This is a genomic window from Clostridium sp. OM05-6BH (genome assembly GCF_003481635.1).
Taxonomy (GTDB): Bacteria; Bacillota; Clostridia; order Lachnospirales; family Lachnospiraceae; genus Butyribacter.
In genome coordinates this window covers 403701-519043 of record NZ_QULH01000001.1, presented here as the reverse complement: position 1 = coordinate 519043, position 115343 = coordinate 403701, and the positions used below count along the sequence as shown (strand labels likewise).

Here is a 115343-nt window from a genome sequence, read left to right as displayed (position 1 = left end):
GGGCCATAGAAAAGCGGCTCACGGAAACAGACCAGAGCAGGGCGAAAGCATTAGAGAAAGAACGTAAGAAGCTGAACAAACGCCTTGCGGAACTGGACAGGCTGTTTTCCTCTCTCTACGAGGATAAGGTCATGGAGCGTATTACCGAGCGGAATTTTGAGATGATGTCGGGGAAATACCAGAAAGAGCAGCTTGAAATTGAAGCAAGGCTGAAAGAGGTGACGGAAACTCTTAATGAAAGCTACGAGAAATCACGGGGAATCCGTGACTTCCTCGCCCTTATCCGAAATTATCAAGGCTTAAAAGAACTGGATGCAACAGTTATAAACGCACTCATAGACAAGATACTTGTTTCGGAGCGTGAGAAGATGGCAGACGGAACAGTGAAGCAGGAAATCAAGATTTACTATAAATTCATCGGCTTTGTCGATGAATTACATATCATACCTACAAAACGGTGGGCAGCAATGCCCGCTAAAAATTGTACGGTGTGCGGCGTTGAATATGTCCCGGGCTCTGGTGCATCAAGGTATTGTCCTGCTTGTGCCAAGAAGATACGGAGGGAGAAATCAAACGAGAGCAAACGCAGGAGCAGAGAACAGAAAAGGATAGCATGTATGAACTGTCCGCAAAAAATGACCGACTGACATTGAACAGCAGGAGGGACGTATTCTCAGACAGGGTAACAGAAATGATACCGTGTCTATTTTTCGTTATGTGACAGAAGGCACATTCGACAGTTATTCGTGGCAGGTAATAGAAAACAAGCAGAAATTCATCAGCCAGATCATGACAAGTAAATCGCCGGTACGAAGCTGTGAGGATGTGGATGAAGCAGCACTTACTTATGCCGAGGTCAAAGCACTTGCCACCGGAAATCCTTATATCAAGGAAAAGATGGATTTAGATATTCAGGTATCAAGGCTGAAACTGATGAAAGCAAACCATACCAGTCAGATCTACCGGCTGGAGGATAACATTGCAAAGAATTATCCCAAGCAGATTGAAATTTTGCAGGAGCGGATTCGGGGATTTCAGACAGATATGGAAACAGTACGAAAGAATCTTCCGGTAGATAAGGACAACTTTTCCATGAAAGTGGGAAACCGTATCTTTACGGACAAAAAGGAAGCAGGAACAGCCATTCTTGCTATGTGTCAGGAGATGGATTCTCTGCAGCAGATGGTGGAGATCGGTGAGTATGCCGGTATGAGAATGAAAGTCACTTTTGATTCTTTTAACCGCAAGTTTGTGATGAGTCTGAAAGGAGAACTAAGCCACAACTTTGAACTTGGTTCGGATGCGTTTGGAAATATCACAAGACTTCATAATGTTTTAGATGGCATGGCTGGGGAACTTTCAGAAGCAGAGACAAAACTTAACAATGTCACACACCAGTTGGAAACGGCAAAGATGGAGGTGCAAAAGCCGTTTCCTGCGGAGGAAGAACTGAAGGAGAAGATGGAACGGTTAGCGGAACTGGATGCCCTGTTAAATATGGATGAAAAAGGCGAGACACCGGTACTTGAAAATGAACCAATGGTGACTCCTTTGGGCGAATGGCTGTTAGAACATCTTCTGCCGGAATTTATGGAAGAGTATGAAATGACAGAGGAACGGGCGAGAGAAGTGTTGTTAGACGCCCTGCCGGAAGAAGAAAGCGAAGTGGTCTGTTTTTCTTCGGAGCAGAATGCAGAGAGCCTTGATAGTGAAGAAATGCAAAAGCAGATGTCAGAATATATGGATGGTGATTTTTATGCCATACCGGTATCGGATACGGAATACCTGATCGCACCAAAAGTAGAACAGGACAGTGTGATTTATCTGCGTTCCATTTTAAGCCAGTTGGGAGATTCGGTATTATCTTCGCCGGCAATGAAATCCCATGCTGCGTATGAGTATGATTCCGGAACAAACCGGATGAAGCCGTTTGACCATATGAGAATACTGAGAGGGCTTTGTGCAGTAGGTGAGGAAAGGCATATCTACCATGCACAGTCACGAGAACCAACAGAAACAAGAACATCCAATTTGGAACAAGTACATTAAAGCAGCGTTTGGACATCATGTCCAGACAGAAAGAAAAGAGGTAAAACGCAATGAAAAGTTATAGTGAATTTATGGAGTATATCAAAGAAAATGTAACGGATTATCTGCCGGAACGGTTTGAAAGTGCAGAGATTGCAATCCGTCAGGTGGTGAAAAACAACGATGTAGTGTTAGATGGTTTACTGATTTCAAGTCCGGATAGTAATATTTCACCCACTATTTATCTGAATCCTTTGTATGAGCAATACAAAGAAGAAAAAGACCTGGATGGAATCGTGTCGAATATTGCAGATACTTATATTGAAAATATCGAACCGGTTGTAAACAGAGGATTTCAGGAAAAATTAGAAGAGATAGGAAATTATGAGACAGTAAAAGACTATATTTTTCCAAAACTGGTCAATCTGGAGAAAAACAGCATCCGTTTACAGGATGCACCATATACACAGAGGGAAGATCTGGCGATTACATACAATATAAAGGTGACTGGAGATTCGCATTCTATGGGTTCTATTATGATTACAAATTATTTAATGGAAAAATATGGAGTTACACCAGAAGAATTACATGTGCTGGCAATGGAAAATATGGAGCGGTTATCGCCATCGGTATGTGAACCGCTTGAAAATGTTATGGTAGAAATTTCGGCGAGCCAATTATCAGAACAGGAGGGAATTTCATTTGAAGAGGCTAAAGAGCATGTCAGAGAAATGCTTCCACTGGGAGGAACAGAGATTTATTGCCTAAGCAATGAGTCAAAACTCAATGGAGCTGTCAGCATCATCAGTGAAAATGTGCAGAAAATGGTGGCTGAACAGGTGGGAGGAGATTATTATGTTCTTCCATCTTCGGTGCATGAGTTAATGATTGTACCTAAAAGCTTAGGCATGAATTTTGGAGAACTTGAAGAGATGGTGAGTAGTGTAAACGCGGCGTGTGTAAGAGATGATGAAGTTTTATCAAATCATGTATATCAGTACGATGCAAAAGAACATAAATTCAGTAGATGTGTTCCGGAAAGAAACCTGAAAAAGAACCTGAAACTGGATTTAGAGCCGACGGTTGATGTGCAGGAAGAAAAGAATACTTTGCAGTCAGAGCTGCCGGAACAAAGTCATGAACCGATGAAACATTCTGGAAGAATTCATTAGTCAGGAAAGGAATTGAGATATGAGTAAAAAAGAAAAAACAGGTATTGTGATCCATTCATTGGATGAACTGAAACAGCTTATCGAACAAAAAGAGGAAGATACGATGTTAGTGATAACAGTGGAGGTGGTGTCGGATGCAGCATGAATTAAAACAGGTGGAAGTGCGGTTAAAACTGACGGATAAAACAGGGGTATTCAGTATGGAACGCATAGATACGCCGGATAAAGCAGTTTCTGTTCTGGCACCGGTGTTAGCAGGACTTGACCGGGAGGAGGTTTGTGTTGTCAATCTTGACGGCAAGGGGCGTCCCATTAATTTCAATGTGGTCAGTATTGGGAGTGTCAATGCTTCTCTGGTAACCGGAAGAGAATTATATAAAACAGCCATACTCAGTAATGCTGCAGGGATGATTATGCTCCATAATCATCCGTCATCGGATCTTCAGATGAGCGTGTCAGATCGCAATGTGACAGAGAAAATGATGTACGCCAGCCTCCTGCTAGATATTGAATTTTATGACCATGTCATTGTGGCGGGAGGAACCGGAAAGACTTTCAGTATCCGGGAAAATGTACCGGAACTGTTTGAACCAAGTCATTATGCACATTTGATTTCCCATGTGGCAGATGGTGTAAAAGAAGAAGCATTTTACCATGGAACATCACCGGTTACTTATGAAATCCTGCAGATCAAGGATGGAAGCGATGGAGAACTGTACCGTTTTTGGGGGATGAACTATGTGCAGAAGAAGGGACTGCAGATAAATGTCAGTGATTATGAATCAAAGTATCAGGGGGAATTAAAGCCCGGAGAAACACTGGATACTTTGTATGAACGATTCAATATCCACCGTCCGGAGGATTTTACCGGTCATTCCCTGTCGGTGAGTGATGTGATTGTTTTGGAATCCGGAGGTGATAAGAGAGCATTTTATGTGGATTCTTTTGGCTTCTGTAAAGTTAAGGATTTTTTTGCAGAGAAACCGGCGAGATCGGAAATCACATTTACCGTGGCTGAGTGCGGTGAGTTTCATTCTCTGGGAAGATACCGGGATGACATTTCAAATGCAGAAGAAGCCATTGCTCTTTGGAAAGAGTATCAAAAAGGTCCTCTTAACGGTATTCCAAGCATCGGTATTCAGATCCATAAGCCGGGACAGACGAAAATGGAAGATACGCAGGTAGATTTGGTGTCCGGTAAAACGATAGATTTGGATATGATGCGTTATTATCCGGAGATCAATGCGGAAGAAACTGCCATTCAAAAGATTCGTGAATTGGTTGAAAATCTGCATGATGTAAATGTGGTTGGGAACATACCGGAGAATATGTCAGCGGAGCTTATGATTCGTGGAGTTGATCCGAAGGGGGAGATATACAATGAGGAATTGCGGAAAGAACCATCACCGAAACATGCAAAACGAATTTAATAATACGCTTTTATTCTTACATAGAGGGGAGTATAATTGAGATAGATGTAGGTGGTTTATGCGACATGATAATTAGGATTGGAGGATGAAAATTAATTCTGCTACTAAGGTCGTTATTACTAAAATTAGTAGAAATAGAAATTAATATTTCAAAATGGCAATTATGAAATTTAATGAGCAGTTTTATAGAAATTACAATGAACTTTATACCATGATTAAGCAATGTTATTGTGAGGTCGCAATTCTTGAGGCATATATAGAACTACAAAAAGATAGACCGGATTTATATAATAAGGTGATAAATATCAGTAATCAGTTTGTTTTTTTATTGCAAAAAGATTTAGAATTGACATTATGGAAAATATATTATGATAATGATTCTAAAGCTAATACTATTCCTAAATTCCGGAATACAGTTAATGACATATTGCGAAATTGTAATTGTCCTGATAAGCAAGTGAAAAAACAAAAAGGGAATAGGAAAACTGAAGAGACAGTAAAAATAATGAGAAGACAATTCTTGGCCCATACTGATATGACAAGAGATGATAACAGAATTGAAGTATCTGACATGTGTGAATTGTTGGATGTTATGTGCAAAGAATTTAATTGTATTTGTGAAGTTGTTGATGATGATCAGGTGATTGGCATATCGGAAAATGAAATTGGAAAACAAAAATATAGTTGTCAAATGCAGTTGTTATCTTTATATATTCAAAAACAAGATTCGTGATGTGAAAATAAAATATTTTTTTGTTTAATGAACGATAACAATATATTTAGAAAAAGAATTACTTCGGTAGTTCTTTTTTTCATACTTAAAATAAGAACAGGAGGTTAAAACAAATGCTAAAATTATTCAGAAAGGACTCGCTGACTCCACAGACAGAACGCATTTACAAAGTGCCATTGTGTATTCAGGATACGATACCAATCTATCGAATTTCGGAAAATGGTATCTTTGAGTTGGAGAGTCCGACAAACAAAGACGGAGGGAAAAAGAAGCTTCATCAGTTTGACAGGATGTATCTGTTTGAGGATATTAACTTTTCTACGCAGGATGAAGAAGAAAAAGAAGAAACCGGCAAGCGGTTTGAAACGCTGCTTCGGTCAATGAATGTCAGCTATAAGGTCATTGTATCCAATCATTATGCCGACAATGGAAGGCTGCGGGAAGAAATTCTTCAGAAGGCAGTCAGCAAAGAAATGGAGCCTTTGGCGAAAGAATACCACAAGCTGATTGAAAAGCGATTGCAGGAAGGGAGGGGAGGACTTTTGCAATCCAAGTATTTCATTGTCAGTTGCAGAAAGCCGGATTATGAAAGTGCTAAGAATTACTTTAACACCATAGAGTTTTCCATACAGCAGTTATTTCACCGATTGGGAAGCTGCCTGATACTATTAGATGCCACGGAACGCTTGCGAGCATTACACAGTTATTATCGCATGGGTGACGAGGCATCTTTTTCTTTTAACTGGAACGAATATCTGCATCTGAAACGGGACTGGAGAAATGACATTATCAATACTTCTTTACGGGAGCATCCGGAATATCTGGAGATGGAGGGTGGAAGCTGCGCCTGTGTGATGTTTATCAGAAAATACCCGAACGGTTTAACAGATCAATTCTTAAATGAACTGACAAACATGGACTTCCCGATCATTTACTCGATGGATGTGGAGCCGCTTGACAATGATGTGGCATATCAGATGGTGATGAAAAAGTACATGTCTAATGAGCGAAGCATTAACCGTGAGCAGGAGTTGAAAAACGAAAATGGAGATTATTCTACCAACATCAATTACGAGAGGAGAAAGCAGCAAAGAGATACGGAGGAGATGCTTGACCGTATTTCTTCATTCGATGAGCGGCTTCTTTATGTGGGGATTACCATTGTGGTAAAAGCTGCTTCGATGGAAGAACTGGAGGAACGGACAGAAAAGGTGCGTATCATTGGAAAAACACACAACATGGATATTGTTCCACATTCCTATCGACAGCTTGATGCCTTAAATACATCATTGCCGACGGGAGCAAGATTTGTTGATACGATGCGGACAATTACCTCTGAGGAACTTTCCATTTTCATTCCGTTTAATGTGCAGGAAATCCATGATGATTTGGGATACTGCTACGGATTTAACAAGGTATCCAAAAATCTGATCATCGGAAACCGTAAATTATTAAAGAATGGAAACGGGATGGTGTTTGGTGTTCCGGGTTCCGGAAAGTCCTATAATGAGAAATCAGAGATGGGGCAGGTGTTATGCTTCTCAAAGGATGACATTATCGTGGTAGATCCAATGGGAGAATACAAAGACATTGCTGCGGCGTGGGGCGGTCAGTATATCAATCTGACACAGTCTGCGGAAAATGTCTTTTATGTCAATCCGTTTCATGTACCGGATGTTGTGCCGGACATTGACCGCTTTGTGGCAGAAAAAGCAGAGTTTGCTTATGCGATCTGTGAGCAGGCATTGAAACCGGTGCCGCTTACCAGCAGACATATCGCTGTGATTGATAAGGCAGTCAGTCATATGTATGAGGAATATTTTAAGAAGCGAAAAGATAAAAGACGGACAAGAAACCGTCCGGAATCCCCGACAATTCCGGTGATGAGAGATTATATTCTTGAGCATTACGATGGAAATGAGGCAGCACAGGAGATCGTAGACCAGTTGGAAGTATTTGCAGATGGTACGCTTGACATTTTTGCCAGAGAGCAGTCCATATCCGATGAGAACCGTTTTACCGTGTATGGATTTTCGGAACTGGGAAAACGAATGCGGGCAATGGCAATGCTTGTGATGATTGAAAGTATCACGGCTAAGATCAAATATAACCAGTCGGATGGAGTTGCTACATGGGTTTATGTGGATGAGATGCACGAACTTTGGGGAGAAGAATACAGTTTACATGCACTGGAGAAGATGTGGCGTGAGGTCCGCAAGCGTGGTGGTATCTGTACCGGGATGAGCCAGAACTTAATCGATGCACAGAGAAACCGTTCTACCAAAACAATGGTTTCCAATTCCGAATTTATGCTTTTGCTGGATCAGGGAACAATGGACAAGGAAGCGGTAGAAGATTTGTTTGATATTTCTTCCGAGCAGCTTGCCTGTGTGAATGGAGCAGAGCCGGGAATGGGACTGATCCGGTTTGGCGATAAGATTGTCCCGTTTGATAATACAATGGAAAAAGACAGTAGTCTTTACCAGTTATTTAATACCAATTTCCATGAGATGGTCAATAAAAAAATATCAGGCAAATAGGGGAAAATAAGGGCAAATGAATTGACGAAAATCGTTGAATTATGGCGGAAAAAATGATATATTAGTTGCATGGCGTAAGCCATAGGAAAGTACCCATGACGGGGTGGTAGCCTCCCAACACCGAATGACCGGCTTGCCGGAATACATAGGAAGGGAGGTGGCGCAGATGACAACTTTTGAAATCCTTTCGATTTTCATCGGCATATTAACATTGTTATGTGCCTTTGGTAGTCTTGTTATAGCGTTGCTTGCCTTTCTCAATAAGAGAAACAAGCGAAAATAAAAATGCCTATCCTGTCTGCCAACAGGATAGGCGGTGTCCGTAAGGACATCTAAATTTCCCTGGGAGCATCCACTTTGGAGTGGGTACTTTCCTTTTCTAATATCAATATATCATATTTCCCCAAAACATTCAACAGAAAAATCAAAAGAATACATACAGCCCACTGAATATAATTGGAGGTGGCAGCAAATGGATCATCTTGACAAAGAGGTCATTGAATCATTAAGTGAGCCGGCGAAGCGTGTGTTCAAAAGTCTGGATTATCGTTCCAAACAGCGAATGTTAAAGAAAGCCAGAGAAATGGCTAAGGCAGAAAAAATGAAACGGCGGAAAAAGAGACGGTTCAAGAAAAAAGGCATTGAAAAACTAAATAAAGGCAAAAAGCAGAAGAAGGGCAGTTCATCCAAAAGTGAGCGTGTCCTTTTTTCTATTCATGAAACAAGGGAACTTATGGTGCAGTCCATGCATCTGATGCTGCTTGGAAGCAGTGTGGCAGATGCTTCTTATGAAGAAAGAAATACGGAGTATACAGAAGACGCACCTATCAGGCTTTCTAAAGAAACTGCCAGAAAAGGTGCACATACAGCAGTGGGCGGCATGAAAACGCTTGTGCATAAAAACTTGCAAAGCAGGGAAAAAAGAAAGGCTGCAAGAAAGTCAACGGAGAAATCGGCACAGGCTGTTCGATCGGGAGCAAAAGCAGGAGCGCAGGCAGGAAAATCTTTGGTAAAGACAATACAAAGTGTTGTTCAGGCAGTAGCGGCAAATCCCGCTGTATGGATAGCACTTCTTTTGATTATTCTTGTGGCAGCTATCGTGGGAGCAATCGGAGCAGTGGTTGGCTCCGGCGGTGCTGCTAATGAATCACAGGACGGAACCTATCAGGCACAGGTATCTGGAAAGACAGAAAGTTTCCGTGAACTTGTCTCGGAATACTGTGAAAAATATGGAATTGATGATTATGTGGATCTGTGTCTTGCCGTGATTGAACAGGAAAGCGGAGGAACGGAACCGGATATCATGCAGACGGCACAATCCTATTACAATGTGAATCCACCGATTGACAGCGCAGAAGAAAGTATTGACTGCGGAACGCATGAATTGTCGGACTGCCTGACAAAAGCGAAGTGTCAAAGCCCGAATGACATAAAAGGAATTTCCCTTGCCCTGCAGGGGTACAACTTTGGGAATGGCTACATTGACTGGGCATTAAAAAATTATGGCTGTTACACCAAAGAAAATGCCGGGATCTTTTCAGCAAAGATGTGTGCGGAACTTGGGTACAGTTCTTATGGTGATAACGAGTATGTACCTCATGTACTTCGTTACTATGTGATGAATGAAGAAACCAGTGTATCCAATGAATCCGCCAAAAAGATTTTAGAAGAATTGAAGAAAAATAATACGGCGCCGGCGGAGGCTTGGAAGGTGATTGAAAAAGGTGCTTCTTTAATTGGGACGGTAAAATACAGCATGGAGAAACGGCAGTCGGATGGACGGGACAAACCGGAGTTTTTGGACTGCTCTGCTTTTTCCGCATGGGCATTTCATAAAGCAGGAGTGACCAGTGTGCCATATGGTTCTACGACAGCAACTTTTATCGGTTCCAAAAAGTTTCAGGACATATCTGCTGACCAGTTACAGCCGGGAGATATTGGATTGAAAAGTAAGACAGGTGGAACCGGTGGGGCAAATCATGTTGGGATTTATTGTGGGAAAACGAAGGATGGCAGAGTGGTTTGGCTTCACTGTACCAGTTCCAGTGGTTCTTCCCTGACCGGAAATACAGAGGGACCGATGTTTGGTGTTTATACAAATTTTACTTATTTCAGACGGTTAAAGAAATGGGACAAAAAGTAGCGTTTGGACATTATGTCCAAACAGGATAGAAAGTGAGGAAGTCATGTTAAGAAACATACGAAGATTTTATTGGAAGCAAAGAGACAGGGGACAGGGAAGAAAGACTGTTATGGCAGTGTTGGTATTTTTTATGTTTGTTGCCATTATTGTGGCAGCTATCATAAAAAGTATGATGGGAGGTCATCATGCAGGATTGGAAACGGTTCATAAAACCAATACGGCAACCGGCGCAGCGGTCGTTACAGAAACAGCATCGGGGGCATCTGTGACTGCGACAGAGAATGCTCCGGATCGTGAACTGCCGCAAGAAACCAAAGAAGCGATTTCTGTGGATACCACAAATCTTAATACCTTTTTAGGATTTATGTCGGACGCAGCTTATGAAGATTTGAAAAATCAGTTGATTCAGATTTGTCAGGACAGGAAATGCAGATCCGTCAAAAAACTGACCTATCAGCAGACGGAGGCATTTGATGTTACCAGTTTTGTTCTTTTGTCAGATGGCAGTGTCTATCAGTGCAATTACAATCTGAAAAGCTGTCAGATGTCACTTTCAGAAACATCATACGATGAAGCGGCAATCAATCAGATGAAGGAAAAGAAAGTGCAGGAAGAACAGGCTAAGCTGGAACAGCAGCAAAAGGCAGAAAGGGAAAAACTAGCAAAAAAGAAGGCGGTTCATAAAAAGAAGAAAGCGAAAAAGAAATCACGTAAGGCAAAAAAAGCCAAGAAAAAGTTGTCAAAAGTCAGTTCCAGACGAAAGCATAAAAAATAACGCTATTACTGTATATAAGGGCATAAGGGTATAAGGGAACGGAGTCCCCTTACAAGATATGTGCATAGATGTGTCCACATTATGCGTATCTTGCAGGGCTTGAATGAGAGAGGGAAAAGGCACATTTTATGTGCCAAAATAAAGCATATAAAGCTCAGAAAACACTATGTTTGGACAAATTGTCCAGACAAAAAGAAACAAAAAAGATAAAAATAGCGTTTAGACAAATTGTCCAAACATAAGAAGGGAGTGACCGCATGAATGACGCAAAAACAGAGATCCTTCGAGTAAGAATGACACCGATGGAAAAAGCTGCCCTGTCAAGACAGGCAAACGATCAGCACAAAACTATGAGTGAATATATACGCAGCATTGCCAAATGTCCGCCGGAGGTGACAAGGGATGAGTTTGACGGTTCGATTCTGCAGATGATCTATGAGATCAACAAAATCGGTGTGAACATCAATCAGATCGCCAAAAAGTATAACGAACACAATTATGTGGAACCGAGAGCGGATCTGTTAGAAAAGCTGGATGAAGTTTATGGAATGATGAAAAGCACCATCCGGCTTATGAAAGGGGCATAAGGAAACACAAGAAACGGAGGGAGCGTGATGTCGTTAATCATCAAGATGGATGCCATCAAGACAAAGGAACATTTAAGAAAGTCCATTCCGTATATCTTCAATGAAAGAAAGACGGATGGTCTGTGCTTCAGCAATACCGGGGTGACACCGGAGCAGATCTTGGATACATTTTTTTTGACAAAGCAGCTACGCCCCACGCACGGTACCAGAGAAGGTTATCATTTTAAGTTTTCTTTTTCAAAGGATGAGATGATACTGCCGGAGGAGGCTATGGAGTTTGTAAAGGAATGGACAGAAGAATATCTTGCCGGGGCGTATGACTATGCCTGCTCGGTTCATAAAGACAGAGACCATATGCACATGCACTTGGTCTTTAATTCTGTCAGCAGAAGTGGTGGAAAGTACCGTTATCAAAAAGGAGACTGGGAGAAAGTGATACGACCACTGACAAACCGGCTGGCAGAAAAATATCATACCGGATCATTAAAGGAAAAGGATCCGGAATTGGATTATTCAACAGATTATGAAAAAAAGGATGGCAAACGGACCGGAAAAGAGCAGGTGGAACGGGACATTGACCAGTGCATCCTCGAAAGCAGATCCTATGCAGATTTTAAGAGAAGAATGGTGCAGGATCACTATTACCAGTTGTGGGAAGGAGTTTCAAGAGAGCATGGTGTCTACCTTGCCCTTACACCGCCGGGGAGAGGAAAAGCAATCCGCAGCTACCGATTAAGTGAGGGGTATATGCCGGTGGATATCGACAGGCGTATCACATCGCAAAGACAGGAAAGAAAAGAAGAACTGTCCACAGGCAGAAATAAAAACCTTGATTGGGCAATGAGCAGAAACTATCAGTTTATCCCCTATGGTGAAATGTCAGAGTACCAGAAAATAATGGTGCGTCAGGTGCTGGAGGCAAGAAGATTGTACCGGCGGACAGGTACACCGCTTTATATGCATGAGCGGAGCGTCGGAGTGCTTCAAAAGATGAAGAATGAAACCAGAAAATGCGGTATTTATGTAAAGCGTAAAGAAGCACACAGGGTACAGAGAGAGTTGATACGAGTGATGAAGCAAAGGAGGAATAAAACAAGGTGACGGAAGAACAAATGACATTGATAAAGACATTGATAAAAAAGCACGGTATTTCAGCAACAGATGGCGAATGGACTTTAGTATTTCTTGGAGCCAGCTACGGATTGACGGAAAAACAGATTGACAGTTATCTGATAGCAGACACATCGGATTTGCTTGCAAAGCATGAAAAAATGCTCTGCATTTTATTTGGGATAGAACCGGAATCTAATGGTGAAATTCAAAGAATGGAGAATCCGGCAGAGAGACTGCAGATGCTCCTCGCAGAGTATTTGGCTCACAATCAGTCAAAACAGGGTTATGAAGAAGTGATGGAGTATGTTATCAGGGACACCGGATTGTCGGCGGCACAGATTGAGCAGCTTCGTAAAGCGGTGGAGGCAAAAATGCCGGCAGAGGATGTCCTTGAGATGGCGAGAAATCGAAAGGATGTGATGGAGATACGACGGTGTATCGAATTTTATGAAATGATGGAGAAAGAACAGGAACCACAGGAGAAAGCAAAGAAAAACAGGAGGGAACGCAGATGAGTGAAGAATTACAATCCTTAGTGCAGATCATTGAATTGTATGGAAGAGGGCTGGGCGGTTTAGGAAAGGCTATCCGCTTTTCAGCGAAAGGAGCAGCAAAAGGGGTGCAGATCGCACAGGTGAAAGCATTGCAGCACCGGATGAAACTTCATTATGCCAGTGAGGGGACACACAATACCATGAAATTGTCTGATCTGGAGAAAATGACAGGCGGAAGATATACGATCTTGAATATTCCTTTGGAGGGGGAAAAAGAGCTGATCCCCTTTTATGACCGCTTGAAAAAGATGAAAGTAGCTTTTGCGGAACTGCCGGACTTAAATCTGGGAGACGGCTATACACAGATCGCATACAATCCGGAGCAGGTGGAGAGCGTGCGTATGGTCATTGAATACTACAAAAAGAAATTCAGGGAAGAAGCGAAAGAGATCGATCTGGACGAATATATGGGAATGGCAAGTCCCGGAGGACTGGAATATCTGGATGAACTTGCCGCCAAAGGATATGAAGGCAGGATGCATGAGGAGCAGCTTGAGGAGCTTCAGCAGCGGATACAGGATAAAGAGTATCTTCCGATCAGTATCAATGTGGAATCCCTTCTTTTGCGGGAAGAAAAAGATGCTTATCTGTTTCGTATTCCCCGTGGCAGGTTGGGAGAAAATCTTTCCAGTGCCATACGGATCAAAAAGTCAGACTGTATTCTTTTGGATGAGGGACAGACTGTGATCACCTGCCTGAAACGAGAGGGAGACATCTGGGGATATGCACTGGATCAAAGGCAGAACATCCATGAGAAAGAAAAAGTGAAACTGGACATTGCAAAATTGGAAAAAGCATTTGCCCCGGTGGGAAATGACCGTGTGAAAATGATCGAAAAACTGAAACCGGAGTATGCAGCGATCTTTCCATCTTTTAATCAGGGACAGGAGATGAAAGAAAAATCTTCTGTCCCTGAACCGGTTTCAGAGAAAACAGTGGGGAAAGTGTTGGCCCTGGAAAAAATGAAAGAGCGTTATCAAAGTCCGGAATACATCCCGGTAACCTTTGACATGGAAACACAGATGGTGGCAGAATCACCAAATCTCTATATAGCCAATCTTCCAAAGGAGCCGCAGGAATCCAAAGACTTTATCCGGTGTATTTCCTTGGATAAGGCAGAAGTAAGTATTTCGGAGGATGGAAAACGGCTGCAGGCATACCTGAAGCGGAGTGGAACTTCTGAGGTTCGGGAAATTGATCTGGAGGGAAAAGAGCTGCGAAAATACAGCAAAAAGAATGAAGATATTGCAGCGGAGTGTCTGAAGTATCAGAGAAGCAGAGGGAAAGAGAGGCAGCCGGTGCCGGAAGAGATATTGCGGCACAAACTGGATGTAAACCTTAAGAAACGATAGGAAAGCAGTGTGAAATAAATGATCAGCGTTTTTACACGGCGAATTTATAGTTTCAGCTCAAACTTTGTGGGCTGAGAAAGGAATATAGGATCTATATGAAACGAAAGAAAGAACGCTCCCGTGCAACGCATGTTGCCGGTGACAGCAGAAAAAGAAGATTACACCAATTATTCAAAGTGTGTGCGGTTTTGTTACTGCCCACGCTTTATTTGTTTTACAGTCTGAGCGGATTGTATCTTGTGGATGTGGAAATATCAAAATTGAAAGAACAGATCATCTGGTGTCTGCTGCATCCGCTGAAAGTTTATAATGACAAAAGTTACAGTATGGTTCTAGTGGGAGGTTTGTTGTGGATGATCTGCAGTTTTCAGGCATATAGTAAAAGCGACCATAACCGGATGCCCGGCAATGAGTTTGGTTCTGCCAAATGGGGCGAAGTGCGGGCGTTCAATGAAAAGTATGCCGCAAGGACAGAAGAAACAAAGTCCGGTCTGTCTCCGGAAAACAAAGTGTTATCGCAAAATGTGCGTTTCCGCTACGACTCGGATACTCTTCGCAATAACAACATCGTGGTTGTTGGGGGCAGTGGTGCCGGCAAGACAGCGTTCTTCCTGACACCCAATCTGATGTCGTTACACGACTGCAACATCTATACGGATCCGAAGGGAAGCCTTGCGGAGGAGCTGGGAGCATGGCTGGCGAAACAGAAGGATACCAGAGTATATACGCTGAACTTGTGTGAAATGGAGAAAAGTATGCATTTCAATCCGTTTCCGTATATCCGCAGTAAGAGCGATATCACGAAGCTGGTGACGAATCTGATCCAGAATACAAACTCAGCAAATATCAAAAATTCTTCTCAGGATCCTTTCTGGGAAAAGGCAGAGCGGATGTTCCTAGAAAGCCTTTTTCTCTATGTATGGATGGAGTGTCCGAAGGGGGTATATAACCCAAAAAGAGGAAAGGCAGAACTTCTACAGAGAAACTGGAAATCCATTCTTTATCTGTTAGATGCGGCACAGTTCGTGGATGAAGATACGCCGCCAAAGTTAGATGAACGCATGAAAGAACTGGCGAAGAAAAAGCCGGATCATCCGGCCGTAAAAGCATACCAGCGTTATAGAGGCGGTCCGGATGAAACGATCCGTTCTGTCATTATGACAGTCAATGCCCGGATGCAGCCTTTTGATAATGAGGAACTTTTGGAGATCTTTTCATCCAATGACATCCCGCTGGATGAGTTTGGAACGGGAATGGATGGAGACGGGAAAACAAAGAGCAACCTTTTTATCATCATTCCGGATGATGACGATACCTTTAACTTCGTACCGGGGATGGTGTATACGCTGCTTTTTCAAGAACTGTACCGGCAGGCGAGATTCTTTGGCGGAAAACTGCCGATGGATGTGGGATTCTGGCTGGATGAAATGGCGAATATCAAGATGCCGAATAACTTTGATAAGATCCTTGCCACCTGCAGAAGCCGTGGTGTGTACTGTGTGCCAATCTTACAGTCTCTGGCACAGCTAAAAACGCTTTTTACGGACGGAGCATGGGAAGGCATTGTCGGAAACTGCGACACCTTTATCTATCTGGGTGGTAACGAAGCAAGCACCTATGAATATGTCTCAAAGCTGCTTGGAAAATGGACGATCGACAAACGAACCAGTGGAGAAAGCAAAGGAACCAGCGGTTCTTACAGTGAGAATTACGATGTGCTTGGCAGGGAGTTGATGTTAGAGTATGAGCTTCGCCTGTTGCCGGATGATGAATGTATTATTTTTGTGCGTGGGGAAAATCCAATCCGGGATAAGAAATGGTTCCCGTGGGAACATGAAGTATATCTGGAAGCAAGAAAATGTGGTGCTTTTGTCCCGGTGGTGCAGAAAGAAAAGCAGAAACAGCAGATGAAAGAATGTGACTTTATCGGGGAAGAGTCATTGAAATATCTCAAAAAACAGCAATCGAAAAATGAAAACATCCGGCTGTATGAACTGGACGCCTTTTCCTTTATGATGATGGATCTGGATGCGATGGAGAAGAAGATTCATTCCACGCCAAAAGATGTCAAAGGAGCAGAAGTGGAAAAGACGATTACTGCCGGCATGATCCAGTCTGCGGTAAATCATGAAATGAAACGGGAAGCGGAAGAACGAAAAGCATGGTTTATCGAAAACTTTGATAAACTCGCACTGCTTGATATCTATGCTTCCGAGTGGACGAGCGAGACAAGAAGAAAAGTAATCCGCGAACTGCTACAGGCGGGAGCAGAGGAGGGTGTGATCAAGTCCATCATTCGTCCGGAGATTGAGGAAGGACAGGTGCTGCAGAAGAAGGGGATGTGGCTGGAGATGCAGCAATGTAGTTGTCCTTAAAGGAGTCGAAATTGCAGAAAATATGTGTGCGTGGTATTCTTGTTTGAAAAAGGAGAATATCATGAAGAATCAACAGGAACTAATAGATGAATATTTGTATTATTGTTTAAAACAAAGAAAGTTGGACGAGAAAACAGTTCGTGCATATCGAATTGATTTAAGACAATTTTCTGAATTTTGTGTTCAAAAGAAATTGGTAACTGAAAAAGCAATAATTCGTCAATACATTTTGCATCTACACGAATCATACAAACAAAAGACAGTAAAACGTAAGGTTGCTAGTATAAAAGCATTTTATTCTTATTTAGAGGATGAAGAAATCATAGATGATAGCCCTTTGAGAAAGATTCGGACAGAATTTCGGGAAGAAAAAATTTTACCACGCTCGATTCCGTATTCTATCTTGCAGTCATTATTAAGTAGTATGTACTCAAAAAAAAGCATAGAGAGTACAATATCTGAAAAAAAATTGCTAAATCGCGATATAGCGGTAGTCGAAACTTTATTTTCTACAGGAATAAGAATATCGGAATTGTGTAATTTGATGCAAAAAAATATTGACATTGAACAGGGGATATTTTGCATAAAAGGAAAGGGTGGGAAGGAACGCTATCTGCAGATAGGAACGGGAGAAGTGTTAGCGCAGTTGAAAGAATACAAGAGGCATTGGGAAAAGGAATTGAATTTGAGTGAATTCTTCTTTCTAAATCGCTATGGGGAACGATATTCTGAGCAGTCAGCACGTCGGATGATCCAACGCTACACTCAAGAAGCAATGATTGAAATGCATATTACGCCACATATGTTTCGTCATGCGTTTGCTACATTACTCTTGGAAGAAGAAGTTGACATACGTTTTATTCAGAAAATGTTGGGGCATGCGTCAATCATGACAACGCAGATTTATGCTGAGGTTGCATTAAAAAAGCAGATGGAGATTTTGAAAATGAAACATCCTAGAAATCGAATGGAAATTTTAGAGAAACATATTGAAACAGAAGGTAAGGGGGTGGTATAATGGAATGGTACTGATAATTGAATATTATCGGACGAAGAGATGTGTCGTGACGGATGATTTTTAGTTATCCGTCGGCTTTGAGGAGAGTAGCGGATAGTCAAAGGTTATCCGCTGATTTTAATTTTATATAAACGGAGGATAATCAATGAATAAAGAAATCACACCTTGTCCTAAAACAGAAATTAGTGCATTCTCTAAATTACAAGAGTATGATTATGCTGAATTCAATAGTCAAAAGAATCAGGCTATAAAGGCTCATTTTATTTCTCAAAAATTCCAATTCATGAGGTTTAAAAGCGCAAGATATGAGAAATGTTATTTTGAAAATTGTACTTTTAATGCGGTTGGATTATCAGGAGCTCATTTTCTATCATGCGATTTAAATAACTTTGAAATTACTGATACGAATATGCAATTTTGCGATTTCTCCAGAAATTGTACATTGAAGGGGGTAGAACAATCCGCTTCAATATGTAATAGTAATTTAAGTCAGAGTATGTTTTGTGATTCTCAAATAACGAATGTACATTTCAAAAGTACCACTATATCGCAGGCACGTTTTAACAATGTTGATTTCCAAAATGTAACTTGGGATTCCTGTACTTTACAGGATGATATTTTTGACAATGTAACTTTTGATCATATTTCACTAATTGGATGTAATTTGGAATATTCTGAATTTAAAAATATTAACCTGAAAGATGTAAAATTACCATTTCACCAAATATCATATACTTTTGGTCTTTTAAATTATTTAAAACAATCTCCAGATGATATTTTAATTGAATCTATATCTTCAAAGAAAAAATCAATACAACCGCAGGAATACATTAATCTATTACCTGATTTATTGTCCTATTATATTGAAATGGATGAATATTTTCCAGCAATTAATATCACATTATTTCGCGAAGACTATGACAATTCAGAAGAACTTATTCAGGCAGGACTGTATCATTATATTAATTCAAATGATTTTAGAAAAATCAAGGCAATCTGCAAATTGATTGCAGATCATCCATACTATGATATACATACTATGACAACACTTTATTTTGATATTATTAAGTACTATAATACAATTAATGTTTCTGAATATGAAAAATATCAGTATTCACTACATATAAATGATATCAAAAAAATTCTGACTGCTTTTGATAACGGAATGCCTGCAGCTCAACTTTATTTGAAAACCAATATTACATCTTTGGATACAGAAAAATTAGGTTTATTTTATATGCTTATTGAACAATGCTTGGGAGATTACAAAATATCTAACGAAGAGTACTCTGTTGAAATTAGGCATAATTCAGATCCTCTGTCATTTTGGTTAACAATAACAAATCAAGATCCTCAGACAATAATCAATGCAACAGCGATTATTGCGGCTGTGATTACTGCAAATCCGACATTTCTGCAAACGGCCATTAATGTTATAGCTCAAGTTGCAACCATTGGTTCCTTTGTAGCACAAATTAGTGAAATCAATAAATCTAAGAAAAAAACTGCCACATCTGAATATCCCGATGTAGCAGAAAAAGATGTTAAATATGTTTATGAGAAAAGTGAAGTATTAAAAAATCAGGAAATTTCAATTCAAATATCACTTCCGTTTTTTAATTTTTCTTATCGAAAAGAAAAACTACACGAGAGTCAAAGCTAAGTGTATTGTTTTGACAATACATACAATCGGGGCCCAATTCTATATGATATTTTTTGCAAATTTTTGAAGCAGTATCATATATCTCAATTAGCTTTTGGGTGGAAGGTGGAACTGTGTTGGAGTATGCAGTTCCATTTAATGCCCGAAATGGAGATATAATGGGTTGTATTCCATTTGACGCCAGCCATTCGATTCCTTCAAAAAAAGTCGCATCATTTTCTAAACCATATACAAGCAGACTTCTTACTTTTCCTGTATTTTTCCACAATTCAACACTATGCAATAATGCAGCTTGGTAAGTAGATAATGAAATTTGTCCCTTACCGGGCATGATTTTTTTTGCAACATCTCGATTATAAATCTCGATGTTAAATGCAACTTCGTTTACTCCAGCAGCATAATATTCATCCAATATGGAAGTTTCTTTCGGTGGTAATGTCATCAAATAAATAGGTTTTTCCGATTTATTCCTTATATATTTAACGATTTTTAAAATGCGAACATATTCTTGGGGATATGTTCCCGACGCACCACCGATTAATATGTGTCGAAAATTCGAATGCTTTAAATGCCAATCAATGACCTCATTTATATCATCTTCATCAAAATACATACTTTGTCCCGGAACATCGCAAAATTTACATCCTTTCTTTTGTGTTTGGAAAACACAGGTTGGTGAATGATGTATTCTTAATCGATCCGTAGCAATAAAGGATATTCGTTGAAAGTTTACACCGTTTTTTGTATATTGATCGCAGTAATCATTTTTTTCACGAATACTGATATTTGAAATAAATTCGTCCCCATAAAATAATGCAAGATTATTATTAAGATAATCTATTTTAAATGGAGATAAACTGTGAAATGGCATTTCAATCGGTGCGTTTATGATAAAACAATCACTAAGATATATATCCAAAGAGCTATACACACCTTTTTGAAAAAGGGGAAGCTGTTCTCTTACATTGTCAGAAAAACAAACGCCCTGATTCATTATTGAAAATTTTAACCATTGACAGTCTTTAACGGAGCATAAATCTATTCTTCTCACCGGAAATGGTTTAATATTATCATATAAATTAAAACTGTTGTTTGAATTTAAAGACGTAATACTTTTATTAAATGTTATGCTGAAAATGCTGGCTCCTGTTTGACATTCCATACCATCATAGTATCCATCTAATACAAGTTCTTCAATTTCATTTGAGTGCATAACATTTTGTAAATAAACAGAATAATTGCAGCTTCCTTTTTCATAGTCAACAATATAACTGCTGTGATTAATCTTTAAATCATCAAATATGTTATCAGGAATTTCGTTTTTTTGAAAGAACATCTTAAGCATCATTTCTTGAATACTTGGCAATCCCTTTTCTTTTAACGCAAGGTTTATCATTGGAGTAGAGGATTGGAAACGTGGATTAATCTCTAAAAAATAAACCTCCGATCCTGAAATTAAATAGTCAATTCCCAACACACCTGTATATGACATTACTTTTAGCTTTTCAGCCAATGTTTTTGTGTATTTAATAATTTTTGTGATAATCTCAGAGGATATATTTTGATACTCAATGAAATCAGATCCCCGATAAATCATACGCCCATTTTCATATTCAACAATTTGAATAGAACCAGGTGTAATATAATAATTATTTTCAGTAAATAAAACATGAATATTGGTAGAATACGACTTTGCTTTATATGGTGAGATAAGATAGATATGGTTTTTATATAATCTTTCTCTGATCTCATTGTAATTGTCCAGAGACATTATATAGGTGTCGATTCCACCTGCGCCGGTACAACCTTGAATGGTAAATGCTATTTCAGACGGAAATAACGAACACAGATAATGATATTGACATTCACTGCCTGATAATATAATTGTAGGAAGAACAGGAACATATTTATTTAGCCATAAACGACTATTCATTTTATTTCGTAATAATTGCAACGTGTCACGATTATTTCCGCAAATAATATGTTTATTAATTTCTTCATCTTCTAAAGAATAAATATATGATGTAGTATAGCAAAAAAATAAAACATCCGGTATTTTATTGATAATGGAGTGTAATGAATTTTTTATAAAATTATCCAATTCTATGGAATCCTCATTGTAATTGATCGTATAATTCTGGCTTGATGAAAAAGAAATATTTCCATCTTTTCCAGAGCCAATAAAAGTAACACTTCCTTCAAATAAATGTTTACATACTTTAATTTCGGATTCTTTTATCCCTACCCAGTAAATGTGTTTCATATATGCCTCCCGGTTAACGACAATTTTATCATAATTATCTATTTTCCAATTTTAAAATCAGCGGATAACCTTTGACTATCCGCTACTCTCCTCAAAGCCGACGGATAACTAAAAATCATCCGTCACGACACATCTCTTCGTCCGATAATATTCAATTATCAGTACCAAATGTGAATAGTTTTGTGCAGAAGAATTCGACACACAGAAATCCTATAATTTTCAGATAATTATTCAATAATGAAAATTTTAAATTGCATCGTTTCCTTGATGTAAGAAGTAAATGTTTGTATAGTTCGATAAATCATATGATTTCATACGTAACACATGGGTTGAATGCCAGGTTGATTCAAAAGTATACTAAATATGGTTACATATCGAGCAATACAAGGGGGAGAGATTCCGGTGCTATATAAGTATCGAAAACCGGATGCAAAAGATCTGTATCGGGTACAAGGATATGTGGATGCTTTGCTGGAAAAGCAAGTCAGGAAAATGATTGGAAGGAAGATGAAAGAAATGTTATGAGAAAAACCTAATAATTATGAAAAAAATCATATCTTTCTAGCAATATTGTTCTATCTGCGGTATACTAGATGAGAAAAAAGAACGACGCTATAGGAAGCAGATACAGGAACGTATGTGTTGATTCCGTTAATGTATTTATGTTCTTTTGCTTTATGGAAATAATTGATTTGCCACAATAAAAAATATTGATTTTTTAGATAACAGGTGGGAGGATGTGCATGGACTTAAAATTAAGAGTAGCAATTTGTGATGATGAGAAATATTTTCGAGAAGAAATTAAAAGGTTAGTCGAACAATATCTTAAAGAAAAGAAGATTATATTTTGTATTGATCTTTTTACAAGTGGTTTGGAATTTTGCAGCGATGATAATAACCTGCAACAATATGACATTATATTTCTCGACATTGGAATGAAAGAAATGAATGGGATGGAAACAGCGTATGCGATACGGGAAAAAAATCAGAATGTGGACATTGTTTTTATTACTATTATGATGGATTATGCACTTGAAGGGTATCGCGTGGATGCAGTACGCTACATATTAAAGGATGATCTGGAAAGCTTGCTGCCGGAATGTATGGATACGATTCTTCAGAAAAAACAGGAAAGGGAAATGGAATTTCCGTTTGTAGGGGGAAAGAGGAAAGTTCTGTTAAAAGAGATTCTTTTTATTGAGAGTAAATCACATCAATTATGGTTTGAGAGAACCAGAGAAAATTTATATATGTATGGTCAGATTAACGACCTGGAGTTGATTTTATCGAATTATGATTTTGTAAGGACGCATCAAAGCTTTTTAGTGAATCTTGTACATATAGAGAAAATAAATAACTATTTGCTATACTTGTCAAACGGTGCTGAAATTCCCGTGACAAAACAAAGATACGCAAAAGTGAAAGAGCAGTATTTAAGTTACAAAGAAAAAATGTAGTTAAACACGAGGTATAAAATATTATGGTAGAAGAATTTTTCAAAAGTATCAGTATTGTATTTTATGAAGCACTCTGTTGTGGAATTTTCCTGAATATGTTTTTGGAACAAAGATATCCGGCGAGATGGTTGAAATTATTATCCGTTTTTTTGCTGACAGGAGTGTTTTTGTTTTGGGCATTAATTACTCAGACGGGTGGACATTATGTTTTTCGCAGTATAGGGATTATTATAAGCATTGCACTGTTTGCTGTGATATTTTATACAGGGAAATGGCTGCTCAAGATATTTCTTAGTTTTATTTTTTATGCGATTTTATTCTGTGTTGATTATTTAGGATTAATATTGGTTGATTTATTGCTGGATTCTGCTGATTTATCAAACAGTGTAATTCAAGTGATTCTTGTCCTTTTGTGTAAGACGGTTTTGTTTGTGATTGTACTGATACTGGATTATTTTTGGAAAAGAGAAAAAGAGCTGGATGTAAAGAAATCAGAATGGATTTTAATGATTAGTTTTCCAATGATGACTGTAGTAATCATGCTTGTTATGTTGCTGTCTTTTCAACAGAAGAACAATTCTTTTGGATACTTGACGGTTTCTTTTGGAATGGTAAGCATCAATCTTGTCATGTTTGTGTTATTAAAATACATATCGGCAAGAGAAAAACAATATAATCAAATGAAGATATTACAGGAGAGAAATAAAGAAAAAATGCAGGCATATTATGAATTTAGTGAGGATTATGCGCAGAAAAAACGGATGGTGCATGATTATAACAATCAGATTCATTGCATTCAGGGACTATTGAGGCAAAACAAGTACCGGGAGGCAGAGGAATATGCAGATAAATTGACAGAAATACTAATAGATGGTCGGGAAGTCATAGATGTTAATAATACAGTATTAAATGTTGTACTAAATCAAAAATATCGTCTCGCAAAAAGTAAGGATATTGCTCTGTATTTTCAGGTAAATGATTTATCCGGATTATGGATGAAGGAGCAGGATGTGGTTATTTTGTTGTCGAATTTATTGGATAATGCGATTGAGGCTTGTGAGAAATTAGATTGTAATAAGGTGATACGGTTAAAACTTGTAAAGGAAAAACAACAAATGGTACTTTCTGTCCAGAATCCAGTGGCGGTTCCCGTAGAAATTAAAAACAATGATATCCAAACGGGTAAAGGGGATAAGAAAAATCATGGGATTGGTTTGAAGAATATTCAAATGGTTTTAGATAAGTATGGTGGAATTGGGAGAATCAGATGCGATAAGGGATGGTTTTATTATACGGCAGTAATTCCCCAAACGGAAGAAATATAAATATCTGTTTACAAAAACAAGGCTGCAGAGCCTTGTTTTTTTCTTGCAAAAAAAGTAAATATGAAAAATCACAGTCAAATTTGGGTACTTTTAGTCGAATTTTGCTATTGCTGTTGAATTTAAGCAGGAAATTATGGTATATGGAAGACGAGGAGAACCTGGCTATGATAGTTAAATTTGTAAAATATCTTATTGGCAAAGATGTTTTGGGTAAACAATACGAAGAAGATTCTATATATGGGCTGACAATTATGCTGGAAAAGATAGTAGCATATGTTGTTTTGTTTTGTATTGCCTTTATAGTAAGAAAACCAATAGATGGAATCATCTTTACTGTTTCCTTTATGGCTATAAGGCAGACTACAGGTGGTTTTCATGCAAAAAGTTTTTGGGGATGTCTGACAGGATCAGTATTAACATTATTAATGGCATTAGAAATAATTGCTCCGTTAATAGAAAAGTATGAAATGGTAAAAGGGATTATATTTATTCTGTCAACAGTTTGTATATGGTGTTTTGCTCCCGTGAATCATCCGAATCTGGCTTTGTCAAAATGCGAACAGCAGGAGTATAAAATGTGGAGCAGAAAGGTATTGGGGATGGAATTTGGAGTAATTGTAATTGCGTATTTGTTACATATGCGATGGCAACAGTACATGATGCTTGGGTTACTTTAATAAGGGAGTAGTTAGTCCATATATATATAGCGGAACAAATTTATATAAAAAGGGCAAATTTGTTTCGGATGGAAGTTATAATGCTTCGGTGACAGATAAGCAACCTGGTGTTTATATCCTAATTAAAAAAATAATTTAGTATTATATTGTAGTAGATTGGAGATTATGATTGATGATTAAATTTCAAAAAAAAATTAAAATATTGTTATACTTTTTGTTTTGTGTATTATTTTTAAGTGCGTGTGGTAAAAAAAATCAAGAGACTATACCATCTAATTTAGTAGAGAAAAGCAATTTAAACTCATTTTTTTTAGAAAATAAATTTAAATTAGTAAAATTTAAAGGACGTTTTTCATCTGAGGATGGAGATATTATAGAAAGGGATGTATCAATTCAAATTGAGAAAATAGTTGAATTAAAATCAGGAATTATATATAAATTGAAAATTCAACCAATTAGAGGTGTTTCAGAAGAACGATTACTTTTGGGATTGTTTTATATACAAAAAGATAAAATCTATAAAATTGAACCTACAGAAGAAAATATAGAAATTATCAGAAAAGAGAATAAAATTCCTACAGAAAGTAATATTGTTTGTCAGGAAGGAGAAATAAAAGATAATTTGAAACAAGAACAAAAAGGTTATCACCAATATCTGTTAGTAAAAGAAGATTTGAGGGAATATCATTCGTATAATAATATGGTTGAATCTGGATATTTTGAGACTTTTATATGGGAAAGAAATATTGGATTAAAATATTATAAAAGTGGTTATGGAGCTGAGTTTAGTTTAGTTGAATTGGAATTATTAAATGAATGATGACAAGTGAGAGTAGAGTCTTACAAAAGCACTAATGGTCCTGTGTCAAGATTTAGCACAAAATAAAATGAGAAGTTCTGCCAACTAAGCTGCTGGCAGAGAACATACCCTCTCTTACATTTTTTCAAAGTCATTAGGAGACATATAGTCGCAGTGACTGTGAATCCTAACGGTATTATAAAAGGTTTCGATATACTCGAATACAAGCCTATAGGCGTGTTTGTAGTTAATAATATTGAATCTGTTAAGCCATTCTCTTTTGATTAAGGAATGAAAAGATTCGATGCAGGCATTATCGTAAGGATAACCACTATGGGAATAGCTTCGCTGCATCTTTTCTGTGACCTCACGCCACGCATTTGAAACATACTGGCTGCCACGATCTGAATGGATAATAAGCGGTAAATCAGTATTACGACAGGCTTTTGCCTTATTGATTGTTTCGACAACTGTAGATACTTCCATAGTGTCTGCAAGAGTCCAGGCAATGATTTTGCGGGCGTATAAGTCCATAACACAGTTAAGGTATACAAAAAATAACAACAACAAAGGGAAAAACTTGTTTTAAGGCAAGTGACGGTAAATGGTATGATTTATCAAAGGTAGATATGGCCCATAAAGTAGATGCAGTATCATGGTGGAATTCAGTAGGAAGAAAGTATGGTGCTAAGTCGAAGGAAGTGCGAAAATTTATGTTAAATCCAGATAATTACTATTTAGAGCATTATAGTATTAATCGTTCGCAAGGACCTAAATTAAAGCAAACCTATTTACCGCCAACAAAATAATTCATATATTTTTGCTAGAAATTTTATATAATATTTTCTGTTATTGTTAATTTATTACTCCGAACATTATATAAGGATAATATATAGTACATATAATAATCGGAGTAATAATAAATCATGTGATATGTAATCTAAAAAGTTAACAGAGTAGATATGATCATAGAACAGAAAATATATATAATTTGTAAATGATTTCTTGATTATATAAGTGTGAGTGATTAAAATATATATTCAAGAATTAAATTATTAGAAGGAGATTGAGATTATGGAGTTAGATGAAAGAATATATCGAGAAATATGTGATTTAAGCCAAGAAGGGGATCAATATTTGGACGACGATAACTTTGAATTGGCAGAAAAGAAATATTTGGAGGCTCTTGATTTGATACCGAAACCTAAAACGGAATGGGAGGCAAGTACATGGTTGTATGTTGCGCTTGGGGAGGTTTATTTTTTTTCTTCTAAGTATTTAGAGGCGATTTCGTTTTTTAGTGAAGCATTGAAATGTCCGGAAGGGCTTGGAAATCCGTTGATAAATTTAAGAATGGGGCAATGTTACTATGAGTTGGGAAATTATGGTTCTGCAAAGGGTTATCTTCTGAAAGCCTATATGGTTGAAGGAAAGGAAATATTTGAAGGAGAAGATGATAAATATATTAAGTTTGTTGCTCAAATTAGATGATTGGAATTGAGAACCCATTGTAGTAAAGGTGATCTTATATGGCATGGACGGTTAGGATGTCATAATCGATAAAGAGTCTGGAGTAAGAAAGGTCGATTATAGCGAAATAAGACGATGTCTTATTAAGTGAATTCTCAATATCCACAAATTCATGAATTTAGACCAAAGGGAATGGTGTAGACTGGAAATGCTCATCTATGTGGATAAAAAAAGAGAGTTAACAAGAAAAAACAAAGATTATTATTGGAGGAACAAGTTATGGAATGCGATGAAAAGATAGGAGCAAGAATCAGACAGTTTATGGATGATTGTAATACCTTCTATGAACAGGGACAACTGAGTAAAGCAAGAGATTCACTTTTTGAAGCATGGGGTATCTTGCCTGATGAGAAATATATATATGATGAAAGTTACTGGATTGTGGCATTTATTTTGGATTTGTCTATTGAACTTCATGATATGGATGTGGCAAATCAATGGGTAGATAAAATATTAAAATGTGATTTAGAGAGACAGGATGATGGCGATCGTGAGATGTGGGTGGGAAAAGTGTTGTGTGAGTCAGGAAAAACAGATGAAGCAAAAAAATATTTTGAAATTGCATTTAAGAAATCAGAGGGAAGGTGTTTTGTAGGTGATGATGCTAAATATTTATGTGTTATTTCTGCATGAAAGACCGAAAGTGGAAAATTCAAAAACAAAGTTATTATAATAAAGAAATGGTTTAATGGCGAAAGTCAGAAATGATTCAAAAGGAAGAACTTTTCATAAAAGGGAGATATCGAAGCGAAGACGGCTTGTATAGATTAACATATTCCGATGCTTATGGCAAAAGAACTTCAGTCTATTCAAAGGATAAAAAATGGGTGTTCCAGATCGGATGTGGGCTTTCTTTGTAAACTGTGTTATTACTTGGAAGTAGACATGCGAAAATTACTTGAATACAAAAAACAGTATCATAAAAATGAATATGTAACGGAGTTTGGCACCGAATACGTTTGAATCAAACGGTTTGGTGCCCTTTTTATTGTACCCACTATGGAGCGTTTACACATAATTCTCCGAAAATTCCAAAATAATGGAAATTTCAATCCGTATAATCCCCCTTGATGAAAAATGTATCGTACGATAAATCATACGATTTCGTGCGAAACATATAGGTTGAACGACAAAGCGGCTCGAAACTATACTAAATGTAGTTACAAGTCGGGTGGAGCAAGGAGGAGAGAAAAATAAGAGGTACAGTGAGAAAAAGATTGATGGATTATCTGCAGGACAATCATATGACGGCATACCGTTTTGCAAAGAAAAGCGGAATCCCACAAAGTACGATATGGAGTATCTTGAAAAAGGAAGACTATGAGGTGCGGGAGAAAAACATTCGGAAAATATGTAAAGCAATGGGAATATCAGCAAGTGAGATCATGGAATCCGAAGAGGAAGCAAAACGAAACCTCAGAGCAGGTGAGATCCCGGTGATGCATAAGTATCGAAAGCTGGATAAAAGCGATCAGTTTCGTGTACAAGGGTATATGGATGCATTGCTGGAAAAGCAGGACGGGGAGAAGAGTACATCATGAAATCACCCAAATGACGAAAAAAATTAAAAATGGTTGATTTTTTCTGGGAAATAGCATAGAATAACAGTAACAGGACTCCCCGCACCTCTCACATATGTGATGTGTCCCATGGGGAGACATTTTTTTTAGTAGACAAGGATTGGATAATTCAAGCAAAGTGGAAATGGATTACAAACAGGATAGTCATTACGAAGAAACAGTAATGATGAAATCACCTAAAACCTATGAAGAACAGGTTAAAATCATAAAGAGAAAAGGATTTATCGTGGATGATGATGAAGCGTGCGAATCTTTTTTAAAACAGGCAAATTATTATCGTTTATCGGCATATTTTCTGCCATTTAGAAATGCAGATGGAACATATTTTGAAAATATTAATTTCAACAGAATTAAACGCATATATGAGTTTGATGGTCGTATAAGAAATTTGATATTTGAATGTATCGAGACAATAGAACTGTATTTGAGGACACAATTGTCATATTATTGTGGACATGCATACGGTGCATTGGGATACTTAAACCCGGATATATATAATGAAAGGCATAATGATGACAAATTTAAGAGGCTGCTTGACATTTGCATTGAAGAGAACAAAATGACATTAGTGGTGCAGCATCATAAGAAAAAGTATAGCGGACAATTTCCAATCTGGGTGATTATAGAGTTCTTCTCTATGGGGATGCTTTCATATCTGTATGCTGATTTGAAGTCGGTGGATCAGAAAAAAATTGCAAGAGAGCTATATCATACATCAAGTGTGTGTCTAAAAAGCTGGTTGCGCTGCTTAACGGATTTACGCAATCGCTGTGCTCATTATTCAAGAATATATTACTGGTCATTTCCAGCATTGCCTAGGATGCCGAAAAATGTGTCGTTTAATACTAACCGGAAATTGTTTTCGCAGATATTGACGCTTAAATTTTTATATCCCGATAAAAATGAGTGGGAAAGCAGAATTATGACAGAGTTAAGAGCATTGATAGAGGAGTATGGAGATGATATTTCGTTGTCACATATTGGATTTCCGGAAAACTGGGATGAAATGATATAAATATCGTTTATGGAAAAGTATACGGGGGGTGAAATAAATAATTACCGCAATAGGGAGCCGCAGCGCGGCTCTTTTTGTATTGGCAATGATACGATAAATCATACGATTTTGTGCGAAACATATCATCTAGTAAAATGGTAGATTCCTGTTTATACTTGTATTGTGTCCACAGGAAATAATCCTTTCAGACACGGACAACTGAATACGATGATTTCACTGGACGTAAAGAACAGTTACGCATTGCGCCGTGCCGCAGATGCGCCAGGATCGGTAGGACAGACATAAAGGAGATAGCTTGTCAGGTATTCTTTTGATTGATCTGTCTGATGTGAGATGCCGGGAGTCAGGCGCTTATTATTGCAGCTGAGGAGTAAATCGTGGTACAATTTCAAATATATGGATTTTTCGATTGGGAAAATAGATGGAATGAAACAGAGTACAGGAGGTAGTTGTGAAGACATTAGTAGCGATTGGAGAGGCGTTGATTGATTTTGCACCACAGCAGACGGGCAGACAGATCAAAGATACGGAAAGCTTTATGCCAAAGGTGGGAGGTGCACCGGCCAATGTATGTGGAGCATATGCAAAACTTGGTGGCAAAGCAGTTATGCTGACGCAGCTTGGAGCAGATCCGTTTGGGGATAAGATTGTGGAAGAACTTGCGCACAGCGGCATAGACACCACATATATTTCACGCACAGAGGAAGCTAACACGTCGTTGGCATTTGTGGCATTGCTGGAAAATGGAGACAGAGAATTTACGTTTTTTAGAAAACCCGGCGCAGATATGCTGTATCGACCGGAACAGGTGCCGGAAGAAGTGTTTGCAGATGCATATGCGCTTCATTTTTGCTCGGTTTCTCTAGGAGATTATCCGATGAAGCAGGCGCATAAGAAAGCGATTGAAAAGGCTTCGGCGGCTGGAGTGATGATCAGCTTTGACCCGAATCTTCGACCTCAGTTGTGGCCGGATCAGGCGCAGCTTAAGGCGGCAGTGACAGAATTCCTTCCTTGCGCGGATATTCTTAAGCTGTCAGATGAAGAGTTGTTTTTTGTCACAGGCAAAGAACATATTGAAGATGCGGTGGAAGAGCTGTTTGCTATGGGAATCTCTGTGATCTTATATACGAAAGGAAGTCAGGGTGCGGAGGTTTACACAAGAACAGCGCATGTAGCTGTGTCCGGCACTGGGAAAAAGGCAGTGGATACGACCGGAGCGGGAGACGGATTTATTGGTTCTTTCCTTAACCAACTCGCTTATGAGGGGAGAACCTTGGATGACATGAAGAAGATGACGGATAAGGAGTGGGAGTCCTATCTGATTTTTTCAAACCGTTACTGCGGAGAAAGCATTCAGAAAAAAGGAGCGCTATCTTCTTACCTTACCAGACAGGAAATGGAAATGCTTTTTGGTTGAGGATAGGGCATTGTTAAGGAAACATTAAGTTAAGGTGTTAGAATTTATTAGCAGACAAGGAGTACAGGAGTCATATGGAAAAAATTAATAAAGAATATCCGATTTTAAGTAATTGGAAGTTTGTGTTTAAGGAAATGTATGACCTAGACCACAAGTACCCTTGGTATATTGCAGTACGATCGGTAGCAGGATTTTTGGCGCCGTTTATTGCAGCGATCATACCAAGTGCGGCGATCAGTATGGTCGAAAAAAAGGCAGATTTTTTGACTTTTTTTGGAGTAATGCTGGTGTTTGTGCTGGGAAATATGATTATGGGGATCGTATCGACAAAGTATGATTTTCTGATTAAAAAGAAAAATTATAAGGTGCAGTTTCAGTCTGTTCAGAAGAAAGTGATCAGCAAAATTATGACAGTGGATTACCAAATTCTGGAGAGTGCAGAAGGAAAACGAGCAGCGGATGGCGCAAAATACAGCTACTCGGAGGAATGGAATGGCTGGAGCCGCATTATGGATATGTTTACGCCATTCGCATTTAATCTGTTGGGAATTATCGTATATACGATCATACTGATTCCAAGATGCCCCTGGGTACTGCCGGTTTTTGCGATTATGAGCATTATGAATGTGATGATTGAGAAGAAAATTGCGCAACGGGGTTATCGGAAATATAGAGAGACAATTTGGGAGACAGATTCCAGAGTGGAGTATTTTTTTCAGAGAAGTACATCTGCTACGGACGGTAAAGACATTCGTTTGTATCGCATGGAAAAGTGGTTTGTGGATGTCATGAAAACACTGGTTCAGAGACGAATGAAAGTATGGAAACGCGTGGAGATGTATTATTTTCTGCCGCATCTGTCGGACACGATCTGGTCGCTCGTGCGTGACATCATTGCGTATACGGTGTTGATAAATCAGTTTTTGGCAGGGGAATTGAATGCGACCACATTTACTTTTTATTTGGGAATTATTACCGGTTTTGCTGGCTGGCTGAATGGCGGTAATATGGGAGACGGTTTCGTTCGCGCTAACAGTGAAATGATCCGTTGCAACTGGGGCATTAACGATTACCGCAGTTTTATGGAGTTAAAGGATTCGGAGCATACAGTAGAGAAAGAGAATACGGAAAACACTTGTGCTAAAAATGGGACAGACAAAACGGAAAACGGTATTACGCTTGAGTTTAAGAATGTATGTTTTCGTTATCCCGGTGCAAAACAGGATGTGATACATAATCTGAATCTCAAGGTAAAGGCAGGCGAAAATATTGCACTGGTGGGAGTAAACGGAGCTGGCAAGACCACTTTAGTAAAGTTGTTGTGCGGTTTTTATCATCCAAATGAAGGACAGATTTTGATCGATGGCAGGGAGATTTCTGATTATTCAGAGACAGAATATCGCAAATTAGTCGGAGCAGTATTTCAAGACATGATGGTGATGGCAACTTCGGTAGCAGAAAATATCGCTTGTGAAAAACAGGAAAATATTGATGAACCAAAACTGCGAACGGCAATGCAGCTTGCAGATATTGAGGATAAGGTTCTATCTTTGCCAAAGAAGGAAAAGACAGCGGTTACCAACTTTTTGGATAAGGATGGCGTGTTGTTTTCGGGCGGAGAATTACAGCGCATATTACTAGCGAGAGCTTTATATAAGGACGCACCGCTTTTGCTGTTAGACGAGCCGACCAGTGCGTTGGATCCTCTGGCAGAGACGACGATTTACGAACAGTATCACCGGTTATCGGAAGGGAAAACAACGATTTTTATTTCTCATCGCTTGGCGAGTACCAAATTCTGCGACCGCATCATTTATTATGAAAATGGTCAGGTGAAAGAAGACGGCACGCACGATGAACTAATGAAAAAGAATGGTGCATATGCCAAGATGTTTGAAATACAAAGTCAATACTACAATGAGAAGGGTGGTGATTTCGATGAGTAAGCATGCGATCAGCAATGAAAAAGAATCTGTAGGGGCGATCATAAAGAAATTTATGCATGTCATCGGGATCAATCATCGGCTGTGCAAGTGGATTCTGCCTTGTAATCTTGGAAAAAATATAATTATGGCGGGTCTGCCTTATGTGGGCATTGTATACGGCTGCAATATCTTAAATGCATTAGTTGCACGGGAAGCGAAGGGACATATCATGAATATGGTCTACCAACTTTTGGTGATCACTTTTGCAATGACGCTCCTGTACCATATTTTGGATAAAGCAGGAAATGCGATGCGAGATAATATTCGTTACCGAATCAAGGCGGATATATCCAGTAAAGCTGCAAGCTTAGATTATCAAGATCTTGAGTCGCAGGATAGTATGCAGCTTTTGACGGCAGCGTTAGAAGGTGAAAAAGAAAGCGGTGGTATTTACTGGTTTTCGGATAAATTAGGCGTGCTGATCGGTGATGTTGCATCTATCTTTTATGCCTTTGTTGTGCTTGTCCCAATTTTGACACAGCAACAGCATTTGACCGGAAATGGTGTGATGCAGATCTTAAATTCTAAGTGGATCATATACCTTATTTTCTTGTTAAATCTGTTTTCTATGTTCCTTTTTATGTGGATATCCAAGAAGGGCAACAAAAAGCAGTATGAAATTTATGAGGAAAGTTTGGATGCGATTCGCAAGGACGATTATTTTTATCGCGAGATCCTCAGCAAATATGCGACAGGTAAGGAGATCCGTCTGTATGCCTTAAAGGATTTGCTGTTGAGGGATATGACGAAAGTGTGGGATGAAAAGTGCAATATTCAGGACAGAAAGCTAGACATTCAGGAAAAGATCCGAATCCGTTATTTGATCGTACAGGCGTTGCTTTTAGTGATTTCCTATACGGTGATCGGAGTCAGAGGCGTTAATGGGATGATCACGGGAGCGGAAGTGGTCAAGTATGTATCGGCACTAACGGCACTCGGAGGTGCTTGTCAATATATGGTAGATCATTTTGAAACGGTGTTGCTTAATATGCAGTATTTGCATCATTATTACGAATATCTGCAGTTGCCAAATCGCAAACAGACGGGTGGAAAACCTACGGCTGATCTACCTCAACAGGATTTGGTGATTACCTTTGAGGATGTAAGTTTTAAGTATCCCGGTGGTAAAAAGGATAGTTTAGAGCATGTTAATCTCACATTTCACTATGGAGAAAAAATTGCGCTGGTAGGTCCGAATGGTGCCGGAAAAACGACCTTGATCCTGTTGCTGTGTCGACTGTATGAGCCAACACACGGACGTATTTTGCTAAATGGGATCGATATTCGTGAATATGATTATGAAGAATATTTGGCAATGTTTGGTGTGGTATTTCAGGATTTCAAACTGTTCGCTATGACAGTAGCAGAAAATGTTGCTGCCAGTGAGGAGTACGATGAGCGGGAGATTGAAGAGGTTTTGGAGAAAGCAGGCATTTGGGAGCGTGTCCAGAAAATGGAACAGGGAATCCATAATCCATTGTATAATGTTGGTATTAAAGGTGTTGAAGTGTCCGGTGGTGAGGCACAGAAAATTGCTATTGCGCGCGCCTTATATAAGAAAGCACCTTTTATCATTTTGGATGAACCAACCAGTGCACTAGACCCTATGGCGGAATATGAAATTTATTCAAGTTTTGACCGACTGATTCAAGACAGAATGGCGGTATACATATCCCATAGAATGTCAAGCTGTCGTTTTTGCCAACGGATTATTGTGTTAAAAGACGGACAAGTGCAAGAGCAGGGAACGCACGAAGAATTGATAGAAAAAGACGGGATTTACGCTATGATGTGGAATGCACAGGCACAAAACTATCAATAGAAGGAGATTAGACGTATGAAAAACAATTTTCAAAAGACGATGTACGCCTGTTTTGCAGGTTATATTGTTTAGGCGATCGTCAATAATTTTGTGCCGTTGCTTTTTTTGACCTTTGAAAAAAGCTATCATATTCCACTCAGTCAGATTACGATGCTGATCACTTTTAACATTGGTATTCAGTTACTGGTGGACCTGTTATCGGCGGGATTCATTGACCGGATCGGTTATCGGGTATCCATTGTGCTGGCGCATCATTTTTCCGGTGTTGCTTGTTGTGAGTATTTTATTATTGCGGACAGTTAGGGAAAATAGGAAAGATTGAAAGAAAGCAGATTGAAGAGAGAATAGATTGAAACAGAATAGATTGAAAAGAGAATAAATAGAAATTTGTAATTTTGCACAAAGAAAACATTTTCGTAGATAGTTTCGAAAATGTTTTCTTTGTGCATTATGGCGAAAATGTGAACAAAATATGAATGAGTATTGTAAAAATTTCATAATATAGCTATAATTATCAATGTGATTATGTGCAATTCAAACAAAAAAGGTGTAAATAGGGAAACGGCGGAACAGAACTGCGCCAATTGGGAAAAGTATGTTTGGGTGAGAATGTAAATAGGGAAATTATCTGAATGGGGATCAGAAATCAAGCGTATTCCAAGGAATGGGTACAAAAGAATAAACAGTTTCAGAAAGGGAAGGTAGTTTTATGAACAAAGCAAAAAAATGGTTGGCGCATGTGTTGGCACTGGCAATGGTTATTAGTTCTATTAGCGTATTGTCATTCGGTCAGCAAACAAAATCAGAGGCAGCATCCGGATCGTTCCAGAATCTGAATCAGAGCCAGTTTGTATCTGCAATGGGAGCAGGCTGGAATCTGGGAAATCAGTTGGAAGCAGCAAATAACGGAGTACCAAGTGAAACAGCGTGGGGTAATCCGACCATTACGGAAAATCTGATTAAAGCAGTGAAAAACGCAGGATTTACATCCGTCCGCATTCCGGTATCCTATATGGGACACATTGGCTCAGACAGCAACTATACGGTTGATGCCAGCTGGTTAAACAGAGTGCAGCAAGTGGTAGATATGTGTGTAAACAATGGTTTGTATGCGATCATCAACATGCATGGTGATGGTTATACTACTTTGGATGGTGGTTGGCTGTTTTGTGGATCTTCCAATCAGACAGCGATTAAGGCAAAGTACAAGGCTGTGTGGAAACAGATTGCAACTAAGTTCAAAAATTATGATCAGCATTTAGTATTTGAGTCTATGAATGAAGAATTCGATGGAACATACGGAACACCTTCATCCACGGCATATGCAAATATTAATGCTTATAATCAGATCTTTGTAGACACAGTTCGTCAGACAGGTGGCAATAATGCAAAGCGTTGGCTCATGATTCCGGGATGGAATACCAATATTACATATACAGTTGGTAATTACGGATTTTCCCTGCCAACAGACAATTACCGAGATCGCAGCATTTCTACTCCAAGAATTATGATTTCTGTCCATTACTATGATCCATGGGATTTCTGTGGAGAGGAATCTTCTAATGTAACACAGTGGGGAGATACAGCAACAAACAGCGCAAAGACATCTTCCTGGGGTGATGAATCTGCTCTGAAATCACAGTTTTCCAGCTTGTATAACAAGTTCGTAGCAGCAGGTTACCCGGTAGTGATCGGTGAGTATGGTTCAATTGATAAGTCAGCATACGATTCTACAAGCGCTGCACAGAGAGCAGAGTTTGCGAAAAAAGTATGTACTTATGCTAAGAAGTATGGCATGGTGCCGGTCCTTTGGGATAATGGTTATACGGGCACATATGGTTTTGGCGTGATTGACAGAAGTACCTGTAAAGTAACACAGCAAAAGATTATTGATGCCATTGCATCAGTATATCCAAAGAGCAGCAATTCCAACAGCTCTAGCAGCTCCAATAGCTCCAACAGTTCCGCATCTTCTTTAGAGGGAACATACTATATTAAGAGTTCCTTCAGTGGTTTATATTTGGACGTTGCTAATGGATCAGCTTCTAACAATGCTAATGTGCAGCAGTATACGTACACAGGCACAGATCGTCAGAAATTCAAGCTGGTAAAGGATTCCGCAACAGGATATTACTATATTTATACAGGTGCCAGCGGATATTCAAAGGTAGTAGATGTTGCAGGCAAAAGTGCCGCTGATGGTGCTAATATTTTGCAATACAGTTATAAGGGTTCCAACAACCAGTTATTTGACATTCAAAAGATATCAAATGGAGCCTATGCGATTAAGACAAGAGTAACCTCCAGTGCTTCCTGCCTTGATGTATATAATTGGAGTACGGCAGCAGGTGGCAATATCGCTCAGTATTCTTACTGGGGTGGTGCCTGCCAGTTATGGATCTTAGAAAAAGCATCAGACACAAAAGGCACAGACATCAGTCTGTCAGCCAATGATCTTACTTACGGAAACTATACAAATGCCATTACATCAGGAAGTTTTACAATTGGGGCATCTTCTAGCAAAAATGTAGCGGTGCTTAATCGCAACACTACTGTAAATGGCACAAGTTACAGCAAAGTATTGCAAATGAATGGTGGTGGTAACAGCACCGGAAGATATATCAAGTTTACGGCAACGGGAGCTTGTACGGTAAAAGTTACGGCAGCATCCACATCCACATCCGCATCCAGAACATTGCGTCTGGCATCCGGTAGCGTAGGTGGAAGCACAGTAGGAAATGCTACGATCACAGGAACGCCATCTACGGTAACATACAAAATTCCTTCTGCAGGTACCTATTATCTGTATTCAACGGGAAGTGGAATTTATGTATATCAGGTTAATGTAGCATATTAATGAATTGTCACAACTAATCATCACAAATAATATAAAATGATACAAAGGGCTTTTTGATGCTAGAGATTTCAAAAAGTCCTCTGTATTTTATCTGAAAATTTAAAACAGTATTCATTTTCGTTATACAATATATTAGGCTAGGTAAAACTTCCCATACCGGGAGTTATTGACCAAACCACATATTGCTTATTATGTCGATGGTTTAATTATATTTTGCAGCTGACATATAGTGAATAATGCCATCAAAAAACTATAGCAATTGCCTTGCCGCAATTAGTTTTCATAGTGATTTCTAAATTTTGTTGTCTCTGATGTATGATTTACATGCCTTTCGGAAACTCGAAGTCTCGGAAGCAAGGTATTCATCATTTTTGAAAGGGACTTTGCGCTCGTCGTTACTTATGTCTCGTATTTCAGAGACATTAAGTAACGTGACGTAGCGCATCGTAGCGAAAGCGTCCCGTCCAAAAATGGATGATACCTTGCTAAACCGAGACATCTCATACGCTCCTTCAGGCATGTATTCATCAGAGACTTAACAAAATAAGAAATCACTATGAAAACTCTGCGTTCTTCGGCAATTGTCTTAGTTTTTTTGACGGCATGATAATTTACTTTATCGGCTGCAAAATAGTTATTATTTTACTGACATAATAAGCAATATGTGGTTGTGTGAAATAATGAGGTATGGGAAGTTTGAATTAGGCTAAGTTGAATGGTCTAATATAAGGATTAAGGTGTCAAAAGGCCTGAATTTCCCTGACGGGCTATTTTCTCGAATCTTTGACCACAATATCTATCAACGATGCGCCGCATCGCCTCAAGATATTGTAGCGCAAATCTTCAAAAAAATATCTCCGTCATGAAAATGGACTTTTAACACTTTAATCCTATAAGAAAACCGCACCAAACGGCGGAGAAAGCAGGACGAAGATGAAACAAAAGACAAAGCAAAAAGTTATCACGGAGCGGGAAATTATTCGCTTCCGTCAATGTTTATACAAAGCAGAAAAGTCCCCGAGTACGATAGATAAATATGTACGGGATGTCCGTAAATTGCAGCAATACGCGGACGGAAGGATTCTAACGAAAACGCTTATGCTGGAATATAAAAGAGATCTGGAAGTGAGCAGCACCTACAAGGCTACCAGTATTAATTCGTACATTGCAGCTATCAATCAATTTTGTCAGGCAATGCACTGGAATGATCTATGCATCAAAACGATCAAAGTGCAGAGAACAGCATTTGAGCCCGAAGAAAAAGAATTAACAATAGGAAGACAATAAAGCCGGCATCGCTGTTCTCGCTGCTGTGATCTACAGAGAAAGTAGAATATTGTGAGATATGTACATAATAATCTCATAAATATGTGAATATTGCCAATAGTAATTCTTCTTGAAAGATGACATATCATCACGTACGAAACAATATGTACAAATGCATAACAGGAAGAGGGGGAGTACACTATGGCAAGAGAAATAAAACCATACGAAGAACTGGAGCTAAAAGACGACTTTATGTTTGGATTGATCATGCACGATCCCAAATACGTAAAACCATTTTTGGAGATGATCTTGAAGATCAAGATTCGAAAGGTCGTGTATCCGCAGTCACAGAAGAGTATTGATCTGTCTGCAAATGCCAAAGCAATACGGTTAGATGTGTATGTGGAAGATGATCAGAACACAGTATTTAACCTTGAGATGCAAACATCAGATAATAGGAATCTACCGAAACGGATGCGGTATTATCAAGGCGTGATAGACCTTAACATACTGCAGAAAGGTCAGGATTATACGAAATTAAAGAAAAGTTATGTGATCTTCATCTGCACATTTGATCCGTTCGGCGAAGGCAGGCATATTTATACATTTTGCAATACCTGTCAGGAAAATACGGCATTGACATTAGATGATGACGCAGTTAAGATAATCTTAAGTACTAAGGGGACGATGGATGATGTGAGTCCCGAAATGAAACGGATTTTGGATTATATTGATGGAAAAGGTGCGTCGGATGAGTATACGAAGCAGTTAGAGGAAGCAGTGCGTTCGGCCCGCCAAAATGAGAGTTGGAGGTTGGGATATATGACGTTAGAATACGAATATCGGCAGCGTTATGAAGAGGGTTTGAAGGAAGGCGAAGAAACAGGAATAGCCAAAACCAATGAACGGTCTATTCGAAAGCTATACGAACGTGGAGAAAGTATAGCATCCATAGCAGAATTTGTAGAGCTGGATGAGGAAACAGTGAAGCGGATTATTGAAGCAATGGGATTAGAGTAAGAAAGTAGGATGAAAAATTATTATGATTAACAAGTTGCATGCTGAAATGATTAAATTGTATGCAGGAGATCCGAAAAGAATACAGCATTTTTGCAAAGTTCACAGCTATGCAAAATTAATAGCAGAACTGGAGAATGTGGATGAGAAGACTAGGTTTATTCTTGAGACAGCAGCATTAACACATGACATAGGCATTCATGTATGCGAACAAAAATATGGCGACTGCGGGGGTAAATTACAGGAACAGGAAGGTCCGGGACTGGCGCAACAATTGCTTGCCAAGTTGCGGTTCCCGGAGGATGTATCGACCAGGGTACAATATTTGATCGCACATCATCATACCTATGAGGATATGGATGGGATCGACTATCAGATTTTGGTTGAGGCAGATTTTTTGGTGAATATGTATGAAGATACATTATCACAGCAGGCAGTACAGCATGCGTATACAACGATTTTTAGAACAGAGACAGGGAAGATGATTTGTAGGGATATGTTTGCACTTACTTAAAATCGTACTTGAAGATCATGATTCGTCCTGCGGATGAATTACAGGGATAAATAACTGCTTGGGATATATGATGTTTTGACCATGCAGTATTTCAGGAAAAGGAGTAGTATGTGATGGATGAACGATTAAAAAAACAGCTTGCATTTGCATTGGAGATTGATAAGGAGAAGAATATTTTTCGGCAGACGCATCTTTCCGGACATGGAAGAAATGAAAATGATGCAGAGCATGCTTGGCATATGGCAATTATGGCGTATGTGCTTCGGGAATATTCGAATGAAAAAATCGACGTTGCAAAAGTGATGTTAATGTGTTTGATCCATGATATTGTAGAGATCGATGCAGGGGATACTTATGCGTATGATGCAGAGAATCTGAAGACACAGAAAGCAAGAGAGGATGCTGCAAAGGAGCGGATCTTTTCGCTCTTACCGGATGAACAAAAGGAAGAACTGATCGCATTGTTTGATGAGTTTGAGGCGTTTGAAACGCCGGAATCGAAGTTTGCACATGCCATGGATAATTTACAGCCGTTAATGTTAAATAACAGTAATGGTGGTGCGGATTGGAAGGAACACGAGGTTACGGCGCAGCAGGTATACGGAAGGCAGAGTAAGACGCGTCTTGGATCAGAACCATTGTTCGAAGTCGTAGATTCGATCATACAGCAAAACATTGCAAATGGTCAGATACGTGAGGATTGAGTCACATCTGGTCCAACTATTGCAAAATAAATCATCATGCTCCAAGGAGAAACCACTATTTTCGTACCAGATGCATAAAAATATCCATGACAATGGCTTATTTATCTGAGAAACAATTAACGAAATTCCTTATTTTAAGGAAAAAGACTTGACTATATAGAGAGGAAAGGTGTAAAGAATAGAATGATTATTTATGATGAGAAACAGCATATTTTCCAACTAAATACCAAGAGTACCAGTTACATGATCGGCATTACACCGGAAGGGTATTTGGGTCATATTTATTATGGGGAGCGTTTACAGCACATTGACGGTGGGTATTTGCTGCGGACGGAGGAATATCCATATACACCAGAGCGCAACAAACGCGAAAAATGCGTATTTTTGGAAAGCTTTCCGATGGAACTGCCAACCGGCGGCATTGGGAATTTTCGGGAAAGCTGCTTGGATATTCGAGATGAAAATGGATGCCTGGGAACGGAAATTCTTTACAAAGAGCATCGAATATATTCCGGCAAGACACCATTAGAGGGACTTCCGGCTTCTTTTGTCACTGCTTCACAGATGGATACGGAAGATGCCGGTACAGCAGTACAGACGTTAGAGGTAATTTGTCAGGATCGAGTCCTTGGTGTAGAAGTTGTGCTATCGTACACAGCTTTTGAGAGGGAGGATGTAATTACTCGTTCTGTGCGGGTATACAATCGGGGAGAGCAGACGCTTACCATCGAAAAAATATATAGTGCCTGTCTGGATATGGATTATGAGGAAGATTATGAGTTGCTGACTTTGCCGGGCGCATGGGCCAGAGAACGACGTATACAGCGCCGGAGAATTGGATATGGAAGACAGTCAGCGGCGTCGATCCGTGGGGAATCCGGGCATCAGGAGCATCCGTTTATTGCACTGGTCACACCGGGTACAACGCAGACCCGAGGAGATGTATATGCAATGCATTTTGTATATTCTGGCAATTTTTTGGGACAGGTGGAAGTGTCGCAGCATGACATGATACGTATGACAATGGGAATACACTCTTATGAATTTGGGTGGAAGCTGACACCGGGACAGACCTTTCAGGCACCGGAAGTAGTTCTCACCTACTCGTCGGAAGGCATTGGCAAGATGACTCGTTCCCTTCATGATTTTTACCGTGAGCATTTGATTCGCAGCCGCTACAAAAATACGGAGCGTCCGATACTGATCAACAATTGGGAAGCAACGTATTTCGATTTTACAACGGAAAAGTTATTAGATATTGCGCAGACCGCGAAAGACTGTGGCATAGAGCTATTCGTGATGGATGATGGCTGGTTTGGCAGACGCAACAATGATGAGTCTTCGCTGGGAGATTGGTATGTGAATGAGGAAAAACTTACCGGTGGTTTAAAACATTTGGTAGACAGCATTAATAAAATCGGCATGAAGTTTGGCATATGGTTTGAGCCGGAGATGATCTCTCCGGATTCGGATCTGTTTCGCGCACATCCGGACTGGATGATCCAAATACCGGGACGTGAGCCGACTCTTAGCCGGGCGCAGGGCGTGTTGGATCTATCGAATCCGGAAGTTGAGGAATATGCTTATGAATCGGTGGCACGTATTTTGCGCAGTGCACCGATCATGTACGTAAAATGGGACATGAACCGCCAACTGTCTGATCTTGGAAGTGCATATTTGGGCAAAGAGCATGGTCAGGAATTACTTCATCGGTATGTGTTAGCAGTATACCGCATGCAGGAGCGGCTGATTACGGAATTTCCGGATCTGTTGTTGGAAAATTGTTCCGGAGGCGGTGGGAGATTTGATCCGGGAATGCTATATTACAGTCCGCAGATCTGGTGCTCTGATGACACAGATGCCGTGGAGCGTTTAGGTATTCAGGAGGGAACAGCGTTAATTTATCCATTATCCACGATAGGGGCACATGTTAGCGTCTGCCCAAATCATACGGTAGGACGCAATACTCCGTTTGTGACTCGTGGACATGTCGCATTGGCGGGAACATTTGGTTATGAGCTTGATGTGACAAAGTTATCAGAGGAAGAAAAGGCGTTGATCCGTGAGCAGACAGAGATGTATCATACCTACCAGTTATTGATCCGAAACGGGGATTACTATAGACTCGCATCGTATGCAGAAAATCATTACTATGATGCTTATATGGTTGTGTCAAAAGATCAGAAAGAGGCTTTAATGACATTTGTACAGGTGCTCGCGGAACCGAACCGCCGAAGCCGTAAGGTGCATTTACAGGGACTGGATCCGGAAGCGGTTTATTATTGTGATGTGACGCAAAGGGAATATACCGGTGAAATATTAATGAAAGGCGGCCTGTTGATCGGTGATCTCTGGGGAGATGCCGTAAGCCGCCTGTACCATTTTGAGAAAAGATAGAAACAATATGTGATTCATAAATGAAACGCATAGCTTCTAAACAAGTGTGAATAAATAGTTTAGTGAATTATTGTACTGTGTCGAGTGCTTCCAACAGTGCGGTTGCAAGCTGGTCCGAGCAGGATGTGCTTTTGAAACCGCACGTGATGCCCTTGACTTTATCTACGACCTGTTCTACGGTTAGACCGTCAACCAAAGAGCTGATCGCCTTTAGGTTACCGTTACAGCCACCGACAAATTGTACGTTATGAACAATATCACCATCCAGATCAAATTCAATTTCACTGGAACAAGTTCCTTTTGTAGTATAAGAATAATGCATAGTCATCAATCCTTTCTTTCTTATTAGTAATTAGTCTTTTTATCAAACTCGCCAAAGCGTTCACATAGCGACCAGTCATCTGCCAGGTATAGATACCGGCATCTGACTGATAGCTATGTGCAATTTTGCCTTCGCGCACATTGAACTTCAATCTGGGAAAAGACTTCCCCAAGTCCACATTGTAACAAAAGATCTGCATCTGCATCCATCGGGGTGGCAGATTTATTGATCAATACCAAATGGTTTCCATGGAAATAATGCAGTAGTCCGGCGGCCGGATATACAGCGAGAGAAGTGCCGCCGATGATCATGAGATCGGATTCGCTGATCGCTTTGACAGCACCGGTTACTGTTGCATCATTTAATCCCTCTTCGTATAATACAACATCCGGCTTGATAATACCACCACATTCACAAGTCGGAATGCCTGTGCTTTCAGTAATACAGTGAATATCATAAAATGTATGGCATTTGGTGCAGTAATTGCGGTGCACGGATCCATGGAGTTCGTATACCGTTTTGCTGCCAGCTGCTTGATGAAGCCCATCAATATTTTGAGTCACAACAGCAGTAAGTTTGCCTTTTTGTTCCATTTCTGCCAATTTCAGATGAGTGATATTTGGCTTGGCGTCCAGACAGATCATCTTATCGCGGTAAAAGTCATAGAACGCTTTTGTATTTCGCATAAAAAACGTATGGCTGAGAATGGTTTCCGGTGGATAATCATATTTTTGATGATACAAACCATCTACACTGCGAAAATCCGGGATGCCGCTTTCGGTTGAGACTCCGGCACCGCCAAAAAACACAATACGTTTACTTTCATTGACCCAGCTTTGAAGCTGATCAATGCCTTCTGCCTGTGAAGTATTCATATACTGCTCACCTAACCTTTCTTTCCATTGCTTTACGATATATCATTTACTCAAACTGCCCATACCTCCAACCTCCACAACCACATATTGCTTATTATGTCGGCAATAAATAAGATATTTTGCAGCCGATAAACTAAATTGTTCTGTCATTCGAGAACTAAGATAATTGCCGCAGAACGCAATGTTTTTATGTGATTTCTTATTTTGTTAGGTCTCTGATGAATACATGCCTAGAGGAGTGTTTGAGACGTCCCGGTTTAGCAAGATATCATCCATTTTTGGACGGGACGCTTTCGCTACGATGCGCTACGTCACGTTACTTAATGTCTCTGAGATACGAGACATAAGTAACGACGAGCGCAAAGTCCCTATCAAAAATGATGATTACCTTGCTGCCGGGACATCGAGTTCTCCGTAAGGCATGTAAATCATACATCAGAGACAACAAAATTTAGAAATCACTGAAAAACCAAAATGCGGCAAGGCAATTACTATAGTTCTCGGATGGCAGAAACCACTCTTTGGTGGCTGCAAAATGCAATATGTTCTTGACATAATAAGCAATCTGTGGTTCGGACAATAACTTCCGGTATGGGAAGTTTGAGTGAATTGCTAATCTTCTAATGCGGCATATACAATATCGCGGATAACTTGTACATCCCGGTAACCGTTACCACCACATTTGTTGATCACATAAATGATCGCCAGATCCTCAGCCGGATCCATACTTACATAGCTGCCTAACCAGCCGTCCCATCCAAATTCGCCATTAGATCCAATGCTTTCGGAAAGTTCTGTATGGATCATACAACGCATCAGATTGCCATAGCCATAACCTTTTAATGATTCCCAGTCAAAGCTTACCAGCTGTTTTTCATTAAGATGATTCTGTGTCATCCATTCTACTGTTTTGCGTCCCAAAATGCGGATACCCTGATACGTTCCTTTGTTTAACATCATCTGTGCAAATTTGGCGTAATCGCTCAAGGTAGATACCAAACCTGCGCCACCGGATTCAAAAGATGGCTGTTTTAGATGCATATGAGACAGACATAAATGCTGCCAGGTGCATGGATCTAACGTTTGAGTTTCCGGCATATATTGATAGAACTGCATAAAACGACCCTGCTTTTGCTCTGGGACATAGAAATCAGTGTCTGTCATGCCGAGCGGATCAAAAATAGTTTCTTTTAGATACGTAATGTAGCGTTTGCCGGATACGACTTCCACGATGGCGCCGAGAACGTCTGCGCAAAAACCGTATAACCAGCGCTCGCCTGGCTGGAATGCCAGAGGCTGTTGACCGATGATATTTGCCAATTCATAGGTAGAAGGAGTCGGTTCGCCTTTGGCGATCTTATCATAGAAATCTGCTTGGATCTTGTCCATAATAGCACCGGCAGGAAAAGATGCATCCGGGTAGACTACACCGGCAGTCATATCCAACAGATCTTGGATAGTGACTTCGCGGTTCGCCGGAACAAGTCCCTGATCGGTATATACTTTTTGATCTTTAAACCCCGGTAAATACTTGCTAGCCGGGTCGGATAGTGCTAATGCACCCTTTTCTACCAAAGTCATCACAGCAACAGAAGTGATCGGCTTTGTCATAGAATAACAGCGGAAGATCGTATCTGGTTTCATTGGATGGTGCTTTTCCTTGTCTGCTTCGCCGTATTCTTTGCGGTATACTTCCTCGCCGCGATGGAGTATACAGATGGATGCGCCGACATTACAGTCAGGATCTTCACTGTGTCCGATCAATGTTGATGTGATCGCAGCATCCAGTCGTTTTAAGATGGTTTGGTTCATATATCAAAATCCTCGCTTTCTGCTTAAGTATTCTCTTGTTATGTTAGCACAATACCTGATAAAAACCAATCATTATCAACAAGAATAAAATTTTAAAAAAAATACATACTATGTTTGAGAATAGCAGAACATATGGCAAAGGAAGGAGAATAGCAGATATGAATCCGGCACAGGCATATACGATCATGTTTTTTACAGGAGGATTTTTATATTGCGCATTAGAAATATTAATGCGGGGTTATTCTCATATATCAATGCTGCTAGCTGGTGGAATTTGTTTTGTGTTAGTCGGTGCTGTGCAAAATCTACTGGGTGGACAGGCATCACTGGTGGGGCAGATGCTTTTGTGCAGTCTTATGATCACGGTGGTGGAATTTGTTGTCGGCATGATCGTGAATCGTTATCTGCATCTGGCGGTATGGGATTATTCCGGACAGCAGTACAATTTTCGGGGGCAGATCTGTCTTTTATATTGTAATTTATGGTTCTGGTTGTCGGGTCCTGTTATCGTACTCCATGATTTAATGGAACATTTCTTATTAAATGTACCGATGCAGCACTATAAAATTTTTTAGTATGTATGTCCGCTTGCTGCTGAGGAGATATGTTTGGATCTTCTGAACGGATATTGTTTTGAGACATTTTCCTTTGTGGTATATTGGACATTATCATAAATGGTTCATAATTTTGGCGAATAGTCTCGTTTGGGTATTGACGAAATGCGTCGAAAGGTATAATATAAAAGTTGCGTGTTATTACACGGTATAAGAAAATAGTTCACAAAACAACTCTTATTTAGAGTGGCGGAGAGTGAAGGCTCTGTGAAACCACGGCAACCCCTGACAGGAAGGTGCCAATCTCAGCGAGAAATCGAGCAATAAGAGGGTTTGAGATCAAGTTGAAATCAAGTCCATCTGTCGTCGGTTTAGGTGGGCTTTTTCTTTTTGGAAATATTCGTAGATAGACCGTACAGAAATGGTACGGCAGAATGGAGGAAATTATGGAGAAACGTTTGTTTACATCGGAATCGGTTACGGAAGGACATCCGGACAAAATATGTGATAACATTTCCGATGCTGTATTGGATGCATTGATGGAGCAGGATCCGATGAGCCGTGTTGCTTGCGAGACAGTCATTACGACAGATTATGTGATGATCATGGGCGAGATCAGCACGAGAGCTAAGGTTGATTATGAGAAGATTGCGCGTGAGACGATCCGTGAGATTGGTTATGACGATGACGCCAAAGGATTCAACTGTGATACCTGTAAGGTAAAGGTGTTGTTAGATCAGCAGTCTGCAGATATAGCTATGGGTGTTGATAAGGCTTTTGAGGCAAAGAACGGTGAAATGGATATGTCTGATGCACAGATTGAAGCAATCGGTGCAGGAGATCAGGGAATGATGTTTGGCTATGCAACCAACGAGACGGAGGATTGCATGCCATATGCGATTTCTTTGGCACATCAGTTGACACGCCAGTTGACAGAGATGCGTAAGAATGGAACACTTTCTTATCTTCGACCGGATGGCAAAAGTCAGGTGACAGTAGAGTATGATGAAGCCGGTAAGCCGATACATATCAGTGCTGTGGTTATTTCGAGTCAACATGCAGAGGATGTATCACAGGAGCAGATCCATGAAGATATTCGTAAGTATGTGATCGATCCGATCCTCCCGGCAGAATTAGTAAGTGAAGATACGAAATATTTTATCAATCCAACCGGCAGATTCGTGATCGGCGGACCGAATGGTGACAGCGGATTGACTGGTCGTAAGATCATCGTAGATACGTATGGCGGATATGCACGTCACGGTGGCGGAGCTTTTTCGGGAAAAGACTGCACAAAGGTAGATCGTTCGGCTGCATATGCAGCACGTTACGTTGCCAAAAATATCGTAGCGGCAGGTCTTGCAGACCGTTGTGAGATTCAGCTTTCCTATGCGATCGGTGTTGCACAGCCGACTTCTGTTATGGTAGATACGTTTGGTACCGGCAAATTATCCGACAGCCGTTTGGTTGAGATCATCCGTGATAACTTTGATCTTCGTCCGGCTGGTATAATCAAGATGCTCGATCTGCGCAGACCGATCTATCGCCAAACTGCGGCATATGGACATTTTGGAAGAAACACCTTAAACCTTCCATGGGAGCAGACAGACAAGGTTGCCATCTTGAAACAATATTTGGTATAATACTGCCAAGGGTCATGGAGAAGCGAGGTGTGATTTCTCTTACACTGCTATGCAGGAAAATGATCCGTGGTATCTATGAAAGAAACAAAGACACAATACAGGGGGTATATCATGACGAGCAAACCAATTTTATACATTGTAATTCCTTGTTACAATGAAGAAAAAGTATTACCGGAAACAGAACCATTATTTTTGCAGACGCTGCGTGGCATGATCTCAGAGGGGAAGATTGCAGAAGAGAGCCGTGTCATGTTTGTAAATGATGGAAGCAAAGATGCTACTTGGGAATTGATCAGCAAGTTTGCGGAGGAAGAAGAGCAGATCGAGGGTTTATGTTTGTCACGTAATCGTGGACATCAGAATGCTCTTTTTGCAGGATTGATGACAGCAAAACAATATGCAGATATTACAATATCGATCGACTGTGACGGTCAGGATGATATGACAGCGATGACGCGGATGGTGGACGAGTATTTGGGAGGATCACAGATCGTCTATGGTGTGCGTTCCGAGAGAAAGACAGATACGGTATTCAAGCGTGCTACGGCACAGGGCTTTTATAAAGTTATGGCGGCGATGGGCGCAGATGTTGTATACAATCATGCAGATTACCGTTTGATGAGTAAAGAAGCACTGGAAGGATTAGCACAGTTCAAAGAGGTTAATCTGTTCTTACGTGGAATGGCACCGTTAGTAGGTTTTCGCTATTCCTGCGTTTACTATGAACGTGCTGAGAGAATTGCCGGAGAGAGCCATTATCCATTGAAAAAAATGCTTTCGTTTGCGTTTGATGGTATTACCAGCTTTTCTGTCAAACCAATCAGTATGATCACCAGTATGGGATTTATTGTTTGCGTGATCAGTTTGATCGCTATTGTTGCAACGATCATTGAAAAGATATGCGGAATGACTGTTGGTGGATGGTCAAGTCTTTTGTGCTGTATTTTATTTTTGGGCGGTGTGCAGTTGCTTAGTTTGGGCGTTATTGGAGAGTACATTGGTAAGATTTACATGGAAACCAAGGAACGGCCACGATTTATCATTAGCGAGAGTACCGGGGATATTACACCGGCGAAGGATCGCAGATAGAAAGTGAATATATATGAAACATATTACCATAGGAATATTGGCGCACGTTGATGCGGGTAAAACGACACTGTCGGAGGGACTTTTGTATACGGCAGGGTCGATCCGCCAATTAGGGCGTGTTGACGATCAAAACGCTTTTTTAGATAACAATCATATGGAACGTGACCGGGGGATCACTATTTTCTCCAAGCCTGCGCGCTTTGCGCTGCAGGATGGAACGGTTACGCTATTAGATACACCGGGACATGTAGATTTTTCGGCAGAAATGGAGCGCGCATTGCAGGTACTGGACTATGCAGTATTAGTCGTTAGTGCTGCTGATGGCGTGCAAAGCCATACCGAGACGTTATGGCAGCTTTTTGCTTACTACGATATTCCGGTGTTTCTTTTTATCAATAAAATGGATATGCCGGATACGGATCGTGGTCGGATCATGCAGGAACTACAGGAAAAGCTTTCGGATGCCTGTGTTGATTTTATGGCAGAACCTGAGAGCGTGATGGAAGCGGCAGCCGTGTGTGAAGAGGATCTGTTGGAACGCTTTTTGCAGGATGGAACACTTGAAGATGCAGATGTGATCCGGCTGATCAGACAACGGAAGTTGTTTCCATGTTATTTTGGCTCTGCACTAAAAATGCAGGGAGTTGAAACATTTCTAAAGGGATTGTGGCAATATACAGAGCCCGGACAGTATGGAGATGAGTTTGGCGCCAGAGTATACAAGATATCCAGAGATGAGCAGGGCAATCGACTGACACATTTGAAAGTGACGGGTGGACGCCTGCAGGCGAGACAGTTATTACAGGGCAAAAAGCAGCTGCAATCTGATGACGGCGATGAAGAGCAGATCTGGAGCGAAAAGATCAATCAGATCCGGTTCTATTCCGGAGAAAAATATACGACGGCAAAGGAAGCCAAAGCGGGAGAAATTTGTGCGGTTACCGGTTTGTCCCATACGTATCCGGGAGAGGGGCTTGGCTTTATGGAACACGATGAAGTTCCAATATTAGAGCCGGTTTTGACGTATCGGATCTTTTTGGAACCGGACTGGGATGTAAGACGTGCACTTCCGCTCTTGAAGCAGCTTGAAGAGGAGGAACCTGAGCTTCATATTATATGGGATGAAACACTCAAAGAACTTCATGCACAGGTGATGGGCGAGGTGCAGATCGAAGTGATCAGGCAGCAGTTATTTGATCGTTATCGTATGCATGTCACTTTTGGCGAGGGAAATATCGTTTACAAAGAAACCATAGCGGCACCGGTTATCGGTATGGGGCATTTTGAACCATTACGACATTATGCAGAGGTTCATTTGCTGTTGGAGCCCGGTGAGCCGGAATCCGGTCTGGTGTTTGACACGAATTGCAGCGAAGATATGCTGAGCAAAAACTGGCAGCGTTTGATCCTAACTCATTTGCAGGAAAAGAAACATCGCGGAGTGCTTACCGGATCAGAGATCACGGATATGCGGATCTCCGTTATTGCAGGTAAAGCACATGTGAAGCATACGGAGGGCGGTGATTTCAGACAGGCGACCTACCGTGCAGTCAGGCAGGGACTTAGACAGGCAGAAACGATCTTACTGGAGCCGTACTATTCGTTCCGTTTGGAGCTGCCGACCGAACAGTTGGGACGGGCAATGACGGACATGGAGCGAATGAGTGCGAAACTGAATGCACCGGATTCATCGGGAGAATACGCAGTTCTTGCCGGAGAAGCACCGGTTGCGACAATACGCTCCTATCAGAAGGATCTGTCTGCTTATACCGGTGGTAAAGGAAAGATGTCCTGTCAGTTGTGCGGATATCGACCATGCCACAATACGGAAGAAGTGGTTGCACAGATTGGTTATGATCCGGATCTGGATTATGCGGCAACAGCGGATTCTGTGTTTACAGCACATGGTTCCGGCTATATCGTTCCTTGGAATGAAGTGGCAGATCATGTACACGTAGATAATGGGTATTCTTTGGAAGGTAAGCAGTCGCCGGAAGACGACTATGCGGAGCCTATGACAGCAGCAATGAGGCGCCGAATGCGGTATGATACGGAATACTCGATGGGAGAAGAGGAGATTCGTTCTATTCTTGGACAAGCGGGTGGCGCAAACCGCAATCAGAAGAAAAATTGGATCAGACAGCGAAAACGTGTTGTTTCGTCTACAGACAGTCGTGGACCTGTCGCTTACAAGCGTTCGGCGGAAAAGTATCTGCTGGTGGATGGCTATAATATAGTGTTTGCATGGGACGAACTGAACGAGCTGGCAAAGGATAATATTGACGCAGCCAGAGACCGCCTGATGGATATTTTATGTAATTATCAAGCTTATATGGGGATGACACTGATCCTTGTATTTGATGCTTATAAGGTAAAAGGCGGTATTGGTCAGATGCTGGATTATCACAATATACATGTGGTATATACGAAGGAGGCGGAAACAGCAGATCAATATATCGAAAAACTTGCTCATAACATGGGGCGGGAACATGATGTAACTGTGGCAACTTCGGATGGGCTGGAGCAGCTGATCATCCGCGGGCAAGGCTGCAAATTATGGTCTGCAAGAGAATTTTATGCTGAGGTCAAACGAGTGGAGGAAGCCATTCGAAGACAAGTTGAGTGAGAGAAAAGCGCATTATAGAAAGGCGGGGAAAACAATATGGATATTTACTTATTAGAGCGACTACACAAATTATTGCATGGACCCATCAATGTCTTTGACCGGGAAGGGAATCTGATACACAGCTTTGAGGAAGGTGTGTGTCAGCCGGTTGCACCAAGGGAGTTTCAGGGAAAAGGAAAAGAAAAACCATATATTAAAATGGATGGAAAGGGCGTGGCATACGCAGTCATCCAATCGCCTGTAGGGGAATATATTGTGTTAGGCAGGATACGCGTGTATTATGCGGTAGGCAATGATTCCATAGGCATTTCTTATTGTGGAAAGGATGAATTTCGCGCAATCATAGAGCTTTGTTGGAAATCCATTACCGGACAGGAAATGCCGGGAAATGTATTCTGGAATGTATTGGAGGAGCCGGATGCCAGTATTGCAAAGCATCTGACAAATGATATGCTGCATTATCAGGAGAGGCGTAAAGCGCACAATCCGATCCGACAGGAGCGCCGTGAGCAGGAGAGCATTCGCAGAGGAGATCTGCAGGCGTTGGAAGAAAGTATTAATGAATCTTATGGAGGAGAGATCGGAAATGTTTCCAAGGATGTACTAAGACACTACAAAAATATAGCAGTATGGGTGATCAGCAGTGCGTCTCGAAGCGCCATTCAGGGAGGAGTCACCCCGGAAAAAGCCTTGTCTATGTGTGATAGCTTTTTACGCAATGTAGAGGATAATCTGCAGGAGCCACTGGAAGTTGAGAAGGCGACCAGAGAGGCAGAATTTATCTTTGCGCGTGAGGTACGCGATCTGCAGCGAAAAAACTGTGAAGATGTATTAACTTCTCAGGTCAGAAATTATATTTATCTGCATATTATGGATAAACTTCAAGTGACAGACATTGCAAAAGAGTTTGACGTCACACCGAATTATTTATCCGATCGTTTTCGCAAGCAGGAGGGGATTTCGCTGAAGCAATATATTATAAATGAAAAAATTGAAGCAAGCGAGTATTTTTTGAAGTATACCGATAAGTCTATCGGCGAGATCAGTGAACATTGTGCATTTGGTTCACAAAGTCGCTTTACTCAGTATTTTAGGGAAAGACATGGTGTGACACCAAGCGCCTATCGCAGAATATTTCAACAAGAACATGAGATTTGAAAATGCGGCAGTTGTTTCTAAGCATTTTGGAGACATAATCTTACAAAAATTAACCGCGATAGCATTTACTTGTTTTAGGCTACGTGATATAATAGGCAAGATTATAGTGATACGCGTGGTCTCATAAACGAAATGCCGGAAGTTTGGTATTCGGGAATACAGTGTTACAAATGCTGTAATGTTTGCATGGGACGAAATGGGAGGGAATATGACAAAGAAAATACGATCGGTCAGCAATACGTGCATAATTATGCTTGTTTGCATCGGGATAAATTACATGGGAAAGGTATTGGCAGCAGACTGGCATTTGCCGTTGTGGATGGATTCCATCGGCACGGGGATGTCAGCGTGTTTACTTGGCCCTTTTTTTGGTGCTTTATGTGGTGCAACGAATAACATTCTGTACGGAATGAGAAATGTCACCAGTTATGCGTATGCAGTTACCAGCGTTGCGATTGCAATCGTTATGGGAATCTGTATGCGCAGACATATGATACGTGACTGGTTTGGTGTCTTTACGACAAGTGCACTTGTTTCGGTCGTTGCAATCGTTGTCTCTACACCATTTAACTTGATATTTTTTCAAGGGTATAACGGCAACCTGTGGGGGGATGCTTTATTTGATATGTTCCGGTATTATCGTATTCCGGTCGTGATCGCCTCCGGGTTATCCGAGCTTCTCGTGGACTTTCCGGATAAAGTGGTTACGGTATGCATCATATTTGGTATATTGGGTATCATCAAGGGCGATCGTTTCGAGTGCAATGCAGAGCGGAAATCTTCAGGTGCCTTAATGATCGGTATTGTCGTTACAGCGGCGTTAATTGGCAGTGGACAGAAGTGCGTTGCAGCAACAGCCGGTGATAAATATACATCAACGTATTCACAGACAGTATATAATGGCGAGAATGGCCTGATCGGTGGTGAGGCAAACGATATTGTAGAAACCAAAGATGGATATTTGTGGATCGGAACTTATTCAGGGCTGTATCGTTTTGATGGGTCTACGTTTGATACGATGTCCGATATGAAGGATGTCAAAAATGTAAATTGCTTGTTTGAGGATGAGGAAGGTCGTTTATGGATCGGAACCAATGACAATGGTGTATCGATCTATGTCCGAGATAAAATCAGTAATATATTGACGGTGCAGAATGATCTTGCATCCAACTCAATCCGCTGTATTGCCGAAGATGAGCAGGGAAATTATTACATAGGTACTTCGAATGCATTAAGTATCGTAACGATCAGTAATGGACTGAAGGTGCGCAAAACCTTACAAGAAATCATGTATGCACGTTCTATAGCAACAGGCAAGGCTGGCGATGTTGCCGTTGTCAATAATTCAGGACAATTATTCATTATCAACAATCAGATGATCAAGGAGACGTTCACGTTAAAAACCGGCAATGCAGAAACATTTTATACTTGCTGTAAGTATATGGACAATGGGGATCTGCTGGTCGGAACAACGACAAATGAAATGTATCGTCTCCGCAAAACTAATGGAAAATATCGAACAATAAAACGCTATACAACGGGAAATCTTCAACAGATAAGCAGTATTGCTTCGGACGATCAGGGGAACTATTGGGTATGCAGTGGAAGCGGTATTGGCTATTTGCAAGGAGAGAAGTTTCATACGTTTGATACGAATACGTTCAACAGTTCTATTGACAATATGACGATGGATTATCAGGGAAATCTTTGGTTTACATCTTCTCGCCTGGGGCTTCTCAAGTTGTCTAAAACCTGCTTCACGGATCTTTTTCGACAGTACTCATTGGAGAAACGTGTTGTTAATACAGTGACAAAATGGCAGGACTGCATATACATTGGAACGGACGATGGACTGCAGATCATTGATGAAAAGCAACAGTGTGTGAGTGACAATAAATTGACACGCAAGCTTCGAGGGCGAAGGATCCGCTGCATGACAGTAGATTCTGCCGGTCATCTTTGGATCGCTATCTCCGGAGAGGAGGGGTTACTCGAAGTGACACCATCCCTGCAGATCACAGAATACGGACCGAATAAAGGAACCATCAGCAATCGCTTTCGAACAGTGATGGAGCTGAAAGATGGGACGATGGCAGCATCTGAAAATACAGGAATAGATTTTATTCGAAATGGGAAAGTAGTGGCAACGATCGGCGAGGAGGACGGCTTAGGCAATCCTCAGATATTGTGTATGCTGCAGTGTTCAGATGGAACTATTTTAGCAGGAAGTGACGGAAGTGGTATTGCTGTGATCCGTAATAATAAGGTACAGCGTACGGTTTCAATGAAAGCGGGACTTACTTCCGATGTTATTTTGCGCATTGTTGCGCTTGATAAAGGATATTTGATCATTACCAGCAACGGATTATGCTATATGAATGATAAGCTGGAATGCAGAAGCCTGTCCGGTTTTCCGTACTCGAACAACTACGATGCAATGGTAAACAGCGATGGTAAAGTATGGATACTAGGCAGTGCAGGTATTTACATAGTTACTCAGGACAGTTTGATCCAAAATGAAAAATACACGTATGAATTGCTCGATGGCAAAAGAGGACTGGATGGTTCACTTACTGCTAACGCTTGGAATTATATCGATGATAAAGGTAACTATTATTTGTCCTGTAATAGTGGAGTGTATGTGGTAAATATTGAACAGTATAATAAAAATAAAACCATTTATCGTATGTGGCTCAATGACATTACGGTAGATGGAACCAAATATTATATCAGTAAAAGCGAAACGACATCGATCGGAGAGTCGGCGGATAAGATTGAGATCACACCGATTCTTATGAATTACACCAAAGAAGATCCATACATTAGTTATTATTTGAAAGGATTTGAGCACAAAAAGAATATTGTCCGACAAAGTGAACTTGGAACGATCGTTTATACGAACCTGCCGTCTGGAACCTATACGTTTGTAATCTCCATATTGGATTATACCGGGACGAAAGAGATCGAAAGCAGTTCGTATTCCATCGAAAAGCCGGAACGCTTTTGGGAGACGTGGTGGTTTAAGGCATATTATATTATTATTGTGGTTATGATCATTATGTACCTTACATGGCTGATCACGAGACTGCAAAGCAACCGCGTGATCGAGCGACAGAATCGCGAGATTGAATTAGCCAAAAAACAGGCGCAGATGGGTAATGAGACGATTCTTGCCATTGCAAAAACTGTCGATGCCAGAGATGAGAATACAAGCCAGCATTCGGAGCGCGTTGCAGAATATTCCGTGCTAATTGCAAAGCGGATGGGCTGGAGCAAAGAACGATGTGAAGCTTTGCGTAAGATCGCATTGCTGCATGATATTGGAAAGATCGGTATACCGGATGCCGTACTTAATAAGCCGTCACGATTGACGGACGAGGAGTATGAGATCATGAAGAGTCATGTGTTGATCGGCGGTGATATACTAAAAGATTTCACAATTGTGCAGGATGTGGCGGATGGCGCCAGATATCACCATGAACGTTATGATGGCAAAGGATATGCCAAGGGGCTGAAGGGAGAGGAAATTCCATTAAATGCGAGAATTATTGGGATTGCCGATGCGTTTGATGCAATGACCTCGAATCGTGTGTATCGGCAAAAGATGGATATGGATTATGTGTTATCAGAACTTCACAAGGGAAGTGGAACACAATTTGATCCCAATATCGTTAAAATTATGATCTCGCTGATAGAAGAGGGCATTATCGATCCGTTGAAGAGATACAAGGGGGGAGAAGCATGAAGAAACAAAAAATGGCAGCATTGATCACTTGTATTTTGGTTATTGGCTTAGCGGGTGTATGGCATTGTGTTGTACAAAAAAGTCAGGTAAAGGAATCGATAAAAGTTGGTTTTGTCTATATTGGGGATGAAAGTAATCCTTATGTGTACAATTTTATTCGGGCACAAAAAAGCATTGAAAATCAGTTTGGTGATAAGGTGCAGGTTGTAGAGAAATTTAATGTACCTGAAAATGCAGTAGAGGAACCGCTTGTTGAATTGGCAAAAGAAAAATGTGATGTTATCTTTGCGACCAGTTATGGATATGGTAAGACAACGAAAGAAGTAGCTAAGAAATATCCGGAAATACAATTTTGTCAGGCAACAGGGGACAATGCGAATCAGAATCCCATTGTTTCTAATTACCATACCTACATGGGAGCAGTATATCAGGGAAGATATATTGCTGGAATTGTGGCTGGCATGAAATTGCAGGAAATGATCTCAGAAGGTAAGATTACACCGCAAGATGCTAAGATTGGTTATGTTGGAGCTTATGCTTATGCGGAAGTAATATCGGGATATACGGCTTTTTTGCTGGGGGCACGTTCCGTCGTTCCCGAGACAGTTATGACGGTCTGCTATGCAAATACATGGAGTAGTTATTCGTATGAAAAGGAGATTGCAAAGTCGTTGATAGAAGATGGCTGTGTGATCATATCGCAGCACTCAGATACCACAGGGCCGGCAGTTGCCTGTGAGGAGATGAGCCAGACCGACAAGTATGAAGTGTATCATGTCGGTTACAATCAAGGCATGACCAGCGTGGCACCTACAACATCTCTGATCGGTTGCAAAGTCAATTGGGAGCCTTATGAATCCGCAGTGATTCAAGCGGTATTGGATGGCAAAAAGATTGAAAGTGAACTGGATGTACAAAAAGAAAAGAATGATGCGTGGGGCGGACTTGCAGACAATTGGGTACAAATGCTGGAGTTGAATGAAGTAATTGCAGCGCCCGGGACCAGGAAGGCTGTGAAACGCGCGATTGATGGATTCGCCAAAGGACAGATCAAGGTGTTCTATGGCAAATATACGGGGGTAAATCCGTTGAATCCTTCCGACAAGATAGATCTGACCAAAGAATATCAAGAAAATGCGAAAGCATCTGCACCGGGATTTTGTTATCAGTTGGATGATATTGTCACGGTAAAAGAAATGGATACGCAACAATAAAAATGACGCTATGGAGGAAGATATGTCAGCCAAGAAAAAAATAATAAAGATCACGTTTGGGGCAGCAGCAATTATGATGCTGTTAAGTGGTAGAAATACAGCGAAGGTTTCGGCACAGACTGTGTCGGAAGATGGTGAGCGTTACCGCATTGAGCAAAATGAAGAGGATGGCAAACGGTATTTGACCGATCGTCATGGACAGACGGTGGCAGGGTGGCATGTCCGTATTGGCAATAAATATTATCGTATTGGTAAAGTAAATGATATTGGTTTATGCCGATCTAAGCGATTCAAAATTATCTTTACTAAAAAGAATGGTCAACTCGTGCAAAATGGTATGGCGCGAGGATTTTCCTTTGATGCCAGGGGCTTACTGGCAGTGAAACGCGGGATCTACCGTATTAGTGGAAAATACTACTATATTGATCATGGCTATATGTATAGCAGGGACTATAGCAAAAAGGGAACACAGTATTTTATGAATCTGGATGGCAGTGTTGCTTATTATCGGAATAAGCATACCTGTTATGCGCCATCTGGTAAGAAACTGACAAAACAGCAGCGTAAGGAAGCGGTTGCCAGGGAACATGCGCGTGTGATCATTCGTGAATGTGTTCAGAAGCAGCATCGCAAAAAAGCGATGTCCCAGTCCAAAAAGTTGGACAAATGTTTTATGTGGGTTGTGAAAAATTATGATTACTCCGAACGAAAATGTGATGGTAAGAAAGGCTGGACATCGAAATCTGCAGATGCGTTATACCGTTTTCAAACCGGAGACTGCCGTACATTGTCCGTTGGATTTGCTTTTTTGGCTTCGGAACTTGGCTATAAGCGTGTTGTTATTGCGCAGGACACAAGTGATCGTTTTTCGGGAACGCATGTGTGGACAGTCGTGAATGGAAAATGCTACGATCCGTTGTTTTACAATACAGCGAAACCAAAACGGTATCTTCCGGTATTCAAGGGATCTACGCAGAAACAATATACAGACAAAACCCATTGTACAGTTAATGGAAAGTTTCGTCCGGGAGACTGATCAGTTAATATAGGGATTCGAAGATCGGATCCAACGTTTTTTTACATCATCCGCATATTCTATAGATAAAGGATAGATCAGATCATTACTTCCAGTGATATCTTTTTGGGAGATACTCTGTATGTGATTGATATTCATAATAGTAGAACGGTTGGTTTGAAGAAAATAATCAGGAAGAGCATCACACAGCGTGTTGATAGTTGCTCGCTGCCGATACAAATCTGTTATTGTATCAATGGCAATATAATGGGAAGATTTGATACAGCGAAAGGCTATAATGTCAGAGTATTTTATCTGTTTTGTTTCGTGTTTGGATATGGAAATGGTATAACAGTCATCCATAAGCTGTGTGATCACCGGTGATAATGCGAATGTTATCTCTAGTAATGTGACAGGTTTGACAATATAATACAAGGCACGTACGCGATATCCCTGCAGTGCATAATCCTCGTGGGCAGATAATATAATGATCGTACCAAGATAATTAGCATTGCGAAGAGATTGAGCAAGTGTTAATCCGGAGCCATCCGGCAGTTCGATATCTAAAAAAATAACATCAAAAGAAAGCATCTTATCAAGAGTGCACGAAGCGCAATCTGTAAAAACGGATGTATGTAATGTAACAAATTGCTCTTTGGCCCATTGGTTTAAGGTGGTTTGTAATTGTTGGCAGTGAGCGGGAGAATCCTCGATCATTGCTATGTTTAATTCTGGTTTCATATACGTTCTCCTATTTCTCCGGGATTAAAATAGTCACACAAAAAGAAGTGGAATTTTTTGTGATGTCTATAATCCCATTTGCAGCTTCTACAGTTTTTTGCACATTGAGTAGTCCAAAACCATGCTGACTTGTATCTGCTTTGCTGGTTCGCAGTGCATGATCTTTATCGGTTAAATATTCACCTGTTGATGTGTTCTGCACAATGATCTGCAGAGCGGCACGGAAAGGTTTCATGGATAGCACAATAGATGGTTGTGCTGCGGGATCCTGATGTTGCAGTCGTATACATGCTTCAATAGCATTATCTAATAGATTGCCTAAAATCGTTGTTAATTGCAGATCAGATAAGGGTATTTTATCGTTGACCAATAGGGAATGCTTTAATTCAATATGTTGTGATCTGGCATAACGTATCTTGCCGGACACAATAGCATCAATACTTGCCACTCCTGTATTTACATCATTTAGATAATCCGGGAGATTGTCCTGCAAGGATTGTATGTATTGTGTGATCTGTGAATCTTTATGATTGGCGGCGAGCCCCTTTAGAGTCAACAGATGATTTTTGTAGTCATGCTTCCATGCCCGTATTCCATCTGCAGTTTCTTTGGCATGCTGCAATTCAGCTAATACAGTTTGTTCTTGATGTTGCTTTTGTACTAGATCTGCATTTCGTTTATTAGTAGCACTGATCTGGAAGATCAATAGAATCATAAACAGGATTATTATCATGACACTAAAGCTGATTCCCTGAAGACGAAAAAATATATTTTGTGGGATATTTTTTTCATAAGTGATCAGGATATCTAATAATATATTGCAACAGATCACGCCAAGTATACTGGTTATATATGTTGCAGCGTATAAAAAAGAGGACATCATTAAGTCTGCTTTCATTAATTTTGCAAACAATATACAAAATAAAGCACATATTAGTAAATACGCGAAAGTAGAACAATAACGGTGATCACCCCCTAGATCAAATGAGCGTAGTGTCGATGCAAATAGTTGATCACATAATGAAAAGGAAAGCTTATCTGCAATCAAACTGATCAACGTAGGGAGTATGGATACATACACCTTTTTAGCAAGTGAGCCATCAAATAAGGCGAGGAGTAATAGCAAATCAAATAATAACAACAATAGTTGAACAAAACCATAGTTCATATTATTTATATTACAAAAACACGTAATAGCCGTTTCTATAATAATAGCACCGAAAATTCCAAGGTGTCGATAAGATGTGTATATCGGACGTACGGAAAATATTCGTGTGAAGAATAGGATAAATATTGTACTCTCTAATAGATTTACCATTATTTCCCAAATAGTTTCTATCATAAATTAGTACTCCTTAACTATATCTTATATATGTAATAACTACATATTAGCATATGTATTTACATAAGTCAATTGACGGCGATGAATTTGGGACTGTGACTGTGAATTATGGGAATCATAATATTAACATATCAGTTTTAGTAAGAAACTGTTTTTTGAGGCTCATGAGTGCTAAAATACAGGAACCGATAATGCCAGAGCAGATGGAGCTATAATAAGGTAAATGGCAAAGGTATAATATTACACTGAGTACGGATAGAACAAAAAAATTACGTAGGCACTTTGCTCTGGCATGTTGGATCTGATTAGCAGATAAAGGATGGTTTGGATGCCTGATAGGAGCAAAGTGGTAGATAATGAACAGGCAGGCAATATATGTGGGGATACAGAAAGAGGGATGATACAGCCAAAATTTGTTGATCAATAAGGAAAATATGCCAATGCTGGTGCTTAGGCACAGGCAGCTAAAGTGTGTCTTACAATGGAATCCTCCAAGTTGTGTTCGTATCAAGAGAAAGCTGAGCGTCCATATGATCATAGCTGAGATCTGGTGCCAAAGTATCGCTACTATTAATAATAATAAATTGCCAATAAATTCACTGATAAAACATTCAATGCCGTATATATATACTTCTGCTTTGTCTGTAGCTTGTCCATATTTCATAAAATACTGTGTCAATAGTTCTGATAATCTGTGAATCATTTTTAACATCCTTCCTGTGGGTATAATGTGGAGCATACGAACATGGTTGTAAGTTCATTATATTCTTAAAATATAGCCACTGTAATAGAAAAGTCAATATTAAAAAAAAACTATTCAACGCCAAAAAAACGCAATTCAACGCCAAGTTATTGAAACCGGATAATGCGGATGCTATAGTGGCAATGTGAAATATTTTTGCAAACATGCCTTGTCGAGGCAGATGTTATGAGCCAATGTTGCCAGAAGAGTTACGGCATCACACAGGGGAGTAGATTTAGAAATCTACATGGGCGTATTGCTATTACGCCAAGAAATCTGCAGTACTTGAGAACAGACCTTCTGTACCACAGATTAAAATTTCACTTGATAATTATAGCATATTAGGTCTGTGTATGCTATGTACATTAAAATATGCAGCAAATCTGCAGGAAAGAGGTACAGATATGAAAAAGAAATTGAAACAATTTAAAAAGTATTCTAGCGTGACCGTAATGGCATTGTTACTTAGTACAATGATTTACACAACACCAGTAATGGCTACTTCGGCGGAATTTAATCAGAATACGCGTGTAGACAGTAATAGTTGGACTAAAATGGCTTCACCCAAAAAGAGCACTAGCAATCATTTTGCGGCAATCTATTTGCGAGATATGATGGATATACACCATAATTCAAACAATAATTATGAACAATTATATGCGAGAATGAGTTATAATCAAACGACAGTAATTGATCGAAAGATGTCCGGCGCAGGTTCTTATGAGGGAGGAAAAGCGTTACTGAAAAGAGGTAAAAAAACCTGCTTTTTACTGAAACAGAGATACTGCAGCAAGAATCAACAGATTAACATCTTTTTAGAGGGACATAATCCGAAGTATGATTGCTATGTTAGTGGATCATGGAATATTGATCGTGCAAATTCGAAGGTTGATTAGTCATCGTTTGATTATAGCAGAAGGTTTTGGCGCAACGGCCTTTGGTAAAGTAGCTCGTTGTGTTAATTCTGTGTATGAAAGGGAAAGAAATATATGAAAGTGAAAATCATTTTTATAAGTGTAGTATGTATGATTTGTCTTGGTGCCGGGATCCTCTGCCGAGATACTATATCACATTCGATATTTAAATCCGGAACGCGAATGTCGGCATGGGATAACATGAAAGTGCAATTTGATCTCAATGATCTGGTTGGACAGAAGGATGACGTTACTGCATCGTGGCAGGATGGTATAAAAGAATACCGTACGAAAAAGGGATTAAAGCATATGTATGATGAGTATGTAAATGTAGGAGTATTCTATGTGTCCGATGATTTTATAAAAACTTCAGGATCAGCAACAGGACATATGAAGTTGCTTAAGAGCATTAAGAGTGATGGCTCTGTCAAAGAGGGAGAGACGATTTCGGTTACGTATTCCTGTAATTATATTCCAAAAAAAGACAATATATATCAGACAAGTAATATTACCCCTATGATTCGTCAGAATGAATGTTATTTGTTGGTTTACGATAAAATAGTAAATTCAGATATATCAGAAAAGTTTGAGACGCATGGAGCTAAGCTGCCAATAAATTATTCAACAGGCAATAGTGCATCTTGGGATATATCTCCATTGCGGCTTTCTGACAGCCAGACCCTTAAGATCATTGAAAAAGGAAAAGTATATACGATAGAAGAGTTATCTGATTATGATCTTTTTACATGCGGAACAGGAATCTTACAAGAATGGTATCGCACCAAAGATGCAATCTTGAGATATTACGTGGGAGATAACTATGCAGAACTTGCGGCCAACTGGAAACGAAAGGAGCGTACAGGTAATGAATAAAAAGAAATACAGCAGTATATGGCGGGTATATGTCAGTGAACTTTACCGATTATTTCATAAGCGGAGTTTTTGGCTTGCGTTTATGGTGTTGTTTTTGTATGCTGCGGCAGATTATCTACACACCGCCAGTTGGATAATCCGGGGATTTGTCAAGGAACCGTATGCCGCAAGCGGCTATTTTATGGGAGCATATCAGAGTTTCAATAAATATCAGCCGATATTTATCAAGGTCTTTCCGCTTCTCATGGCACTTCCCTGTGTGTCAGCGTGGTATGAGGAGACGAAAAGAAGCCGCAATGCAGCTTTGGTCATGCAGCGGACGAGCCCGTTCCGTTATCTGTCTGCTAAAGCAATGGCGTACTTTACAGGGAATGCAGTTATGGTGTTTGTGTGTTATGCTTTGAATCTGCTGGCATGTGAGCTGACCTATGGTGAAGCCTATCCGACACCATTTGGGGAAAGATACACGGAATTATATTACATGGATCTGGCAGACAATCATCCGATGCCTCTGATGGGCTATTATGTGACACATACGGTACTCTATCTGTTTGTATTTTGCATAGTGATCGCAGTGTTTGCAGGAGTGCTTGGATTGTTCGCATATGCCTGCAGCCTGTGGCTGACCAGAAGCTTTGCCTTGGTGTTTGTATTATTATATGGATGCTTTTATTTTACGATGCGTTATTCACAGTATATTAAGGGATTCGATCTGAGCTATGTCCTATGTGTTGGCGACCGTTGGAATACAGGGTATACACAAATATTTTTGCTCATAAATATAGGTCTTGTATTATTGTCAGGGATATTGATTGCGGTGAGACGAATCCGGGGATTGGAGATGTACTTTTGAAAAAGAAAATAATTTTTTTGATGATTGCTTCTGTTTTTTTGGCTTTTTTCAATAATCTTACATTTCTGTTTGGAACCTGTTATCCGGGAAATACGACAGATGATATGTTTGTCAGCAGCATCTTTGATTCTATTAAAGTGGTGAAAACACATTCATTGACGCTGGGTATGCAGAATCTGTTTGTATTGATTGTGTTTATTTTTGTCATGCATGATTATCTCAGTAGAGAGATCCTGAATCAGGGAGTCTACGCATTGGTGCGGATGCACAGGCGGACGAAATGGCTTGTCCGCAGGATGGCAGGGTTGGCTGTTATATGCGCAGTCTATATGGGGATTTATTTGACCATTGTTTACGAACTTAGTTCTTACTATGTGCATAAACGACTGGTTATTCCGCATTCCGCAGTGCTGCCGAAGGCATGGCTGGCATTATTTATGATGGTATATTTTGCGGCTGTGTTTACGGTGGTTTCAGATATTCGGATTGGACGGAGTGCTTCCTGTATCGTTGGGACGGTCGTGTTAGCTGCATTGATCATGATCGGAATGTATGAACCTTACCGGAAATATAAGGATGCCATGTGGATGCTTGCATTAAATCCGGCATGCGCTATGTTTGTTTATACAACGGCAGGGAAAATAGGTTTTTTGAAAATGCTGACTGTGTTTGTGGGAGAGATTACAGCTCTTATTTTAGCCTGTGCCAAGTGGCTGGAACATATCGATCTTATTAAAATTGAAAGTGAAGGATATTGACGGAGCAGATTGCCGGACAGACAGAAAGGGAGGAACACAAATGGAACGAATTGAGTTGATTCATGTCAATAAAAAACTGGGTGGTAAAGAGGTATTAAAAGGAGTAGATCTGACGCTGGAGGAAGGAAAACTTTATGGAATTATCGGAGAAAACGGAAGTGGTAAGACAATGCTGCTGCGTCTGCTGGCGGGACTGATCCATCCGGATGACGGAGAAGTGCACTACGGCGGCAAAAAAGTGAAGAAACTGACGCAGGTGGTAAATATAGGTTTAAGCATCGAAAATATAGGATTATATGATGATATGACCGTGTATCAGAATATGAAATATTATGCAAAATTAAGCGGTGGATGTGACAAAAGGAAGATAGAAGAGACGCTTCAGAGAATGGGATTAACAGACCGAAAGAACATGAGATTTGCAAAGTTGTCGCTGGGCTTAAAACAGAAGGCAGTGTTAGCGCAGGCAATTTTATCAAGCCCGGATCTTTTGCTGCTTGATGAACCAACGAATGGTTTGGATACGGATGCGAAGGATGCGTTCAAAAAGGTGGTTTTGGAAGAAGTTCAAAGAGGCTGTACGGTTGTGGTGGTCAGTCATGATCATACCTTTGTGGAGCAGGAGGTAGATGGATTGTTTCATATGGAAAATGGTGTGCTTACGGCTAAGGCTGTGCCAATGTGATTGGTAAAATTTTATGAGGGGAGGAGAGAATGTTTAATTCTTAAGAATTATTAAGATTGTTTGGAACATATTGACGAATCATCCTTTTTTTGATGTACTAAAAGTATAAGAAGTGGACATCTTACATACATTCATTTTGTACTTTATGATCTAATGTTGAAGAGATGATGTGTATGAAAGACCAGTGGAGATAATAAAGTCTAAATGCTATCAAAAGGGGGATTTCGATATGAGAAAACTAGTAAAAAATGTGCTTGCAATGTTAATTGTTGGAGGAACCGCAGTTGTTATGGGGAATGGAACTGTTTCGGCAAGTAACGGCATAGGTATTAACGAACAAAACTTCCCGGATGCACAGATACGTCAAATTGCCACACAGTACGACAGCAACAAAGATCAAATACTTGACACATCAGAACAGAAAAAACTGACAGAACTGATCGTTATTGAGACAACAGAAAATACAGGAGTTCAGGGAAATGTAATTCGCACCGCCAAAGGCATTACCTCTTTTAAAGGTGTAGAGTATTTTGCAGAACTAAAAAGTATATCAGTTGGTCAAAGTGGAAAACCTCAGTCAAGCTATAAGATTGCAAGTGATCTTTTCCAGTATACCAAACAGGTAAAAACAATTCGAGTTAATTATGCTTATGCAGATCCTGTAGATGCCAGATATAAGGATTCTGATAAACAAATGCTGGCGAAGAATACATCTATTGTTATAGATGATTCTATGCAGTGTGAAAGTTTGTCGTTGGAAGGCGTTCAAGTGAAAAAGATGCAGATTGTCTCAAAGAAGATGAAGAAGCTGTTGATCAAGACTTGTAACCTTCCGGATGAATACACAATAAACACACCAAATCTGCAGACATTGGGCTTAAAGGAAACATATGTCAAGAAGCTGCAGTATGGAAAGATGGATAAACTCAAATATCTGTCACTTGGGCTTAATGTAATTCAAAATGGAAAAGAGAAAGCTTCGCCTGTCACAGTGCTTGATCTGCAGAAAAGCAAGAACATCGCAGAGTTGTCTGTTACCGGTTGCAGAATAAATAAGCTTGATCTGTCATCGGTCAATAAGACACTCCGTTTGGCCAGTATTACGCAATCTGGGAAATATCCGATCAAGCAGGTCCGCCTCGGCAAAATGGCAGCATTGAAGGACTTATCTGTTAGTGCTAAATGCGCAGCAATAGATGCCTCTAAATGCAGCCGTCTTAATACATTAGAATGTGCCAGCTATGGGATTTTCAAAGTAAAGCTTCCAAAGTCAGTGCAATATCTTACACTCACCAGTCTTGATAAGAAGGGATGTAAATCACTTAAGTTATCAAACTGTAAGAAGCTGAAAGCGTTGAAAGTGATTGGCTGCAAGAAATTAAAAACAATAAATTTAGCAAAATGCAGTAAGTTGTATTCATTAAAGTTGAAAGGATTAGCGTTAAAACGTCTCACGCTACCAAATAATAAAAATGGATTAAAAACTTGGCTTAAAAATTATGATTTTGCAGAAGTTTTGGATAAACAGGCAAGACTATTTGAAGATACGGATTATGTTTATGAACCGGCTTCTCCTAATTATAAAATACTTCAAAACACGTCTGTGAAAGTGTTAGACCTCAGCAGATTGACCAAGGTGAAACATGCAAAGACAACTTTAAAGAAAGCCTTTTTGAAGAATAAGAACGTGAAGAAAGTAGTTATATCGCATAGTCATTTACACGCAATGTAATATCTATTACAATCAAATAGAAGGGAGAAGAAATGGATGAGCAAAAAAAGAAAAGTAGCTATACGGCTTATAGCGGTGTTCATTGCAGCAATTATACTAGGCTCAGCAGTACGTGTTGGAATGTATTATTTTGAGTACAGGCAGGACAGTAAGATTTTACATTATCTTAAAGAAAATGAGAGCAAATCGGTTTTTCGTGGCCTGGTGAATGATGATGGAAAGCCGTATCAGCAAAAAACTGTAAGATATGATATTGATGGTGATGGTAAAAAAGAAATTGTTTATGCAGGATATGATGAATTGGGGTCCGGATATCCAAGATATGTGATCTGTTCAATTGGGATTCATTCCGGTCAAAAATTTTATGTAAAGGCAATTTATGACTTAACCTGTTTTGACTATACAGTTGCACCTGATAAAGCAAAATATGTTCTACAACATGGCATACCGAGTATGGCGATAAAATCAGGAAAGTTATTATTTCAGGTGCATGATTATGACGATAAGGATAAGATTTTGAATACATTTACCATGACGGGACAACAGGGAGATCATCGAGTCTTTAATACAGAAAGTGGACAATTTGTTACGAGTGATTGGAAAGCTACAACTTATTTGAAATGAACAATAAAGGATTAGATAACCATTGTTTCAAAAGAGAATAAAATCTGCCCGGATATTGCCATTAGCTGATGTCGGTATCCGGGCATGGCCGGAACAGAATTTCTTGTTTGGAATTCTAAGCGGATCAGAGGATGGCCGAAAGTGGATATACAATCATTTTATACAGATGAGAGGCTCTCATTATATCGGGTATCAGTGGGATGCAAAAGATGCCAGCATGACCTTTTATCCATATGCGATCCATTATCTTTTCCCTAATATGTTTGATCTGTGTCCGTTTGTTGAAAAAAATATGATACCAAAGTCATTGATTCTTGGAATATTTCGTTCATTCCATGAATTTGTGATCCATGCTATTGATAGTAGGTATTATATTTCTTCATTTTTGGATCAGTTTTTTAGGGAGGACATGAGGGGGCATTATGGGTTTCATCATCCAACATTTATCTATGGCTATGATGGTGGAGAGCGGATTGTTTATATTGCGGATAATTTCGAACGTGGAAAATATGGCACCAAGAAGATCTCATATGATCAACTTGACAGAGCATTTCGTTTAGTGCCGGATGATATGTGGAAGTATGGAGTTTATCTGTATCGAGTCACTTCCGCACAGTATTCTTTTGTGCCAGGGTACGTGAAAGAACAGCTTATGGACTATATTGCACCAGGAAATGGAATCTGTTACTTAAACCGTACAGTATGCCCGGAATCTTTTCATGATGGCAGTGACTATCTCAATGAGGTTTTCTTTGGTGCGCAGTGCTATGATCTGCTTGATCACTGCTTTCAGGCGGTGATCAGGCAGGATGATACGTATCCGTCAAAAGACTGGCGCAGTCTGGTTCAGCTCTGCGATCATAAATATTTGATGCGCAGGCGGTATCAGTATATGATGGAGAATGGTTATGCTGCAGAGGATGATGTACTGTTGAAAGATTTGGAAGAATTGGAAAAAGAATGTCTGATCGCACAGAACATGTATATTAAGTATACAGTGACAGATGATATTAAGATCATAGAACGGTTGCGGGAAAGAATAAGAAAGATTCGGCAGATGGATATTATTGTGACAGAGAATTTTATAAAACGGATTTTATAAGAATCAGAGAGGATGACATGGCGGAGTATCAGACGAAGAAAACCAAGCATGCAGTATACAATACATTACGCTGTCTTGGAGGGGTTCTATTTGGAGAACGTCGGTTTAAGCAGCCAAAATTTTTGGAAAACGCAGCACAGAAGGATAAATACGAGATGTGGCTGGCAATGATTGATGCAGGAAAGATCAATGAGGCAGAAAATGAATTGATCGCCGAGTTAGAGCATGCATCGGAGGGGGACGTAGACTGCAGAGGACAGAAAATGGAACTATTGGAGGTGGCACTGCAGGTATATCAATATATTAATGACAAAGAGGATGAATTCCTTGAGATGCATTGCTACAGCCGTGAAGAAGTGGAAGAGGGTATTCGAAATGCTTTGCAGATGATGGGGATGCACAATGATCTGCTGTTATAAAGCAATACGCAGTAACGGATTTACCGTACAGAAAAGAGGATGAATGTGACGAGAGAAGAGTTAGTACAGTACGCAGTAGAATACACGTCATTCTATGCGGAAAAATATGCAGGTGCCAACCTGCAGGATGGAAAGAGCCTGCCGATCCTTACCAAAGAGGAGGCGGCGCATGCGGGAGTATCTATTATTTCCAGGGAATATTACACCAAACTTGGCACGCCGGAGGTGAAAAGTGCATATACTTCCGGGTCGACCGGGATCAGCTTAGAGGCGTTTTCTACCAATGCGGAAAGCGCAGGACAGCTTTTTTCACTCTGGCTGTACCGACGGAAATATTATGGGATCAATACCGATGCAAAATTTTGTTTTTTCTTTACCCTGAGAGATCATTATGGACAAACAAAGTATGACGAACAGAAGAATTATCTGGGCATTTCCAAAGAACTGCTGCAACGGGAAAAGCTGGATGAGATCTTTGGCAGGATCTATGCTTTTCAACCGAAGTGGCTGTTGTTACAGCCAAGCATTGCCATGATCTTAGCCAGATACATATATGAGACGGGAGCAGAAGTTCCGGGATCGCTGACGTATATCGAGCTGAGTGGTGAAATGGTAACGGATCGACAGCGCAGATTTATTGAAAGTGCGTTTGATGCAGTAACGGCCAGCCAGTACGGCTGTAATGAGATTGGATCGATCGCATATGAATGCCCGGAAGGAAATCTGCACGTGATGGATCATAACGTATATGTGGAGATCGAGCCCTTTACGGAACAGGAACGGGCGGCGGGAACCGGTCATGTGATCGTGACAGCACGGCATAATAAGGTGATGCCGTTTATCCGGTATGATACAGGGGATATTGCCGGGTGGAAAGATGTATCCTGTACGTGTGGCTGCCATGGAGCAGTATTAGAACTGACCGGTGCAAGAAAAGATGACATGATCCGTCTGCAGGACGGACAAAGGATATCTGCCAACCTGTTCCGCAGGGTCATCCAGGCGGTAGAGTGCTGCATGGAGGGACGGATCTATCAGTATCAGGTGCGGCAGACGACAGTGGATACGTTTGAGATTTTTATGGCAACAGATGGTGAACCGGAAGAGATCGAGGGATTATTCTGTGAATTTATCCGGGACAGCCTGGTAGGGGAGGCAGCGTTTTTATTTCGATACTATGAGCAGCTTCTCCCGGATGAACTGACCGGCAAGCTGAAGTTTTTTGGTTGCATGATACCGGAGCAGACAGGGGATGTAGAAAGTGCTGCAGATTAATAACTCAAACTTCCCATAACTCAAATTCTAACAACCACATATTGCTTATTATGTCAAAGTATACTATGTATTTTGCAGCCACTACATAGTGATTTCTGCCGTCAGAGAACTATAGTAATTGCCTTGCCGCATTTTTGTTTTTAGTGATTTCTAGATTTTGTTGTCTCTGATGTTTAATTTACATGCCTTACGGAGAACTCGGTGTCCCGCAAGCAAGGTAATCATCATTTTTGAAAGGGACTTTGCGCTCGTCGTTACTTATGTCTCGTATTTCAGAGACATTAAGTAACGTGACGCAGCGCATCGTAGCGAAAGCGTCCCGTCCAAAAATGGAAGATACCTTGCTAGGCCGGGACATCTCAGACACTCCTTCAGGCATGTATTCATCAGAGACTTAACAAAATAAGAAATCACTAATAAACTCTGCGGTCTGCGGCAATTATCTTAGCTCTCTGACGGCAGAACAAGTTAGCTTGTGGGCTGCAAAATATCATATTTATTGCTGACATAATAAGCAATATGTGGTTCGAAGAATAACTTTCGGTATGGGAAGTTTGAGTAAATAATTAGAGGGAGAGAAAGTGATGGATAGAATGACAGACGGCAGTAGTAACGGCACAATGACAGACAATGCGATGATATTGAAAAAATTATCAGAAATCCTGCGTCGATATGTAGAACCGGATCCGGAGACCGGAGATCCTATAGTGATCACGGAAGAAACCGACATTTTTGAAGATCTGGGGGCGGATTCGCTGATGGTGATGCAGATCATTGCTGATGTGGAGGAGTGTTTTGGTATTACGTTTGATGATGTGGATCTGTTGAGTGAAAATTTCAGCAATACAGGCAGTTTTTGTGAAATGATAGCCAGACAGGTGCGGGAGGGATGACGGATGGGCAGGATGGTCACAACAGAGAATATCATATCGTTGATCCAGACAATACCGATATCCGTACACAAAGGACAGCATGCACTTTTGCTGGCAGATAATTCGGCAGAATCCATTGCGTTATATGGCTTTTTCCTGAAAAATAATGTCCCGCTGATCCTGCTGAATGCGTCAATGCGGGATGAGCAGGTGCAGGAATATATGGATGAGTACCGGCCACAGTGGTTTGTGTATCCGAAGAACCGGAATCTGCCACAATATTCCGGTGGACAGAACGAGTGTTCCGAAAACAGAAAGAGGTATCAATGCTATGAAACTGCCTGTGAGTGGAACGGGTATGTGATCGCAAGCCGGGGCAATGCCGGCTTTGAACTTACTTATCATTGGCTTGAGGATCTGGCGTTACTGATACCAACATCGGGGAGTACCGGCGGGCGAAGACTGGTGATGCTTACGAAAGCAAATCTGGCGGCCAATGCCAAGTCGATCGCCGAGTCTCTGCGTATGGATTGTACAGAGCGGTCAGCTGTGCTTATGCCAGTCTCATACTCTTATGGTCTTTCTGTGGTCAATTCCACGATCTATGCAGGAGGCCGTCTGCTTATCCCGGAAACCGATATTTTTCATAAGGAATGCTGGGACTATCTGGAAGAAAACAGAGTAACCGCTATCAGCGGTGTGCCATATGCATACGAATGGTACCGTAAGCTGCATGTGTTTGACAGGACGTTTGAGGCATTAAGGCTGATGACAACGGCAGGGGGAGCGATGAGCCGCAGTATGAAGGAATATCTGCTGCAGGAGGCTGAACGTAGAAATGTGGATCTGGCGGTTATGTATGGGCAGACTGAGGCAACAGCCAGGATCAGCAGCTTTTTTCTTAATGAACATCCGGATAAGATCGATAGTGTCGGTACGGTCATACCCGGAGGAAAACTGACAATCTCACTCGCAGATGAGAACGGATGTGGAGAAATTGTTTATGAGGGAAAGAATGTTTTTCTGGGATATGCACACAGTCTGAACCAATTGTTTATTACAGAGCAGGAATCGTATAAATATACGGTGCTTCGCTATACCGGGGATGCAGGGTATATAGATGGGGATGGCTATCTGTATATCACCGGACGTATGAACCGTTATGCGAAGATATGCGGTCAGCGTGTGGGGCTGGATGAACTGCAGACAGAGATTGGAAAAATGTTTGGACAGAAGGTTGCAGCGGTCATGACTGCGGACGGAGAGCGGGAAATGATCGGGATATTTGGAACGAAAGAACCGGATGCAGCATGGGAACGACGTGTGCTGCAACGCTATCCGATCCTGCGTGGCAGTGTGAAGTATATTCAGATAGAGGAGCTGCCACGTACGATGAATGGAAAGTTGGATTACAAAAAGCTGCAACAGTATTGAACCCCGGCAGAGTATGCTTTGCCGGGGTAAATTTTAAACAAATCTTAAACAAAAACCACATTGAATCTTAAACAACAGTTGTTTACACTAAATTCATAAGTTATCACAATAGAAAGTGAAATTCTTTTATTGCAAGATGAAATGAACCTTTTGGGCTTCTAAATAGTCATATAAGTAGAGCCAATCAAAAGGGAACTTAAGGAATCTTGTCTGCATCTGTGGGAGAAGATGGCAGAGAATACGCAGACAATGTTTATGCGATCAAGAAGCATTATCTGTATATTCAATATGAAGAATATATCTGAAATAGAGGCATGGTATTGTATTTGGCTATGGCTATGATCACCTGTGCAGCACTTATGGTGTTGGCAATCGGACTGGGACAGGAAGTGAAAGAAACGTAGTTGTACGGATGAACCTAAGAGAGAAAAGGACAGTGGTAAGTTATTTGACAGATAATAAATATATATGCAATCTAGCAAAGAAAATTTATTTTTTACATATAACCTTATATTTTTGGCATATACCAAAATACATAGTATGTTTATGATATAATGAGCCTCAAAGAAAAACAAGCGGCTGCGAAGCAGACATTTGTTTTTCTGGGCTCATTAACGAGCAAATAAGCTTGTGAAACAAGCGAAAAAGCTCTGAAAGAGCGTATTTGCGAGTTTGATAAAAAGGCGGATAGTCGAATGACGTTATGAGCCTCAAAGAAAAACAAGCGGCTGCGAAGCAGAATATACATATGTAATTTGGAGGAAGAAAGTGTTAAGTATTGCATTTTGTGATGATGAACCGATCATGTTAGAAGAACTTTTTAACGTGGTCAAAGGATACATAGATTCAAAAAAAGTTGAATTTACTGCAGATTTGTTTGAATCTGGTGAAGAGTTTGTGGAAAAGGGAGTACGATGCAGGAAATATGATATTGTATTTTTGGATATTGAAATGAAAGAGATGAATGGATTGGAGGCTGCTGCATGGTTTCGTAAATTGAATGAACAGTCAAAGGTCATTTTTGTGTCTTCTCACGTAGAGTACACGCTAGATGCGTTTAAGGTGGCGGCATTTCGTTATATTATCAAGAATAAGGATACGATGACGCAGGCGGTGCAGGAAGCGTTAGATGCATGTCTTGATATAAATCCAGAAATAAAACAGGTCAAGAAATATCATTTTACAGAGTTAGATATGTTCCTCCAAACGGAAGATATTATTTATATAGAAAGTATACTACATGATTTGAAATTTCATATTCAAGCAGAAAGCAATTATGTATTTACTTTGGCAAGATGTACACTCAATATTTGGGAACAGGAGAATCATTGGAATGGGTTTGTTCGTATTCATCAAAGTTACTTGGTAAATATGAAGTATGTATATGCCTATAATTCTAAAGAAGTTGAACTTTTAGACGGAACAGTTTTAACGATATCAAAACAGAGAAAAACAGAAGTTTGCAAACTGTTTCGTGATCAGGCAATTCCAAGGCGAAAGCGAAATACATAGGAAACTTATCAGGTAGAGGAGAGTTGATATGTTAGGATTTATTCAAGGACTTTTATTAATTATTATTGAAGTCAGTATTTATTTTTTTTACGCACAGACTTTTTGTGAAGCAGGAGACAAAATCACAGTAAGGCGTACAATAGCAACCGTTGTTGTATCGGCGGTTTTTCTGGATGTGACATCAACAATATTTGCTAAGCATTTTGTGATTAAATTATTGATGATAGTGCTTGTTTTGAGTATAATGCTGCAGTTTTCTTTTCGACAGAATTGGAGAAAGAGTATTGTGCTTGCAGCAATATATCAAAGTATTATTTTGGTTGTTGATTTTTGTTTTATTGTTTTGGCAAGTATGTTTTTGGAAAATAGGATTATTTCATTATCGTCGACGCAGATGTTACTTGCTTTATTGTCAAAAAGTATCTTGTTTTGTTTGATCTATATCGTCAATAAGATATTTATACGGCGCAAGGTAAATGCAGTAGCAAACAGGATATGGCTTCGCTTTATGGCGTTTCCAGTGGTGACCTTTTTGATGATTGCATTGCTTGTAGCAGATTTGCCTAATATTCAATCGGTCCATCAGGTCACAGTATATGGAATGCTTGCTGTATGCTTGATAGCGATTAATTTTGTAGTAGTATACTTTTTGGATATGATTGTTCAAGAGAAAGCAGAGAAGATGCTGCATTTGGAATTTAAAAATGACACGGAAGCGCAGATGAAGTTGTATAAAAATATATGTCAAAATAATGAAATACAGAAAGCGAGCATTCATGAATTTCACCATCATTTGACTTGTCTGACTTCTTTATGTGAGAAACAGAAGTATCAAGAATTGGAACATTATTTACACAATATAGACCAGAAATTGTCTTATAATGTGGAGTGGATGAATACAAATCATGTGATTGTGAATACTGTGTTAAATCAAAAATATAACGAAGCTGCCAAAAGGAAAGTTTTGATCGTATGTCGTTTTAATGATTTGAAGGGGATTTGGCTGGAAGATCAGGATGTTGTTGTGATATTAGCAAATTTATTGGATAATGCGATTAGAGCGAGTGAAGAATGTGAGGAAGAACATACGATATATTTTACGATGCGTCTGATTGATGGGACATTGTCGTTGGATATTCAAAACACCTATCAAGGACCTGTGACAATAGTGGATAATGAACTACGCACAACGAAGAGGGAAGATGGCCGGCATGGATATGGCATCAAAAATGTACAGCATGTTGTAGCAAACTATGGAGGAACATTTCGGCTGTCCTTGGAAAGAAGATTGTTCGGAATACATATTACGATTCCTCGAAAGATATGATTAGTATGTATGAGAATGATTCTCTGAAAGATTAGATCAAGAGAGAGTTTTTTGCACAATGCGGATATAATAATGCGAATATAGAATAAAAAGAGTTGCAATCAGAGAAATTATATGATAATATATATATTGTTCGGCGTCTCTGTTGAGACGTTGTATCTGACATAGTATGATCTTATGTTTTTGGACCTTTAGCTCAGTTGGTTAGAGCAATCGGCTCATAACCGATCGGTCCAGGGTTCGAGTCCCTGAGGGTCCACTGGATGAGCTGAAGAGAATTACATAAGAGGATACTTCAGCTTATCATAATGGCCTAGTGGCTCAGTTGGTTAGAGCGCCGCCCTGTCACGGCGGAGGTCGAGGGTTCGAGTCCCTTCTGGGTCGTTATTGGGATCTTAGCTCAGCTGGGAGAGCATCTGCCTTACAAGCAGAGGGTCACAGGTTCGAGCCCTGTAGGTCCCATAAGCAGTTATTTTACTGCGATGCCGCAGTGGCGGAACTGGCAGACGCCCAGGACTTAAAATCCTGTGGGTAGTGATACCCGTACCGGTTCGATTCCGGTCTGCGGCATTTTCATTTTAACTTTTTCCTTTCAGAACGTCTCTGATTTATAGAGGCGTTCTGTTATTTTATCTGGAATGTATTATGAGATATCCCGGTTTAGCAAGGTATATAAAGTTTGAGTTATTGCATTAAAGATCAGCAGATCTTGTTGCCATTAGCGGTCATTTTGAATCGCATATGCAGGACTTCAGCAGAACGTTTGCACATCAGCATTCTTTGGAGAAAAATTTCAAAATAATCCATCATAGAGCAGATAGATTCGTCCGGTTATATGCTAAATTGTATCTGCTTCTTTTGTGGACGGATATGCAGCGCTGCACCGGTAACAGCATGGTTTACCCGGTCATGCATATATCCGGCAATCCGCACCAATTCCACCGTTCTATTATCATAACTAAGCTTTTGTAAATGTTATGTATTTTTTATTTCACGAAAGGAAATGGTTTCTTTGAATCCAGTAGCATTGAAACCGCGAAGTTTGAGCAAGTGAAAAATAAAATAATAGATTTTAAAAACAACAAAACGTCTCTGTATAAAACAGAGACGATATATCAGGAAATAATTAAAATGAAAAATGCCGCAGACCGGAATCGAACCGGTACGGGTATCACTACCCACAGGATTTTAAGTCCTGGGCGTCTGCCAGTTCCGCCACTGCGGCATCGCAGTAAAATAACTGCTTATGGGACCTACAGGGCTCGAACCTGTGACCCTCTGCTTGTAAGGCAGATGCTCTCCCAGCTGAGCTAAGATCCCAACAACCATTCAAGTATAACGCATAACAGAATGATTGTCAAATAAAAATTTCTTTTGCCGATGAAAAGCTTGCAGGTTTGTTAATGAAAAACTTGTAGGTTTGTCTATGAAAAGCTGGCGTCTACTACTTTGTGCGAATTGACATCAATAAGACCATACGTATTCAGACGCAATGCCGGAATGACAGGCAGGCTGACAAAGCTGAGTGTCATAAACGGGTCGATATCCATAGGGATGCCCCAGTCATGAAGTGTTTTTTTCATCGTTTCCAGTTCGGCATTGACTTGTTCTAAAGACTGATCTGACATCAGGCCTGCAATCGGCAGTGGTAAAGTATGTTTCAGTTCACCCTGACAGGCAATGGCAAGTCCGCCTTCTGCTTCAATCACTGCATTGGCTGCTATGGCAATATCAGTATCGTTTGTTCCGGCCACAACCAAGTTATGAGAGTCGTGTCCGATACTTGTCGCAACTGCGCCTTTTTTGAGACCATAGCCTCCTAAGAAGCCCTTGCCGAGATGTCCGGTATTTTTGTGGCGTTCGATAGCAACGATTTTTATAATATCATCGTCCGGATTGATACCATCTGCCCAGTCTTTTGCGCTGGTATCCGTATTCCAGCTGGCTGTGCGTTCGGAGGTAAGAAGCTCTCCTGCATGCAATTCGATGACGCGGATGTGCTCACCCTGTTTTGGGATTACGAGCTGCGCTGGCGTAATCTTTTCCACATGAAAAGAATGGATGACACGCTCCGGAATGGAATCCGTATTACTGTTTACAGCCGTCGTTATTTGCCCGCGTTCGCTGATGAGCGTTCCCTGTTTGTAGACTTCCTGTACATGCAGATCTGTAAGATCGTTCAAAACAACGATGTCGGCATCATAACCCGGTGCGATGGCACCTGTATCACGTAAACCGAAATACGTGGCAGCATTCAAACTGCCCGCTTTAATGGCACGAATAGGATCTGCACCTAAGTGAACTGCTTTGCGGATGATAGCATCAATATGACCGTCATTTAGAAGATCCAAAGGATGTTTATCGTCCGTTACAAGCAGGATCCGGTTATAATAAGGAGCCTCGAATAGCGGCATAAGTTCCTGAAGATTTTTGGCAGCGGTGCCCTCACGGATCATGATCCACTGACCTCGTGACAGTTTTTCTTTGGCTTCTGCAATGTTGGAGCATTCGTGGTCTGAACGGATCCCTGCGGCTGTATAGGCATTTAATTCTTTGCCGGTTAGCAATGGTGCATGACCGTCGACAATACGGTCATGTTCTAATGTTGTTTTGATCTTGGATAAGACAGATCCATCGGCTTGATTGACACCGAAAGCGTTCATCATTTCTGCAAGACCAAGAACCCTTCGATTATTATAAAAAGGTGTAATATCATCGGCATTCAGACAGGCTCCGGACTCATCTAAGTCTGTTGCCGGTACGCAGGACGGTACCATAAAGAAGACATCCAGAGGGAGATCTTTGGTTGCCTGCATCATATAGGTAATACCGTCACAGCCGGCAACATTGGCAATCTCGTGTGGATCGGTGATCACGGCGGTGGTGCCATGTGCGATGACAGCTCTTGCAAATTCCGAAGGGGTGACCATAGAGCTTTCTAAGTGGATATGTCCATCAATAAAACCAGGGCACACGAAGCGTCCGGTCATATCTTTTTCAATTTTGCCCTCGTACCGGCCAATGCCGACAATTTTGCCATCCGTGATCGCAACATCACCGACCTCAATGGATTCTGTAAATACGTTTACAATGGAAGCGTTCTTTAATACAAGAGCTGCTTTCTGCGTTCCATTTGCTGTTAAAATAATATTTTTCATGTTTTTCACATTCCTCCTGCTGTTTGTGGTACACAATACTGCAATTATCTATGTACTCAAACTTCCCATATCCCAGATTACCACAGCCACATATTGTTTATTATGTCAAAAAATACTAAGTATTTTGCAGCCACAACATAGCGATTTCTGCCGTCAGAGAACTATAGTAATTGCCTTGCCGCATTTTCGTTTTTGGTGATTTCTAGATTTTGTTGTCTCTGATGATTGATTTACATGCCCTTCGGAAACTCAAAGTCCCGGAAGCAAGGTAATCATCATTTTTGAAAGGGACTTTGCGCTCGTCGTTACTTATGTCTCGTATTTCAGAGACATTAAGTAACGTGACGTAGCGCATCGTAGCGAAAGCGTCCCGTCCAAAAATGGATGATACCTTGCTAAACCGGGACATCTGAGACAATCCTTCGGGCATGTATTCATCAGAGACTTAACAAAATAAGAAATCACCCAAAAACTCTGCGTTCTGCGGCAATTATCTTAGTTCGCTGCCGGCAGAACAAGTCAGTTTGTCGGCTGCAAAATATCATATTTATTGCTGACATAATAAACAATATGTGGTTCGAACAATAACTTCCAGTATGGGAAGTTTGAGTTATGTGTTTATTGTACAACAGCATGCAGATGTTTTGCAATCCATGAATCGGACATCTTGACAGATAAAATGCACGGTTCTATAATGCTGTGAGAGTTTAGCATAGGAGGCGTTGAGGTAGATGAAACATTCTAAACAAATGTCAGAGTCAGTACGGCTTGGAATCTTATTAGCACTGTCAGGGGGGCTGATGGATGCGTATTCCTATATTGTGAGAGATCGGGTGTTTGCAAATGCGCAAACCGGCAATATGCTGTTGTTTGGTGTTAATCTGTCAGAGGGAAATATTCGTTTGGCAATACATTATCTTGTTCCTGTTGTTGCGTTTGCGATCGGCATTGCGTTAGCTGAATATGTACATACCAGAAATATTGAAAAACTGCATTGGAGACAGATGTCAGTATTGTTGGAAGCAGTGATATTATTGGGAGTTGGTTTCATTCCAACATCGTTTAATCTGCTGGCCAATTCTTTGACTTCGTTTGCTTGTGGCATACAGGTGGAAAGTTTCCGCAAGATTCATGGAAATGGTGTTGCGACTACAATGTGTATTGGGAATATGCGTACCGGTACGCAGAATTTATTTAATTATTTCCATAGTAAAGATAGAGATTCTCTCGGTAAGGCCGGATTGTATTATGGCATTATCGTCAGCTTTATATTAGGTGCTGTATTCGGGAATGGATTGATCAAATTATTCCATAAACAGGCGATTTGGTGCAGTTCTATCTTATTATTCTTAGGTTTCTTTATGATGTTTATTGATTACGAAAAATCTAAAATATAAATAATGGGGATTGTTTCACATCCATAAAAAAGTTATAATGAGAGAAATATTATTTTATGGAGGTAAAAATGATCGAGAAACTATTTCATTTGAAAGAGAACAACACAAATGCGCGCACTGAGGTGATCGCAGGATTGACAACCTTTATGACGATGGCGTACATATTGGCAGTCAACCCGACAATGCTTTCGGCAGCGGGAATGGACAGCACAGCCGTGCTGATCGCAACTTGTCTGGCTTCTTTTGTGGGAACCATGGCAATGGCACTTTTAGCAAACTATCCATTTGCTCTGGCACCGGGAATGGGATTGAATGCCTATTTTGCATACACAGTATGTGGCAATATGGGGTATTCCTGGAAAGTGGCATTGATGGCAGTATTTGTTGAGGGTATTGTTTTTATAGTTCTATCCTTAACAAACGTCAGAGAAGCTATTTTTAATGCGATACCAAGTACCTTGAAGAAAGGTGTAAGTGCAGGTATCGGATTATTTATTGCATTTATCGGACTGCAGGGAGCACACTTAGTAGTATCCAATAGTTCTACATTGGTTACCTATTGTGATTTTGCCGGCAATTGGCATACACAGGGAATCTGTGCGGTGCTTGCCCTGATCGGTTTGATCATCACAGTCATTCTTTATATCAAAGGCTTTAAGGGCGCGATCCTGATCGGTATTCTTGTAACTTGGATCTTGGGAATGCTCAGTCAGGCTCTTGGTATTTATCAGGTAAATGTAAAGGAAGGATTTTATTCGTTATATCCATCCATGCACATGACAGATTTCAGCAAGATCGGTGAGACGTTTGGACAGTGTTTCAAAGCTGATTTCCATGGCGTTGGTATTCTTAATTTTATTATTGTATTATGTTCTTTCCTGTTCGTAGATATGTTTGATACGATAGGAACACTTGTTGGTGTTTCTTCCAAGGCAGGCATGTTAGATGAGAATGAAAAATTACCGAACATTAAGCCGGCGCTTTTGGCAGATGCGATTGCAACAAGTGCAGGTGCGGTGATCGGAACTTCTACAACGACAACATATGTTGAGAGTTCTGCCGGTGTTGGTGCAGGTGGCCGTACCGGTCTTGCATCCGCAGTGACAGCGATCATGTTCTTATTAGCAATTTTCTTTGCACCGGTATTTACAGCAGTTCCGGGTTTTGCAACAGCTCCGGCATTGATCTTTGTAGGATTCTTAATGCTATCAGCCGTTGTTGACATTGATTTTAATGATCTGACAGAAGCAGTACCGGCATATTTGACAATCTTGGCAATGCCGCTTATGTACAGCATCGCAGAGGGTATCTCTATCGGTATCATTTCCTATGTTGTTATTAATCTGCTCTGTGGCAAGCACAAGAAAAATACAGTATTAATGTATGTGTTGGCAGTGTTATTTATCTGTAAGTATATATTCTTATAGGATGAATGATTTAGATACTATGAGTGCAATTGCTCATCATAGGAGTTTCTTCGAAACTCCGTTATGCACAACCATTACGAGATAACGTGAGGAGGTATGACCATGGAGAAGCAGGTGTTTACAAATGAGATCATTTTGTCGTGGCTGCAGTATTATGCAGGAAATACGACGATTGATCTGGAGCATGTAAAGATCATTGATATTACGCGTAAGAACAAAAATGTGATTCCAACGGTAGAGTCACACAAAACGACGTTAATCTTTACCAATGCAGGAATCAATGATATTTTTTACCGTCTTTGGAATGCCGGACTGGGGGAATGTGATGTCTGGTATAACGAGGGTTCAGAACCGAGCGGTCAGATTTACAACAAAAAAGTGAAGGACATGATCGATCGTGGAATCAATGCATCGGCAGGAATGCTGATCGTCAATCCTAATGCACGCAATACGGCTAAGATCGGTATGGGGAACGACATGTTCCGCAAAGGTTCGATCCATTATGTCGGCAGTGAGATCCGTGCCGTCATTTTGAATAAAATGATGGTGGATACGCAGGATGATGTTTGTGTTATCGGTGGAGAAAGCATTGCCATTGAGACAGCGTTGATCGCAGCAGAGGGAACGGTCGTGGCAGTTGAGTACAATGGTGCGGACCGAGACACGATGGAAGACAATGTAGATCATTTCGGTCTGCAGAATGTGACGATCATTGACCGGGTGGATGAAGAGAGTATGAAAGACTGTCCGGTACCGTCGCTTGTATTTATGGTGGCATCTGCAAGCATGGAGAAAGAATTGGCATACCTGACAAAGTTGAATCCACAGATCCGTGTTGTTATATACACCTTGGATTTTCAGGTGGCAGCAGGTGCGGCAGCGATTTTGGAGAAGTTTGGCATTGGCGATGTAGATACGATACAGATCGCTGTATCACGGCTCGGAAGCAATCATGCCTTTAAGCAGCAGCCGGCACCGTGGATCATTACGGGGCATTGTTCTTAAACAATATTTGTGGTATAATCAAAGATAGCGATTTAAGGTCACGATGGTTTAGAACCGGATAGGAGATAAACCATCGTGATTTTGACAGAAAAAGTATGAAGAAAGGAACTAAGTAACATGGATAACAAGAAGATACCTTACAAGATTTATTTGAACGAAGATGAGATGCCAAAGCAGTGGTACAATGTTCGCGCTGACATGAAGAATAAGCCGGCACCGCTTTTGAATCCGGCTACAGGCAAGCCGGTCACTTTAGAAGAGCTTAGCCATGTATTTTGTACAGAACTGGCAAAGCAGGAGCTTGACGATACAACGGCATATTTTGATATTCCAGAGGAGATCCTGCAGTTTTACAAAATGTACCGTCCGGCACCGTTAGTTCGTGCGTATCATTTAGAGCGTGCTTTGCAGACGCCGGCTAAGATCTATTATAAATTCGAGGGTAACAATACTTCGGGAAGTCACAAGTTAAATTCAGCAATCGCGCAGGCATATTATGCGAAGAATCAGGGCTTGAAGGGTGTTACGACAGAGACAGGAGCAGGCCAGTGGGGAACTGCATTGTCGATGGCTTGTGCATTTTTAGGCTTGGATTGTCAGGTGTATATGGTAAAAGTATCTTATGAGCAGAAGCCATTCCGTCGTGAGGTTATGCGTACATATGGAGCATCGGTAACTCCTTCACCATCCAATACGACCGAAGTAGGACGTAAGATATTAGCAGAGTTCCCGGATACCAACGGAAGCCTTGGATGTGCGATATCTGAGGCAGTAGAAGCTGCTACAACGCAGGATGGATATCGTTATGTACTTGGATCCGTTTTGGCACAGGTATTGCTGCATCAGTCTATTATTGGTTTGGAGACAAAGGCTGCATTAGATAAATATGATGTCACACCGGATATCATCATTGGATGTGCAGGTGGCGGATCGAATCTTGGTGGACTGATCTCACCATTTATGGGCGAGAAACTTCGCGGGGAGAAAGATTATCGTTTTATCGCAGTTGAACCGGCATCTTGTCCATCACTCACACGTGGTAAATACGCATACGATTTCTGTGATACAGGAGCAATCTGTCCGTTAGCTAAAATGTACACACTTGGCAGCAGCTTTATGCCTTCGCCAAACCATGCAGGTGGCCTTCGTTACCATGGCATGAGTTCTGTACTTTCACAGTTATATGATGATGGTTTGATGGAAGCAGTTAGTGTAGAGCAGACCTCTGTATTTGATGCTGCAGAGAAATTTGCCAAAGTTGAAGGTATTTTGCCGGCACCGGAGAGCAGTCACGCGATCCGTGTTGCAATTGATGAGGCACTGAAATGCAAAGAAACCGGAGAGGAGAAGACAATCTTGTTTGGTCTTACCGGTACCGGATATTTTGATATGTATGCATACGAGAAGTTTAATGATGGTAAGATGGGAGACTACATCCCTACGGATGAAGAGATTGCAGCAAGTCTTGCTAAGCTTCCAAAGATGCAGTAATAGGAGAAGGTTATGCAAGCAAAAACAGATCATAAGAGGGGATTTGTATGGGGCTTAGCATTTGCAGTAACAATGACGATCAGCAGTATATGGGGACAGGCTGTTTCGTCAGGACAGTTTGTGCGTGCGGCGCAGGTTGAGGTTACACCTGTGCCGGCTGCACAGCAGACGAATATACCTCAGATGGATCCGACGGCGGTTCCAACATCGACGCCGGCATCTGCACAGGTAACCAAAACGCCGACGATGACATTCCATCCAACGACGACAGCCAAGCCAAACGCATATGGCACGATTAAGTTGGAACGTTATCGCAAGGTGTTATCCAAAGGGTTTTTAGGAAAACGCTATGGCGCGGTTGTAGATGGAATACGCTGTGATTGCAGTGGATATGTACGTGCTGCGATTGGCCGTATGAAATCTGTTTCTGCGAAGACGGCATTGCCTTTCAAAAGTTATAAGGTGAAGGCATTGACGACCAGAGATTGGGTGAAGGGATCAAAAGTGGCGTATTTGTCCGGACAGAAGACAATGGCCGGCAGAATTTTATGGAACAAGACACGCTCAAAGGGTGCGATCGGTCGTAATACACAGAATCATTCGGCTGTCAGTACTTTGGAATTTGGGGATGTTATGTTATATGGCAAAAATGGCAATCCAACCCATATCGCTTTATACTATGGAAAGTTTTCTTCCGCAAAGAAGGTAAAAAATTTTCTTGAAAAAAAGGGATATGTGAAAAAAGGAGCCATCAAAAAAGTAAGTAAAAACAAATATACTTACCGTGGAAGAACAATCATACGGGCGTATTCCAAAAGTAAATACTGGCGAATCCATTCAACCAATAGTGGAATCTTGCTCGATAATGATATACGAGGCGTCAATCCATTTACCAGAAGCTTTGGCAAATGGAGCTGGACCTTTGAAACGGGCCTAAAAACAGAATAAGTTTATTTGCAGCAGGGGAGACTGGTTCTTTTCTGCTGCATTTTTATTAAACGAAATCTTCGCAGACCAAAATGATGGACAAGCCACATATTGCTTATTATGTCAGCAACAAATAAACTATTTTGCAGCCAGTAGACTGACTTGTTCTGCCGGCAGCGAACTAAGATAATTGCTGCAGAACGCAGAGTTTTTGGGTGATTTCTTATTTTGTTAAGTCTCTGATGAATACATGCCCGAAGGATTGTCTGAGATGTCCCGGTTTAGCAAGGTATCATCCATTTTTGGACGGGACGCTTTCGCTACGATGCGCTACGTCACGTTACTTAATGTCTCTGAAGTACGAGACATAAGTAACGACGAGCGCAAAGTCCCTTTCAAAAATGAGGATTACCTTGCTTCCGGGACTTCGAGTTTCCGAAGGGCATGTAAATCAATCATCAGAGACAACAAAATCTAGAAATCACCAAAAACGTAAATGCGGCAAGGCAATTACTATAGTTCCCTGTCGGCAGAAACCGCTATGTTGTGGCTGCAAAATTCTTAGTATTCTTTGACATAATAAGCAATATGTGGGATGACGGTAACGGTTGGTCTGCGAAGATTGAGAGGGGAATTGGAAATTGCGGTTGGGGAGTGTGACGAAAGGTAACATGCTGGTTTTGCTCTTCTTTGATGGGAAAGGAATGTATGTTTATGATGGAAAATGGAAATGTGTGGACATTTGATAAGATTGCAGAGTGTGCCGGAGCTATTCGGGAAAATATGGGCCGCGTGATCATTGGAAAGCAGGATGTGATCAAATTGGTGATAGCAGGGCTGTTCGCAGGGGGACATATTTTGTTGGAGGATACGCCGGGTACCGGCAAAACAATGTTAGCAAAGTCATTAGCAAGATCGATCAATGCGGAGTTTGGGCGGATTCAATTTACGCCGGATCTTCTCCCGCTAGATCTGACCGGGCAGAATGTGTATCATCAAAAGGAGGAACAGTTTGTATTTGTGCCGGGGCCGGTCTTTTGTAATGTGCTGCTGGCAGATGAAATTAACCGTGCAACACCGAGAACGCAGTCGAGTTTGTTGGAATGTATGGAAGAAAAACAGGTAACAGTAGATGGCGAGACAAGAGTGTTAGAAAGCCCGTTTTTTTTGATCGCTACACAGAATCCAATTGAAACGGCGGGTACATATCCACTGCCGGAGGCACAGTTGGATCGTTTCTGTATGCAGCTTAAAATGGGCTTTCCGACTGTGATGGAAGAACTGGATATTATGGATCGTTTTATACAGGATAGCCCGTTAGAACGATTGGAGCCGGTATGTACAGCGGCAGAAATTGTGCAGGCACAAGAGGGCTGCCGGCATATTTATGTCGATGAAAGTGTCAGACGTTATATTGCCCATATTGTCGAGGCAACGAGAAAGCATTCCGATATAGCATTGGGTGTGAACCCTCGCGGAACATTGGCATATTTGAGATGCTGTCAGGCATATGCAGCAATCGAAGCGAGAGATTTTGTGACACCGGATGATGTGAAAAAGTTATGTGTACCTGTTTTAGGTCATAGAATCGTTGCGTATCGTGCGGAGCAGAAAGAAACGATATTGCAAAGCATATTAGAGCAGGTAGAGGTGCCAACAGAATATTGGAAGCCACAGAGCGAAGTATAGTGACATAGAGCTATCAGACAGAGATAGAAGCCACAGAATACAGAATTGTGGAAGGATGATTTTACGGGAAGGAGGGGTGCACAGGTGACATTACTGATCGCAGTTTTTCTTGCATTTGTCCTGTTTTTTGGACAGAGAAAATTGTTTGATAAAAATTGGAAGCGAAAGCTGCACGTATCGCTGGCGTTTGGAGAGCAGGGGGTTTATCCGGGAGAACTCTGTACTTTAAAGCAGATTATTCAAAATAAAAAGAGGATGCCATTGCCTGCACTACAAGTCAAATTTCAGGCCGACAAAAGTTTGCAGTTTCAAGATGAGACGGAGGCGGTCGTTACCGATCATTACTATCGAAGTGAAGTATTTATGGTAGGTGGACGAAAGCAGATCACCCGTACGCTGCCGTTTCGACCACAATGTCGCGGAAAATATTCGATAGGGCAGATTCAAATAGCTGCACAGGATTTTTTTATGAGCAAAAAATATGTGGCCGTCTTGCCGGAAAACACGATGATCTATGTATATCCAAGACAGTTATCCATGAAGCAGTTATTGAACCACAATAAACAGGTATTGGGGGAGATTGTGGAACGTCGGAGTTATCAGGAAGATCCGTTTTATTTTCGGGGAATCAGACCGTATCAGCCGTATGATCCGATGAAACATATTAATTGGAAAGCATCTGCAAAGTATGGTGAGCTGTTAGTGAATAGTTTTGAGTCAACCTATTCGCGAGATGTCTGCCTGTTGTCAGATGTGGAGACGGATTCTGTTTTTTATCGGCAGGAAATGCAGGAGGCGGCGATCTCTGCAGCCTCAACGTTAGCAGACTATTATTTGCGCAAAGGAGCGAGAGTCAGCTTTCGTACCAATGGCAGGGAAGATACCGACGAGGAGATCGTGTTGGAACAATGCCAGGGAATCGCAGCGATCACAGCATTAAACCGCAGGTTGGCAGGTATTGATCTTGCGAAAGACAGTGCAGATTTTGCGCGGATGATCAGGCAGATCACACCGAACTGCAGACAGAGCAGGCAATATGTATGTATCACGACAAGACCTGTCAGGGACATTTTGGAAGCGGTTACATTACTACAAAGCAAAGCAGCGGAAGTATTGCTGATCGTACCGCAAATAGCGGGCGAGGAGGTACAGATACCGGCGGGTGCACTAGCGTGGAATATATGATATAGGTGAGGATTTGGTGCAAGATGTTAGAAAGAAACTAGCGGATAGATATACAATTTTGTGTGGAGGTATGAGAGCGTATGACGGATATGGACCGCTTTACGGAGCAAAATGATCTTAAAACGACAAAATTGCAAAAGCTGTGGAGATCACCAGAGCAAAGATACCGTTATCTGGAAGATTTTTTTGTGTTGCTCATGGAAATGATTGGTTGGTGCGGAATATATATGGCTGTGTTATTGTATACGAAGCGGACAGCGACGGAGGATATACTGGGGATGCTTGCAGTGCCGTTTTTGTATGGATTTACGTATGCTTTGCAAAGAATAGAACTCTTGGTGCAAAGAAATGTGGACACCCGAACAAATGGAGCAAAGTATCAGGAATATACCGGTGCTATTGTCCTTATAATGGGACACTTGTTAGAAATTATCTTCCTTTATGGATTGCTTGGCAGATCGGCGCAGATGGCAAAAGATATCACTGTCCTTTATATGTCGATCGTTTTATGGAATATGGCTGTTTCGATCAAATGGTGGCGGATACACAGAGAGCATTTCAGTTATACCGGGAAATGGTATTTGGCGGTAGAAGTTGTATTTATATTTTTGTTGGGAACATTCTTAGAGAATTCACGTTTTCGACTTTTGGCAGTGATTTTGGGAGCCGTCCTGTTGATACTCCATATGTGGTGTGGCTATTTGGAGCGGCTCAATGATTACCTGAGAGAACAAAGCGATGCTTCGGATAGTACTAAGCATATGATATTTGACGGCAGTTCGAAAATGGTCGTGAGGGTGCTTGGCGTATTTTTGTTAGGTGTACTATTTGCAATTGCCTTGAGGGATGTTAAAATGGGAATACCCTTTGGCAGATATGTACAATATGCTGTCCGAAAAGTAGTACAGATGATCGTTGCTCTAGTACATTTTATCGCAAGCTTGTGGAAGGTATCACCGGAGAATGTGGCAGATCAGGCGGAAGAGATTACGGAGACAGCGGCTCCTGCAGTGACGGATCTGTCGCAGTTTGATCATCCGATCGTATTGTTGTTAGGTGCACTGCCATTTATTATTCTGCTTGGTTTTGCGGCAAAAGAATTGTTCCTTAAGTTATTTCGCCGACAGGAGAAAATAACCGCAGCGCAGTCACCAAAGCTTATGATACCGGATGAGATTGTAGAAGTGGAAGAGGAAGATTCTTTTTGGACAAAACTAAAACGAAAAGTTTTTCGTACTAATCGTGAGAAAGTGCGGCATTTGTTTCGCAGACGGATCGTGAACAGCCTACAGGATAAAGTGCGAAGTACAGATACTGCCAGACAGTTAGCACATAAGGCGGAGGATGCCGGAACAATGTCGTTAACAGCACTTACCGGCCTTTATGAGGAGGCACGGTATAGCGAGCATGAGATCACCAATGAGCAATGGAAGTCGATACGACAAGAGAAAGGAAAAGGATAACATGACAAAGAAACAGAGAGCCTTAATAGTAATAGAACGATTGCGGGAAGCCTATCCGGATGCAGACTGTACCTTGGAATATGAAGAGGCATGGAAATTGTTAGTCAGCGTGCGGTTAGCGGCACAGTGTACGGATGCGAGGGTCAATCAGATCGTTCCTAAATTATATGAAAAGTATCCGGATATTGATGCGTTAGCAGCGGCAACGGCTGAGGAGATTGAGGAAATTGTGCGTCCCTGTGGCTTGGGTAAGAGTAAGGCAAGAGATATTAACGCTTGTATGAAGATGCTTCGAGATGAGTATGAAAGCAAAGTTCCAGAGGATTTTGATGCCCTACTGCGTCTGCCCGGTGTGGGCCGCAAAAGTGCAAATCTGATCATGGGAGATGTGTTTGGCAAGCCGGCTATCGTCACCGATACACATTGTATTCGATTGGTAAATCGAATTGGATTGGTGGATGGGATCAAAGATCCAAAGAAAGTTGAAATGGCATTGTGGAAGATCATTCCACCAGAGGAGGGAAGTGCCCTTTGTCATAGATTTGTCTGTCATGGACGAGATGTCTGCACAGCGAGAACAACACCGCATTGTGAACGGTGCTGTCTGGCTGATGTGTGTAAGGCTAACGCAAAGGCTCATTAAGAGCCTCTGTTCCAGGAAGTACAAATCGTCCTTCTTTTATAATGGGTATTTCACGACCGTCTCTGCCATTGACGATAATGTCGCCCAGTTCATGATATGGGATCGTAATATCTGTGTGGCATCCGAAATAAGCATGTCGGCTGTCGGTGTGACGTAGTAGGGAATAGTCGTTTTCTTTGGCGATCATTTCCTTTCCGTCCGGGTTGTAAGTGCGTAGTTCCTCTTCGTGAGAGAAGCAAGTATCACCAATTGCAAAATGTGGTCCGGTCTTTTCTTCAATGAGGATCGGCAGCAGATGGGAAATACCAAACTGCTGTCCCATGGCATAAGCGGTCGTGTTGGTTCCGATAGCAAATTCTCCCATAGGAAGTGTTTTGTGTTGGAATAACAGATTTTCAAAAATATATTTTTTGTTCTGTTTTTCTGAATCATAATTGCTGCATTCATAATCGGTAACGACTCCATCTTGGAATGTAAGACAGATATTTTCATATTTCAGACCATTTAGAAAGCTTTTGGTCACGTGAAGAATACCATTGGTCCCTTTTAGCTTAGGAGAGGTAAACACTTCACCAAGTGGTATATTGACATCTGCCAAGCAGTTTTCAAAACGGGTTTGTCGTGCCGGATCTGTCATTGGTGTTAATGCTACGGTAATGTTGGTATGGTTGCCGTTGCGACCGGTAACTGTAACGCTTTCTCCCGAATCTAATGCTTCAATGATCGTTGTCTGAATCTGTTCATAACGTTCCTGATCCAGTGTGTTCACGCGGATCGTGGCATCAAAAATATCAGTGAAGTTCTGTCCGATTTCTGGGACAGGAAATGCGATGATCGTAAAACTGACTTGATCTCCCGGAATAAATTCATTGGTTAATTCAGTGGAAGCGGCTTGATAGTCAAGTCGTTTGCTGCGCTGTTTGTCGCTGTCCTTTGGAGTTGTTGATTTGTTTTCAGGGATAAAAGGATGTTCTCCAAATGTCTCGATCACGGCAGGACCGGCATAGGTGGCTGCGAGATCTTTCATATCCTGATAGGCGCTGCGCTGCTCTGTGAGACAGCGGTCTGCATATGCCTTGTCAAAGATCAGCGCATTATCCATACGGTGATCGTAGTCATATTGTTTGTTGGCTGAGGCACCGAAGTATCCGATGCGACCTCTGGCCGAGCGTGTCGTCATGCTGACGCCGGCACGATAAATACAGCAATCAAGATCCATTTGCGCAAATTGCCGGATGGCGGCGCGAACGATCTGTTCGAATCCTAAGCTGAAACGGATATTGACGGTTTTCTTTGCGGACAGATCAATGTTATATAATTCAAATCCTTTGCGGAATCCCTCTGTATATGTGGCCGCCATTGCCTGAATTTTTGCTTGAGAAAGTGTGTTTAAGTGACGGGCGGTTTCCAGTTCATTTTCGGAAATATATTCCCCAAAATAATATAGATAGCGCAGATCGGTTAAGTCTGCCTGCATTATAATATTTTTGGCAAATGCCATGCGTGGATCTAACAGCGAACGGGTACGGTCTGCAATGGTAATATCTGCGTAATCAAAGCAGTAATAATATAGTGCATGACGAATTTCTTCTGCGGAGGGGTCCTCCTGTTCTAAGATAGAGTATACTTCCAAAAATAATTCCATCGCCATTGTCACGTACTGCAAATGCTGCTCAAATACATAAGCGATACAGCCTCGCATTTCCGCATATAGCGCACATAGAAGCTGTCCCATTTCCAGACCAAATACGTTGCAGGCATAGTCAGGATTCGCGTAACTCTCTGCGTAATGTTCCGGAAGAATATCAGCATATAAAGAGTGGTTTAACTGCTGTAATTGTTCTAATGGCATATGATATACGCTGCCGGTGGCAACACAATTCCATGTGTCCGTGATTTCGGATAGAAAGGATGCAACCATTGTGACATACGATGCATATGGAGCACACAGTTCTGCTTCGTTTTGAATCTCGTAAATACGCTCACTTGCCAATGTAAAACGTTCTTCCAAAGCTTTATTTTCTTCTTGATAATAATCATATACTTTTATCATTTTGGAAATCCTCCTAAACAATTAATGGAAAGCACTTATAGGCTTTCCATTAATGAAATTATTCATGCATTTTAACGTTTGTGCGTTTGATGATATTTTACTTTCTCTTCGTACATTTTTTCATCCGTGACTTTAATAAATTCATCCAATGTGATGTCCTCCGATGGGACTGCCACGACAATGCCGAGACTGCTGCTGATCGTATACGGTTTGCCGGATGAGGCATTAAATTCATCCAAATAGTTTTGTATGCGTTTACGGAAAGCAGCTTCTTCTTCACTAGAAGATGAGTTACAAGCCCAAGCGGCTACAAATTCATCGCCGCCAAAACGAGCGCATGTAGCATTTGCCGAAGATTCCTGTGCTAACGCCTGCCCTACCGTAGAAATCGCAATATCACCATCGGCGTGTCCGTATGTATCGTTTATGGTTTTGAGACCGTTTAGGTCAGCGGATACAAGAACGAAAGGTGTATTGGTCTTTGCGCATTGTTCAAATAGCGGCTGTACGCGTTGGTAGAAACCACGGCGATTAAATAAGCCGGTCATTGGATCGTGGATATATTTGTTCTCCAATGAGGAGATAATGTTTTGTTGGCGTTGATGTGTTTTTGTATTTTCTAAGGCGTTGCTTATGTTCATTAAAAATTGATACAGATATTCCATATTCATCATTTCGCTGTCATAAGCCAACACAACGTAACCAATCGTCATATCCAATACATGGAGCGGACAAAACATTAATGCGTCCTCGTCTTTCAATATTGTGGATAGGTTTGGCAGTAATGCAGAAGTATTAAAATCGATCAGCCCCTGCCATTCGCCGTTAATGCGAGACAACATGATATTCATCTTGTCGGAGTAACCGCTTCGATGAAAATTTGCTTTGTCGATAATATCGGATAACTCTTCCTGCTCAACCAAAAAGTCGTCAACGATACAAAGCCAAAACTTATTGCTGCGGAACTCATCAGCGTACTGCATCAGGTTGTTAAATACACCAAAGAAAGAATCGTTATCGGTAAGATCGGCAGCCATGTAGATCTGGGTCTCGCTGAAATGACGGTGATCATTTAACCGAGAATGCAGTTTGTGCGTTCTGTTATTATATTTTGTCATGGAATTCTGCTTGTTGCTTTGGCAGCCACAAGAGGAACCATAGACAATCTCCGAAACAATCTCTAAAGGTTCATCAATTTCCTTGCCCTGTAACAAATTTCTCATAATACGAAATGTTCTGGAAATCGTTGCATCAATATCGTAACGAACCGTTGTGATCGGTGGATAAAAATCCAGAGCTTCCTCAATTCCATCAAAACCGGTGACAGCAACGTCTTCGGGAACATTGTATCCATGATCGGTCAAATATTGTATGGCAGCGATCGCCATACTGTCGTTGGCACAGACGATTGCTTCCGGCATTGGAAGATCACTGTCGATAAAGGATTGGACGACAGTGTGTGTTGGACCATACCAAAAATCGCCGTAGCCGATCCGTGCTTCCTCGACCGGAATCTGATGTTCGGTAAGTACATCACGATATACTTGTAAACGTTCCTCGGAGAAAAGGTTATCTTTCTGTCCGGCAATAAAATTAATGCGACGGTATCCATGGTCATCGATCAGATGGGATAGCAGCTTACGTATCGTGGATTTATATTCGTAAATAATGCTTAGGCTTCCCTCCAACGGATACTCAATGGATATTACCGGAATATCTCGCTTTTTGGCATGTTCGATAATGGATTCACGAACGAGCTCATTTTTGATCGTGATCGTCAACATGATCAGTCCGTCTAATACATCGGTATCGATCAATTGGTAAATGTTTCCCTCACCGATGTCATGTTTCTGATCCCAATATAGCGGGCTGAATGCACTGAAAAAGAGGACTTTGAAGTGAAACTCATGAGCGAGCCTCTTAAATGCCTCAAAGAAACGATCATTATAATCAGTACTAATATCAGCCACGCAAACCCCAATGATTTTTGTAGTATTTTCTTGCAAAACTACGTGTACCTCCTCTTGCTATCGCTAGTTGTACATTATTACTGTTATTATATTACAAATAAAATGCTATCTCAAGGGAAAAAGCAACAAAAACCAGTATTTCCGTTATAACTGTGAATAATTTTATGCGTCTGGTGCACAATATAGATGAGCCTTGATATGATATCGAACATATGTACTTGTTTTAGGGAGCGGATTGTGTTATACTTTACAATCACAGTGGGCAAGTATTACAGAAATGGAGATAACCTATGGGTAAACATGATGAATTGACCAAATATATAAAAATACGAGGAGCCAGAGAACATAATCTCAAAGGGATTGATATTGATATACCACGCGATGAGTTTGTTGTTTTGACCGGGCTTAGCGGATCCGGCAAATCATCGCTGGCTTTTGATACGATCTATGCGGAAGGGCAGAGACGTTATATGGAGTCGTTATCTTCATATGCCAGAATGTTCTTGGGTCGGATGGAAAAACCGAATGTAGAAAGCATAGAAGGACTGTCGCCGGCAATTTCGATCGACCAGAAGTCGACCAATCGCAATCCGCGTTCTACGGTTGGAACCGTGACAGAAATATATGATTATTTTCGCCTGCTTTATGCACGTATTGGTATTCCGCACTGTCCAAAGTGTGGCCAGGAGATCAAGCGTCAGACGGTCGACCAGATCGTGGATGAGATCATGACATATCCGCAGGGAACGAGGCTGCAGCTTCTTGCGCCTGTTGTGCGTGGACGCAAAGGTGAACATGCAAAAGTATTTGCTTCAGCCAAAAAGAGCGGTTATGTGCGCGTTGTTGTGGATGGACATATTTATGATCTTTCCGAAGAGATCAAATTAGAGAAGAATAAAAAGCACAATATTGAAATTTTAGTAGATCGTCTTGTCGTTCGCGAGGGGATTGAAAAGCGTCTGGCTGACTCGATCGAGAGTGTTATGCGCCTGTCGGATGGACTCTTGATCGTAGATATTCCCGGGGATCGTCAGATTAATTTCAGTCAGAGCTTTTCCTGTGCAGACTGTGGTATCAGTATAGAAGAGATTGAACCGCGCAGTTTTTCGTTCAACAACCCGTTTGGTGCATGTGAAACCTGTGCCGGTATTGGCTATAAGATGGAGTTTGCGGAGGAATTGTTTGTGCCGGATCCATCGGTAAGCCTGGCAGATGGGGCAATCGTGGTGATCGGCTGGCAGTCTTCTAAGGATCCGGGAAGTTATACAAGATGTACGCTGGAAGCATTGGCAAAGTCGTATGATTTTGATCTGAATACACCATATGGTGAGCTGTCGCCGGAGATTCGTCATATGATCATGCATGGCACGGATGGCAGAGTGGTACAGGTGCATTATCGCGGTCAACGGGGGATCGGAGTATATGATGTAGCATTTGAGGGCGTGATCAAAAATGTGCAAAGACGGTATCGAGAGACTCATTCCGAGACGACACGTCGGGAATATGAGAGCTTTATGCGGATCACTCCTTGTGAGACATGTCATGGCAAGCGATTGAAAGAGTCTTCGCTGGCTGTGACGGTAGGAGATAAAAATATTGCAGAGATGACAGAAATGTCAATCCGTGATCTGCAGCAGTTTATGCAGTCCCTGACATTAACGAAGAGACAGCAGACGATAGGGGAGCTGGTGCTTCGAGAAATACATGCACGAGTTGGCTTTTTGATGGATGTCGGATTGGATTATCTGAGTTTGGCCCGCAATGCGGGTACGTTGTCCGGAGGTGAGGCGCAGCGTATCCGTTTGGCAACACAGATTGGTTCCGGCTTGGTCGGAGTAGCTTATATTTTGGATGAACCAAGTATAGGACTTCATCAAAGAGATAATGACAAACTCTTAAAAACTTTATTAAAATTACGTGATCTGGGTAATACATTGATCGTGGTCGAGCATGATGAGGACACAATGCTGGCAGCAGATCATATTGTTGATATTGGCCCCGGAGCGGGAGCGTTTGGCGGTGAAGTTGTGGCACAGGGAACAGCACAGGAGATCATGCAGAACGAAGACTCTTTGACGGGAGCATATCTTAGTGGTCGAAAGCAGATCGCAATTCCATCAAAACGCCGCAAGCCGGCAGGCTGGGTTGAGGTGCGGGGCGCAGCGGAGAATAATCTCAAAAATGTCAACGTGAAGTTTCCGGTTGGAGTGATGACCTGTGTGACAGGCGTATCAGGTTCCGGTAAGAGTTCGTTGGTCAATGAAGTATTATATAAGAGCCTGGCAAAGCAGCTTAATCGTGCGAGATGCATCCCCGGCAAGCATAAGTCGATCAAAGGACTGGAGCAATTGGACAAGGTAATTGATATTGATCAGTCGCCGATCGGTCGGACACCACGTTCAAATCCGGCAACGTATACTGGGGTGTTTGACATGATCCGTGATCTTTTCGCCTCCACGCCGGATGCTAAGGCAAAGGGTTACAAGAAAGGTCGTTTCAGCTTTAATGTGAAAGGCGGACGATGTGAGGCATGTGGCGGCGATGGAATTGTTAAGATAGAGATGAATTTCTTGCCGGATATTTATGTTCCATGTGAGGTATGTGAAGGCAAACGATACAACCGTGAGACGCTGGATGTCAAGTATAAAGGTAAGAGCATTTTTGATGTGCTTGATATGACAGTGGATGAGGCACTTCCATTTTTCGAGGCGATACCATCTATCCGTCGCAAGATAGAGACACTGCATGATGTCGGTTTATCTTATGTCAAACTTGGCCAGCCTTCGACAACGCTATCCGGTGGAGAAGCACAGCGAATAAAGCTTGCAACGGAACTTAGCCGGCGCAGTACCGGTAAAACAGTTTACATTTTGGATGAGCCGACGACAGGACTACATTTTGCGGATGTGGATCGCTTGATCAGCATTTTGCATCGGCTGGCAGAAAGTGGCAATACGGTGATCGTGATCGAACACAATCTTGACGTGATCAAGACAGCGGATTATATTATTGATCTGGGACCGGAAGGTGGCGACAAAGGTGGAACCGTCATTGCTACGGGGACGCCGGAGAAAGTAGCGGATAATCCGAATTCGTATACCGGAGTATATATTAAAAAGATGCTTGATAAACAGAAATGAGGATGGGTTATGAATGATCACAAAGGTTTTTTTGCAATGATGGCACGAATGAAATATATAGAGCGTTGGGCATTGATGCGCAATTCGGTGTCGGAGAATATATGCGAGCATTCGCTGGAAGTTGCTATGCTTGCACATGGTTTAGGGATTATCGGCCGGAAACGGTTTGGAAAGGATCTTTCGCCGGAACGTCTTGCAATGTTAGGAATGTATCATGATTGTACGGAGATCATTACCGGAGATATGCCGACTCCGGTTAAGTATGCCAATGATGAACTTAAAGAAGCATACAAGGCGATTGAAGATTCAGCAGCACAACGTTTGCTGGAAATGCTGCCGGAAGATCTGAGAGCGGAATATGAGTCGTATTTCCTGCCGGAACAGATTACGCCGGAAGAGTATCGTTATGTGAAAGCTGCCGATAAATTATCAGCGTTGATCAAATGCATAGAGGAAGAAAAGACCGGTAATCAGGAGTTTCGCAGTGCGAAGCAGGCAACTTACGAATCCCTGCAGCAAATGAATATGCCGGAGGTGACGGTGTTCTGTGAGGCGTTTTTGCCGGAGTATTATAAGACTTTGGATGAATTAGAACATTGATCTGACTGTGATAGAAAGGGAGGCAAAATTATGCCCGGAGTGTTATTTGAAGGTGGCTCATTTCGAGCAATTTTTAGCTGTGGAGTGATGGACGCATTATTGGACCAGGATGTAATGTTTCCGTATTGCATTGGCGTGTCGGCGGGAGCTGCAGATTCCGCCAGTTATATTTCGCGACAGAAGGAACGCAATCTGAATATGCTGCTGCGGTATCGTAATGATAAACGTTATATGGGATTGCGAAATTATTTTAAGAAAGAGCATAGTTTGTTTGGCGTGGATTTTGTTTTTCGAAAAATGCCCAATGTTTTGTTCCCATTTGATATGGATACCTTTCAGAATTATGCCGGAGATTATGTTGTGGTAACAACGGATGCCAATACCGGCAAACCACATTATTTTCATAAAGAAGACGTAGATGATCGATTTGATGTGTTTTGTGCCAGTTGTGCGCTGCCGGTGTATTTCCAAGCGGTGCATATTGGAGGGGGAGCATATTATGATGGCGGTGTATCTGATCCCGTGCCGATCCGTCGACTACAGAGAGACGGACATCACAAAGCTTTGATCGTTTTAACCAGACCGGAAGGTTATCGTAAAGCGTGTGGCAGATCGGATCGCTTCGCAGCGGGAGTGCTGCGCAGACGATATCCGGCAATCGCAGATAATTTATTGCATCGCTACAAGACATATAATGAATCGGTACAAATATGTGAAAAGATGCAGGAGGAAGGCAATGCCGTATTGATCCGCCCGTCAGAACCGCTTAACAGCTTTGAAAAAGATACGGATGTACTGCGTCGTTCATACCAAATGGGGTATGATATGGCAATGAACCGGATGGATGAGATCAAGGCATTATTTTAGGCAAAAAACATTGGAATCCTTTGAAATAGCAAAGGAAATGAAAAATTTATACATTTTTTATTTCTTTTTTTAGGGAAATAGGGTATAATAGGCATGGTTTTTGAAAACTAACTCTGCAAAGTGGCATAAAATGCAGGTTTGCAGAAATCTATTCTTCCACAGTGGAAGAGAATCAAAAGATGGAGGGAAAAGTTATGTTAGTATCAGCAAAAGAGATGCTTACCAAAGCAAAAGCTGGCAAGTATGCAGTAGGTCAGTTCAACATCAACAATCTGGAGTGGACAAAGTCTATTCTTTTGACAGCACAGGAATTAAAGTCCCCTGTTATTTTAGGTGTGTCTGAGGGCGCAGGAAAGTATATGTGCGGTTACAAGACAATTGTTGGTATGGTAAATGGTATGATTGAAGAGCTTGGAATCACTGTTCCTGTAGCACTTCATTTGGATCATGGTTCATATGAAGGAGCAAAGGCATGTATTAATGCAGGATTCTCATCCATCATGTTTGACGGATCTAGTCTTCCGATCGAGGAGAACATCGCTAAGACAACAGAGCTTGTTAATGCATGTGGTATCTTAGGTCTTTCTTTGGAAGCCGAGGTAGGTTCTATCGGTGGTGAAGAAGATGGTGTTATAGGTGCAGGTGAGTGTGCAGATCCAGATGAGTGCAAGGCGATTGCGGATCTTGGTGTTACAATGCTTGCAGCAGGTATCGGTAATATCCATGGTAAATATCCGGAAAACTGGGCAGGATTAAGTTTCGAGACATTGGATGCGATCCAGGCCAAGACAGGAGATATGCCATTAGTATTGCACGGTGGTACAGGTATTCCGGCAGACATGATCAAGAAAGCAATCTCTTTGGGTGTTGCTAAGATTAATGTAAATACAGAGTGCCAGTTGGCATTCCAGGAAGCTACTCGTAAATATATCGAAGAGGGTAAAGACCTTCAGGGTAAAGGATTTGATCCTCGTAAGCTTCTTGCACCGGGTGCTGAGGCAATCAAGGCTACCGTTAAAGAGAAGATGGAATTGTTCGGATCTGTAGGTAAGGCTGAGTAATGATACTGTCGTAATTGTACGTGAAGAGGTATTGTATAGCATAGAAGCAGGAAACAATTTTGTGGCACAAGAGACAGAATTGTTTCCTGTTTTCCACTATACGGAGTAAAGTGCCGGTGTATTTTTAGAAAAGCAGTGACACTATAACACGATACAGATTCATGTAGAGTAGAAATGAGGATTAGTGTGAATCGAGCAGAATTTTTGTCTATATTACGTGAGAGTTTGGAAGGAAATATGCCGAAAGAGGATGTGGAAGCTAATCTTCGGTATTATCGGGATTATTTTGCACAGAGCGAACACAGTGACAAAGAGGTTTGTGAAGAGCTGGGAGATCCCCGTCTTATTGCAAAGTCCCTGATCGATGCATATATGGCATCTAAAGGATCTGATGCAAATCAATATATGGATCAGGCGCGCAGTGAATACAGCCAGACTTATGGAGAAACTTATGGGCATGAGACGGAGAATGGTATTTCGAAACTATTTCGTTATCTTATCATAGGTGCAGGAATTGTAGTTTTTATGATATTGCTAGTTTTTTTGCTCCGCTTTGCGTTGGTGATCTTAGTGCCGATTGCATTGATCGTGATTGCTTTAAAGTTGATTCGAGGAGATTTTTAGCAGGCAATATTTAGTTAAAGGATAGAAATTAGTACGATGTATAAGATATTAGCAAAAGATGGAAGAGCAAAACGTGCACAGCTTGAGACAGTGCATGGAACAATACAGACACCTGTTTTTATGAATGTTGGAACGGTTGGTGCGATGAAAGGTGCAGTTGCGACTACAGATATGCAGCATCTTAAGACACAAGTGATGCTGTGTAACACATATCATCTGCATGTTCGCCCTGGCGATAAGATTATTCGCCAACTGGGAGGATTGCATCATTTTGTGGCATGGGATAAGCCGATCTTGACAGATTCCGGTGGATTTCAGGTGTTTTCTTTGGCGGGATTGCGTAAGATCAAAGAAGAAGGCGTGTATTTCAATTCACATATTGATGGACACAAGATATTTATGGGCCCGGAAGAGAGTATGCAGATTCAGTCTAATATAGCGTCAACGATAGCCATGGCATTTGATGAGTGCCCGCCACATCCGGCAACAAGAAAGTATATGCAGGATTCTGTGGATCGCACAACACGCTGGCTGGAACGCTGCAAGAAAGAGATGGCAAGGTTGAATGCTTTGCCGGATACGATCAATCCGAATCAGATGTTATTTGGTATTAACCAAGGTGGAACATTTCAGGATATTCGTATTGAACATGCAAAACGTATTTCGGAGATGGATCTGGATGGCTACGCATTAGGTGGATTAGCAGTCGGAGAATCGCACGAAGAGATGTATCGCATCTTGGATGAGACGGTACCATATCTTCCGGAAAATAAACCGACATATTTGATGGGTGTCGGGACTCCTGCTAATATTTTAGAGGCAGTAGAGCGTGGCGTTGACTTTTTTGATTGTGTGTATCCGGCGCGTAACGGTCGTCATGGACATGCATACACAAATCATGGAAAGATGAATCTGTTAAATGCCAAATATGAATTAGATGACAGACCATTGGATGAAACATGCGATTGTCCGGTATGCAAGCACTATAGCAGAGCGTATATCCGCCATCTGCTTAAGGCAAAGGAAATGCTTGGACTTCGTCTTATGGTAACGCATAATTTGTATTTTTATAACACAATGATGGAAGAAATACGTGATGCCATTGAAAAAGGGTGTTACGCACAATATAAAAAGCAAAAATTAGAACAATTACAGGAGGAAACAAAATGAATTTAGCAGTATTAGCAGGACAGGCAGGATCACAGAATGCAGGAGGAAGTATCATGACAATGGTAATTCTTTATGCCGTTATCATTGGTATCTTTTGGTTCTTTGCAATCCGTCCACAGAGCAAACAGAAGAAAGAGCATGAGACCTTACTCAGTACGTTAGAAGTTGGAGACAGCATTCTGACGACAAGTGGTTTTTTTGGCGTTGTAATTGACATCAAGGATGAGATTGTTATCGTTGAGTTTGGCAGCAACAAAAACTGCCGTATTCCAATGAAAAAGGATAACATTGTTGAGATTGACAAACAGACTGAGGATTAAGATCTTACTAAGGCTTCTCATACCGGAAGGATTTGAAGTATGGGAAGTTTACATGCAAAGATTGTGTAGATGCAACAGAATATGACAAGAAAAACAGCCTCTGAAGGTATTATGTAATACTTCAGAGGCTGTTTTTGGGATATTATTTTGCTGCGCTGATCGTTGACTTTATGAGCGCGCAGCATATTCTTTCATTTGCTGCAGATATTCGTAAGGTACAGCAAGGTGTCCCATGCCGGAACCAAGGGAAATGTGTGGCTTATTTGTTCCATGGAAATCAGAACCGCCACTGGGAAGCAGGTCAAATTTTTTGGCAATATTTCGGATGAAATATTCATCTTGTTTGCTATAAGTGGAATATTTAACCTCTACACCTAACAGACCATATTCCTTTAATTCGGTGAGCAGGCTGCAAAGTTCCTTTTCGGAAAGATGATAGAGAAGTGGATGCGCCAGTATTGGCACGCCACCGGCGGCTAAGATTGTTTTGATCCCCTCTTCTCTGCTAATATATTCGCGTGGTACATAATAAGGTGCTGAGGGGTCAAGGTAACCATCAAAAGCTTCAGCGGTATTCTTCACAACGCCATACTTGATCAATAGACGTGCAAAGTGTGCTCTTGTGACAACAGCATCTGGATTTCCATTTGTCAATTCTTCCATTGTGATCGGAATGTTATCCCGCCGAAAGCGTGCAGCCATTTCTTCGTTACGAGCGTCTCGACGTTTGATCATGATCTGTGACATTTTCTGAAATCCTTCATGCGTATGATCAATAAATAATCCCACGATGTGAATATCGCGGTCACGAAAACCGACAGACAATTCAGTCCCCGGGATGGCCTCGATCGCCATATCTTTAGCGGCTTCTAAAAAATCCGGAATACCCTCCACTGTATCATGATCTGTCAGAGCGATTGCCTGCAAACCGCAGGAAACAGCCTTATTAACAAGCTCTGACGGGGAACATGTCCCGTCGGAAAATGTAGAATGTGTATGTAAATCAACGGTTCCCATAAGTATCTACCCTTTCTTGTTTTGAACACTCAAATATCACATTTATTATGGATGTGTGAAGTAAGAGTGTATTTATTGTATATTTACGGTATCAGTATAGCATAATCAGGCAAAAGAAGCATACATAAAATATAGTATGTAAGATTCGTGTGAAGGAGGCTGTTTTTTTTGAAAAAAAATGTCATTTCATTTTGTGTTGTGTTGGGGCTTATGTATGTGTTTTCTGTCATTCTGCTTGGTATTGGGTCGGTCATCATCTGGAAAACAGGTGTAACGGCAAAGAGTATCAGCATGGCGGTTATTCTTGTATACGTACTGAGCTGCTTTGGAGGAGGATTTCTTCTGGGTAAAAAAACGGGAAGCCGCAAATTGTTATGGGGATGCTTGGTTGGAGCTGTTTATTTTGGAATTTTGCTGTTGATCGGTCTTGTTGCCGGTAATACAACACTTGCTGGAAATTCTTGGATATTTAGTGGTGGAATTGTGTGTGCAGTAGCTGGAATGGTCGGTGGAATGCTTGCTCCGGTATCAGAAGGATAATTGTTACATTTATTTAATAGAAAAGTAACTAATCTGTGATACTATTCATGAGGAATATGTTATCATAGGTAAATGCGTGGCTTGACTATAGAGCTGTCAAGCTGCTGAATATAAATAAATGGAGGGGCTATTATGGTAACAAAGGAAGACGAAAAGATAATGGAGAGTTTATCGGATAGAAGCCGCAGAGAACGGAGCGAACGTAGAAGAAACAGACGCAGAAGTGGTTTGATCTTCGGAAATATAGCATTAGCGCTTGGCATCGTGGTCGTTGTTTTGGTAATTCGAGTGGTCGCGTTGGGTACACCGAATGCAGATAAGGAGAAAGCTGCTCATAAAATAGCAGAGAAGGCAACGGCAACACCGATCGCAACACCGACTGCATCGCCGACGGCGACGCCGAATGGCGCAGATCATTGGATCCGTAAAGATTTGGATGCATCAAAGCCGATGATTGCATTTACATTTGACGATGGTCCATATGCTAAGGTGACCAGACGCATTTTAAAAGCATTGAATAAAAGCAACGGACGCGCCACTTTCTTTGTGGTAGGTAATCGTGTGCCGGAATTTAGCGAAACACTTGCGTTACAGTATGAGCAAGGTAATCAGATCGGAAGCCACACCTTTGATCATAAGGACTTGAGCAAAATGAAAGCCAAGAAGATCAAATGGGAAATTAATAAAACCAATCAAAAAGTATCAAAAGTTATTGGGTGTAATACTACAGCGCTTAGACCGCCTTATGGTAATGTGAGCGATACAATGCGTAAAACGATCAAAACGCCGATGTATTATTGGAGCATCGATAGCGAGGACTGGAAGAGCAGAAATGCAAATTCCATTGTGAAACGTTGCAAGGATGCGAAAGATGGTGATATCATATTGATGCATGATCTATATCCTACGACTGCAGATGCGGTAGAAAGATTGGCACCATATTTTGTTAAAAAAGGATTCCAATTGGTAACACTTGACGAGATGTTTTATTACAAGCACAAGGATGCAGAGCCGGGAAATGTGTATTTTTCCGCACGATAAATCCGGATATAACAAATGAAAATAAAATGAATTGAGATTGGCAAGGATTTGATGATTCAAACCTTGCCAATTGTATATTTACTATGGTATAATGATATTTGGCGTGATTTCTTATTCACGCAAAAATTGCAGTTATTAAAAGGAGAAAAGCAACATGAAGAACAAGAAAAAGGGATTACTGCATATTATTGTTATTTTAGCAGTAATTGCACTGTGTTCTTTTACTACTTTGGTAGGCTTTACAAAAGCGCATAAAGGAAGCGCACGTAACATCAAGCTTGGTCTCGATCTGGCTGGTGGAGTAAGTATTACCTATGATGTAGTAGGGGACAAGCCAACGGATGCCGAATTGAAAGATACGGTAACGATGATGCAGAAACGTGCAGAGGTACATAGTACGGAGTCATCGGTAGTTACTGATGAGAAGGGCCGTATCGTGATCGATATTCCGGGTGTTGATGATGCAGAGAAAGTATTGTCAGATTTAGGTAAGGAAGGTTCTTTGGACTTTGTCGCACAGGATGACATGGATCTGTCCAGTGGCAAGCCGGTTTATACAAAGACAATTTGTACCGGTAAAGACATCAAGAGTGCAGAGGCCGGAACGACACAGGATGAATCTACCAAGACGAAAAAGTACGTTGTATCATTGAAGTTTAAGAGCAAGGGCACTAAGGCATTTGCTACAGCAACAGAAGAAGCAGCACCTTCTCATAAGATGATCTACATCGTATACGATGGAAAAGTAATTTCCAATCCGGGTGTAACTGAGGCAATCACAAATGGTGAGGCACAGATCTCCGGTGGATTTAAGACATATGATGAGGCAGAAGAACTTGCTTCTTATATCCGTATCGGTGCACTTCCGGTCGAGTTAAAGGCAGCACAGTCTCAGGTGGTAGGTGCACAGCTTGGTCTTGACGCAATTCAGTCCAGTTTGTTAGCCGGTGCGATCGGTTTTGGATTGGTTGTATTATTTATGATCATTTTCTACCGTCTGCCAGGTTTGGCATCTTCTATCGCATTGGTGTTCTATTTGGGACTGATGTTAGTAGCTTTGAATGTCTTAGATATTACACTGACACTTCCTGGTATCGCCGGTATCATATTGAATATCGGTATGGCGGTCGATGCGAACGTAATTATCTTTACGCGTATTAAGGAAGAGCTTGCCAAAGGAAAATCCGTTCAGTCGGGTATTAAGATTGGTTTTGACAAGGCGTTATCTGCTATCATTGATGGTAACGTAACCACCTTGATCGCTGCAGCAGTATTGTATGTAAAGGGATCCGGTACAGTTAAGGGCTTTGCTACAACATTGGCACTTGGTATCATTTTATCCATGTTTACAGCACTTGTTATTACGAAGTTGCTGTTGAATGCGATGTATTCCCTTGGTATGGATGATGTGAAGTACTTCGGTGTGGAGAAGCCGAGAAAGCCGATTCACTTTGTGGAAAATCGCTTGAAGTTTTTCTGCATTTCCGGTGCGATCATTTTGGCATGTGTTGTTACCTTAGGTGTTAATAAAGCATCCAGATGCGGTGGCAACATTTTGAATTATGGTTTGGATTTCTTAGGAGGTACTACGTATGACATTACCTTCCCAGATAAAACAGATCTGAATGCAGATCTTAAGTCTGATCTTGAGAAACTGTTTAGTAAGACGGCAAAATCTAACGATGTAGTCATTTCAGAAGTTGCCGGACGCAATGCATTGTCTGTCAAGACAGTTGAGTTGAACGAGAAACAGCGCAATACGTTGAATGCAACATTAGAGAAGACTTATGGTGTTGATGAGAAAAATATTGAGAATCAGAATATTAGTGCTTCGGTATCGGATGATATGAAGAGCGACGCTGTGACAGCAGTAGTTATCGCAGTTATCTGTATGTTGATCTATATCTGGTTCCGATTCAAAGACGTTATATTTGCGGGAAGTGCAGTACTTGCATTGATACATGACGTTATTGCTGTCATTTTGGTATATGGTTTGACAAAGATTTCCGTCGGAAATACATTTATCGCATGTATGCTGACAATTGTCGGATATTCCATCAATGCAACAATCGTCATCTTTGACCGTATTCGCGAGAACTTACAGGTTCATAGCAGCGAAGAAGCATTGGCTGAGGTTGTTAATGAGAGTATCACACAGACATTGACACGAAGCATTAACACTTCATTAACAACAATTATCACAGTTGTTGTACTTGCAATCCTTGGTGTTGATTCTGTCAAAGACTTTGCAATTCCGTTGTTAGCCGGTTTTATCTGCGGTGGTTATTCTTCCGTATGTATCACTGGTACACTGTGGTATTCTTGGAAACGCGTACAGTTTAAGCGTAAGAAAGCTAAGAAGTAAAAGCGCTCTTATAAGGCAAGGATAGATTAAATATAGCGTTGCTTTTGGTGACGTTACCGAATAAAAACAGGCATTTTGAAAATTATTCAAAATGCCTGTTTTTTATTTGCCAGTCAATCTATTTTTGACATACGAAAGATACCCAGTCACCCATGGTGTTACGCTCCAGTATCGCAAAGTTATTGCGAAGCAATGCTTGTTCAACCGCATCTGATTTTTCGTTAAGAATACCAGAGGAAATAAAGATGCCGCCCGGTTTTATGAAATCGCCGATATAATCGGAAAGTGGAATGATCACATCCGCCAAGATATTTGCTACAGCAATATCAAACGGTTCGCCGGTCTGTTTTTTGACGGCAGCAGCATCTTCTAATATGTTTGCGTGAATAGCAGTGATGCGAGAGGCATCAATGCCATTAATCTCAGCGTTTTCGATTGTTCCGGTTACGGCAGAGGGGTCTATATCCAGACAAAAGGCTGATTTTGCACCACATAGCAGAGCAGCAATTGCCAAAATACCGCTGCCGCAGCCGGCATCCATAAGACGTGTATCGTCATGAATATAATTACGCAGTGACAGGAGGCATAATTTGGTTGTTTCATGTGTTCCGGTGCCAAAGGCCGAACCGGGATCAATAGATAACACAATATCACTTTCCGAACAATCTTCTGGTACAGGCTCCCAAGTAGGCTTGATCAGAACATCATCAGCAATGCGGAAAGGTTTGAAATTTTCTTTCCATTTGTCTTTCCATGCACTGTCGTCCTCAACCTGATATGTCAATTCGCTGAATGTGATCGGAGCAAATGAAGAAGCTTTCTCTACACGTGTAGTAAAAGCTTTGATAAATGCTTCCGGCTTTGTTAAAAGACGATCTGGTACATTTTGCTCGATTTCTGCATCACGCAATGATGAGCCGGTGCTATAAAAAGCATCGGAATCTCCATCAATGACATCACTGTAAAATACTAAAACAGCTTCGCCGTTGTCTGGTGGGAGTTCCGCCGGAATGTCCGTATACATTTTGCGTTCTTCTTCCGCTGATAAAGGAACATTGTCCTGTAATTCATAGCCATTCACTCCAAATTCTGTCAACAATTCACCAATCCTGCTGCTCGCATCGGTTGTTGTCTTAAGTTCATATCTGATCCACTGCATATTTTCCTCATCTTTCCAAATCCAAAATTAGACCAAAACAAAAAATAGATTTCGTCTAAAAATAGACTTACTGTGTCACAACTGCTATACTAAACACAAACTTTCCACCTATGAAAAGTTTGCGCTTATGACTCGAACTTCGCACGTCCATAGACACTGTCAGGCCACATATTGCTTGTTATGTCATAATACTTGCGCATGATTTCTGCGCATAATGGAGTTTCGAAGAAACTCCCAAGATAAGCACAGTGTGCTTATAATGTCCATAATGTGTCAGCTATTTTGCAGCCAACAAACTAAATTGTTCTGCTATCAGGGTACTAAGATAATTGCCACAGAACCCAGAGTTTTTACAGTGATTTCTAAATTTTGTTGTCTCTGATGGTTGATTTACATGCCTTTCGGAAACTCGAAGTCCCGGAAGCAAGGTAATCATCATTTTTGAAAGGGACTTTGCGCTCGTCGTTACTTATGTCTCGTACTTCAGAGACATTAAGTAACGTGACGTAGCGCATCGTAGCGAAAGCGTCCCGTCCAAAAATGGATGATACTTTGCTAGACCGGGACATCTCAGACATTCCTTCAGGCATGTATTCATCAGAGACTTAACAAAATAAGAAATCACGTAAAAACTAATTGCGGCAAGGCAATTGCTATAGTTCCCTGATGGCAGAATCCACCAGGTAGTGGCTGCAAAATATGATATGGCTATCGACATAATAAGCAATATGTGGCCAGGCGGCAACCTTCAATGTGCGAAGGTTGAGTGTATGATTATTATAACAGAGGAAGAATGGAGAAACAACTAATGAAGCAATGGGTAACAACGCGCTGCAGGGCTGATCTTTCAAAGGTTGCAGCAAGATATAATATATCGGAGACTTTTGCCGAGGTTCTTGTAAAACGAGGACTGTATGATTGGGCATCGATGGACGGATATTTGTTTGATGATATGGTATCGATTCCTAAGGCGTCAGAAATGCTTGGACTGTGTGAAGCGGCTGATCTTATAGAACAGAAGTTGTCACAGGGTAAAAAAATGCATATTGTCGGAGATTATGACGTAGATGGTGTGATGTCCACATACATATTATGTCATGGATTGCGCAGTTTAGGGGGAGATGTCAGCTTTCGGCTTCCACATCGCCAAAAAGATGGTTATGGAATCCGCGATTATATGGTCACTGAGGCAAAAGAGCAGGGAGTTGATACGATCATCACCTGCGACAACGGAATCTCGGCAGGACAGCCGATCCAAACAGCCAAAGAACTTGGGATGACGGTTGTATTGACGGATCATCACGAAGTGCCGATGAAAGACGGCGAAGAGCTGCTGCCATCGGCAGATGTTATCGTTGATCCAAAACAGAGCGTAGACAATTACCCATATCCGCAATTGTGCGGGGCAGGCATTGCCTATAAATTGATTTATGAATTATACCACAGAGCCGGTAAAAAAGGATGTGACCGTGAATTGCTTCCTTTTGCGGCGATGGCAACGGTGTGTGATGTTGTTCCGCTTTATGGTGAAAATCGTAGCATTGTTCGAAGGGGGCTGGCGGGGATTCATCAGACGGGCAATATAGGCCTAAATGCACTGATAAAACATTTGGATTTTCAAAAAGAGATCCGAGCAATGGATCTGGGATTTCGGATCGGCCCATGCATCAATGCTCCGGGGCGGTTACGAGATGCAACAGAGAGTTTGGAGCTTTTTATGGAGACAGATGCGGAATGCGCAGCGCAAAGAGCGGCAAGGATCGTAGAGACAAATGAAGAGCGCAAAGAGAGAACGCGCTCAATGACAAAACAGGCGGCAGAAGAAGTGCAGAAGCAGCCATTGCCGCCGGTGCTGGTTGTATATTTGCAGGAATGTCATGAAAGTGTTGCAGGAATCGTAGCCGGAAATCTTCGAGAACAATTTTACCGACCGGTGTATGTTATTACAGATTCGGGTGATCACCTGAAAGGGTCTGGCAGATCCATTCCGGGATATCATATGCAGCAAGAGCTGCAGGCATGTCAGAAATATTTGACGGAGTTTGGTGGTCATGCAGCCGCAGCGGGTTTTTCACTTCGCAGAGAGCAGTTGGAGGGGCTTAAGTCTGCTTTGTTAGCACATTGCAGCTTGACACAGGAGCAATTGATCGAAAAGGTGACATATGATAGAGAGGTCGCTTTAGCGGAAATGGATACGACACTTGTTACGCAGCTTTCTTGGATGGAACCGACCGGAGAGCAAAATGCGCCTGCAGTGTTTGCAAAACGTGATGCACAGATTGCCCAGATCCGAATGTGTGGAGCGGATATGCATATTGCACAGGTGCGTTTTGTGGAAAATGGAAAAATATATCAGGCAGTGGATTTTAGCGGGGAAGAATGCATTGGAAATGCGGTGCGTGATCGTTATGGTGAACAGGTGTGGGAACGGTTAAAGCAGGGAGAGCGGGGAGAATATACGGTTGACATTTTGTTCTCTGTCAGTATCAATGAACGATATGGTTCGCTGCAATTGCAACTTATTGACTGCCAATAAAATATGCGATAAACTATATAACGAAGCTTGATTTTTCATAGGGGGATCATGGCTGAATATCGGAATATGTTACGATGAAACATGGAGGATAGATATGGCAAATGTATCATTAGATAAAGACCTTTTTTATCAATATATGATCAATAATAATTCAACCAGTACAATGTTGAACGCATTGTCCGGTAATACTAATACCGGAGTACAGTCGGCTAATGATCTGTCGGGTGTATTAGGTGCTTTGCAGAATTCGGCATCTTTTGGTACAGGAAGTATTTCGGATGTGAGTACGCTGTTGAGCGGATTGGAAGGTATCAGCACGACAGGAACCAGCAATTCGTTTTCTGATATATTGCAGTCCTATTTGCAGCCCACATCGGATTCGGCACAGACGACAGATAGTGTGCAGTATATTAATGGTGTGGAATCTTCTGACAATATGCAGGCAGCACAGCAGACAAAGACTTCCGGTACGAGTGTTTCGGCAGCTCAGCAGGCATACGCTGACAGTGTACAGTATGATTTCGACCAGATCGAAGAACAGTCAGATCAAATGGTGGAACAGGCGCTGGGAGAAATTATTTATTGATAGGTAACTTCCCATACCGGAAGTTACTGTTCGAACCACATATTGCTTATTATGTCAGTAGAATAATAGCTATTTTGCAGCCGATAAAGTAAATTATCCTGCCATCACAAAAAGTTCATATGTGTATATTGATAATGAAAATAAATACGATAAGCTATGGTAAAGGCAATTCGAAGCAGTACATAAACGATAAAGAGTGCACTGGCAAAATAATGCCACAACAGTCCGGTCTGCGATTGGTTAAGCTGCCATTGCCATGCGATCAAAAATAACAAAAGGAAAGAACTGCTCCAACGTTCTGCGGTGAAACGGATCGTGTTAAAACGGTATTGTCTCATCAGAGAGGACAACTGTGTGAGTGGTTCTTTCTTTTTTTGTTCCGGAGCTGCAAAGGTGATCATGAGCGGCAGCATTAGACCGGTTAATGTAAATAATATGCCGGCAGGGTATAAGGTGTTAATGCTGCACAAAGACAATAAGACTGTCAAAAAACGGCTGCTGCGTAATCCTTTATAGCGGCTTAGCATTACGATTTCCCGCTTTACAGAGTGATCGGTATAAGACATAGGAACCCCCTTTTTAGGTGTGTATTATATCAAAATATTATAGAAGAAGCGAGAAAGAAAGTCAAAATGCACTACAATATTACGAAATTCTTACAATTTAGATACAAATGTGATAATTTCGAGAAGAAACGCAAAAATTGCTTTTCTATTTTCAAAAAATAGTATATAATACATGCGAGTATGTTTAATTAGTAAAACTATGGAAAAAATAGAAAATAACAGAAGCGAAAGGAGAACAGTCATGGTTGGTAGCGATATTGGTATTGACTTGGGTACAGCGAATGTACTTGTATATATAAAGGGAAAGGGTGTCGTTCTGCGCGAGCCGTCCGTTGTGGCGTTCGACAGAGATACCAATAAGATTAAGGCAATTGGTGAGGATGCTCGTTTGATGTTAGGACGTACACCGGGTAATATTGTAGCTGTTCGTCCATTGCGTCAGGGTGTTATTTCAGACTATACAGTAACAGAGAAGATGCTTCGTTACTTTATTCAGAAGTCCTGTGGTAAGTCTCGTTTCCGCAAACCTCGTATCAGTGTTTGTGTTCCAAGTGGTGTTACCGAGGTTGAGAAGAAAGCAGTAGAAGATGCAACATATGAGGCTGGAGCAAGAGAAGTTGCAATCATTGAGGAACCGATTGCAGCGGCTATCGGAGCAGGTATCGATATCTCACGTCCATGTGGTAACATGATCGTTGATATCGGAGGTGGTACTTCTGATATTGCTGTTATCTCCCTTGGCGGTACGGTTGTAAGTACTTCCATCAAGGTGGCTGGAGATGACTTTGATGATGCAATTGTCCGTTACATGCGTAAGACACATAACTTATTGATCGGTGAGCGTACAGCGGAAGAGATCAAAGTAAAGATCGGATCTGCATACAAACGTCCGGAGGTTGTATCGATGGATGTACGCGGACGTAACTTGGTGACCGGACTTCCAAAGACGATCACTGTAACATCAGATGAAACATTAGATGCTCTGAAAGAGATCACATCACAGATTGTAGAAGCAGTACACACGGTATTGGAGAAGACTCCGCCTGAGCTTGCAGCAGACGTTGCGGACAGAGGTATTGTTTTGACCGGTGGCGGAAGTTTGTTATATGGTTTGGAAGAGCTCATTGAGGAGAAAACAGGAATCAACACTATGACAGCCGAGGATCCAATGACAGCAGTTGCAGTGGGAACCGGTAAGTTTGTAGAATTTTTAGCAGGAAAACGTGACGACGAGTAAAGAAATTGATCGATTGTGACGATATATATTTTATAGAGCGGACGAAGAGCACTCTTCGTCCGTTTATAATACATAGGTTAGTCTGGAAGGAGGACGACGAATGGTCAGAGGATTGTACACAGCATATACCGGTATGCGGAATGAACAGCGCAGATTGGATATTATATCGAATAACTTGGCAAATTCGGCGACCATCGGTTACAAGGAAGAAAATGTCACCAGCCGTTCTTTTAAGGACATGATGGCAGTAAAGATCCGAGATGGTTCTGTAGGATATGTTGATCAGAATATCGGAACGATGAACCTCGGCGTAAAGATTGGCGAGACCTACATGGATTGGAGTCAGGGGAATCTTCGAGAGACGGGGAATACCTATGATCTTGCGATACAGGGAGATGGATTTTTTACAATTCGTGTCACAGACAAACAGGGTAAAGATGAGATGATGTATACCCGTTGCAGTACCTTTAAGTGTACGCAGGACGGTTACATAGTAGATGCAGATGGCAATCATTTGCAGGGCAATGGTGGAGATATTCAGGTGTCCACGGATGCTCATGAGATCGCGATCAAGGAGGATGGCTCGATCTATGCGGACGGTCAGTATGTTGATACGATCGCATTGGCTAACTTTGCAGATTATAACTATCTTGACTTATACGGAGATAACAAGTTTAGGGCAGTGGCAGGAGCAACGCAGATAGATGCAAAAGCTCAGATCGAACAGGGATATACGGAGC

The 115343-nt window shown here is 41.1% G+C and carries 92 protein-coding genes, 6 tRNA genes and 1 riboswitch (2 of these 99 cut by a window edge); of the genes, 84 read left to right on the top strand and 14 right to left on the bottom strand.

The window, feature by feature from the left end:
- The 16 genes from DXB73_RS02355 to DXB73_RS02285 all read left to right on the top strand — a co-directional run.
- Nucleotides 1-647, top strand: the 3' portion of a protein-coding gene (locus DXB73_RS02355) for a recombinase family protein (protein WP_004607528.1). 997 nt of this gene lie to the left of the window's left edge; 647 of the gene's 1644 nt are visible here — the last part of the coding sequence; the start codon falls outside the window, past its left edge; its stop codon occupies nt 645-647.
- Nucleotides 648-699: 52 nt separating this feature from the next.
- The gene (locus DXB73_RS15125; protein WP_347559540.1) at nt 700-2049 is read left to right on the top strand and encodes a hypothetical protein; all 1350 of its coding nucleotides are present in this window, start codon (nt 700-702) and stop codon (nt 2047-2049) included.
- Between the two features lie 50 nt (nt 2050-2099).
- Nucleotides 2100-3200, top strand: a complete 1101-nt coding sequence (locus tag DXB73_RS02345; RefSeq protein ID WP_118690025.1) for a DUF5688 family protein — start codon at nt 2100-2102, stop codon at nt 3198-3200.
- Nucleotides 3201-3219: 19 nt separating this feature from the next.
- Complete coding sequence (locus DXB73_RS15040; protein WP_279221307.1) at nt 3220-3345, top strand: hypothetical protein; 126 nt, start codon at nt 3220-3222, stop codon at nt 3343-3345.
- On the top strand, nt 3335-4630 hold the full coding sequence (locus DXB73_RS02340; RefSeq protein WP_118690024.1) for a JAB domain-containing protein: 1296 nt from the start codon (nt 3335-3337) through the stop codon (nt 4628-4630). The genes DXB73_RS15040 and DXB73_RS02340 overlap by 11 nt, the downstream gene beginning before the upstream one ends.
- Nucleotides 4631-4793: 163 nt before the next feature.
- Nucleotides 4794-5363 (top strand): hypothetical protein, encoded by a 570-nt coding sequence (locus tag DXB73_RS02335; protein WP_118690023.1) that lies wholly within the window; start codon nt 4794-4796, stop codon nt 5361-5363.
- 113 nt (nt 5364-5476) lie between these two features.
- Nucleotides 5477-7903, top strand: coding sequence for a VirB4-like conjugal transfer ATPase, CD1110 family (locus tag DXB73_RS02330; protein ID WP_118690022.1), 2427 nt, complete (start codon nt 5477-5479; stop codon nt 7901-7903).
- A 472-nt stretch (nt 7904-8375) separates the two neighbouring features.
- The gene (locus tag DXB73_RS02325; protein WP_118690021.1) at nt 8376-10046 is read left to right on the top strand and encodes a lysozyme family protein; all 1671 of its coding nucleotides are present in this window, start codon (nt 8376-8378) and stop codon (nt 10044-10046) included.
- Between the two features lie 43 nt (nt 10047-10089).
- Entirely contained in the window at nt 10090-10821 is a 732-nt protein-coding gene (locus DXB73_RS02320) for a hypothetical protein (RefSeq protein ID WP_118690020.1), read from the top strand.
- A 257-nt stretch (nt 10822-11078) separates the two neighbouring features.
- On the top strand, nt 11079-11408 hold the full coding sequence (gene mobC, locus DXB73_RS02315; protein ID WP_055941656.1) for a plasmid mobilization relaxosome protein MobC: 330 nt from the start codon (nt 11079-11081) through the stop codon (nt 11406-11408).
- Nucleotides 11409-11435: 27 nt separating this feature from the next.
- A complete protein-coding gene (locus DXB73_RS02310; protein WP_118690019.1) occupies nt 11436-12509 on the top strand; it encodes a relaxase/mobilization nuclease domain-containing protein in 1074 nt (357 codons plus the stop codon).
- Nucleotides 12506-13036: a hypothetical protein gene (locus tag DXB73_RS02305; RefSeq protein WP_118690018.1), complete on the top strand. Its 531-nt coding sequence runs from the start codon at nt 12506-12508 to the stop codon at nt 13034-13036. The genes DXB73_RS02310 and DXB73_RS02305 overlap by 4 nt, the downstream gene beginning before the upstream one ends.
- Nucleotides 13033-14427, top strand: a complete 1395-nt coding sequence (locus tag DXB73_RS02300; protein ID WP_118690017.1) for a hypothetical protein — start codon at nt 13033-13035, stop codon at nt 14425-14427. Before DXB73_RS02305 ends, DXB73_RS02300 begins: the two co-directional genes overlap by 4 nt.
- 95 nt (nt 14428-14522) lie before the next feature.
- Nucleotides 14523-16802 (top strand): VirD4-like conjugal transfer protein, CD1115 family, encoded by a 2280-nt coding sequence (locus DXB73_RS02295; RefSeq protein WP_118690016.1) that lies wholly within the window; start codon nt 14523-14525, stop codon nt 16800-16802.
- A gap of 61 nt (nt 16803-16863) precedes the next feature.
- Nucleotides 16864-17820, top strand: a complete 957-nt coding sequence (locus tag DXB73_RS02290; protein WP_118508161.1) for a tyrosine-type recombinase/integrase — start codon at nt 16864-16866, stop codon at nt 17818-17820.
- Nucleotides 17821-17965: 145 nt separating this feature from the next.
- Nucleotides 17966-19483 carry a pentapeptide repeat-containing protein gene (locus tag DXB73_RS02285; protein WP_118690015.1) on the top strand — a complete coding sequence of 506 codons (1518 nt, stop codon included), beginning with the start codon at nt 17966-17968 and terminating at the stop codon, nt 19481-19483.
- On the opposite strand, the gene DXB73_RS02280 is transcribed toward DXB73_RS02285, so the two are convergent.
- The gene (locus tag DXB73_RS02280) at nt 19437-21746 is read right to left on the bottom strand and encodes a radical SAM protein (RefSeq protein ID WP_118690014.1); all 2310 of its coding nucleotides are present in this window, start codon (nt 21744-21746) and stop codon (nt 19437-19439) included. The two genes, DXB73_RS02285 and DXB73_RS02280, sit on opposite strands and share 47 nt — an antisense overlap.
- Before the next feature lie 363 nt (nt 21747-22109).
- On the opposite strand from DXB73_RS02280, the gene DXB73_RS14450 reads away from it, so the two are divergent.
- The 19 genes from DXB73_RS14450 to DXB73_RS02175 all read left to right on the top strand — a co-directional run bounded on the left by DXB73_RS14450 (nt 22110) and on the right by DXB73_RS02175 (nt 44108).
- Nucleotides 22110-22271, top strand: a complete 162-nt coding sequence (locus tag DXB73_RS14450) for a hypothetical protein (protein WP_182434285.1) — start codon at nt 22110-22112, stop codon at nt 22269-22271.
- A 218-nt stretch (nt 22272-22489) separates the two neighbouring features.
- Nucleotides 22490-23203, top strand: a complete 714-nt coding sequence (locus DXB73_RS02275; RefSeq protein WP_182448316.1) for a LytTR family DNA-binding domain-containing protein — start codon at nt 22490-22492, stop codon at nt 23201-23203.
- Nucleotides 23204-23226: 23 nt separating this feature from the next.
- On the top strand, nt 23227-24528 hold the full coding sequence (locus DXB73_RS02270; RefSeq protein ID WP_118690012.1) for a GHKL domain-containing protein: 1302 nt from the start codon (nt 23227-23229) through the stop codon (nt 24526-24528).
- A 164-nt stretch (nt 24529-24692) separates the two neighbouring features.
- Nucleotides 24693-25205, top strand: a complete 513-nt coding sequence (locus DXB73_RS02265) for an accessory gene regulator B family protein (RefSeq protein WP_182448317.1) — start codon at nt 24693-24695, stop codon at nt 25203-25205.
- A gap of 172 nt (nt 25206-25377) precedes the next feature.
- Nucleotides 25378-26025: a hypothetical protein gene (locus DXB73_RS02260; RefSeq protein ID WP_118690010.1), complete on the top strand. Its 648-nt coding sequence runs from the start codon at nt 25378-25380 to the stop codon at nt 26023-26025.
- 1053 nt (nt 26026-27078) lie between these two features.
- The gene (locus DXB73_RS02245; RefSeq protein WP_118690008.1) at nt 27079-27495 is read left to right on the top strand and encodes a tetratricopeptide repeat protein; all 417 of its coding nucleotides are present in this window, start codon (nt 27079-27081) and stop codon (nt 27493-27495) included.
- Nucleotides 27496-27753: 258 nt separating this feature from the next.
- On the top strand, nt 27754-28167 hold the full coding sequence (locus DXB73_RS02240; protein ID WP_118690007.1) for a hypothetical protein: 414 nt from the start codon (nt 27754-27756) through the stop codon (nt 28165-28167).
- Between the two features lie 572 nt (nt 28168-28739).
- Nucleotides 28740-29075 carry a helix-turn-helix transcriptional regulator gene (locus DXB73_RS02235; protein WP_147354481.1) on the top strand — a complete coding sequence of 112 codons (336 nt, stop codon included), beginning with the start codon at nt 28740-28742 and terminating at the stop codon, nt 29073-29075.
- A gap of 163 nt (nt 29076-29238) precedes the next feature.
- The gene (locus DXB73_RS02230; RefSeq protein ID WP_243104084.1) at nt 29239-30129 is read left to right on the top strand and encodes an Abi family protein; all 891 of its coding nucleotides are present in this window, start codon (nt 29239-29241) and stop codon (nt 30127-30129) included.
- A 451-nt stretch (nt 30130-30580) separates the two neighbouring features.
- A complete protein-coding gene (locus DXB73_RS02225; protein WP_118690004.1) occupies nt 30581-31546 on the top strand; it encodes a carbohydrate kinase in 966 nt (321 codons plus the stop codon).
- 74 nt (nt 31547-31620) lie between these two features.
- Complete coding sequence (locus DXB73_RS02220) at nt 31621-33492, top strand: ABC transporter ATP-binding protein (protein WP_118690003.1); 1872 nt, start codon at nt 31621-31623, stop codon at nt 33490-33492.
- The gene (locus DXB73_RS02215; protein WP_182448318.1) at nt 33485-35353 is read left to right on the top strand and encodes an ABC transporter ATP-binding protein; all 1869 of its coding nucleotides are present in this window, start codon (nt 33485-33487) and stop codon (nt 35351-35353) included. Before DXB73_RS02220 ends, DXB73_RS02215 begins: the two co-directional genes overlap by 8 nt.
- Before the next feature lie 105 nt (nt 35354-35458).
- Nucleotides 35459-35656 (top strand): hypothetical protein, encoded by a 198-nt coding sequence (locus DXB73_RS02210; protein ID WP_347559541.1) that lies wholly within the window; start codon nt 35459-35461, stop codon nt 35654-35656.
- A gap of 406 nt (nt 35657-36062) precedes the next feature.
- Entirely contained in the window at nt 36063-38210 is a 2148-nt protein-coding gene (locus DXB73_RS02205) for a cellulase family glycosylhydrolase (RefSeq protein WP_118690001.1), read from the top strand.
- A gap of 933 nt (nt 38211-39143) precedes the next feature.
- Nucleotides 39144-39497 carry a site-specific integrase gene (locus DXB73_RS02195; RefSeq protein WP_118689999.1) on the top strand — a complete coding sequence of 118 codons (354 nt, stop codon included), beginning with the start codon at nt 39144-39146 and terminating at the stop codon, nt 39495-39497.
- 180 nt (nt 39498-39677) lie between these two features.
- The gene (locus DXB73_RS02190; protein ID WP_118689998.1) at nt 39678-40496 is read left to right on the top strand and encodes an Rpn family recombination-promoting nuclease/putative transposase; all 819 of its coding nucleotides are present in this window, start codon (nt 39678-39680) and stop codon (nt 40494-40496) included.
- 22 nt (nt 40497-40518) lie between these two features.
- Nucleotides 40519-41007 (top strand): HD domain-containing protein, encoded by a 489-nt coding sequence (locus DXB73_RS02185; protein WP_118689997.1) that lies wholly within the window; start codon nt 40519-40521, stop codon nt 41005-41007.
- Between the two features lie 113 nt (nt 41008-41120).
- The gene (locus DXB73_RS02180) at nt 41121-41711 is read left to right on the top strand and encodes an HD domain-containing protein (RefSeq protein WP_118689996.1); all 591 of its coding nucleotides are present in this window, start codon (nt 41121-41123) and stop codon (nt 41709-41711) included.
- Nucleotides 41712-41894: 183 nt separating this feature from the next.
- Nucleotides 41895-44108, top strand: coding sequence for an alpha-galactosidase (locus tag DXB73_RS02175; protein WP_118689995.1), 2214 nt, complete (start codon nt 41895-41897; stop codon nt 44106-44108).
- A 67-nt stretch (nt 44109-44175) separates the two neighbouring features.
- Here DXB73_RS02175 and DXB73_RS02170 read toward each other — a convergent pair whose 3' ends face one another.
- From DXB73_RS02170 to DXB73_RS02160, 3 genes are all read right to left on the bottom strand, one after another.
- Nucleotides 44176-44430, bottom strand: a complete 255-nt coding sequence (locus tag DXB73_RS02170) for a TIGR03905 family TSCPD domain-containing protein (RefSeq protein ID WP_022024877.1) — start codon at nt 44428-44430, stop codon at nt 44176-44178.
- 113 nt (nt 44431-44543) lie between these two features.
- Nucleotides 44544-45305, bottom strand: a complete 762-nt coding sequence (locus DXB73_RS02165; RefSeq protein WP_118689994.1) for an NAD-dependent protein deacylase — start codon at nt 45303-45305, stop codon at nt 44544-44546.
- A gap of 612 nt (nt 45306-45917) precedes the next feature.
- Nucleotides 45918-47117 carry a serine hydrolase gene (locus DXB73_RS02160; protein ID WP_118689993.1) on the bottom strand — a complete coding sequence of 400 codons (1200 nt, stop codon included), beginning with the start codon at nt 47115-47117 and terminating at the stop codon, nt 45918-45920.
- Between the two features lie 158 nt (nt 47118-47275).
- On the opposite strand from DXB73_RS02160, the gene DXB73_RS02155 reads away from it, so the two are divergent.
- The 8 genes from DXB73_RS02155 to DXB73_RS02120 all read left to right on the top strand — a co-directional run bounded on the left by DXB73_RS02155 (nt 47276) and on the right by DXB73_RS02120 (nt 60182).
- The gene (locus DXB73_RS02155; protein WP_182434242.1) at nt 47276-47692 is read left to right on the top strand and encodes a hypothetical protein; all 417 of its coding nucleotides are present in this window, start codon (nt 47276-47278) and stop codon (nt 47690-47692) included.
- A 213-nt stretch (nt 47693-47905) separates the two neighbouring features.
- A riboswitch (SAM riboswitch) is annotated at nt 47906-48001 on the top strand.
- A gap of 116 nt (nt 48002-48117) precedes the next feature.
- Entirely contained in the window at nt 48118-49314 is a 1197-nt protein-coding gene (metK, locus tag DXB73_RS02150) for a methionine adenosyltransferase (RefSeq protein ID WP_118689992.1), read from the top strand.
- Nucleotides 49315-49425: 111 nt separating this feature from the next.
- Nucleotides 49426-50403, top strand: a complete 978-nt coding sequence (locus DXB73_RS02145) for a glycosyltransferase (protein WP_118690047.1) — start codon at nt 49426-49428, stop codon at nt 50401-50403.
- A 13-nt stretch (nt 50404-50416) separates the two neighbouring features.
- Entirely contained in the window at nt 50417-53029 is a 2613-nt protein-coding gene (locus DXB73_RS02140) for a TetM/TetW/TetO/TetS family tetracycline resistance ribosomal protection protein (protein WP_118689991.1), read from the top strand.
- A gap of 36 nt (nt 53030-53065) precedes the next feature.
- Nucleotides 53066-54187 carry a helix-turn-helix transcriptional regulator gene (locus DXB73_RS02135; RefSeq protein WP_118689990.1) on the top strand — a complete coding sequence of 374 codons (1122 nt, stop codon included), beginning with the start codon at nt 53066-53068 and terminating at the stop codon, nt 54185-54187.
- Nucleotides 54188-54464: 277 nt separating this feature from the next.
- Nucleotides 54465-57932, top strand: a complete 3468-nt coding sequence (locus tag DXB73_RS02130) for an HD domain-containing phosphohydrolase (protein WP_182448319.1) — start codon at nt 54465-54467, stop codon at nt 57930-57932.
- Nucleotides 57929-59146, top strand: coding sequence for a BMP family ABC transporter substrate-binding protein (locus DXB73_RS02125; protein ID WP_118689988.1), 1218 nt, complete (start codon nt 57929-57931; stop codon nt 59144-59146). The genes DXB73_RS02130 and DXB73_RS02125 overlap by 4 nt, the downstream gene beginning before the upstream one ends.
- 22 nt (nt 59147-59168) lie before the next feature.
- The gene (locus DXB73_RS02120) at nt 59169-60182 is read left to right on the top strand and encodes a transglutaminase domain-containing protein (RefSeq protein WP_182448320.1); all 1014 of its coding nucleotides are present in this window, start codon (nt 59169-59171) and stop codon (nt 60180-60182) included.
- Here DXB73_RS02120 and DXB73_RS02115 read toward each other — a convergent pair whose 3' ends face one another.
- Both DXB73_RS02115 and DXB73_RS02110 read right to left on the bottom strand, forming a co-directional pair.
- Nucleotides 60183-60902: a LytTR family DNA-binding domain-containing protein gene (locus DXB73_RS02115; protein ID WP_118507762.1), complete on the bottom strand. Its 720-nt coding sequence runs from the start codon at nt 60900-60902 to the stop codon at nt 60183-60185. It lies immediately after the preceding gene.
- 10 nt (nt 60903-60912) lie between these two features.
- Nucleotides 60913-62244, bottom strand: a complete 1332-nt coding sequence (locus DXB73_RS02110; RefSeq protein WP_118689986.1) for a sensor histidine kinase — start codon at nt 62242-62244, stop codon at nt 60913-60915.
- A gap of 1146 nt (nt 62245-63390) precedes the next feature.
- On the opposite strand from DXB73_RS02110, the gene DXB73_RS02100 reads away from it, so the two are divergent.
- From DXB73_RS02100 to DXB73_RS02015, 18 genes are all read left to right on the top strand, one after another.
- Nucleotides 63391-63882 (top strand): hypothetical protein, encoded by a 492-nt coding sequence (locus DXB73_RS02100; protein ID WP_118689984.1) that lies wholly within the window; start codon nt 63391-63393, stop codon nt 63880-63882.
- 93 nt (nt 63883-63975) lie between these two features.
- Nucleotides 63976-64773 carry a hypothetical protein gene (locus DXB73_RS02095; RefSeq protein ID WP_118689983.1) on the top strand — a complete coding sequence of 266 codons (798 nt, stop codon included), beginning with the start codon at nt 63976-63978 and terminating at the stop codon, nt 64771-64773.
- Nucleotides 64766-65626 (top strand): hypothetical protein, encoded by an 861-nt coding sequence (locus DXB73_RS02090; protein ID WP_118689982.1) that lies wholly within the window; start codon nt 64766-64768, stop codon nt 65624-65626. The genes DXB73_RS02095 and DXB73_RS02090 overlap by 8 nt, the downstream gene beginning before the upstream one ends.
- Entirely contained in the window at nt 65623-66384 is a 762-nt protein-coding gene (locus tag DXB73_RS02085) for a hypothetical protein (protein WP_118689981.1), read from the top strand. Before DXB73_RS02090 ends, DXB73_RS02085 begins: the two co-directional genes overlap by 4 nt.
- A 40-nt stretch (nt 66385-66424) precedes the next feature.
- The gene (locus DXB73_RS02080) at nt 66425-67069 is read left to right on the top strand and encodes an ABC transporter ATP-binding protein (RefSeq protein WP_118689980.1); all 645 of its coding nucleotides are present in this window, start codon (nt 66425-66427) and stop codon (nt 67067-67069) included.
- A 229-nt stretch (nt 67070-67298) separates the two neighbouring features.
- Nucleotides 67299-68801 carry a hypothetical protein gene (locus DXB73_RS02075; RefSeq protein WP_118689979.1) on the top strand — a complete coding sequence of 501 codons (1503 nt, stop codon included), beginning with the start codon at nt 67299-67301 and terminating at the stop codon, nt 68799-68801.
- Between the two features lie 36 nt (nt 68802-68837).
- The gene (locus DXB73_RS02070; RefSeq protein WP_118689978.1) at nt 68838-69425 is read left to right on the top strand and encodes a hypothetical protein; all 588 of its coding nucleotides are present in this window, start codon (nt 68838-68840) and stop codon (nt 69423-69425) included.
- A 22-nt stretch (nt 69426-69447) separates the two neighbouring features.
- On the top strand, nt 69448-70527 hold the full coding sequence (locus DXB73_RS02065) for a hypothetical protein (RefSeq protein ID WP_118689977.1): 1080 nt from the start codon (nt 69448-69450) through the stop codon (nt 70525-70527).
- A 17-nt stretch (nt 70528-70544) separates the two neighbouring features.
- Nucleotides 70545-70946 carry a DUF6483 family protein gene (locus DXB73_RS02060; RefSeq protein WP_118508123.1) on the top strand — a complete coding sequence of 134 codons (402 nt, stop codon included), beginning with the start codon at nt 70545-70547 and terminating at the stop codon, nt 70944-70946.
- Nucleotides 70947-70991: 45 nt separating this feature from the next.
- On the top strand, nt 70992-72221 hold the full coding sequence (locus tag DXB73_RS02055) for a hypothetical protein (RefSeq protein WP_118689976.1): 1230 nt from the start codon (nt 70992-70994) through the stop codon (nt 72219-72221).
- 584 nt (nt 72222-72805) lie between these two features.
- Nucleotides 72806-73114: an acyl carrier protein gene (locus DXB73_RS02050; protein WP_118508264.1), complete on the top strand. Its 309-nt coding sequence runs from the start codon at nt 72806-72808 to the stop codon at nt 73112-73114.
- Nucleotides 73115-73117: 3 nt separating this feature from the next.
- A complete protein-coding gene (locus DXB73_RS02045; protein WP_118689975.1) occupies nt 73118-74527 on the top strand; it encodes an AMP-binding protein in 1410 nt (469 codons plus the stop codon).
- Between the two features lie 768 nt (nt 74528-75295).
- A complete protein-coding gene (locus DXB73_RS02040) occupies nt 75296-76039 on the top strand; it encodes a LytTR family DNA-binding domain-containing protein (RefSeq protein ID WP_118507987.1) in 744 nt (247 codons plus the stop codon).
- 28 nt (nt 76040-76067) lie between these two features.
- Nucleotides 76068-77366 (top strand): GHKL domain-containing protein, encoded by a 1299-nt coding sequence (locus DXB73_RS02035; RefSeq protein ID WP_118689974.1) that lies wholly within the window; start codon nt 76068-76070, stop codon nt 77364-77366.
- Nucleotides 77367-77551: 185 nt separating this feature from the next.
- Nucleotides 77552-77625 (top strand) — tRNA-Ile (locus tag DXB73_RS02030).
- Between the two features lie 51 nt (nt 77626-77676).
- Nucleotides 77677-77750, top strand: a tRNA-Asp gene (locus tag DXB73_RS02025).
- A gap of 5 nt (nt 77751-77755) precedes the next feature.
- Nucleotides 77756-77828, top strand: a tRNA-Val gene (locus tag DXB73_RS02020).
- 22 nt (nt 77829-77850) lie between these two features.
- Nucleotides 77851-77936: transfer RNA gene (locus DXB73_RS02015), tRNA-Leu, on the top strand.
- Between the two features lie 569 nt (nt 77937-78505).
- Here DXB73_RS02015 and DXB73_RS02005 read toward each other — a convergent pair.
- The 3 genes from DXB73_RS02005 to ade form a co-directional block, all read right to left on the bottom strand.
- A tRNA-Leu gene (locus tag DXB73_RS02005) sits at nt 78506-78591 on the bottom strand.
- 22 nt (nt 78592-78613) lie between these two features.
- Nucleotides 78614-78686: transfer RNA gene (locus DXB73_RS02000), tRNA-Val, on the bottom strand.
- Nucleotides 78687-78790: 104 nt separating this feature from the next.
- The gene (ade, locus tag DXB73_RS01995; RefSeq protein ID WP_118689973.1) at nt 78791-80524 is read right to left on the bottom strand and encodes an adenine deaminase; all 1734 of its coding nucleotides are present in this window, start codon (nt 80522-80524) and stop codon (nt 78791-78793) included.
- A gap of 731 nt (nt 80525-81255) precedes the next feature.
- Here ade and DXB73_RS01985 point away from each other — a divergent pair.
- The 9 genes from DXB73_RS01985 (at nt 81256) to nth (ending at nt 91751) form a co-directional block, all read left to right on the top strand.
- Nucleotides 81256-81921 carry a YoaK family protein gene (locus DXB73_RS01985; protein ID WP_118507982.1) on the top strand — a complete coding sequence of 222 codons (666 nt, stop codon included), beginning with the start codon at nt 81256-81258 and terminating at the stop codon, nt 81919-81921.
- 68 nt (nt 81922-81989) lie between these two features.
- A complete protein-coding gene (locus DXB73_RS01980; protein WP_118507981.1) occupies nt 81990-83348 on the top strand; it encodes an NCS2 family permease in 1359 nt (452 codons plus the stop codon).
- A 102-nt stretch (nt 83349-83450) separates the two neighbouring features.
- Nucleotides 83451-84353 carry a precorrin-6B methylase gene (locus tag DXB73_RS01975; RefSeq protein WP_118689971.1) on the top strand — a complete coding sequence of 301 codons (903 nt, stop codon included), beginning with the start codon at nt 83451-83453 and terminating at the stop codon, nt 84351-84353.
- A gap of 117 nt (nt 84354-84470) precedes the next feature.
- The gene (locus DXB73_RS01970; protein WP_022025884.1) at nt 84471-85844 is read left to right on the top strand and encodes a TrpB-like pyridoxal phosphate-dependent enzyme; all 1374 of its coding nucleotides are present in this window, start codon (nt 84471-84473) and stop codon (nt 85842-85844) included.
- A 12-nt stretch (nt 85845-85856) separates the two neighbouring features.
- Complete coding sequence (locus DXB73_RS01965; protein ID WP_118689970.1) at nt 85857-86792, top strand: hypothetical protein; 936 nt, start codon at nt 85857-85859, stop codon at nt 86790-86792.
- A gap of 693 nt (nt 86793-87485) precedes the next feature.
- The gene (locus tag DXB73_RS01955; RefSeq protein WP_243103968.1) at nt 87486-88460 is read left to right on the top strand and encodes a MoxR family ATPase; all 975 of its coding nucleotides are present in this window, start codon (nt 87486-87488) and stop codon (nt 88458-88460) included.
- A gap of 84 nt (nt 88461-88544) precedes the next feature.
- Entirely contained in the window at nt 88545-89645 is a 1101-nt protein-coding gene (locus tag DXB73_RS01950) for a DUF58 domain-containing protein (RefSeq protein WP_118689968.1), read from the top strand.
- Between the two features lie 80 nt (nt 89646-89725).
- Entirely contained in the window at nt 89726-91108 is a 1383-nt protein-coding gene (locus DXB73_RS01945) for a DUF4129 domain-containing protein (RefSeq protein WP_118689967.1), read from the top strand.
- Between the two features lies 1 nt (nt 91109).
- Complete coding sequence (nth, locus tag DXB73_RS01940) at nt 91110-91751, top strand: endonuclease III (protein ID WP_022025062.1); 642 nt, start codon at nt 91110-91112, stop codon at nt 91749-91751.
- Here the strand turns inward: nth and DXB73_RS01935 are convergent.
- Nucleotides 91732-93804: an aminopeptidase gene (locus DXB73_RS01935; RefSeq protein WP_118689966.1), complete on the bottom strand. Its 2073-nt coding sequence runs from the start codon at nt 93802-93804 to the stop codon at nt 91732-91734. The two genes, nth and DXB73_RS01935, sit on opposite strands and share 20 nt — an antisense overlap.
- A 71-nt stretch (nt 93805-93875) precedes the next feature.
- Nucleotides 93876-95810, bottom strand: coding sequence for a GGDEF domain-containing protein (locus DXB73_RS01930; RefSeq protein ID WP_118689965.1), 1935 nt, complete (start codon nt 95808-95810; stop codon nt 93876-93878).
- Nucleotides 95811-96064: 254 nt separating this feature from the next.
- On the opposite strand from DXB73_RS01930, the gene uvrA reads away from it, so the two are divergent.
- The 7 genes from uvrA (at nt 96065) to yajC (ending at nt 103556) form a co-directional block, all read left to right on the top strand.
- Nucleotides 96065-98914 carry an excinuclease ABC subunit UvrA gene (gene uvrA, locus DXB73_RS01925; protein ID WP_118689964.1) on the top strand — a complete coding sequence of 950 codons (2850 nt, stop codon included), beginning with the start codon at nt 96065-96067 and terminating at the stop codon, nt 98912-98914.
- 9 nt (nt 98915-98923) lie between these two features.
- Nucleotides 98924-99514, top strand: a complete 591-nt coding sequence (gene yfbR, locus DXB73_RS01920) for a 5'-deoxynucleotidase (protein ID WP_118689963.1) — start codon at nt 98924-98926, stop codon at nt 99512-99514.
- Between the two features lie 30 nt (nt 99515-99544).
- Nucleotides 99545-100381, top strand: a complete 837-nt coding sequence (locus DXB73_RS01915) for a patatin family protein (protein ID WP_118689962.1) — start codon at nt 99545-99547, stop codon at nt 100379-100381.
- Nucleotides 100382-100575: 194 nt separating this feature from the next.
- Complete coding sequence (gene fba / locus DXB73_RS01910) at nt 100576-101442, top strand: class II fructose-1,6-bisphosphate aldolase (RefSeq protein WP_118690045.1); 867 nt, start codon at nt 100576-100578, stop codon at nt 101440-101442.
- 186 nt (nt 101443-101628) lie between these two features.
- Entirely contained in the window at nt 101629-102066 is a 438-nt protein-coding gene (locus tag DXB73_RS01905) for a DUF1700 domain-containing protein (protein WP_022025069.1), read from the top strand.
- Between the two features lie 36 nt (nt 102067-102102).
- The gene (gene tgt / locus DXB73_RS01900; protein ID WP_118689960.1) at nt 102103-103236 is read left to right on the top strand and encodes a tRNA guanosine(34) transglycosylase Tgt; all 1134 of its coding nucleotides are present in this window, start codon (nt 102103-102105) and stop codon (nt 103234-103236) included.
- Between the two features lie 53 nt (nt 103237-103289).
- Nucleotides 103290-103556: a preprotein translocase subunit YajC gene (gene yajC / locus DXB73_RS01895; protein ID WP_347559506.1), complete on the top strand. Its 267-nt coding sequence runs from the start codon at nt 103290-103292 to the stop codon at nt 103554-103556.
- A 168-nt stretch (nt 103557-103724) separates the two neighbouring features.
- On the opposite strand, the gene DXB73_RS01890 is transcribed toward yajC, so the two are convergent.
- Nucleotides 103725-104573, bottom strand: coding sequence for a PHP domain-containing protein (locus tag DXB73_RS01890; protein ID WP_118689958.1), 849 nt, complete (start codon nt 104571-104573; stop codon nt 103725-103727).
- A 168-nt stretch (nt 104574-104741) separates the two neighbouring features.
- Between DXB73_RS01890 and DXB73_RS01885 the strand changes: the two genes are divergently transcribed.
- The 3 genes from DXB73_RS01885 (at nt 104742) to secD (ending at nt 108519) form a co-directional block, all read left to right on the top strand.
- On the top strand, nt 104742-105113 hold the full coding sequence (locus tag DXB73_RS01885; protein ID WP_118689957.1) for a TIGR04086 family membrane protein: 372 nt from the start codon (nt 104742-104744) through the stop codon (nt 105111-105113).
- A 132-nt stretch (nt 105114-105245) separates the two neighbouring features.
- Entirely contained in the window at nt 105246-106154 is a 909-nt protein-coding gene (locus tag DXB73_RS01880) for a polysaccharide deacetylase family protein (protein WP_118689956.1), read from the top strand.
- 154 nt (nt 106155-106308) lie between these two features.
- Nucleotides 106309-108519, top strand: a complete 2211-nt coding sequence (gene secD / locus DXB73_RS01875; RefSeq protein ID WP_118689955.1) for a protein translocase subunit SecD — start codon at nt 106309-106311, stop codon at nt 108517-108519.
- 118 nt (nt 108520-108637) lie between these two features.
- On the opposite strand, the gene prmA is transcribed toward secD, so the two are convergent.
- A complete protein-coding gene (prmA, locus tag DXB73_RS01870; protein WP_118689954.1) occupies nt 108638-109678 on the bottom strand; it encodes a 50S ribosomal protein L11 methyltransferase in 1041 nt (346 codons plus the stop codon).
- An 808-nt stretch (nt 109679-110486) separates the two neighbouring features.
- Between prmA and recJ the strand changes: the two genes are divergently transcribed.
- Together recJ and DXB73_RS01855 are read left to right on the top strand one after the other, a co-directional pair.
- Nucleotides 110487-112214, top strand: coding sequence for a single-stranded-DNA-specific exonuclease RecJ (gene recJ / locus DXB73_RS01860; RefSeq protein WP_182448175.1), 1728 nt, complete (start codon nt 110487-110489; stop codon nt 112212-112214).
- A 94-nt stretch (nt 112215-112308) separates the two neighbouring features.
- Nucleotides 112309-112800, top strand: coding sequence for a hypothetical protein (locus DXB73_RS01855; protein WP_118689951.1), 492 nt, complete (start codon nt 112309-112311; stop codon nt 112798-112800).
- 104 nt (nt 112801-112904) lie between these two features.
- Here the strand turns inward: DXB73_RS01855 and DXB73_RS01850 are convergent, their stop codons facing one another.
- On the bottom strand, nt 112905-113366 hold the full coding sequence (locus DXB73_RS01850) for a hypothetical protein (protein ID WP_118689950.1): 462 nt from the start codon (nt 113364-113366) through the stop codon (nt 112905-112907).
- Between the two features lie 241 nt (nt 113367-113607).
- Between DXB73_RS01850 and DXB73_RS01845 the strand changes: the two genes are divergently transcribed.
- Nucleotides 113608-114603, top strand: a complete 996-nt coding sequence (locus tag DXB73_RS01845; protein ID WP_022024230.1) for a rod shape-determining protein — start codon at nt 113608-113610, stop codon at nt 114601-114603.
- 100 nt (nt 114604-114703) lie between these two features.
- Nucleotides 114704-115343, top strand: the 5' portion of a protein-coding gene (gene flgF, locus DXB73_RS01840) for a flagellar basal-body rod protein FlgF (protein WP_022024229.1). The gene runs 134 nt beyond the window's last position; 640 of the gene's 774 nt are visible here — the first part of the coding sequence; its start codon is at nt 114704-114706; its stop codon lies off the right edge, out of view.

Excerpts from the sequence above, each read along its gene's own strand:
- DXB73_RS02345 (WP_118690025.1), top strand. The coding sequence starts at position 2,100 with ATGAAAAGTTATAGTGAATTTATGGAGTATATCAAAGAAAATGTAACG.
- DXB73_RS15040 (WP_279221307.1), top strand. The coding sequence starts at position 3,220 with ATGAGTAAAAAAGAAAAAACAGGTATTGTGATCCATTCATTGGATGAA.
- DXB73_RS02340 (WP_118690024.1), top strand. The coding sequence starts at position 3,335 with ATGCAGCATGAATTAAAACAGGTGGAAGTGCGGTTAAAACTGACGGAT.
- DXB73_RS02335 (WP_118690023.1), top strand. The coding sequence starts at position 4,794 with ATGAAATTTAATGAGCAGTTTTATAGAAATTACAATGAACTTTATACC.
- DXB73_RS02330 (WP_118690022.1), top strand. The coding sequence starts at position 5,477 with ATGCTAAAATTATTCAGAAAGGACTCGCTGACTCCACAGACAGAACGC.
- DXB73_RS02325 (WP_118690021.1), top strand. The coding sequence starts at position 8,376 with ATGGATCATCTTGACAAAGAGGTCATTGAATCATTAAGTGAGCCGGCG.
- DXB73_RS02320 (WP_118690020.1), top strand. The coding sequence starts at position 10,090 with ATGTTAAGAAACATACGAAGATTTTATTGGAAGCAAAGAGACAGGGGA.
- mobC (WP_055941656.1), top strand. The coding sequence starts at position 11,079 with ATGAATGACGCAAAAACAGAGATCCTTCGAGTAAGAATGACACCGATG.
- DXB73_RS02310 (WP_118690019.1), top strand. The coding sequence starts at position 11,436 with ATGTCGTTAATCATCAAGATGGATGCCATCAAGACAAAGGAACATTTA.
- DXB73_RS02300 (WP_118690017.1), top strand. The coding sequence starts at position 13,033 with ATGAGTGAAGAATTACAATCCTTAGTGCAGATCATTGAATTGTATGGA.
- DXB73_RS02295 (WP_118690016.1), top strand. The coding sequence starts at position 14,523 with ATGAAACGAAAGAAAGAACGCTCCCGTGCAACGCATGTTGCCGGTGAC.
- DXB73_RS02290 (WP_118508161.1), top strand. The coding sequence starts at position 16,864 with ATGAAGAATCAACAGGAACTAATAGATGAATATTTGTATTATTGTTTA.
- DXB73_RS02285 (WP_118690015.1), top strand. The coding sequence starts at position 17,966 with ATGAATAAAGAAATCACACCTTGTCCTAAAACAGAAATTAGTGCATTC.
- DXB73_RS02280 (WP_118690014.1), bottom strand. The coding sequence starts at position 21,746 with ATGAAACACATTTACTGGGTAGGGATAAAAGAATCCGAAATTAAAGTA.
- DXB73_RS14450 (WP_182434285.1), top strand. The coding sequence starts at position 22,110 with ATGGTTACATATCGAGCAATACAAGGGGGAGAGATTCCGGTGCTATAT.
- DXB73_RS02275 (WP_182448316.1), top strand. The coding sequence starts at position 22,490 with ATGGACTTAAAATTAAGAGTAGCAATTTGTGATGATGAGAAATATTTT.
- DXB73_RS02270 (WP_118690012.1), top strand. The coding sequence starts at position 23,227 with ATGGTAGAAGAATTTTTCAAAAGTATCAGTATTGTATTTTATGAAGCA.
- DXB73_RS02265 (WP_182448317.1), top strand. The coding sequence starts at position 24,693 with ATGATAGTTAAATTTGTAAAATATCTTATTGGCAAAGATGTTTTGGGT.
- DXB73_RS02260 (WP_118690010.1), top strand. The coding sequence starts at position 25,378 with ATGATTAAATTTCAAAAAAAAATTAAAATATTGTTATACTTTTTGTTT.
- DXB73_RS02245 (WP_118690008.1), top strand. The coding sequence starts at position 27,079 with ATGGAGTTAGATGAAAGAATATATCGAGAAATATGTGATTTAAGCCAA.
- DXB73_RS02240 (WP_118690007.1), top strand. The coding sequence starts at position 27,754 with ATGGAATGCGATGAAAAGATAGGAGCAAGAATCAGACAGTTTATGGAT.
- DXB73_RS02230 (WP_243104084.1), top strand. The coding sequence starts at position 29,239 with ATGGATTACAAACAGGATAGTCATTACGAAGAAACAGTAATGATGAAA.
- DXB73_RS02220 (WP_118690003.1), top strand. The coding sequence starts at position 31,621 with ATGGAAAAAATTAATAAAGAATATCCGATTTTAAGTAATTGGAAGTTT.
- DXB73_RS02215 (WP_182448318.1), top strand. The coding sequence starts at position 33,485 with ATGAGTAAGCATGCGATCAGCAATGAAAAAGAATCTGTAGGGGCGATC.
- DXB73_RS02205 (WP_118690001.1), top strand. The coding sequence starts at position 36,063 with ATGAACAAAGCAAAAAAATGGTTGGCGCATGTGTTGGCACTGGCAATG.
- DXB73_RS02195 (WP_118689999.1), top strand. The coding sequence starts at position 39,144 with ATGAAACAAAAGACAAAGCAAAAAGTTATCACGGAGCGGGAAATTATT.
- DXB73_RS02190 (WP_118689998.1), top strand. The coding sequence starts at position 39,678 with ATGGCAAGAGAAATAAAACCATACGAAGAACTGGAGCTAAAAGACGAC.
- DXB73_RS02185 (WP_118689997.1), top strand. The coding sequence starts at position 40,519 with ATGATTAACAAGTTGCATGCTGAAATGATTAAATTGTATGCAGGAGAT.
- DXB73_RS02180 (WP_118689996.1), top strand. The coding sequence starts at position 41,121 with ATGGATGAACGATTAAAAAAACAGCTTGCATTTGCATTGGAGATTGAT.
- DXB73_RS02175 (WP_118689995.1), top strand. The coding sequence starts at position 41,895 with ATGATTATTTATGATGAGAAACAGCATATTTTCCAACTAAATACCAAG.
- DXB73_RS02170 (WP_022024877.1), bottom strand. The coding sequence starts at position 44,430 with ATGCATTATTCTTATACTACAAAAGGAACTTGTTCCAGTGAAATTGAA.
- DXB73_RS02165 (WP_118689994.1), bottom strand. The coding sequence starts at position 45,305 with ATGAATACTTCACAGGCAGAAGGCATTGATCAGCTTCAAAGCTGGGTC.
- DXB73_RS02160 (WP_118689993.1), bottom strand. The coding sequence starts at position 47,117 with ATGAACCAAACCATCTTAAAACGACTGGATGCTGCGATCACATCAACA.
- DXB73_RS02155 (WP_182434242.1), top strand. The coding sequence starts at position 47,276 with ATGAATCCGGCACAGGCATATACGATCATGTTTTTTACAGGAGGATTT.
- metK (WP_118689992.1), top strand. The coding sequence starts at position 48,118 with ATGGAGAAACGTTTGTTTACATCGGAATCGGTTACGGAAGGACATCCG.
- DXB73_RS02145 (WP_118690047.1), top strand. The coding sequence starts at position 49,426 with ATGACGAGCAAACCAATTTTATACATTGTAATTCCTTGTTACAATGAA.
- DXB73_RS02140 (WP_118689991.1), top strand. The coding sequence starts at position 50,417 with ATGAAACATATTACCATAGGAATATTGGCGCACGTTGATGCGGGTAAA.
- DXB73_RS02135 (WP_118689990.1), top strand. The coding sequence starts at position 53,066 with ATGGATATTTACTTATTAGAGCGACTACACAAATTATTGCATGGACCC.
- DXB73_RS02130 (WP_182448319.1), top strand. The coding sequence starts at position 54,465 with ATGGGAAAGGTATTGGCAGCAGACTGGCATTTGCCGTTGTGGATGGAT.
- DXB73_RS02125 (WP_118689988.1), top strand. The coding sequence starts at position 57,929 with ATGAAGAAACAAAAAATGGCAGCATTGATCACTTGTATTTTGGTTATT.
- DXB73_RS02120 (WP_182448320.1), top strand. The coding sequence starts at position 59,169 with ATGTCAGCCAAGAAAAAAATAATAAAGATCACGTTTGGGGCAGCAGCA.
- DXB73_RS02115 (WP_118507762.1), bottom strand. The coding sequence starts at position 60,902 with ATGAAACCAGAATTAAACATAGCAATGATCGAGGATTCTCCCGCTCAC.
- DXB73_RS02110 (WP_118689986.1), bottom strand. The coding sequence starts at position 62,244 with ATGATAGAAACTATTTGGGAAATAATGGTAAATCTATTAGAGAGTACA.
- DXB73_RS02100 (WP_118689984.1), top strand. The coding sequence starts at position 63,391 with ATGAAAAAGAAATTGAAACAATTTAAAAAGTATTCTAGCGTGACCGTA.
- DXB73_RS02095 (WP_118689983.1), top strand. The coding sequence starts at position 63,976 with ATGAAAGTGAAAATCATTTTTATAAGTGTAGTATGTATGATTTGTCTT.
- DXB73_RS02090 (WP_118689982.1), top strand. The coding sequence starts at position 64,766 with ATGAATAAAAAGAAATACAGCAGTATATGGCGGGTATATGTCAGTGAA.
- DXB73_RS02080 (WP_118689980.1), top strand. The coding sequence starts at position 66,425 with ATGGAACGAATTGAGTTGATTCATGTCAATAAAAAACTGGGTGGTAAA.
- DXB73_RS02075 (WP_118689979.1), top strand. The coding sequence starts at position 67,299 with ATGAGAAAACTAGTAAAAAATGTGCTTGCAATGTTAATTGTTGGAGGA.
- DXB73_RS02070 (WP_118689978.1), top strand. The coding sequence starts at position 68,838 with ATGAGCAAAAAAAGAAAAGTAGCTATACGGCTTATAGCGGTGTTCATT.
- DXB73_RS02060 (WP_118508123.1), top strand. The coding sequence starts at position 70,545 with ATGGCGGAGTATCAGACGAAGAAAACCAAGCATGCAGTATACAATACA.
- DXB73_RS02050 (WP_118508264.1), top strand. The coding sequence starts at position 72,806 with ATGGATAGAATGACAGACGGCAGTAGTAACGGCACAATGACAGACAAT.
- DXB73_RS02045 (WP_118689975.1), top strand. The coding sequence starts at position 73,118 with ATGGGCAGGATGGTCACAACAGAGAATATCATATCGTTGATCCAGACA.
- DXB73_RS02035 (WP_118689974.1), top strand. The coding sequence starts at position 76,068 with ATGTTAGGATTTATTCAAGGACTTTTATTAATTATTATTGAAGTCAGT.
- ade (WP_118689973.1), bottom strand. The coding sequence starts at position 80,524 with ATGAAAAATATTATTTTAACAGCAAATGGAACGCAGAAAGCAGCTCTT.
- DXB73_RS01985 (WP_118507982.1), top strand. The coding sequence starts at position 81,256 with ATGAAACATTCTAAACAAATGTCAGAGTCAGTACGGCTTGGAATCTTA.
- DXB73_RS01980 (WP_118507981.1), top strand. The coding sequence starts at position 81,990 with ATGATCGAGAAACTATTTCATTTGAAAGAGAACAACACAAATGCGCGC.
- DXB73_RS01975 (WP_118689971.1), top strand. The coding sequence starts at position 83,451 with ATGGAGAAGCAGGTGTTTACAAATGAGATCATTTTGTCGTGGCTGCAG.
- DXB73_RS01970 (WP_022025884.1), top strand. The coding sequence starts at position 84,471 with ATGGATAACAAGAAGATACCTTACAAGATTTATTTGAACGAAGATGAG.
- DXB73_RS01965 (WP_118689970.1), top strand. The coding sequence starts at position 85,857 with ATGCAAGCAAAAACAGATCATAAGAGGGGATTTGTATGGGGCTTAGCA.
- DXB73_RS01955 (WP_243103968.1), top strand. The coding sequence starts at position 87,486 with ATGATGGAAAATGGAAATGTGTGGACATTTGATAAGATTGCAGAGTGT.
- DXB73_RS01945 (WP_118689967.1), top strand. The coding sequence starts at position 89,726 with ATGACGGATATGGACCGCTTTACGGAGCAAAATGATCTTAAAACGACA.
- nth (WP_022025062.1), top strand. The coding sequence starts at position 91,110 with ATGACAAAGAAACAGAGAGCCTTAATAGTAATAGAACGATTGCGGGAA.
- DXB73_RS01935 (WP_118689966.1), bottom strand. The coding sequence starts at position 93,804 with ATGATAAAAGTATATGATTATTATCAAGAAGAAAATAAAGCTTTGGAA.
- uvrA (WP_118689964.1), top strand. The coding sequence starts at position 96,065 with ATGGGTAAACATGATGAATTGACCAAATATATAAAAATACGAGGAGCC.
- yfbR (WP_118689963.1), top strand. The coding sequence starts at position 98,924 with ATGAATGATCACAAAGGTTTTTTTGCAATGATGGCACGAATGAAATAT.
- DXB73_RS01915 (WP_118689962.1), top strand. The coding sequence starts at position 99,545 with ATGCCCGGAGTGTTATTTGAAGGTGGCTCATTTCGAGCAATTTTTAGC.
- fba (WP_118690045.1), top strand. The coding sequence starts at position 100,576 with ATGTTAGTATCAGCAAAAGAGATGCTTACCAAAGCAAAAGCTGGCAAG.
- tgt (WP_118689960.1), top strand. The coding sequence starts at position 102,103 with ATGTATAAGATATTAGCAAAAGATGGAAGAGCAAAACGTGCACAGCTT.
- yajC (WP_347559506.1), top strand. The coding sequence starts at position 103,290 with ATGACAATGGTAATTCTTTATGCCGTTATCATTGGTATCTTTTGGTTC.
- DXB73_RS01890 (WP_118689958.1), bottom strand. The coding sequence starts at position 104,573 with ATGGGAACCGTTGATTTACATACACATTCTACATTTTCCGACGGGACA.
- DXB73_RS01880 (WP_118689956.1), top strand. The coding sequence starts at position 105,246 with ATGGTAACAAAGGAAGACGAAAAGATAATGGAGAGTTTATCGGATAGA.
- secD (WP_118689955.1), top strand. The coding sequence starts at position 106,309 with ATGAAGAACAAGAAAAAGGGATTACTGCATATTATTGTTATTTTAGCA.
- prmA (WP_118689954.1), bottom strand. The coding sequence starts at position 109,678 with ATGCAGTGGATCAGATATGAACTTAAGACAACAACCGATGCGAGCAGC.
- recJ (WP_182448175.1), top strand. The coding sequence starts at position 110,487 with ATGAAGCAATGGGTAACAACGCGCTGCAGGGCTGATCTTTCAAAGGTT.
- DXB73_RS01855 (WP_118689951.1), top strand. The coding sequence starts at position 112,309 with ATGGCAAATGTATCATTAGATAAAGACCTTTTTTATCAATATATGATC.
- DXB73_RS01850 (WP_118689950.1), bottom strand. The coding sequence starts at position 113,366 with ATGTCTTATACCGATCACTCTGTAAAGCGGGAAATCGTAATGCTAAGC.
- DXB73_RS01845 (WP_022024230.1), top strand. The coding sequence starts at position 113,608 with ATGGTTGGTAGCGATATTGGTATTGACTTGGGTACAGCGAATGTACTT.